Origin of the sequence: Alloalcanivorax sp. C16-2 (genome assembly GCF_046507615.1) — a bacterium.
GTDB lineage: Bacteria > Pseudomonadota > Gammaproteobacteria > Pseudomonadales > Alcanivoracaceae > Alloalcanivorax > Alloalcanivorax marinus_A.
Window position 1 is genome coordinate 169316 of the sequence record NZ_JBKFTL010000001.1, and the last position, 113574, is coordinate 282889.

Annotated in this window: 102 protein-coding genes (1 of these 102 running past the window's edge); 49 read left to right on the forward strand and 53 right to left on the reverse strand. The window is 65.1% G+C overall.

The genetic code is table 11. The annotated features are described in order from the left end of the window. Positions 1-3: 3 nt before the first annotated feature. On the forward strand, positions 4-927 hold the full coding sequence (locus ACLD02_RS00830) for a hydroxymethylglutaryl-CoA lyase (RefSeq protein WP_203105390.1): 924 nt from the start codon (positions 4-6) through the stop codon (positions 925-927). Positions 928-1029: 102 nt separating this feature from the next. Here the strand turns inward: ACLD02_RS00830 and ACLD02_RS00835 are convergent, their stop codons facing one another. The 3 genes from ACLD02_RS00835 to ACLD02_RS00845 form a co-directional block, all read right to left on the reverse strand. Further along, a complete protein-coding gene (locus ACLD02_RS00835) occupies positions 1030-3516 on the reverse strand; it encodes a hypothetical protein (protein WP_410297708.1) in 2487 nt (828 codons plus the stop codon). A 53-nt stretch (positions 3517-3569) separates the two neighbouring features. Beyond that, a complete protein-coding gene (locus ACLD02_RS00840; protein ID WP_410297709.1) occupies positions 3570-4709 on the reverse strand; it encodes a hypothetical protein in 1140 nt (379 codons plus the stop codon). A gap of 81 nt (positions 4710-4790) precedes the next feature. Beyond that, on the reverse strand, positions 4791-5660 hold the full coding sequence (locus ACLD02_RS00845; protein ID WP_203104465.1) for a hypothetical protein: 870 nt from the start codon (positions 5658-5660) through the stop codon (positions 4791-4793). A gap of 167 nt (positions 5661-5827) precedes the next feature. On the opposite strand from ACLD02_RS00845, the gene ACLD02_RS00850 reads away from it, so the two are divergent. Further along, positions 5828-6706: a crotonase/enoyl-CoA hydratase family protein gene (locus ACLD02_RS00850; protein ID WP_203104464.1), complete on the forward strand. Its 879-nt coding sequence runs from the start codon at positions 5828-5830 to the stop codon at positions 6704-6706. 90 nt (positions 6707-6796) lie between these two features. Here ACLD02_RS00850 and ACLD02_RS00855 read toward each other — a convergent pair whose 3' ends face one another. Then, a complete protein-coding gene (locus ACLD02_RS00855; RefSeq protein ID WP_203104462.1) occupies positions 6797-7345 on the reverse strand; it encodes a YggT family protein in 549 nt (182 codons plus the stop codon). 281 nt (positions 7346-7626) lie between these two features. Between ACLD02_RS00855 and ACLD02_RS00860 the strand changes: the two genes are divergently transcribed. Both ACLD02_RS00860 and ACLD02_RS00865 read left to right on the forward strand, forming a co-directional pair. After that, a complete protein-coding gene (locus ACLD02_RS00860) occupies positions 7627-8784 on the forward strand; it encodes an iron-containing alcohol dehydrogenase (RefSeq protein WP_410297710.1) in 1158 nt (385 codons plus the stop codon). A gap of 74 nt (positions 8785-8858) precedes the next feature. Then, positions 8859-10355: a CoA-acylating methylmalonate-semialdehyde dehydrogenase gene (locus tag ACLD02_RS00865; RefSeq protein WP_203104458.1), complete on the forward strand. Its 1497-nt coding sequence runs from the start codon at positions 8859-8861 to the stop codon at positions 10353-10355. A 175-nt stretch (positions 10356-10530) separates the two neighbouring features. Here ACLD02_RS00865 and ACLD02_RS00870 read toward each other — a convergent pair whose 3' ends face one another. The 7 genes from ACLD02_RS00870 to ACLD02_RS00900 all read right to left on the reverse strand — a co-directional run bounded on the left by ACLD02_RS00870 (position 10531) and on the right by ACLD02_RS00900 (position 18298). Next, positions 10531-11289: an IclR family transcriptional regulator gene (locus tag ACLD02_RS00870; protein ID WP_203104456.1), complete on the reverse strand. Its 759-nt coding sequence runs from the start codon at positions 11287-11289 to the stop codon at positions 10531-10533. A gap of 73 nt (positions 11290-11362) precedes the next feature. Continuing rightward, positions 11363-11968, reverse strand: a complete 606-nt coding sequence (locus ACLD02_RS00875) for an ANTAR domain-containing response regulator (RefSeq protein ID WP_410297711.1) — start codon at positions 11966-11968, stop codon at positions 11363-11365. Between the two features lie 2 nt (positions 11969-11970). Next, positions 11971-13134, reverse strand: a complete 1164-nt coding sequence (locus tag ACLD02_RS00880; protein WP_203104452.1) for a transporter substrate-binding domain-containing protein — start codon at positions 13132-13134, stop codon at positions 11971-11973. Positions 13135-13229: 95 nt separating this feature from the next. Further along, a complete protein-coding gene (locus tag ACLD02_RS00885; protein WP_410297712.1) occupies positions 13230-14939 on the reverse strand; it encodes a nitrilase-related carbon-nitrogen hydrolase in 1710 nt (569 codons plus the stop codon). 13 nt (positions 14940-14952) lie between these two features. Beyond that, positions 14953-16446: a purine-cytosine permease family protein gene (locus tag ACLD02_RS00890; RefSeq protein ID WP_410297713.1), complete on the reverse strand. Its 1494-nt coding sequence runs from the start codon at positions 16444-16446 to the stop codon at positions 14953-14955. A gap of 328 nt (positions 16447-16774) precedes the next feature. Next, entirely contained in the window at positions 16775-17584 is an 810-nt protein-coding gene (gene proC, locus ACLD02_RS00895) for a pyrroline-5-carboxylate reductase (RefSeq protein WP_203104447.1), read from the reverse strand. A gap of 18 nt (positions 17585-17602) precedes the next feature. Beyond that, entirely contained in the window at positions 17603-18298 is a 696-nt protein-coding gene (locus tag ACLD02_RS00900) for a YggS family pyridoxal phosphate-dependent enzyme (RefSeq protein ID WP_410297714.1), read from the reverse strand. A 71-nt stretch (positions 18299-18369) separates the two neighbouring features. On the opposite strand from ACLD02_RS00900, the gene ACLD02_RS00905 reads away from it, so the two are divergent. Beyond that, positions 18370-19404: a type IV pilus twitching motility protein PilT gene (locus ACLD02_RS00905; RefSeq protein ID WP_203104443.1), complete on the forward strand. Its 1035-nt coding sequence runs from the start codon at positions 18370-18372 to the stop codon at positions 19402-19404. Between the two features lie 38 nt (positions 19405-19442). Next, complete coding sequence (locus tag ACLD02_RS00910) at positions 19443-20564, forward strand: PilT/PilU family type 4a pilus ATPase (RefSeq protein WP_203104441.1); 1122 nt, start codon at positions 19443-19445, stop codon at positions 20562-20564. A 164-nt stretch (positions 20565-20728) separates the two neighbouring features. Here the strand turns inward: ACLD02_RS00910 and ACLD02_RS00915 are convergent, their stop codons facing one another. From ACLD02_RS00915 to ACLD02_RS00935, 5 genes are all read right to left on the reverse strand, one after another. After that, on the reverse strand, positions 20729-21619 hold the full coding sequence (locus tag ACLD02_RS00915; RefSeq protein WP_410297715.1) for an NAD(P)/FAD-dependent oxidoreductase: 891 nt from the start codon (positions 21617-21619) through the stop codon (positions 20729-20731). Further along, positions 21609-22052, reverse strand: a complete 444-nt coding sequence (locus ACLD02_RS00920) for an Rrf2 family transcriptional regulator (protein ID WP_203104436.1) — start codon at positions 22050-22052, stop codon at positions 21609-21611. The genes ACLD02_RS00915 and ACLD02_RS00920 overlap by 11 nt, the downstream gene beginning before the upstream one ends. Before the next feature lie 96 nt (positions 22053-22148). Then, complete coding sequence (locus ACLD02_RS00925; RefSeq protein ID WP_203104432.1) at positions 22149-23006, reverse strand: pirin family protein; 858 nt, start codon at positions 23004-23006, stop codon at positions 22149-22151. Positions 23007-23050: 44 nt separating this feature from the next. Then, positions 23051-24055 carry a glutathione S-transferase family protein gene (locus tag ACLD02_RS00930; protein ID WP_203104428.1) on the reverse strand — a complete coding sequence of 335 codons (1005 nt, stop codon included), beginning with the start codon at positions 24053-24055 and terminating at the stop codon, positions 23051-23053. Positions 24056-24097: 42 nt separating this feature from the next. Next, on the reverse strand, positions 24098-24721 hold the full coding sequence (locus tag ACLD02_RS00935; RefSeq protein ID WP_203104425.1) for an FMN-dependent NADH-azoreductase: 624 nt from the start codon (positions 24719-24721) through the stop codon (positions 24098-24100). A gap of 99 nt (positions 24722-24820) precedes the next feature. Between ACLD02_RS00935 and ACLD02_RS00940 the strand changes: the two genes are divergently transcribed. After that, positions 24821-25720 (forward strand): LysR family transcriptional regulator, encoded by a 900-nt coding sequence (locus ACLD02_RS00940; RefSeq protein ID WP_410297716.1) that lies wholly within the window; start codon positions 24821-24823, stop codon positions 25718-25720. 72 nt (positions 25721-25792) lie between these two features. Continuing rightward, positions 25793-26317, forward strand: a complete 525-nt coding sequence (locus tag ACLD02_RS00945) for a DUF4136 domain-containing protein (protein ID WP_203104420.1) — start codon at positions 25793-25795, stop codon at positions 26315-26317. Here ACLD02_RS00945 and ACLD02_RS00950 read toward each other — a convergent pair. Both ACLD02_RS00950 and ACLD02_RS00955 read right to left on the reverse strand, forming a co-directional pair. Beyond that, positions 26289-27596: an ATP-binding protein gene (locus tag ACLD02_RS00950; protein WP_410297717.1), complete on the reverse strand. Its 1308-nt coding sequence runs from the start codon at positions 27594-27596 to the stop codon at positions 26289-26291. The genes ACLD02_RS00945 and ACLD02_RS00950 overlap by 29 nt on opposite strands. Then, entirely contained in the window at positions 27593-28255 is a 663-nt protein-coding gene (locus ACLD02_RS00955) for a response regulator transcription factor (RefSeq protein WP_203104414.1), read from the reverse strand. The genes ACLD02_RS00950 and ACLD02_RS00955 overlap by 4 nt, the downstream gene beginning before the upstream one ends. A gap of 113 nt (positions 28256-28368) precedes the next feature. Here ACLD02_RS00955 and ACLD02_RS00960 point away from each other — a divergent pair, with 113 nt between their 5' ends. Further along, entirely contained in the window at positions 28369-29196 is an 828-nt protein-coding gene (locus ACLD02_RS00960) for a TlpA family protein disulfide reductase (protein ID WP_203104411.1), read from the forward strand. 3 nt (positions 29197-29199) lie between these two features. Continuing rightward, positions 29200-29769, forward strand: coding sequence for a thiol:disulfide interchange protein DsbG (gene dsbG, locus ACLD02_RS00965; RefSeq protein WP_203104408.1), 570 nt, complete (start codon positions 29200-29202; stop codon positions 29767-29769). A gap of 271 nt (positions 29770-30040) precedes the next feature. On the opposite strand, the gene ACLD02_RS00970 is transcribed toward dsbG, so the two are convergent. Genes ACLD02_RS00970 through pyrR form a run of 3 tightly spaced genes read right to left on the reverse strand, consistent with a single transcriptional unit; the run spans position 30041 to position 32836 of the window. Continuing rightward, positions 30041-31321: a dihydroorotase gene (locus tag ACLD02_RS00970; RefSeq protein ID WP_203104405.1), complete on the reverse strand. Its 1281-nt coding sequence runs from the start codon at positions 31319-31321 to the stop codon at positions 30041-30043. Continuing rightward, positions 31311-32324: an aspartate carbamoyltransferase catalytic subunit gene (locus ACLD02_RS00975; protein WP_203104402.1), complete on the reverse strand. Its 1014-nt coding sequence runs from the start codon at positions 32322-32324 to the stop codon at positions 31311-31313. Before ACLD02_RS00975 ends, ACLD02_RS00970 begins: the two co-directional genes overlap by 11 nt. Next, entirely contained in the window at positions 32321-32836 is a 516-nt protein-coding gene (pyrR, locus tag ACLD02_RS00980; RefSeq protein ID WP_274380678.1) for a bifunctional pyr operon transcriptional regulator/uracil phosphoribosyltransferase PyrR, read from the reverse strand. The genes ACLD02_RS00975 and pyrR overlap by 4 nt, the downstream gene beginning before the upstream one ends. Before the next feature lie 195 nt (positions 32837-33031). Here pyrR and ACLD02_RS00985 point away from each other — a divergent pair, with 195 nt between their 5' ends. Beyond that, a complete protein-coding gene (locus ACLD02_RS00985) occupies positions 33032-33607 on the forward strand; it encodes a DUF2780 domain-containing protein (RefSeq protein WP_203104395.1) in 576 nt (191 codons plus the stop codon). A 20-nt stretch (positions 33608-33627) separates the two neighbouring features. Here ACLD02_RS00985 and ACLD02_RS00990 read toward each other — a convergent pair whose 3' ends face one another. From ACLD02_RS00990 to gshB, 5 genes are all read right to left on the reverse strand, one after another. Next, positions 33628-34920, reverse strand: coding sequence for a Fic family protein (locus ACLD02_RS00990; protein ID WP_203104393.1), 1293 nt, complete (start codon positions 34918-34920; stop codon positions 33628-33630). Positions 34921-35069: 149 nt separating this feature from the next. Next, complete coding sequence (gene ruvX / locus ACLD02_RS00995; protein ID WP_410298620.1) at positions 35070-35474, reverse strand: Holliday junction resolvase RuvX; 405 nt, start codon at positions 35472-35474, stop codon at positions 35070-35072. Further along, on the reverse strand, positions 35474-36037 hold the full coding sequence (locus ACLD02_RS01000) for a YqgE/AlgH family protein (RefSeq protein WP_203104391.1): 564 nt from the start codon (positions 36035-36037) through the stop codon (positions 35474-35476). Before ACLD02_RS01000 ends, ruvX begins: the two co-directional genes overlap by 1 nt. A 59-nt stretch (positions 36038-36096) precedes the next feature. After that, positions 36097-36966, reverse strand: coding sequence for an energy transducer TonB (locus tag ACLD02_RS01005; RefSeq protein ID WP_410297718.1), 870 nt, complete (start codon positions 36964-36966; stop codon positions 36097-36099). Between the two features lie 80 nt (positions 36967-37046). Further along, positions 37047-37997, reverse strand: coding sequence for a glutathione synthase (gshB, locus tag ACLD02_RS01010; protein ID WP_203104387.1), 951 nt, complete (start codon positions 37995-37997; stop codon positions 37047-37049). Positions 37998-38280: 283 nt separating this feature from the next. Between gshB and pilG the strand changes: the two genes are divergently transcribed. The 11 genes from pilG (at position 38281) to ACLD02_RS01065 (ending at position 53238) form a co-directional block, all read left to right on the forward strand. After that, a complete protein-coding gene (pilG, locus tag ACLD02_RS01015) occupies positions 38281-38658 on the forward strand; it encodes a twitching motility response regulator PilG (RefSeq protein ID WP_161382680.1) in 378 nt (125 codons plus the stop codon). Positions 38659-38692: 34 nt separating this feature from the next. Further along, the gene (gene pilH / locus ACLD02_RS01020; protein ID WP_161382681.1) at positions 38693-39061 is read left to right on the forward strand and encodes a twitching motility response regulator PilH; all 369 of its coding nucleotides are present in this window, start codon (positions 38693-38695) and stop codon (positions 39059-39061) included. Positions 39062-39074: 13 nt separating this feature from the next. Beyond that, positions 39075-39623, forward strand: coding sequence for a chemotaxis protein CheW (locus ACLD02_RS01025; RefSeq protein ID WP_203104385.1), 549 nt, complete (start codon positions 39075-39077; stop codon positions 39621-39623). A gap of 51 nt (positions 39624-39674) precedes the next feature. Further along, positions 39675-41699 carry a methyl-accepting chemotaxis protein gene (locus ACLD02_RS01030; RefSeq protein ID WP_203104383.1) on the forward strand — a complete coding sequence of 675 codons (2025 nt, stop codon included), beginning with the start codon at positions 39675-39677 and terminating at the stop codon, positions 41697-41699. 31 nt (positions 41700-41730) lie between these two features. After that, a complete protein-coding gene (locus tag ACLD02_RS01035; protein WP_203104380.1) occupies positions 41731-42606 on the forward strand; it encodes a CheR family methyltransferase in 876 nt (291 codons plus the stop codon). A 16-nt stretch (positions 42607-42622) separates the two neighbouring features. Next, positions 42623-49114, forward strand: a complete 6492-nt coding sequence (locus ACLD02_RS01040) for an Hpt domain-containing protein (protein ID WP_410297719.1) — start codon at positions 42623-42625, stop codon at positions 49112-49114. Beyond that, positions 49114-50139, forward strand: coding sequence for a chemotaxis protein CheB (locus ACLD02_RS01045; RefSeq protein ID WP_410297720.1), 1026 nt, complete (start codon positions 49114-49116; stop codon positions 50137-50139). Before ACLD02_RS01040 ends, ACLD02_RS01045 begins: the two co-directional genes overlap by 1 nt. A 33-nt stretch (positions 50140-50172) precedes the next feature. Then, positions 50173-50628 (forward strand): chemotaxis protein CheW, encoded by a 456-nt coding sequence (locus tag ACLD02_RS01050; protein ID WP_203104368.1) that lies wholly within the window; start codon positions 50173-50175, stop codon positions 50626-50628. Beyond that, on the forward strand, positions 50625-51638 hold the full coding sequence (locus ACLD02_RS01055) for an MBL fold metallo-hydrolase (protein WP_410297721.1): 1014 nt from the start codon (positions 50625-50627) through the stop codon (positions 51636-51638). Before ACLD02_RS01050 ends, ACLD02_RS01055 begins: the two co-directional genes overlap by 4 nt. Beyond that, positions 51635-52624 carry a lysophospholipid acyltransferase family protein gene (locus ACLD02_RS01060; RefSeq protein ID WP_203104362.1) on the forward strand — a complete coding sequence of 330 codons (990 nt, stop codon included), beginning with the start codon at positions 51635-51637 and terminating at the stop codon, positions 52622-52624. The genes ACLD02_RS01055 and ACLD02_RS01060 overlap by 4 nt, the downstream gene beginning before the upstream one ends. 68 nt (positions 52625-52692) lie before the next feature. Beyond that, positions 52693-53238, forward strand: coding sequence for a cytochrome b (locus tag ACLD02_RS01065; protein ID WP_203104359.1), 546 nt, complete (start codon positions 52693-52695; stop codon positions 53236-53238). A 9-nt stretch (positions 53239-53247) separates the two neighbouring features. Here the strand turns inward: ACLD02_RS01065 and ACLD02_RS01070 are convergent, their stop codons facing one another. Then, positions 53248-54153: a cation diffusion facilitator family transporter gene (locus ACLD02_RS01070; protein WP_203104356.1), complete on the reverse strand. Its 906-nt coding sequence runs from the start codon at positions 54151-54153 to the stop codon at positions 53248-53250. A 108-nt stretch (positions 54154-54261) separates the two neighbouring features. On the opposite strand from ACLD02_RS01070, the gene ACLD02_RS01075 reads away from it, so the two are divergent. The 4 genes from ACLD02_RS01075 (at position 54262) to gloA (ending at position 56872) form a co-directional block, all read left to right on the forward strand. Beyond that, positions 54262-54747, forward strand: coding sequence for a peptidylprolyl isomerase (locus ACLD02_RS01075; RefSeq protein ID WP_203104353.1), 486 nt, complete (start codon positions 54262-54264; stop codon positions 54745-54747). Between the two features lie 77 nt (positions 54748-54824). After that, the gene (locus ACLD02_RS01080) at positions 54825-55271 is read left to right on the forward strand and encodes an NfeD family protein (protein ID WP_203104350.1); all 447 of its coding nucleotides are present in this window, start codon (positions 54825-54827) and stop codon (positions 55269-55271) included. Between the two features lie 20 nt (positions 55272-55291). Next, positions 55292-56251 carry an SPFH domain-containing protein gene (locus ACLD02_RS01085; protein WP_410297722.1) on the forward strand — a complete coding sequence of 320 codons (960 nt, stop codon included), beginning with the start codon at positions 55292-55294 and terminating at the stop codon, positions 56249-56251. Positions 56252-56323: 72 nt separating this feature from the next. Then, positions 56324-56872 carry a lactoylglutathione lyase gene (gene gloA, locus ACLD02_RS01090; protein WP_194298109.1) on the forward strand — a complete coding sequence of 183 codons (549 nt, stop codon included), beginning with the start codon at positions 56324-56326 and terminating at the stop codon, positions 56870-56872. Between the two features lie 36 nt (positions 56873-56908). On the opposite strand, the gene ACLD02_RS01095 is transcribed toward gloA, so the two are convergent. Together ACLD02_RS01095 and ACLD02_RS01100 are read right to left on the reverse strand one after the other, a co-directional pair. After that, positions 56909-58618, reverse strand: coding sequence for an amidase family protein (locus ACLD02_RS01095; protein WP_256244381.1), 1710 nt, complete (start codon positions 58616-58618; stop codon positions 56909-56911). A 189-nt stretch (positions 58619-58807) separates the two neighbouring features. Next, entirely contained in the window at positions 58808-59530 is a 723-nt protein-coding gene (locus tag ACLD02_RS01100) for a 16S rRNA (uracil(1498)-N(3))-methyltransferase (protein WP_203104337.1), read from the reverse strand. 87 nt (positions 59531-59617) lie between these two features. Here ACLD02_RS01100 and ACLD02_RS01105 point away from each other — a divergent pair, with 87 nt between their 5' ends. Continuing rightward, complete coding sequence (locus ACLD02_RS01105; RefSeq protein ID WP_203104334.1) at positions 59618-60631, forward strand: YheT family hydrolase; 1014 nt, start codon at positions 59618-59620, stop codon at positions 60629-60631. Here ACLD02_RS01105 and ACLD02_RS01110 read toward each other — a convergent pair. Both ACLD02_RS01110 and ACLD02_RS01115 read right to left on the reverse strand, forming a co-directional pair. Then, on the reverse strand, positions 60612-61940 hold the full coding sequence (locus ACLD02_RS01110) for a hypothetical protein (protein WP_410297723.1): 1329 nt from the start codon (positions 61938-61940) through the stop codon (positions 60612-60614). The two genes, ACLD02_RS01105 and ACLD02_RS01110, sit on opposite strands and share 20 nt — an antisense overlap. Then, a complete protein-coding gene (locus tag ACLD02_RS01115; protein ID WP_203104328.1) occupies positions 61937-62629 on the reverse strand; it encodes a TetR/AcrR family transcriptional regulator in 693 nt (230 codons plus the stop codon). The genes ACLD02_RS01110 and ACLD02_RS01115 overlap by 4 nt, the downstream gene beginning before the upstream one ends. A gap of 120 nt (positions 62630-62749) precedes the next feature. On the opposite strand from ACLD02_RS01115, the gene ACLD02_RS01120 reads away from it, so the two are divergent. From ACLD02_RS01120 to ACLD02_RS01150, 7 genes are all read left to right on the forward strand, one after another. Further along, positions 62750-64192: a coniferyl aldehyde dehydrogenase gene (locus ACLD02_RS01120; protein WP_203104326.1), complete on the forward strand. Its 1443-nt coding sequence runs from the start codon at positions 62750-62752 to the stop codon at positions 64190-64192. Between the two features lie 11 nt (positions 64193-64203). Continuing rightward, the gene (locus tag ACLD02_RS01125; protein WP_203104323.1) at positions 64204-64773 is read left to right on the forward strand and encodes a Tat pathway signal protein; all 570 of its coding nucleotides are present in this window, start codon (positions 64204-64206) and stop codon (positions 64771-64773) included. Between the two features lie 71 nt (positions 64774-64844). Further along, positions 64845-66455 (forward strand): GMC family oxidoreductase N-terminal domain-containing protein, encoded by a 1611-nt coding sequence (locus ACLD02_RS01130; protein WP_410297724.1) that lies wholly within the window; start codon positions 64845-64847, stop codon positions 66453-66455. A gap of 86 nt (positions 66456-66541) precedes the next feature. Further along, positions 66542-67753: a hypothetical protein gene (locus ACLD02_RS01135; protein WP_410297725.1), complete on the forward strand. Its 1212-nt coding sequence runs from the start codon at positions 66542-66544 to the stop codon at positions 67751-67753. A gap of 88 nt (positions 67754-67841) precedes the next feature. Beyond that, entirely contained in the window at positions 67842-68333 is a 492-nt protein-coding gene (gene coaD, locus ACLD02_RS01140) for a pantetheine-phosphate adenylyltransferase (RefSeq protein WP_203104317.1), read from the forward strand. A gap of 39 nt (positions 68334-68372) precedes the next feature. Beyond that, complete coding sequence (ggt, locus tag ACLD02_RS01145; RefSeq protein ID WP_410297726.1) at positions 68373-70052, forward strand: gamma-glutamyltransferase; 1680 nt, start codon at positions 68373-68375, stop codon at positions 70050-70052. 91 nt (positions 70053-70143) lie between these two features. Continuing rightward, a complete protein-coding gene (locus ACLD02_RS01150; protein ID WP_410297727.1) occupies positions 70144-70569 on the forward strand; it encodes an SRPBCC family protein in 426 nt (141 codons plus the stop codon). On the opposite strand, the gene ACLD02_RS01155 is transcribed toward ACLD02_RS01150, so the two are convergent. The 6 genes from ACLD02_RS01155 to serA all read right to left on the reverse strand — a co-directional run bounded on the left by ACLD02_RS01155 (position 70566) and on the right by serA (position 77391). After that, positions 70566-72356, reverse strand: coding sequence for a monovalent cation:proton antiporter-2 (CPA2) family protein (locus ACLD02_RS01155; protein WP_410297728.1), 1791 nt, complete (start codon positions 72354-72356; stop codon positions 70566-70568). The two genes, ACLD02_RS01150 and ACLD02_RS01155, sit on opposite strands and share 4 nt — an antisense overlap. Then, positions 72356-73648 carry a CsgG/HfaB family protein gene (locus tag ACLD02_RS01160; protein ID WP_203104309.1) on the reverse strand — a complete coding sequence of 431 codons (1293 nt, stop codon included), beginning with the start codon at positions 73646-73648 and terminating at the stop codon, positions 72356-72358. Before ACLD02_RS01160 ends, ACLD02_RS01155 begins: the two co-directional genes overlap by 1 nt. 30 nt (positions 73649-73678) lie before the next feature. After that, on the reverse strand, positions 73679-74272 hold the full coding sequence (gene lpoB / locus ACLD02_RS01165) for a penicillin-binding protein activator LpoB (RefSeq protein ID WP_203104306.1): 594 nt from the start codon (positions 74270-74272) through the stop codon (positions 73679-73681). Positions 74273-74304: 32 nt separating this feature from the next. Then, on the reverse strand, positions 74305-74694 hold the full coding sequence (locus ACLD02_RS01170) for a YcfL family protein (protein WP_203104302.1): 390 nt from the start codon (positions 74692-74694) through the stop codon (positions 74305-74307). Continuing rightward, entirely contained in the window at positions 74691-76055 is a 1365-nt protein-coding gene (locus ACLD02_RS01175) for a COG3014 family protein (protein WP_410297729.1), read from the reverse strand. The genes ACLD02_RS01170 and ACLD02_RS01175 overlap by 4 nt, the downstream gene beginning before the upstream one ends. A gap of 106 nt (positions 76056-76161) precedes the next feature. Next, positions 76162-77391, reverse strand: coding sequence for a phosphoglycerate dehydrogenase (gene serA / locus ACLD02_RS01180; protein WP_203104300.1), 1230 nt, complete (start codon positions 77389-77391; stop codon positions 76162-76164). Positions 77392-77506: 115 nt separating this feature from the next. Here serA and ACLD02_RS01185 point away from each other — a divergent pair, with 115 nt between their 5' ends. Further along, complete coding sequence (locus ACLD02_RS01185) at positions 77507-78901, forward strand: FAD-binding oxidoreductase (protein ID WP_203104297.1); 1395 nt, start codon at positions 77507-77509, stop codon at positions 78899-78901. Beyond that, the gene (locus ACLD02_RS01190; protein WP_410297730.1) at positions 78894-79574 is read left to right on the forward strand and encodes a fumarylacetoacetate hydrolase family protein; all 681 of its coding nucleotides are present in this window, start codon (positions 78894-78896) and stop codon (positions 79572-79574) included. The genes ACLD02_RS01185 and ACLD02_RS01190 overlap by 8 nt, the downstream gene beginning before the upstream one ends. 8 nt (positions 79575-79582) lie before the next feature. On the opposite strand, the gene ACLD02_RS01195 is transcribed toward ACLD02_RS01190, so the two are convergent. The 6 genes from ACLD02_RS01195 to ACLD02_RS01220 all read right to left on the reverse strand — a co-directional run bounded on the left by ACLD02_RS01195 (position 79583) and on the right by ACLD02_RS01220 (position 84880). Continuing rightward, on the reverse strand, positions 79583-80137 hold the full coding sequence (locus ACLD02_RS01195; protein ID WP_410297731.1) for an ATP-dependent zinc protease: 555 nt from the start codon (positions 80135-80137) through the stop codon (positions 79583-79585). Between the two features lie 45 nt (positions 80138-80182). Further along, positions 80183-82054, reverse strand: coding sequence for an MFS transporter (locus ACLD02_RS01200; protein ID WP_410297732.1), 1872 nt, complete (start codon positions 82052-82054; stop codon positions 80183-80185). Then, on the reverse strand, positions 82051-82695 hold the full coding sequence (locus tag ACLD02_RS01205) for a TetR/AcrR family transcriptional regulator (RefSeq protein ID WP_203104286.1): 645 nt from the start codon (positions 82693-82695) through the stop codon (positions 82051-82053). Before ACLD02_RS01205 ends, ACLD02_RS01200 begins: the two co-directional genes overlap by 4 nt. Positions 82696-82780: 85 nt before the next feature. Next, positions 82781-83398, reverse strand: coding sequence for an acyltransferase (locus ACLD02_RS01210; protein WP_410297733.1), 618 nt, complete (start codon positions 83396-83398; stop codon positions 82781-82783). Between the two features lie 115 nt (positions 83399-83513). Continuing rightward, positions 83514-84236 carry a glutamine amidotransferase gene (locus ACLD02_RS01215; protein WP_203104279.1) on the reverse strand — a complete coding sequence of 241 codons (723 nt, stop codon included), beginning with the start codon at positions 84234-84236 and terminating at the stop codon, positions 83514-83516. 83 nt (positions 84237-84319) lie between these two features. Continuing rightward, on the reverse strand, positions 84320-84880 hold the full coding sequence (locus tag ACLD02_RS01220; RefSeq protein ID WP_410298621.1) for a DNA-3-methyladenine glycosylase I: 561 nt from the start codon (positions 84878-84880) through the stop codon (positions 84320-84322). A 93-nt stretch (positions 84881-84973) separates the two neighbouring features. On the opposite strand from ACLD02_RS01220, the gene glyQ reads away from it, so the two are divergent. Beyond that, positions 84974-85957 (forward strand): glycine--tRNA ligase subunit alpha, encoded by a 984-nt coding sequence (glyQ, locus tag ACLD02_RS01225; protein ID WP_203104277.1) that lies wholly within the window; start codon positions 84974-84976, stop codon positions 85955-85957. Continuing rightward, positions 85954-88032, forward strand: coding sequence for a glycine--tRNA ligase subunit beta (gene glyS / locus ACLD02_RS01230; RefSeq protein ID WP_410297734.1), 2079 nt, complete (start codon positions 85954-85956; stop codon positions 88030-88032). Before glyQ ends, glyS begins: the two co-directional genes overlap by 4 nt. A 136-nt stretch (positions 88033-88168) precedes the next feature. Here glyS and ACLD02_RS01235 read toward each other — a convergent pair whose 3' ends face one another. From ACLD02_RS01235 to ACLD02_RS01245, 3 genes are read right to left on the reverse strand one after another with little or no spacing between them, the layout of a single operon-like run. Beyond that, a complete protein-coding gene (locus tag ACLD02_RS01235; RefSeq protein WP_410297735.1) occupies positions 88169-90637 on the reverse strand; it encodes an ATP-binding cassette domain-containing protein in 2469 nt (822 codons plus the stop codon). Further along, complete coding sequence (locus ACLD02_RS01240; RefSeq protein ID WP_410297736.1) at positions 90634-91518, reverse strand: branched-chain amino acid ABC transporter permease; 885 nt, start codon at positions 91516-91518, stop codon at positions 90634-90636. The genes ACLD02_RS01235 and ACLD02_RS01240 overlap by 4 nt, the downstream gene beginning before the upstream one ends. A 15-nt stretch (positions 91519-91533) precedes the next feature. Next, positions 91534-92733: an ABC transporter substrate-binding protein gene (locus ACLD02_RS01245; RefSeq protein WP_410297737.1), complete on the reverse strand. Its 1200-nt coding sequence runs from the start codon at positions 92731-92733 to the stop codon at positions 91534-91536. Positions 92734-92995: 262 nt separating this feature from the next. Here ACLD02_RS01245 and ACLD02_RS01250 point away from each other — a divergent pair, with 262 nt between their 5' ends. From ACLD02_RS01250 to ACLD02_RS01280, 7 genes are all read left to right on the forward strand, one after another. Next, positions 92996-93430, forward strand: a complete 435-nt coding sequence (locus ACLD02_RS01250) for a nuclear transport factor 2 family protein (RefSeq protein WP_410297738.1) — start codon at positions 92996-92998, stop codon at positions 93428-93430. Then, positions 93427-94320 (forward strand): polysaccharide deacetylase family protein, encoded by an 894-nt coding sequence (locus ACLD02_RS01255; protein ID WP_203104260.1) that lies wholly within the window; start codon positions 93427-93429, stop codon positions 94318-94320. The genes ACLD02_RS01250 and ACLD02_RS01255 overlap by 4 nt, the downstream gene beginning before the upstream one ends. Further along, positions 94317-95087 (forward strand): GntR family transcriptional regulator, encoded by a 771-nt coding sequence (locus ACLD02_RS01260; RefSeq protein WP_410297739.1) that lies wholly within the window; start codon positions 94317-94319, stop codon positions 95085-95087. Before ACLD02_RS01255 ends, ACLD02_RS01260 begins: the two co-directional genes overlap by 4 nt. Before the next feature lie 61 nt (positions 95088-95148). Continuing rightward, entirely contained in the window at positions 95149-95943 is a 795-nt protein-coding gene (locus ACLD02_RS01265; RefSeq protein WP_410297740.1) for an SDR family NAD(P)-dependent oxidoreductase, read from the forward strand. Positions 95944-95956: 13 nt separating this feature from the next. After that, positions 95957-96511 carry a D-glycero-beta-D-manno-heptose 1,7-bisphosphate 7-phosphatase gene (gene gmhB / locus ACLD02_RS01270; RefSeq protein ID WP_203104253.1) on the forward strand — a complete coding sequence of 185 codons (555 nt, stop codon included), beginning with the start codon at positions 95957-95959 and terminating at the stop codon, positions 96509-96511. Further along, on the forward strand, positions 96508-97269 hold the full coding sequence (locus ACLD02_RS01275) for a lysophospholipid acyltransferase family protein (RefSeq protein ID WP_203104251.1): 762 nt from the start codon (positions 96508-96510) through the stop codon (positions 97267-97269). The genes gmhB and ACLD02_RS01275 overlap by 4 nt, the downstream gene beginning before the upstream one ends. A gap of 73 nt (positions 97270-97342) precedes the next feature. Next, positions 97343-97705, forward strand: coding sequence for an H-NS family nucleoid-associated regulatory protein (locus tag ACLD02_RS01280; protein WP_203104249.1), 363 nt, complete (start codon positions 97343-97345; stop codon positions 97703-97705). Positions 97706-97770: 65 nt separating this feature from the next. Here ACLD02_RS01280 and gyrB read toward each other — a convergent pair whose 3' ends face one another. The 4 genes from gyrB to dnaA are packed head-to-tail and all read right to left on the reverse strand — an operon-like array spanning position 97771 to position 103871. Beyond that, positions 97771-100185, reverse strand: coding sequence for a DNA topoisomerase (ATP-hydrolyzing) subunit B (gyrB, locus tag ACLD02_RS01285; RefSeq protein WP_203104247.1), 2415 nt, complete (start codon positions 100183-100185; stop codon positions 97771-97773). A gap of 9 nt (positions 100186-100194) precedes the next feature. Next, positions 100195-101295 carry a DNA replication/repair protein RecF gene (recF, locus tag ACLD02_RS01290; protein ID WP_203104245.1) on the reverse strand — a complete coding sequence of 367 codons (1101 nt, stop codon included), beginning with the start codon at positions 101293-101295 and terminating at the stop codon, positions 100195-100197. Positions 101296-101352: 57 nt separating this feature from the next. After that, on the reverse strand, positions 101353-102453 hold the full coding sequence (gene dnaN, locus ACLD02_RS01295; RefSeq protein ID WP_203104243.1) for a DNA polymerase III subunit beta: 1101 nt from the start codon (positions 102451-102453) through the stop codon (positions 101353-101355). Positions 102454-102482: 29 nt separating this feature from the next. Then, positions 102483-103871, reverse strand: a complete 1389-nt coding sequence (gene dnaA, locus ACLD02_RS01300; protein WP_410297741.1) for a chromosomal replication initiator protein DnaA — start codon at positions 103869-103871, stop codon at positions 102483-102485. 458 nt (positions 103872-104329) lie between these two features. Between dnaA and rpmH the strand changes: the two genes are divergently transcribed. The 4 genes from rpmH to mnmE are packed head-to-tail and all read left to right on the forward strand — an operon-like array spanning position 104330 to position 108110. Further along, the gene (rpmH, locus tag ACLD02_RS01305) at positions 104330-104464 is read left to right on the forward strand and encodes a 50S ribosomal protein L34 (RefSeq protein ID WP_161382733.1); all 135 of its coding nucleotides are present in this window, start codon (positions 104330-104332) and stop codon (positions 104462-104464) included. 42 nt (positions 104465-104506) lie between these two features. Next, positions 104507-104893, forward strand: a complete 387-nt coding sequence (gene rnpA, locus ACLD02_RS01310) for a ribonuclease P protein component (protein ID WP_410297742.1) — start codon at positions 104507-104509, stop codon at positions 104891-104893. Between the two features lie 42 nt (positions 104894-104935). Beyond that, the gene (gene yidC, locus ACLD02_RS01315) at positions 104936-106675 is read left to right on the forward strand and encodes a membrane protein insertase YidC (RefSeq protein WP_203104236.1); all 1740 of its coding nucleotides are present in this window, start codon (positions 104936-104938) and stop codon (positions 106673-106675) included. 58 nt (positions 106676-106733) lie between these two features. After that, a complete protein-coding gene (gene mnmE, locus ACLD02_RS01320) occupies positions 106734-108110 on the forward strand; it encodes a tRNA uridine-5-carboxymethylaminomethyl(34) synthesis GTPase MnmE (protein ID WP_203104234.1) in 1377 nt (458 codons plus the stop codon). A gap of 25 nt (positions 108111-108135) precedes the next feature. Here mnmE and ACLD02_RS01325 read toward each other — a convergent pair whose 3' ends face one another. The 3 genes in view from ACLD02_RS01325 to ACLD02_RS01335 are tightly spaced (at most 14 nt apart) and all read right to left on the reverse strand, a layout consistent with a single transcriptional unit that may run on beyond the window. Then, complete coding sequence (locus ACLD02_RS01325) at positions 108136-109551, reverse strand: sigma-54-dependent transcriptional regulator (RefSeq protein ID WP_203104211.1); 1416 nt, start codon at positions 109549-109551, stop codon at positions 108136-108138. A gap of 14 nt (positions 109552-109565) precedes the next feature. After that, positions 109566-112931, reverse strand: a complete 3366-nt coding sequence (locus tag ACLD02_RS01330) for a PAS domain S-box protein (RefSeq protein ID WP_410297743.1) — start codon at positions 112929-112931, stop codon at positions 109566-109568. A 12-nt stretch (positions 112932-112943) separates the two neighbouring features. After that, a protein-coding gene (locus ACLD02_RS01335) for a phosphate/phosphite/phosphonate ABC transporter substrate-binding protein (protein ID WP_203104207.1) crosses the window boundary here: on the reverse strand, positions 112944-113574 show its 3' portion. Its footprint extends 203 nt past the window's final position; the window shows 631 of its 834 coding nt (coding positions 204-834); the start codon falls outside the window, past its right edge; it ends in the stop codon at positions 112944-112946.

The following is a 113574-nucleotide window of genomic DNA, read 5'->3' on the forward strand; positions in this document are numbered from 1 at the left end:
ACCATGACCGACACCGCGATCATCAACGAGGTGGGCCTGCGTGATGGCCTGCAGAACCAGCCCGCCCCCGTGGACACCGATACCAAGGCGCGCATCGCCGAGGCCCTGGTGGCCGCCGGCGTTCGCTATCTGGAGCCGGTGAGCTTCGTCAGCCCCAAGGCGGTGCCGCAAATGGCGGACGCCGCCGCCCTCACCGAACGGCTGCCGCGCGGCGAGGAGCTGCGTTACACCGCCCTGGTGCCCAACCTGAAGGGCTACCAGCTGGCCCGCGACGCCGGCTACCCCACGGTGGCGCTGGTGCTGTCCACCACCGACACCTTCAACCAGCGCAACCTGAACATGAGCCTGGAACAGGCGGCGGCCAGCTGCGAGGCGATCCTGGCGGCGGCCCGGGAGGACGGCGTCGCCACCCGCACCTACATTTCCGGCGCGTTCGCCTGCCCCTACGACGGCCCGGTACCGGTGAGCCTGAGCCAGTCCCTGGCGGAGCGCATGTTCGCCGCCGGCAGTGACGAGGTGGCCATCGCCGACACCATCGGCGGCGGCAATCCGCGCCAGATGAAGGACATCATGGGGCCGCTGATCCGCGACTTCGGCGCCGAGCGGTTCTACGTGCACCTGCACGACACCCGCGGCCTGGCGGCGGCCATGGCCTGGGAAGCGGCGGACCTGGGCGTGCGCCGCTTCGACGCCTCCCTGGGCGGCCTGGGCGGCTGCCCGTTCGCTCCCGGCGCCACCGGCAACATGGCCACCGAGGATCTGGTCTATCTGCTGGAAAGCGTCGGCCTGAAGACCGGCATTGATATAAAGGGCCTGCGCGAGGCCATCGCCCTGGCCGCCGACGCCACCGGGCGCCCGCTGGGCGGGCGCATTCTTTCGTGGATGGATTCCCAGGAGAAACAGGGTAAGACCGTTTGCCTGTGGTAGCGCCGCCCCCATCCCCGTACGAGCGGCTTCAGCCGCGATCAAGGAGGATACCGCCTCCCTATCGCGACTGAAGTCGCGCCTACCGCAACCCCGGTGGAGGACTCAGGGCCCGGTGTTCGGGTAACGGAACTCCCCGGAAACGGAAATGCTGGCATCCTCGCCGGGCAGCACCGGGGCGATATTGCGCGCCACCAGGGTGGCGCTGTAGGTACCCGCCACCTCGCCGTTATCCACGCTGGTCACGTTGATCGTGCAAGACGCTCCTTCCGTGAGGTTCTGAACACCGGACTGGGTGTAGGTCGCCCCATAAGGAATGTTCGCCGGGGTCGCCAGGGTCATGGTGGGCCGCAGGCCATCGACCTCGTCATTGCAGGCGTAATTGCCTACCGCCAGCGGGATCTCCGACCACACCATACGCATCTGGTTGTCCGGCGCATCCAGGTCGTCGAACAGCCGATGGAAGTACCCATTGTGGCCGTTGGACGACACCTCCGAGGCCAGCAAAAAGGTCTCCCCGGCCTGGAAATGGGTATTGCCGTCGTCGATGGTCAGGGTGATGCCGTGGGCGTCACCGCCCAGCGGCCCTTCGTTGACCTGATTGCCGGCATGGAAGGTCTGGGTGGTGAAATTGCGGAAGCTGCCGTGCACCACCAGAGTCCGTTCGGCTTCCGGCAACTCCGTGTCGCCCGGCGCCAACCCAGAGCCGAAGGCGCTGAAACTCGGGCCGATCAGGGTGGCGCTGTAGGTGCCCCGGTATTTGCGGCCCGCGCTTTGTTCAACGGTCACGGTACAGTCACCGCCGTTCGAGGTCCGGAACTTGAACAGGGGGTCGCCAGTGGTCACCCAACCCATCGCCAGGTTCACCGAGGCGGAGGACGCATCACAGTGGTAGGTGCCGACCGCCGGATTGGAGCTGCCCGCCGAGGCGCCGAAATCAATGTAATGGTCCGGGTGGGAACCGTCCTCCAGGGGCTTACCCAGAAGGAAATAGCCGGAACGTATTTCCCGGGTACCGCTGTCGACCATCAGGACCTGGCGAATATCGTCCGACAGCTCGGGCATCGGGCCTTCCTTGCCGGTGTGAATGAAGATCCGGAACTGGCCGTCGCTCAGGGTGACCTGGTCCGCGTCCTTGTCATTGGTCAGGGTGGCGCTGATGATGCGCCCTTCCGTGGCGCCATTGCTGAAGTGATAGTCCACCTGCAATTCGCATTCGGTGGCGGTCCAGGTCTTCTGCACCACCGGCGTTGCCTCCATGTCCACCGTCATCAGCGAAACGCCGGTGTTCTGTCCGCACAGCTGCGTGCCCAGGCTGGCGTGGGCCACGTTGACCTGTGCCCAGGCCAGGTCCTCACCGGCGAACGGCGTGCTGTCCTGGATGGTGTTGCCGTCATCGAAGTTGTTGGCGCGAATCTGGCGCTTACCGGTGGTCGCCATGAACGTTTCGATGAACGGCTGTTCCATGGCCCAGACATGGCCGCCGTGCGCCACCGCCACGCCATTGTGGCCACCGAGCAATTCCGCGCCCGGCTCCGGATTGCCCGTGTCTTCCTGAATCAGCGCCCGGGTGGTGACGCCCTGACCATCGTCATGAACGATCTCCATCACTTCCAGGTCGCCGTTGAAGTACAGACGCACCCGTTCGTCGCCATCGGATTCACCCAAGTTCACCGCGACGTGGCGATCCGCCGCCAGCGTGGTGCGGTCGGAGATGGTGACGATGTCCGAGACCAGGAAGGCGATGCCGGTATCGAAGTCGATGTCGCCCTGGGCGGAAATGCTCACGGTGCCACGGGCATGGTCGCGGTTGGCGACGCCACAGCCGCCACAGTAACCCGGGTCGCCCTCACCCTTACCGATCACCGTATAGGTACCGGCATGAGCAGTCAGCACCGCCAGATTGGCGGGCAACTCGGGGTCGCCCGGGTCGTCCTCCGGGGCCGCCGGAAATTGCTCCAGATTGCCGTCCTTCACCAACGCCAGCAGGGCGTCGTAATCGGCGATGGCCGGATCGTCGTCGATGGCGGCCTGAATGTCGTCCAGCACCTGATCCCAGGCATCGCCGATCGTAAGAGCGAGGGTGAAAGGGTCCCCCGGCGGCAGACTGAAGCCGGCATCGGTCATCGCCGCCAGCAGCTCGGCCTTTCTCGCCGAGAGGGTACTCGCATCCGGCCAGTTGGCCGGCGTGGCGATCCAGGCACCGTCCGCCGCCCCGGTGGCGAGGGCCAGCACCATGTCGGTCAGCGGCGTGATATTGACGGTGCCGGCCTGGCCCGCGTAGCCGCGCAGAGTGACCGCCGGGGTGCCGCCGGTTACCGTCAGCGCGCAGGGCAAGGCGGAGCCGTCAACTTCACCGCTCCAGGAGCCATCGGCCTGGGTGGTCACCGGGCTGGTGAAGCCGCTGCCGTCCGAGCACTCGGCGGTGACGGTGCCAGCCTGAATCGCCGCGCCGACGGCGGCGGTACCGGCCAGGCTCGAGGCGGAGGGACCGGAAGGCACCTCCCCACCGGCGGCGCCACCGTGATGACCTCCATCGCCACCGCAGCCCGCCACCGTCAGCACGGCCCCCAGGAGACCCAACCTGATCATCAAGATCCATTTCGTTGAACGCATACCCAACCCCTTCTTTCGTTCGTTCGGACTCATCGGGAAGCGGCGGCCCGGGTGGCCGCCATGCCGGCCAGGCCGTCCGAGAGCGTCACTGCCTCGGTGGCATAGACCTCGGGCATCACGTTGACCTGGTAGCGGGTGATATCGCGGGCCACCTTGCTCGACGTGCCGCTCAAGGCGCTGAGCATACCGATGGCCTTGGTCACGCCGGACGTCAGTTTGTCGCCGCTGGTGGTGACGTTGTCGATGCTGCTGTAAAAGCGTTTCGGGCTGGCCACGGCCTGCCGGGTGGCGAACACCGGCTGGTGATTCAGGCGGGTCATGCACTTTTCCTTTCCGTATTCCCGCCAGCACTTCTGTTCGCCAAGGGGCTGGAAGCGCAGATCGCCGCTGACGGCCAGTTGGATGTCTGCTTTTACCTTGGCCGAGTTCTTGTTGGCCAGGCCGGCGAAGGTCTTGTGCCCATCGGATTCCAGGGACGCGAAATCCACCAGCAGATTGATGTTCACCCCGGTCATGCCCAGGTCCTTCATGAGCAGGCCCGCCCGTTGCTCGGCGGCGTCACCGGACACCGCCTTGAAGGATTGCGCCAGGCCACCGGCGGCACCGATATAGCGCGAGTCGGTGACACTTTCGCCGCTACGGGCCAGCACCAGGTAGCGGGTGCCGCTTCTTTTTTCCTTGTGCTCGAACGGGCTGGGACGGCCGCCGGCCTGAATCGCCTGATAGTGCGGGCTGGCCGTGATGGTGGCGTGGGGCACCAGTTGGAAACCGGCGTCGGCCAACCGTGCTTCGGCATCGGCGCAGGCCTGGTCGGCGATGCGCCGCAGCTCGCCCTGGTCCAGACCATTGGCGGTATAGGTCACGGTGACCTTTACATCCGAGCGGCTGATGGTGCCGGTGGCGCGGGTGGCCCCGGCCCGGAAACCACCGCTGGTGGACGCCGAGGCCGCCGTGGTCATGCCGAACATCACATTGCACGACAGCACGCCCACCTTGCTCACGCCCTTCATGTATTTTTCGTTGTTGGCGTCGATAAAGCGCCCCGCCTGATCGGCGGCGGCGCCTTCCGCGTTATAGCCCGGCGCCGGCGCGCCGGTGCTGACGCAGCCCGCCAGTGACAGCAGCACGACGGCCAGGGGCGCGAGCCGAAGGTAGGAAGGAACGGACATGACGATTCTCCATGCACTGGATTCTGTTTCGTCACATCCTAGGGCAGCGCCGGCGCGCGGAATCCCCCGCGAATAGGGGGGTCAGTCGATACTCAATGCGGCCATGGCATCCGCGTAGGGGGCCACCGGCGTGGGCCGGTGGGTGTGCCGGTCCAGTAACACCATGACGCTCTCCGCCGCCGCCACGGCCTCACCGTCCACGGTGATACCGCCGCTGAGCACGAAGGAGGTATTACCCACCCGCCCCAGGCCGGAGGCCAGGCGTACCTCGCCCATGCCTCGATCCCAGCGACCGAAGTTCAGGTCGATGCGCGCCACCAGCAGGCCCAGTTCCGGCTGACGCAGTTCACTGAGTGAGCCGGCGCGGGCCTGCTCGGTGTAACGCGCCAGCGCCAGTTCCGACAGGCGCCGGTCCGGGTCCAGGTCCGCGTAGCGGGCGGTCAGCGGCACCCGCAGCGGATAGCCGGCGAAGGCGTTCGCGTCCAGGGGCCGCGCCGCCGGCCAGACCGCCTCCATGGGCCGCTCGCCGAGAGCCCGGGCCACATCGTCCGGCAGCGGCACCCAGCGGTCCCCTTGCCAGGCGCCCAGCAGACAGTCCTGCACGCCCACGCATTCGTCGTTCTGAAACAGGGCGGTGCGCAGGTGCGCCTGCCCGGCGTCCGCCCCCAGCACCGTGGCGGTGGCGGTGAGCGGGTGCGGGTAATGGGTTTCTCCCAGAAACTGGGTAAGGGTACGGCGCGGTCGCAGCAGAACATCATCGGCGTACCACACCGGTCGCGTCAGGGTATCCATGAGCAGGCGGGTGCGTGCCTCCAGGTGAAAGCTCTGCACCGCCACGTTGTTGACGTGACGCTCGGTGTCCAGGTGGCTGTAGTGGGGCATCAGGGACAGGTGGAAAGGATAGGTGTCCGGTGACCGCCAGATGCCGTCCGGTTTGCTGCCAGGGTTCAAAGCGCGCTCTCCCAAAACGATTTCAAGCCCGCAAGCCTACCGTCGCGGGCGCCCGGCGCCCAGAGCCGGCGATGACCAAAACCGCCGGACCGGTGTCGTAACTGGCGGTTGCGGGGGTCCGGGGCCTGGCCAATGATGGTGGATCACGCTTGCTTCGAGGAACCGCCATGCAACTGCCCGTTTTCAATACCCTGGAACTGACCGTCGACGACGACGGCATCGCCACCCTCTTTCTGAGCCGCCCGGAGAAGATGAACGCCTTCAACCGGGAAATGAAGGACGAGCTGCTGGCCGCCTTCGATTTCACCGACCGGCATGACGAGGTGCGCGCGGTGATCGTCACCGGCAAGGGCCGCGCCTTCTGCGCCGGCGCTGACCTGTCCTCCGGCGGCGACACCTTCGACTACAAGAAGCGCGGCGGCGAAGGCGCCAACCCGGACGACGCCCACCGCGACGGTGGCGGCCAGGTGGCGATGCGCATCTACCGCAGCCTCAAGCCGGTGATCGGCGCGGTGAACGGCGCCGCCGTGGGCGTGGGCATCACCATGCAATTGCCGATGGACGTGCGCATGGCCTCCGAGGACGCCAAGTTCGGTTTCGTATTCTCGCGCCGGGGCATCGTCAACGAGGCGGCCTCGTCCTGGTTCCTGAGCCGCGTGGTGGGTATTTCCTCGGCGCTGGAGTGGTGCTTCACCGGCCGGGTGTTCAGCGCCGCGGAAGCCAAGGAACGCGGGCTGGTGCGCTCACTGCACAAACCCGACGAGCTGTACCCGGCGGCGGTGGCCCTGGCCAAGGAGATGGTGGAGCAGAGCGCGCCGGTATCGGTGGCGATGATTCGCCAGATGATCTGGCGCATGGCCGGCGCCGACCACCCCATGGAGGCACACAAGCTGGACAGCAAGGCGATGAAATCCCGGGGTGGCTCCGAGGACGTCAAGGAAGGGGTGATGTCGTTCCTGGAGAAACGCCCGGCGGTGTTCCCGGATAAGGTGTCCCGGGACCTGCCGGACTTCTTCGACTGGCAGGGCGAACCGCCGTTCGAATAGGGCGGCGAGCATCGCGGCTAAAGCGGAACGCCGCCCAGCCGCTCCTACGGTGCGTTCTTTGTAGGAGCGGCTTTAGCCGCGATGCAGCGATCAGTGAAGCTGGAACAGAATCTTCACGAACTGCACGCCCAGCAGCACGATCAGCGGGCTCAGATCGAGCCCGCCCATGTCCGGCAGCAACCGCCGGCAGGGCGCCATGATCGGCTCGGTGATCTGAATCACCACCCTCACGATCGGGTTGGAAGGGTCCGGCGCCACCCAGCTCAGAATCACCCGGATCAATACCGCCCAGAAGATGTAGTTGAGCAGCAGGGTGGCCAGCTCCCGCAACGTATACACCAGCAACTGCGGACCAATACCGGCGGGCAAACCGCCGGTCTGGATCGACAGCAACATCAGCGCCTTGACCACGATCAGCAGCACCACCAGCACCAGGGACGCGATGTCCAGGCCCCGATAGCCGGGAATGACGCGCCGCAGCGGTGCCAGCAACGGGTTGGTGGCACGCAGCACGAACTGGGATATCGGATTGTAGAAATCCGCCCGCGCCACCTGCAGCACGAAGCGGGTCAAGACAATGAAAATATAGACGCTGAAGGCGAAATCGATCAGGAAAACCGCGGCACCCTGAGGGTTCATGGTGACTCCAGACTATGCGTTTGGCGTCAGAGTATTGGGGTAAAACGCGGCGAATTCAAACGATCCCGCCGCCGCCCGCCCGACCATTCCCGCCAACCAGGCCCGCCATCCCGTGAGCAGGAGCGCACGGTGCGCCATCACGCCGGTTGACATCGCTTCTCTTACAAATAATGATACATATCGTATCGTTATACATGATCAAAAAATAAACCTGATGGCCCAATAGCCGCTTCGGTACCTTCTTTCCCCAGGGTCCGGCGGCGATATAAGGAGAATTCGCCATGGCCTCAATCCTTCTTCCCCGGATCATGGAAATCGGCGCCGGCGCCCTGAGCCGGCTGCCCGATGTGCTCACCACCCTGCAAAGCCGGCGCCCGCTGATCGTCACCGACCGGATGATGGTGGAACTGGGTTACGTGGATCGTGTGCGTGACGTGCTCGCGCCCCTGAACATCCCGGTGGAGGTATTCGCCGACACCGTGCCCGAACCCACCGCCTCGTCGATCACCGCCGGCGTGGAGCGGGTGCGTCAGGGCGACTACGACGCCATCGTCGCCCTGGGCGGCGGCAGCCCCATCGACAGCGCCAAGGCCATCGCCGTGATGGGCCGCCATGGCGGCAACATCCGCGACTACGCCTTCCCCCGGCAGGTCAACGAACCGGCCCTGCCGATCATCGCGGTACCGACCACCGCCGGCACCGGCTCCGAGGCCACCCGTTTCACCATCATCGCCGACGACGACAGCGACGAAAAACTGCTGTGCGTGGGCGCCAGCTTCATGCCGGTGGCCGCCCTGGTGGACTTCGAGCTGACCCTGTCGCTGCCGGCGCGGACCACCGCCGACACCGGCATCGACGCCATGACCCACGCCATGGAGGCCTACGTCAGCCGCAAGGCCAACCCCTACAGCGACCAGCAAGCGCTGGCCGCCATGCGGCTGATCGGCCCCAACCTGCGGCGCGCCTACCACGATGGCCAGGACCGCGAGGCCCGCGAAGGCATGATGCTTGGCGCCACCCTGGCCGGCGTCGCCTTCTGCAATTCGTCGGTGGCCCTGGTGCACGGCATGAGCCGGCCCATCGGTGCTTTCTTCCACGTGCCCCACGGCCTCTCCAACGCCATGCTGCTGCCGGCGGTGACCGAGTACTCGATCCCCAGCGCCGGCGCCCGCTACGCGGACTGTGCCCGGGCGCTGGGCTTCGCCGGCGCCGGCGACGACGACGGTAACGCCAACCGCAAGCTGCTGGACGCCCTGGTTTCGATCAACCAGGAACTGCGGGTGCCGACGCCGGCGGATTTCGGCATCGACCGCCAGCACTTCTTCGAGGTGCGCCACACCATGGCCGAGCAGGCCCTGGCTTCCGGGTCGCCGGGCAACAACCCGCGCGTTCCCGACGCCGCTGAGATCGTCACCCTTTACGAGAGCCTGTGGGACTGAGCCCGCGACACTCCAATTCAACACACCGTGATTCAACACACGCTGATTCAATACACCCGATTCGAGGTATCTCCATGAACGTGATAGGCCATTTCATCAACGGCGCCGAGCGCGAGGACAACACCCGCACGCAGGACGTCTTCAACCCGGCCACCGGCGAGGCCAGCGGCCGGGTGGCGCTGGCTTCCAAGGGCACCGTGGAAGAAGCGGTCACCGCCGCCGAGCAGGCTTTCCCCGCCTGGCGGGCCACCCCGCCCATGAAGCGCGCGCGCATCATGTTCCGCTTCAAGGAACTGCTGGAGCAGAACGCCGACGCGGTGTGTCGGGCCATCGGCGCCGAGCACGGCAAGATCCTGCACGACGCCGCCGGTGAACTGCAGCGCGGCATCGAGAACGTGGAGTACGCCTGCGGCGCGCCGGAACTGCTGAAAGGGGAATACTCCAAGGACGTGGGCCCGGGCATCGATTCCTGGAGCGAATTCCAGCCCCTGGGCGTGGTGGCCGGCATCACGCCGTTCAACTTCCCGGCCATGGTGCCGCTGTGGATGTTCCCGATGGCGCTGGTGTGCGGCAACACCTTCGTGCTCAAGCCCTCGGAGCGCGATCCCAGCGCCTCCATGCTGATGGCCGCCCTGCTCAAGGAAGCCGGCCTGCCGGACGGCGTTTTCAATGTGGTCAATGGCGACAAGGAAGCCGTGGACACCCTGCTCACCGATCCCCGCGTGATGGCGGTGAGCTTCGTCGGCTCCACGCCCATCGCCGAGTACATCTATGCCACCGCCAGCGCCAACGGCAAACGCTGCCAGGCCCTGGGCGGCGCCAAGAACCACGCCATCGTGATGCCGGACGCGGACATGGACAACGTGGTCAACTCCCTGCTGGGCGCCGCCTTCGGCTCCTGCGGCGAACGCTGCATGGCGCTGTCGGTGGCGGTGGCGGTGGGCGACGAGGTCGCGGATCGCCTGGTGGACAAACTCAAGGACGCCATGGCCAGCCTGAAAGTGGGTGTCTACGAGGAGCAAAGCAACGACTTCGGGCCGACCATCACCCGGGAACACCAGGCCCGGGTGATCGGCCACATCGACAGCGCCGAGGACCAGGGTGCCCGGGTGGTGGTGGATGGCCGCCACCTGACCGTACCGGGCTACGAGCAGGGCTTCTTCGTGGGCGCCACTCTGATCGACGGCGTTACCGCCGAAATGGACAGCTACAAGGCGGAAATTTTCGGCCCGGTTCTGCAGGTGATGCGCGCCGGTTCCATGGAAGAAGCGATGACGCTGATCAACGACCACGAGTACGGCAACGGCACCTGTATCTACACTCGCGACGGTGAAGCGGCCCGCTATTTCAGTGACCACATCCAGGTGGGCATGGTGGGTATCAACATCCCGCTGCCGGTGCCGGTGGCCTACCACAGCTTCGGTGGCTGGAAACGCTCCCTGTTTGGCGACCTGCATGCCTACGGCCCGGACGGCGTGCGCTTCTACACCAAGCGCAAGACCATCACCCAGCGCTGGCCCTCCTCGGCGGTGCGCGAGAACGCCGAGTTTTCCATGCCAACCATGAAATAAAGCGCCCGTTGAATCTGCCTTGCCTCTGGCGGCCCCGGTGAACACCGCGGCCGCTTTTTTTTCGCCGGACAGCCTCCCCCGTAGGAGCGGCTTCAGCCGCGATCTCGGTGCTGCAGCCACGATCTCGGTGTGTGCTATCGCGACTGAAGTCGCTCCTACAAGTCGGTCCTACACGTTACTGGATGGCGCCGAGGGCGGCGGCGGCTTCGCGCATCATCGGCAGGAAGCCGCGCAGGGTGGCGAGGTCGGTGCGGATTACCGGCGCGTGCACATTGAGAAAGGCAAACGGCTGGCCATCCGGATCGCGGATCGGCACCGCCACCGCCACCATGCCGTCAATGAACTCCTCGTTGTCCTCGCTTTCCTCGCGCTCGGCGATGGCCGCCAGTTCATCGAGAAATTGCCGCTCGTCGGTGAAGGTGTTCCGCGCCATGCGCGTCAGCGGCAAGCTGGCGACCACCGCGCGGCGACGCTCCTCGGGCAGCAACGCCAGATACAGCTTGCCGCTGGCGGTGCACCATACCGGCGTGCGCGTGCCCACCGGCAAATGAATGTGCAGCGGCCAGTTGGCCTGGGCGCGATCGGAATACATCATTTCCAACTGCATGGGGATGGCGATGGAGCAGGTCTCGCCGATGCGCGCCGCCAGCGTGTTGAGAATCGCCTCGCGCTCCAGGCGATAGCTGTCGCTTTGGAATACGTCCAGGGAAATCCGATACAGACGCGGGCCGGGAATCCACAGCCCACGGCTGTCCATGCGCAGAAAATCTTCTTTTTCCAGTTGCTGCAGCAACCGGTGCACGCTGGGTTTGGGGATATCCAGAAGGTGGGAAAGATCCGCCGGCGAGATCGGGCGCTGCTCCCGGGAGACCCGCTCGATCAGGCCCAGCACCCGGGTAATCGAGGAGCCTTTCTCTCGTCTGTTCACCGCCATGGATTGTTCCTTGCGCGCGCCGGAAAGCAAAGCCGAAGGATACCGAAACGGTCGCCCGATGGCACGCCAGGCGCTAGCCGATAAGATCCTTGGCGAGGCGCAGATAACCTTCCGGGCGGGCCAGCAGATCGAGGCTGAAATGTTCCACGGTCTTTTGCTGGTTCATGGCCAGCGACCGCAACAACGCATAGGCGTCGTCCTCGCCGAGATCGAACGTCTTCATCAGCAACAACTGCGCCGAGAACAGAAACCGGCGTATCCGCAACCGCTCCTCAAGACGCTCGATGCGTACTTCCAGGCCTTGGCGCTGATCGGCGGCGGCCCGCGCCAGGGTCAGAGCGGTCATCACCCCGTCGAAGCGCACCGGCTTGCGCAGGTAGGCCGAGGGCGCCTGGCGGATGATCCACTGCAACCGCGACGGTGCTTCCACGCCGGTCAGCACTATGAGCGGCAACGCCGGCCAGGTCAGCTCACGATCCGGATGGCTGAGCACCGGGCTGTCACCGTCGAACAGCACCATGTCGGCGTCCTCGCACGACTGCTCGTCAGGCAGGTCATCGTAAAAGCGGCCTTCCACCCCAAGGCGGCGGAACTGTTGCTCCAGGTGCCGGGCGTCGCGGCCATCACAGGCGATCACCAGCAGCCGCAGCCCCCTTACGCGTATCCGTGGCCGGGACATGGCTAGCTGGCTCCCGGGCCGAGCGCGTCCAGATCCACCCATGTCAGCCAGGGGTCCGGCTTGATCGGTTCATCGCCCTCCCAAAACACTTCCAGGCGACCGTCATGGCAGCGGGCCAGGCGCGGGGTTAGCCAGGCATGGTTGTTGTCCGGGTCGATGCGTACCCGGCCCGCCGGGCTTTCCAGTTCATCCCGCCAGGCGGCCGCGCGCACCGCTTCCACCTGCTGGCCGCCGCACCGGTGAATGGCGCGCGCCAGGAACTGGCCGGCGGTCCAGGCCGCCACCGAATCCACCGACGGTGAACTGTGATCGCCGAAGCGCGCGCGGTACTGATCCAGAAAGCGCGTGTTGGCTTCGTTGCGCACCGACTGAAACCAGGCGGAGGACACCAGGTAACCCTCCAGGGCTTCCTTGCCCACCAGGCTCACCTCCGCTTCGCACAGCGTCAGGCTGAGCTTGATGACGGTGTCCGACGCCAGATAGGGGTCGCGCTCGGCGGCCTCTCGCCAGGCATGGTAGAAGCGATAGGCGGATTGCCCAACCAGGGTCACGAGCACCACCTTGGGCCGGCGTTCGGCGATGTCCTGGATGATCGCGTCCACATCGGTATCACCCAGGTTCACCAGCCGGCTGGCTTCGAGCCGGTGGCCGGTGGCGGCCAACGCCTCCGCGGTGATGCGGTCGATCTCCCAGGACCAGACGTAGTTGGACCCGACGTGATAGATATCGCCGGGATGCTCGCGCAGCAACCAGGCCAGCATCGGCAACACATGCTGATTGGGCGCGGCGCCCAGGTAGATGACGTTGTTGCTGCTCTCGAAGCCTTCGTAGCGGGCGGAATGCCACAACAGGGCGTTGGCGCCTTCGATCAGCGGCAGAATCACCTTGCGTGACGCCGAGGTGTAGCAGCCGACGATGTGCTTGACGCCGTGGCGGTACAACAACTCGTGGCAGTGTTCATGGTAATGATCCAATACACCGCCCGGGTCACGCACGATCGGCGCCAGGGTGAAATCGAATTCGTTGTTGGCGTTGATCTGCTCGATGGACATCATGATGCCGTTGAGCATCTCCCGACCGATCACGCCATACTCGCCGGAGACGGAATACAGAATGCCCACCGGGATCACTGGCTTGCCGCTCTCGGTATCGTGTCGCGAAGCCATTGCTGCTCCTGAAAAGTTGCTGCTCCTGAAAAGTTGCTGCTCCTGGAAAATTGCTGCTCCTGAAAAGGGGGCGGCGGAGCCGCCCCGATACGGTTTCAACCGGTCGTTTCGCGCTCCACCAGGGGTTGATAATGATGCGGCTGGCGCATCAGCACCAGATCCTTGCGGCGCACCACATGGGTGGGGTACGGGGCCTGATCGTCGCCGGTGTCGATGGTCATCATCACCACGCCACCGTGGCGAATCTGTTTCACCTCGCTGCGCGGGAACGCGAAGGTGTCCGGCCCGTACACCCCGCTGAGCCCGAAGGCGCCGCCGCCGGCGTCGTTGGCGAACACCAGCCACAGGTTGTTCTCACCGGCGCGCACGCGCGGCAGCAGCCAATGGTGCGGGTCCTCGCCGGTGGGAATCGGGTAGTTCTGGGCAATACGCGAACCAGCGTGAGCCATCGGCACCGGGCCGTGCAACGATGCCGGCGCGGCGATGATGTCACAGCCCTCCAGGCTCAACACGCGACCGGCCTCGGGCACGGTCAGATCCTCACCGAGCAGCAGGCCGACTCGGCCACAGGGCAGATCGTGGAACACCCAGCGGTCACCGGCGCTGAGCCAGTGACGGTCCCGCTCGGCCACGTGAATCTGCCGATAGTCCGCCAGTACGCCGGCGGGGCCCACCAGGCGGGCGCTGTTGTAATAGCGGTCTCCGTCCCGCTCCAGCCAGCCCACCACCAGATTGAGGTTGGTTTCCAAAGCGATGTCGAGCACTTCCTGCAACGCCGGGTCACCGGCCTCGATGGCACTGTCCGCGCCACCGGGGCCGGTCAGGGCCCGCTCCGGGAACACCAGCAGTTCGGCGCCGCCGTCCCTGGCCTGGCGGGCCAGGTCGCGCAGGGTCCGCAGGTTGCCGTTAACGTGCTCGGCGGGCGCGAACTGGGCGGCGGCCACCACCGACCGCTTGCCCGGGGGCAGCGGCCGGAAACCGTACAGGCCAAAGAAATCCTTCGGGTTCCAACTGAAGGTGTTGGTCAGCAGCCGGTGGTACAACTCCGGTCGCCGCTTACCCAGGCTGCGGTTGCGTTCGGGCAGCTCAATGTCGGCGCGCACCACGCCGTCGCCGCTATCGCGGTAGCCGAGCAGGGCGCCATCGGCGCCCACCACGCAACTGCCGCCGCTGAACTGCACGCCCCGCTCCCATCCCCAGCGGTTGCCTTCGATCAGTGCGCAATCGTTTTCCCAGGCCCGGGTCAGCCAGTAGGGCGCCGGCGTGCGCTCATCCAGCCAGTTGCTGAGATGGCAGATCACCTGGGCACCGTTCAGCGCCATCAGCCGCGCGGTTTCCACGAAATGGATGTCCATGCAGACCAGCAGACCGATGCGGCCAATGGGGGTATCGAACACCGCGTGCTGGTCGCCATTGGCGGCCCATTTCGGCTCGGCGATGTAGGGGTGCGTCTTGCGGTGCACGCCCACCACCCCCGCCGGCCCCACCAGCACGGCGCTGTTGTAGTAAAGATCGGTGGCCGGGTCCCGCTCCGGCATTCCCACCACGATGTAGCAATCATGACGGGCGGCCAGCGCGGTGAACGCCTCCGTGGTGGGGCCGGGCACCGGCTCCACATGGGGGGCCACTTCCTCGCGGTGATACCAGCAATAACCGGTGGTGGCCATCTCTGGCAGCACGATCAGGCGGGCGCCGTCCCGGGCCGCCTCCTCGGTCAACGCCAGCAAACGGTCGATGTTGTCGCTTTTCTTGCCCAGCGTCGGTTCGAACTGAACCGCCGCCACCGGCAGTTTTTGCGCGGTCATGGAAACGCTCCTGTTATTGTGCGGATGAATAGGACATGGCCGCGGCGTCCGGGCGCGGTCCCTGGTAGCGCTGGGAAGGCCGCCAGCGGGTCGGCATGTCCTCGGGGAAAGTGCTGAAGTAAAAACGACCACGGGTGGCGGCGCTGATGATCACATGGATCACCGGACCCACCAGCATGGCGATGAAGGAAGCGAACACCATCGGATAGGCGCCGAGAATGCCGGCGGCGCCAATCGCCACGGCCACCGCCAACGCGATCGAGCCGGACGGGTTCCAGCGGCGCAGGTACTCCTTGCGGTATTCCACGAAGTCGGTGGGCGCCAGGCCCAACAGCTTCCGGCACACGAAGTAATCGGTGAGGATGATGAACACCCAGGTGTTGGTGAGAATGCCGGTGATGGCCAGGAAAGTGCCGGTGTACTGAAGGATGTTGCACACATAGAACAGCACCCCGAACGCCCATACCAGCACCATCCACCACTGCCGGCCGGGCCGGTAGTTAAAGGCCATGTCCATGGTGTTGGAGAGCGCGATGGAGCCGGAATACAGGTTCATCACGTTGATGCGGATCTGCGTGATGATGGTGAAGATCACACCCACCACGCCGATCACCATGGGGAATACGAAACCCGGATCAAGCGCATGGCTCCAGACGTCGCCGCTTTTGATGTGCGGCATCAGGGTGTAGGCCAGGTAGGCGCCGAACAACATCACGGCGACGATCGGGATCAGCATGCCGAGCATGATGGTGGCGGTGCCCTTGTGAGTGATGCCGGGTTTGGCGAAGCGCCCGTAATCGGTGGCGAGCAGGCCCTGGAACACGATCTGCCCGTTGGCCATGTTCAACACCATCCACATGGCGTTGCTGTCCGCGTCACCCTTGGGTTGCCAACCGGCGAAGCCCACCGGCGTGTAGTCATGGGCCAGTTGCCACATGCAGAACGCGAACAACACCACGAAGATCGGCACGCCCCAGGTCTGCAGAAACTGCATCGAGGACATTCCCTTCCAGACGAACCAGATGGCGGCCAGGCCCATGGTGGCGAAGATCGCGATGCCCATGGGCGAATCCACGGCGATGCCCAGTTGATTGGCGATGGCGTGGGAAACGATGGTGCCTTCGAACAGAAAATAGAAAATAAAGTTGATCGCGTAGATCAGCGAGGTGACCGCCGAGCCCATATAGCCGAAGCCCAGACCCCGGGTCATCAGGTTCAGCGACAGGCCTTCCTTGCTGGCCAGTTTCATGATCACGGCGCCGATCAGGGTGGCGAGCACCGCCATGTAGAGGATCGGTATCCACACCTTTGGCCAACCCACCTGATAGGTCATGTCGGCGCCCAGGCTGAACCAGAACATGGCGGTGGAGTTACCGAGCAGCACCAGAATGATGGCCGGAATCGGCCAGCGATAGTGATGGGGAACGCGGCCGACGGCGTAATCTTCCACCGCTTCCGCTTCAGTGATGTCCTGTGGACCTTGAAACCACTCTTTCAGCTTTCCCATATTTTTTTCTCCAAAAAAAAAGCCCCGTCGACTCCAAGAGTCGACGGGGCTTCTTCGCCTTCGATTGTCTTTATCAACGGCGCCGTTATCAGCGCCTTCTGTTGAGTACCGCGACAGACTTCGTTGCCTGTGCCGGCGCGGAGGCCAGCGAAGCGGTACCAGGCTCAAGCAATTTTCGCACCACCTCGGGTGCCGGTGACGCGCCCGCGCGGAACGCGGCGTTCACCGCGAAAGATACTAGCACCACCAAATCGGAAAGGTACACCCCCTGACGGCGTGGGCGCACCAGCCTGTATCACCCCGCACCCGAATCGGGCACGGGCCGGGACTACTCCGCCAGTTGTTCGGAGCGCTCGCGGGCGGCGGCCACGGCGGCCTGTACCTGCTCGCGGAAACCGGCCTCCTCGAACACGCCCAGCGCGGCGGCGGTGGTGCCGCCGGGGCTGGTCACCCGCTGACGCAGAATTTCCGGGCCCGCTTCACTGGTGATCGCCAGCTGAGCGGCGCCCCAGGCGGTTTGCAGCACCATCTGGCGGGCGGTGGCGGCATCCAGCCCCTGGGCCACGGCGGCGTCGATCAGGGATTCCATGAGCAGGAAAAAGTAGGCCGGACCGGAACCGGACACCGCGGTCACCGCGTCCAGCTCCTTCTCCTGATCGAACCAGAAGGTCAACCCGACGGCACCGAGAATCTGCCCGGCCATGGCCTTTTGCTCCTCGCTCACACCGTCGGCGGCGAACAGGCCGGTGGCGCCGGCCTGCACCAGGGCCGGGGTATTGGGCATGCAACGCACGATGGGCGCGTCGCCCAGCCATTCACGCAGATTGGCCACGGTGACGCCGGCGGCGATGGAGATCACCATGGGCTGGCGTTCGACGATGATCTCGCGCAGGGCAGCGCAGGCATCGCCCATCACCTGGGGCTTCACCGCCAGCACCAGCACGTCCACGCGGCGCGCCACGTCCAGGTTGTCGTGGGTCACGTGCACCCGGTGCAGTTGCGACACTTCATCCAGACGGTCCTTGGACGGATCGCTCATCCAGATGCGCGCCGGACGAATGCCCTTGGCGATCATGCCGCCGGCCAGGCTGTTGGCCATGTTGCCGGCCCCGATGAATCCAATCAGTTGCTGTGCCATAACTGCGCCATTCCTTTATTAGCCGTCCTGCTTGGGCGGACGCGGGCCGAACAGGGCGGTGCCCAGCCGGATCAGGGTGGCGCCTTCTTCGATGGCCACCGGATAGTCCGCGCTCATGCCCATGGACAGGGTGTCGAGGGCCGGCATTGTATTGCGCAATTGTGACAGTGTCATGGCGAGCTGGCGGAACGCGGCCCGGTTGTGGTCCTGGGCGTCGGCACGGGGAATCGCCATCAGGCCACGCAGCCGCAGCCTGGGCCATTCCCCGAACCGGGCCGCCAGCACCGGTACCTCAGCCAGGGGCAGGCCGCTCTTGCTGTCCTCGTTGTCCAGATTGACCTGCAGACAGACCTCCAGTGGCGGCAAATCCGCCGGGCGCTGGTCATTCAGCCGACGGGCGATCTTGGCGCGGTCCACCGAATGCACCCAGTGGAAGTGCTCGGCCACCTCCCGGGTCTTGTTGGACTGCAGCGGACCGATGAAATGCCAGATCAGGCCGCGACCGGCCAGGGCCGGCATCTTGTCCAGAGCCTCCTGCAGGTAATTTTCGCCGAAATGGCGCTGGCCCTGGTCCGCCAGGGCGGCGATTTCATCGGCGCCACGGGTCTTGCTCACCGCCACCAGGGTGACCGTGTCCGGGTCCCGGCCGGCGGCCGTGCAGGCGGCGTGAATCCGTGCGCGAATCGAGGTTAGCGGCGTATCAGCGTCGGGCATGATTGAATGGCTCCCGGGGAGCGGTTAGTTTAAGACTCTGCGAATTTCTACTGAGAAGAATACCGAAACCCATGGACATCACCGAACTGCTTGCCTTCAGCGCCAAGAACGGCGCCTCGGATTTACACCTTTCCGCCGGGCTGCCGCCGATGATCCGCGTCGACGGGGACGTGCGCCGGATCAACCTGCCGCCCATGGAGCACAAGGAAGTCCACGCGCTGGTCTACGACATAATGAACGACAAGCAGCGCAAGGACTACGAGGAGTTCCTGGAGACCGACTTCTCCTTCGAGGTGCCCGGGGTGGCCCGCTTCCGGGTCAACGCCTTCAACCAGAACCGCGGCGCCGGCGCCGTGTTCCGGACCATTCCCTCCAAGGTGCTGACCATGGAGGATCTGGGCATGGGCAAGGTGTTCCAGAACATCTCCGACTTCCCGCGCGGCATCGTGCTGGTGACCGGCCCCACCGGCTCCGGTAAGTCCACCACGCTGGCGGCGATGATGAACTACATCAACGAGACCCGCTACGAGCACATCCTCACCATCGAGGACCCGATCGAATTCGTGCACGAATCCAAGAAGTGCCTGGTCAACCAGCGGGAAGTGCACCGCGATACCCTGGGCTTCGCCGAGGCGCTGCGCTCGGCCCTGCGGGAAGACCCGGACATCATTCTGGTGGGCGAATTGCGGGACCTGGAAACCATCCGTCTGGCGCTGACCGCCGCCGAAACCGGGCACCTGGTGTTCGGCACCCTGCACACCACCAGCGCCGCCAAGACCATCGACCGGGTGGTGGACGTGTTCCCCGCCGAGGAAAAGTCCATGGTGCGCTCGATGCTCTCCGAATCCCTGCAGGCGGTAATCTCGCAGACGTTGATGAAGAAAAACGGCGGTGGCCGGATCGCGGCCCACGAGATCATGATCGGCACCGCCGCGATCCGTAACCTGATCCGCGAGGACAAGGTGGCGCAAATGTATTCCGCGATCCAGACCGGCGGCGCCCTGGGCATGCAGACCCTGGATCAGTGCCTGCAAGGGCTGGTGCAGAAGGGCCTGGTATCCCGCGAAGCGGCCCGGGAAAAAGCCAAGACCCCGGACGCCTTTTAAGACGGCCTTCTTGCCATAGAGCCATAGACGGAGCCCCCATGGAATTCGAGGATCTTCTCAAGCTGATGGTGCAGAAAGGCGGTTCGGACCTGTTCATTACCGCCGGCGTGCCGCCCAGCATGAAAGTCAACGGCAAGGTATTGCCGGTGACCCGCAACGCCCTGACCCCGGACATGACCCGGGACCTGGTGCTCAACGTAATGAACGACAAGCAGCGCAAGGAGTTCACCGAGCACCACGAATGCAACTTCGCGATCTCCGCCCGGGGCATCGGTCGCTTCCGGGTGAGCGCTTTCTATCAGCGCAACCTGGTGGGCATGGTACTGCGCCGTATCGAGACCAAGATCCCCAACGTGGACGACCTGCGCCTGCCACCGGTGATCAAGGACCTGGCCATGACCAAACGGGGCCTGGTGCTGTTCGTGGGCGCCACCGGCACCGGTAAATCCACCTCCCTGGCGTCGATGATCGGCCACCGCAACAAGAACTCGAAGGGGCACATCATCTCCATCGAGGACCCGATCGAATTCGTCCATCAGCACCAGGGCTGCATCGTTACGCAGCGCGAGGTGGGCATCGATACCGACTCCTTCGAAATCGCCCTGAAGAACACCCTGCGCCAGGCCCCGGATGTCATCCTGATCGGCGAGGTGCGCAGCCGCGAGGTCATGGATTACGCCATCGCCTTCGCCGAAACCGGCCACCTGTGCCTGGCCACCCTGCACGCCAACAACGCCAACCAGGCCCTGGACCGCATCATCCACTTCTTCCCCGCCGACCGGCACGGCCAGCTGTACATGGATCTGTCGCTGAACCTGCGCGGCATCGTCGCCCAGCAGTTGATCCCGACCCCGGACGGCAAGGGCCGGCGCGCCGCCATCGAGGTGTTGCTCAACACGCCGCTGGTGTCCGACCATATCCGCAAGGGCGAGATTCACCTGCTCAAGGCGTTGATGGGCAAATCCCGGGAGCAGGGCATGCAGACCTTCGACCAGGCGCTCTACGACCTCTACGACGCCGGCGAGATCACCTACGAGGACGCCATCGCCCACGCCGACTCGCCCAACGACCTGCGCCTGATGATCAAACTCGGCAACGAAACCGATGCCTCCAGCCTGGATCACGCCACCCGTGGCCTGACCATCGAGAACCCGGACTGAGCCCGGAAATGGCTCTGCGCCTGGCGCGGCTGTTCGGTAATACGCCGGATTTCTGGCTCAACGCCCAGCGGGCCGTGGACCTCTAGGACGCCGAGCAGGCGATCCGCGACCAGCTAGAGCGCATCAAACCGCTAACCGCGGTTTGACAGTCGCTCCGACCTGGCTCACGGGGTGGGCAGCGCCAGTGACTGGTGCGTGGCGGTACCCGCCATGGCACCATCACCGATTGCCAGCGACACACTCCCGGCACCCCGCGCCAGGTCACCGCAGGCGAACACGCCCGGCACCGTTGTAGCCTGGCGAGCGTCTGTTTTGACCACGGCCCCCATTGGTGTATCACTGGTTTCGCAGCCCAATTGTGCCGCCAGGTCACTGGCCGGCCGAATGCTGGAAGCGACGAACAGACCGGCCAGCGAAAATGACCGGCCGTCAACCAGGCACACTTCCGCTTCGCCCTTCACCGCCGACACCGGCACTTCTTCCAGCCGGACACCACGCTCCCGCAGTTGCGCGCGCTGGTCCGCATCAGGCATCAATGCACCATTGGTGAAAAAGGTGGTCGGGCCCCATTCGGGGATCAGCAATGCCTGGTGCATCGACATGGGGCCAGTGGCCAGCACACCCAGCTCGCCCCGGTTCAACTCGTAGCCATGGCAATAAGGGCAGTGCAGCACGGTGCGCCCCCAGCGTTCCCACAGTCCGGAAACCGGCGGCAGTTGATCGACCACGCCGTAAGCGAGAATCAGGCGCGCACCCTGAAACCGGTCGCCGCCCTCCGTGATCACCTCGAAGCACTCCTCGGTCCGCGCCACCCGGGCGGCGCGATCATCGCGCCAGGTCGCATCCGGGTAAACCAGCAACTGGGCACGACCGTCGGCGGCAATGGCCGCCGGGTCGCGTCCGTCCTGGGTCAGCACACCCTGAGAGTGGCTCGCGAAACGGTTGCGACGCTGCCCGCCATCCAACACCAGCACCCGGCGCCGGGCACGCACCAATTGCAACGCCGCGGCCATACCCGCGTAACTGCCACCTACCACGATCGCATCAAACCGCATCGTCGCTCCGCCTGTGTAAACGTTCATGGAAATCGGCGCTGAGCGCCGCCAGGGTAATTTCACCGAAACGGTCCAGCAGCACGGTCTCCGCCTCCTGGAAAGCCTGCTCCATGGCGGCATTGACGGCTTGTTCCACCAGGCAATCCGGCGACTCGGTACGGTGCCCCAGGGCCAACAAACCGGGTTCACCCAGGGCCACGTAAATGTCACGCAAAGTCACATCACTCAGGTCCCGGGCCAGACGCCACCCGCCGCCGTGGCCTTTTTCGGAGTGCACCATGCCATCACGGCGCAACCCCGCCAGGACGCGACGGATCACCACCGGATTAGTGCTCATCATCGAAGCCAGCGCTTCGGAGGTCAGGGGGCGGTCGGCTTCGGCCATGTGCAGCAGCACGTGGAGCACGCCGGATAATCGACTGTTTCGTTTCATGTAACTTATGTTATTACATGAAATAAATAAAAACAAACCCCCGGTTCATGGAACGAACCGGGGGTTTGTTTTGGGGACGGAAACGAAAGGGCGCGTTCAGGCCGCCGGTTCGGTGAGGGTACCGGCGCGGTAGTCGCGCAGGGCCTGCTCGATCTCTTCCTGGGTGTTCATCACGAAGGGACCGTACTGGGCGATGGGCTCACCCAGGGGCTTGCCCGCCAGCAACAGCAGCCGCGCGCCCCGGGCGCCGGCTTCCAGGGTCACCTGGTCGCCGTCATCAAGCACCGCGGTGTGTTCCGCCGGCACCGCCTCACCGGCCACGCTCACGTCGCCCTCGAACAGATACAGAAAGGCGTTGTAACCGGCGCTGACGGGCACCGTGAGCCGCTCATCCGGCCGCAGGATCACATCCAGGTAGAGCGGATCGGTGGTGCCGCCACTGACCGGCGCGGTGAGCGTTTCACCGTCCAGCGTCACCTCACCGGCGATCGCCTTCACCTGGCCGCCGCCGGGCAGATCCAGGCGCGGCATCTCGGTGTCGGCCACGTCCCGGTAGCCGGCGGGCTTCATCTTCTCGGCGGCGGGCAGGTTGATCCACAGCTGGAAACCACGCAGCAGGCCGTCCTGCTGCTGGGGCATTTCCTCGTGGATGATGCCGCGCCCGGCGGTCATCCATTGCACCCCGCCCTGCTTGAGGTCGCCCTCGTTACCCAGATGATCACGGTGCTTCATGTGCCCTTCGATCAGATAGGTCACGGTTTCGAAGCCACGGTGCGGGTGCGCCGGGAAACCGGCGATGTAGTCGTCCGGGTTGTCCGAGGAGAAGGCGTCCAGCATCAGGAACGGGTCCAGCCGCACCGCCGGGTTGTGGCCCAGAGCGCGCTTCAGACGGACACCGGCGCCATCGGACGTTTCCAGCGCGCGGATGGTATGCAGTACGCGACGTTCTTTCATGGTTGCCTCCTCGCCCTGTCGGGCTTCTGTCCCGCGACGCCCGGTCAGGCGACGCGTATCTCCCGCTCGCCCAGACGTTCCCGGTCATGGGGCGCGGACAGATTCAGTTCCGGGCCAATGGGGATGATCCCGTGCGGGTTCACCGTGGGATGGCTGCGGAAATAGTGATGACGGATGTGATCCATCCACACGGTCTCCGCCACCCCGGGCAATTGATACAGCTCGTGCAAAAAGCCGTTCAGATTCGGGTAATCGACGATGCGCTTGCGGTCGCACTTGAAGTGCGTGACGTACACGGCATCGAAGCGCACCAGGGTGGTCCACAGCCGCAGATCCGCCTCGGTGAGCGTGTTGCCCACCAGGTAGCGGCTTTCGCCGAGCCGGCGCTCCAGGTCCTCCAGGGTCTCGAACAGGGCGGTCACCGCCTCGTCGTAGGCGTCCTGACCGGTGGCGAAGCCGGCCTTGTAGACACCGTTGTTGACCCGGTGGTAGATCGGCTCGTTGATCGTCTCGATGGCCTCGCGGAGGTCCTCGGGATAGTAGTCCCCGGGCCGCGCGCCCAGATCATCGAAGGCACCGTTGAGCATGCGGATGATTTCCGCCGACTCATTGCTGACGATGGTCTCGCGCTCCTTGTCCCACAGCACCGGCACCGTCACCCGGCCGGTGTAATGGGCGTCCGCCTTCAGGTAGAGCTGGTAGAGTTTGTCCAGGCCATACAGCGGATCGCCGGTGGCGCCGTTGAAGTCATCGCGCAGCTCCCAGCCATTCTCCAACATCAATGGATGCACCACGGACACGCCGATGTGCGCCTCCAGCCCTTTCCAGGCGCGCATCACCAGGGCCCGGTGGGCCCAGGGGCAGGCGTAGGACACGTACAGATGGTAGCGACCCTTCTCCGCCTTGAAGCCACCCTCGCCGGAGGGGCCGGCGGCGCCATCGGCGGTTACCCAGTCGCGGAACTGGCTTTCCGAACGCTGGAAACGCCCGCCGGTGCTCTTGGTGTCGTACCACTTGTCCTGCCACTGTCCATCGACCAGCAATCCCATGGTTCCTCCTGCTTTGTTCCTTGCGCGTATTCGCGGCCGCCCTCAGGCGGCCGCCGTGTCCAGGGCCGCCAGCTCGGCGGCGATGTCCGCCTCGGCCCGGGCCAGCGCCTGCTGCTTGACCTCATCGCTGATGTTGAGGCCCTCGGCGTAAACGAAGCGCACGTCCCGGATGCCCATGAACGAGAAGATCTGTTTCACGAACACCGTGGTGGTCTCGTAGGGCTGGCCGACGTGAAAGCCGCCGTGGGCGGCGAACACCCGTACCGGCTTATCATCGATGAGGCCCACCGGGCCGGTCTCGGTGTACTTGAAGGTCACGCCGGCGCGGGCGATGTGGTCAATCCAGGCCTTGAACTGAGTGGGCGCGCCGAAGTTGTACATGGGCATGCCGATGACCACCAGATCCGCGTCGCGCAGCTCCTGGACCAGGGTGTCGGAAAGCGCCAGGACCGCCTTCTGATCCTCATTCAGACTCTCGCTGAAGCCGCGCAGGGCACCGGCCCGCTCCAGATCCAGGTGCGGCACGCCATCGGCGACCAGATCCCGGACCACCACGTCGGTGTCCGGATGGCGTTCGCGGTACCCGTCGATAAACACCCGGGCCATCCGGCTGGACTGGCCTTCGTCACCAAACAGGCTGTTTTGCAGATACAGAATACGGGTCATGGCCCTGTCTCCATCGAATTTCGGAATGACACCATTGTGATTTCTGATGATCCGATATAAAACAGGGCAATTCTGCTCAATATGGCCTAATCATTCGATATGTCGACCAAAATCACCCTGGACCAATGGCAGGCACTGATCGCCGTGGTGGACGAGGGCGGTTATGCCGCCGCCGCGGAAGCGCTGAACAAGAGCCAGTCGGCGATCAGCTACGCGATTCAGAAGATCGAGACCGAGCTGGGCGTGCGCGCGTTCACCCTGGAGGGACGGCGCGCCAAGCTTACCGAGACCGGCAATCTGCTGTACCGGCAGGCCAAGGTGCTGCTGGAGGAAGCCGGTCGCATCGAGAGCAGCGCGATCCAGTTCGGCCACGGGTGGGAGCCGCTGGTGCGGGTGGCGGCGGATGGCCTGTTTCCCCAGGAGCGAGTGCTGTGTGCCCTGGTGAATCTGGCGGAGGAAAGCCCGCTGACCCGGGTGGAGTTCCAGGAAACCATCCTTTCCGGGGCCGAGGAGGCGTTGCTGCGCCACGAGGCGGACCTGGTGATCACCGGCCGGGTGCCGCCGGGCTTCATGGGCGACCACCTGACCCGCATCCGCTTCGTGGCGGTGGCGGCGCCGGACCATCCGCTGCATCACCAGGGCTCCCTGGGACTGGACGATCTGCGGCCGCACCGGCAGCTGGTGCTGCGCGACTCCGGCCGGCGGCGGCTGGATTCCGGCTGGCTGGGGGCGGAGAAGCGCTGGACCTTCTCGCACAGCCATACCCGCCGCCAGGCGCTGTTGCGGGGCCTCGGGTTCGCCTGGGTGCCGGAGACCGACATCGCGGCGGATCTGGCCGCCGGCTCCCTCCTGGCGCTGCCCCTGCGCGAGGGCGTGCACCGCTATCAGGAGTTGTATATGGTCTATGCGGACGGCCAGTACGCGGGCCGCGCGGCCCGTTTCCTGGGCGAGGGCATCAAGGCCGGGTTGGCATCCGGCGGGCATCCCCCGCCGTCTTGACGCCAGCATGCCGGTGCCGCTTTATACTGCTTAAGGTTTCAGCAAACACGGTTTCATCCAAGGAGAAACACCATGCGCTGGTTTGCCCTCTTCCTCGCTCTGACGCTGGCCGGCTGTGTGTCGCCGGTGGTGGTGGACCATCGCGCCGGCACCGATTTCAGCGCTTACCGCACCTATGCCATCGATCCGCCGGAACAGGATGAAGGCGCCTTGAGCCTGGACGGCCAGCGGACCCAGGAGGCCCTGCGCCGGGAACTGGCGGCACGGCCACTGGAGAGCGCCGGCAAGGACGGCGCCGACCTGCTGGTGCGCTACCGCTTCGTGCCGGTGGAAAAATTCCAGGGCAGTACCCTGCAATTCGGTTTCGGCTGGTTCGGCAACGGCTATGGCCTGTCCACCAGCACCCCGGTGGAAGGCGAAACCTACAAGGAATACAAACTGCAGGTGGCGTTCGTGGACCGCGCCACCAAGAAAGTAGTGTGGGAAGCCACCAGCCGCGACACCCTGTACGAGAATCTGAGCAGCGAACGCCGCGCCAAGCGCATCGACGCCATGGTGGTGGAAATGCTCAAGCGCTATCCGCCGGCGGCCAGCTGACCCTGACCCGAAGGCCGCCGCCGGGCGCGGCGGCCAGGGCCACCCGGCCCCCGGTGCGCCGCATGATGGTGGTGACGATGGCCAGTCCCAGCCCACGACCGCCGCCATGGCCCCGCCAACCGCGCTCCAGGGCCCGGCGGCGCTGTTCCGGGGCCAGACCCGGCCCCTGATCATCGATGCACAATCCAACCCGGCCTTCGCCCACCGCCGTCAGCACGATGTCGCCGCCTTCCGGGCTGTGCCGCACGGCGTTTTCCAGCACATTGCGCAGCACGATGCGCACCAGCCCGGCGGGCGCCGCCGGGGTACCGACGCTGACCGCGCGCCGCACGCTCAGGCCCTGTTCGCGAATCGGCGCCGCCAGTTCCTCCAGCACCTCGTCCAGCACCGTGCCCAGGGCCGCCCGATCCGCCGGCGCACTGCGTTCCCGGGCCAGGGCCAGTAGCTGATCAAGACTGTGGCCGAGCCGCTCCGCCGCTTGCTGGGCGGCATCCCGGGCGTGTTCGGCGCGCGCGCCGTCGGTGCGCTGGGCCACCTGCAACTGGGTGCGAATCGCCGCCAGCGGGGTGCGCAATTCGTGGGCCAGATCGTCGGTAAGACGCCGCTCCCGGTCCAGGGCATCGCGCTCCCGACCCAATACCTGATTGAGCGTGGCGACCATGGGTTCCAGCTCCACCGCGCCGGGTGGCGTGGCCACCGCGCGACCCTCGCCGGCGCCCCGTTCGGCAAGCTGATCGCGCAGCGACGACAGCGGCCCCAGCGCCCGGCCGACCGCCCACCACACCAGCGCCAGGCTGGCCAGCAGCCCCAGGCACAGCGCCACCAGCAACACCAGGGCCACCTGCCGCATGAAACCGGTGCGGCCAGCCATGCGCTCCGCGGACGCCACCCGCAGCTCGCCCTGGGTGACGGTGTAAACGCGCCATACCTCTCCGTCCAGGCGGCGCTGGCCAAAGCCGTCCCGAGCCAGTGCCAGGCCGCCTTCCGGCGCGCCGCCGGAGCGCGCCAGCAGTTCGCCGCGCAAACCACTTACCTCGCAGGCGATACCGCGCAGCGGCAGCCTCCCGCCTTGCGTCAGGGCCGCGGGCGCCGCCGCGCCGGCGTCCACCAGCGACGCCACCATCCGCGCCGAGGCGGCCAGGCGCTCGTCCAGCACCGCCGCTACCCGGTCGCGCACCTCATGGTGCAGCCACACCGCCAGCACCATCCACAGCACCGACAGGCCCAAACCCAGCCCCAGCAGCAGGCGGCCACGCAGGCTCGAAGGCGCCAGCCTCATGGCGGCGCCCCCAGGCGGTAACCCTCACCGCGCACGGTTTCGATCAGCCCTTCACCGAACTTGCGGCGCAGGCTGTGGATGTGCACCGCCAGGGCGTTGCTCTCCACGCTCTCGGTCCAGCCGTAAACCCGGTCGGCCAGTTCATCACCGGTAAGCACCCGGCCCCGGGCACCGAGCAGTGCCTGCAGCAAAGCCCGCTCGCGACGCGGCAGCGCGATTTCCCGGTCCGCCAGCCAGACCCGCTGCCGGGCCGGGTCGAAGCGCAACCGACCGTATTCCACCAGGGGCGCGGCGCGCCCCTCCGCGCGCCGCAACAGGGCGTGCGCCCGCGCCACCAGCTCATCCAGGTCGAAGGGCTTTTCCAGGTAATCGTCGGCACCGGCGTTGAGGCCGGCCACCCGGTGGGCGACGCCATCCCGGGCGGTGAGCACCAGTACCGGCTCATCCCGGCCCTGGCGGCGCCAGTGGCGCAGCAAGCCCAGGCCGTCCCGGTCAGGCAGTCCCAGATCCAGAATCACCAGATCAAAGGCGGGGCCCGCCAGGGCCGCCTCGGCGGCGGCGCCGTCGGGCACCCAGGCCACGGAGAAACCGTGCACCTCCAGGCCAGCCTGCACGCCATCGCCGAGCAGGGCATCGTCTTCCACCAGCAGAATGTGCATGATTGCTCCCGCCGTTCACCGTGCCGGCCACCATGGAACGCCGTTATTAACCCGGCGTTAATCATCGGCGGCCAGCCTTTGCCCGACAACCGCCCCGGAGAGAAACCACCGTCATGACCGCCTTCAACCTGGGACCGCTGGCCCTGCCCCTGGCACTGCTGCCCTGGCTGGCCGGTGCGCTGGTGGCCTGGGCCCTGGCCGCCTGGCGGCGCCGCCGGGAGCGGCCGGACGCCGAACCGGTACTGAGCTGGATGCTGTTCAGCGCCCTGCTCGGCGCGCGGCTGGCGTTCGTGATCCGCTATGCCGACCAGTACGCCGGCCCGGTGGCCATGCTGGACCCGCGCGACGGCGGCTTCTGGTGGCCCGGGGCCCTGGCCGGCGCCCTGCTGGGGCTGGCGCTGGCGCGCTGGCGCGGCCATGGCAAGGCGTTTCCCGAGACTGGAAGGGCGCTGCTGGCCGGAGCCCTGGCGGCGTTTTTCACCACATTGGTGCTGGCCCCCCTGCGACCGGGTGCGACGCCGGTGCCGGACGTCACCCTCCATGCTTTGAGCGGTGAGCCGGTCTCCCTACGCCAGGCCGCCGCCGGACGGGTCACGCTGATCAATCTATGGGCCAGCTGGTGCCCACCCTGCCGCCGGGAGATGCCCGTGCTGGAGCAGGCTCAAAGGGTCTATCCGGCGGTGCGCTTCCTGTACGCCAACCAGGGCGAGGGCGCGGACACCGTGCGTCGCTACCTGAGCACCGAGGGCCTGCGCCTGGAACGGGTTTTGCTGGACCCTCACCGGGACCTGGGCCGCGCCCTGGGCGGCGGCCTGCCCACCACCTTGCTGCTGGACGCCGACGGGCGCCTGGTGAACAGCCACCTGGGGCCGCTGTCGGCGGCCAGCCTGCGGCATTTTCTGCGCCCCCATTTGCCACCCGAGCCATCCGAGAAGGAGTGAACCGTGCCGTTATTCCGCCGTTGTTATCCCCTGGCCTTGCTGGTGCTCGCCCTGCTGGGCGGCACCGCCGCCCGCGCCCAGGACGCCACCGAGGACCGGGCCGCCCTGGAAAAACAAATCTTCGAGGTGTTGTCACGCAGCCATTGGGTGGCGGAGGGCGCCACCGACCCGGACCGGGTGGTCTATACCTTCACCGACATGAAGTGCCCCTACTGCACCCGCCAGTGGCGAGAGATGCAGCCGCTGCTGAATGACCCGGATAACCGCACCCAGGTGCGCCATGTGATCGTCGCCGTGTTGCGCCCGGGCAGTTACCCGACGGGCGCGGCGGTGCTGGCGGCGGACGATCCGGCGACGGCCCTGGCCCGGGGTCAGGAGGGTGAGCTGGCGCCGCTGGACCCGGTGCCCGAGGAGACGGGCCGGCAGTTGCGGGAAAACAATGCCCTGATGCGGGAATTCGGTATCCGTGGCACTCCGGCCACCATCTTCCGGGACCCCGACGGCAAGCTGCAGTTCGCCCCCGGCGTATTGCAGCCGGAGACCCTGCGCAAGCTGGTGTTCCAGATCGATTAGGGCCTGTTCACACTACTTGCATCGCGCCTGCCGGGTGTCATTTTGGACCTCCAGCCAGGCGGAGGGAGCGCCGTTTGGTCAGTCCAAATAAGCGACCGACAACGACGCTGGAGGTCCAAAAGGGCGCCAGCCCTTCGGGTTGCGGCTATAAATCCACCCCTCCGCGTTACTCGTCGTTCATTTGGAGCCACCAAACTTCTCTCCTCGTGCCTTGATGGGTGGATTTATAGCCGCAACAGGCGCGAGGCAAGTAGTGTGAACAGGCCCTGTGTCAGTCGCTCAGCCAGCTGACCCGGCCCTGACAGACGGTGAGCCTCACCACGCCGGGCAGGCGGCTGTGCAACCAGGGCGAGTTACGCCCCGCCGACAGCCAGTGGCTGCCCGGGGTGCGGCTCTCTTCCGCCGCCAGCACGCACAGGCTGGCTGGCCGGCCGGGCTCCAGATGCCCGGCCTGGATACCGAGGCAACGAGCCGGCGCGGCGGTGACCGCGTCCAGGGCCCGGGCCAGGGGCAGGGCGCCATCCTCGACCAGCTTAAGCATCAGCGGCAGCAGGGTGTCGAGCCCGGAAATCCCCGGCTTGGTGGAAGGGAAGGGCGCCGCCTTGCTGGAGGAACCCACCGGCTGGTGCTGCGAGCAGACCGCGTCGATGGTGCCGTCGGCCACCGCCGCCAGCAGCGCTTGCCGGTCGGCGGCGCCGCGCAGGGGCGGAATCACGTGGCACTGGCTGTTGAAGCCTTCCACCGCGGATTCGTCCAACAAAAGATGGTGAACGCTCACATCGGCGGTAACCGGCAACCCCCGCGCTTTGGCGGCACGCAGCAGGGGCAGGGAGTCACGACTGGAGATCTGCTGGAAATGGGCGCGCACGCCGGTGGCTTCCACCAGCAGCAGGTCCCGGGCCAGCTCCACCGACTCCGCCACCGACGGAATGCCCGGCAGACCCAGCCGCGAGGCCACCGGGCCGTCGTGGGCGCAACCGCCGGCGGACAGGGCCGCCTCCTGGGGCCGGAACATTACCGGCAGGTCGAAGGTGGCGGCGTATTCCAGACCCCGCTTGAGCACCAGGGCATCGGCCAACGGCGCGCCGGCCTGGCCGGCGGCGATGCAGCCGGCCCGGGCCAGGGTGGCCATTTCCGCCAGCTGCACGCCTTCCAGCCGCTGGGTCAGCGCCGCCACCGGCAGGACCCGGGCAAACCCGGCCTGGCCGGCCTGCTCCCGGATCAGCCGTACCATGGCGGTGGAGTCCACCGGCCCGCAGTCCGGCTGGGCGGCCAGGTGGGTGATGCCGCCGGCGGCGGCGGCGCGGGTTTCCGAGGCGATGTCGCCGGCCCGGCCGCTGCCCGGCACGGACAGGTGCACACAGCTATCCACCAGGCCGGGCAGTACCCACAGGCCCTCGGCCTCGATGATCTCGGCGCCGGGGGCGTCCAGGCTGGCGCCAATGCGCGCCAGGCGGCCGTCTTCCACCAGCAGGTCGGCGACCTCGTCGCGGCCGGAAGCCGGATCGATCACGCGGCCCTTGCGGATCAGCAGATGCGCCTTAACGGCCATGCTCGCCCCCTTGCTCCGGATTCTGGCTGCTTTCCTGGCCGCTGATGGCCATGGACATCACCGCCATGCGCACGGCGATGCCGAAGGTCACCTGGTTGAGGATCACCGAGCGCGGCCCGTCGGCCACCTCGGAGGCGATTTCCACGCCCCGGTTGATCGGGCCGGGATGCATGACGATGGCGTCCGGCTTGGCGTGGCGCAGCTTCTCGTTGGTCAGGCCATAAAGGCGGAAGAATTCCCCCTCGCTGGGCAGCAGGGCGGAATCCATGCGCTCCTTCTGCAGGCGCAGCATGATCACCACATCCACGTCCTTGAGACCCTGGGCCATGTCCGTGAACACGGTGACGCCGAGGCCCTCGGCGTCCACCGGCAGCAGGGTGCGCGGGCCGATCAGCCGCACTTCCTCGGCGCCCAGGGTGTTGAGGGCATGGGCCTGGGAGCGCGCCACCCGGGAGTGCAAAACGTCACCGACGATGGCCACCCGCAGGCCGGCAAAACCGCCCTTGTAGTGGCGAATGGTGTACATATCCAGCATCGCTTGGGTGGGGTGGGCGTGACGACCGTCGCCGGCGTTGATCACCGACACCTGAGGCGTCACTTCGTTGGCGATGAAGAAGGGCGCGCCGGAGTCCTGGTGACGCACCACGAACATGTCGGCGGCCATGGCTTCCAGGTTGCGCAGGGTATCCAGCAGGGTCTCGCCCTTGCTGGTGGCGGACTTGGAAATATCCAGGTTGAGCACGTCGGCGCTGAGGCGCTTGGCGGCCAGCTCGAAGGTGCTGCGCGTGCGCGTGCTGGACTCGAAGAACAGGTTCACCACCGTCTTGCCGCGCAGCAGGGGCACCTTCTTGATGGCGCGCCCGCCCACGTCGACGAAACTGGCGGCGGTGTCCAGGATGTCTTCCAGCAGGGAACGGGACAGGTGTTCAACGGAAAGGAAGTGGCGCAGCTTTCCGTCTTCGGTGAGCTGCACGCGGGAGGAGGGCGGCGGCGCAAGCGTCATTCGTCAGCCTTTACGGGGATCTCTATCACCTCCGCGACCAGAGGCGCGGGCCCGCGTAATTCTACCCGCTGATGGGGCGGCAATGCCAAAGTTTCCCCACAAATATCGGGACGGATCGGCAATTGGCGGTGGCCGATGTCAAACAGCACCGCCAGCCGGATCGACGCCGGCCGGCCATAGTCGAACAGTTCGTTCATGGCGGCGCGGATGGTGCGCCCGGTCATCAGCACATCGTCCACCAGCAGGATGTGGGCACCATCCACGTCAAACGGCAGGTCCGAGGGCTGCACCGCGCGCTTGAGGCCGCGGGTGTCGAAATCGTCACGGTAGAAACTGGCGTTCAGCGAGCCCAGTGGCGCCGGCCGGGTCAGCCTGTCATTGAGCGCCCGCGCCACCCAGGCACCGCCGGACTGAATGCCCACCAGCGCCGGCGCGCCGTCACCGTATTCGGACGCCACCTGCTCCGCCATGGCGGCGAGCCGTGCGTCGATGTCCGCTTCGTTCCAGCGCAAGGAAGTCTCCTGAATGATGGATGGCATGGGAACCGGCGTAGATTAGCAGATGGACGCCGCTTTGCGAGCCGCTTCCGTGCCATCGGGCCAGCGGGCGGTTACACTCGCGCGGCTGTCATGCCCGGTCACCGGGCGTTACCGTCGCGCCCACATGGGCCGCCTCTTTCATGGACCCAGTATTTTAAGGACGTATCAATGAAGACCCTTGGAAAAACCCTCTCCGCCGCCGCCCTGCTGGCCGTGTTCGCCCATCCCGCCCAGGCCTTCGACCTCAAGGGCGCCATGGACTCCGCCAACAAGGCGGTGGACCAGGCCCAGCAGAAAGCCAATGACGCCACCAGCCAGTCCCAGGCGGCGGTGAACAAGGCATCCGGCGACTGGCAGGTGGCCGGTGACACCGCCACGCTGGTCAACGACCTGTCCAGCGAGCTGGGCATTTCCAAGCAGCAGGCCGCTGGCGGCAGCGCGGCGCTGTTTTCCATGGCCCAGTCCCAGCTTTCCGGCGAACAATTCAGCGGCGTGACCAGCCAGGTGTCCGGCCTGAGCGCCCTGCTCGGCGGCGGCGACAGCGACGACAAAGGCGGCCTGATGAAAGCCGCCCTCGGCAACGTGAACACCCTGGCCGGCGTACAGAGCGCCTTCAGCGCCCTGGGCCTGAACCCGGAAATGATCAGCCAGTTCACCCCGATCATCACCCAGTTCCTGGGCAATCAGGGCGTCGCCGGCTCCGTGATCGGCACCCTGCAAAACCTCTGGACCCCGGCTCAGTAACGCGCCGGTCGCCGGGGCGCCTACCCGCCCCGGCGACGTGTCTTCAGACGCCGTTTCAGGCGCTCCGAAGCGTCCGCCCGGGCCAGGAACTCCACCGTCTTCCCGGCTTTGAGAGGCACCAGAACCTCCAGCTCCTCAAGGGTGCGCAAATCGGCGCGGGCGGTATTCTCCGACACGTCGAACAGGTTCTTCACTTCCTTGGCGGTAAACCCCACCCCCGGGTTCTTCAAGGCCTGACGCAACAGCATGCCCTGCCGGTGATTCAAGCGCCGACCGATGCCCATGTTCGCCAGCCAGTCCATCAGTTCCAGGTATTCCCGCCGCTTGGCCGCCACGTATTCCAGGAAGGCATCGATGGCCCGTTGAATGATACGCAGTTGATAGACCACGAAGTAGGTCAGGTCATTGTCGTCGCTTTCGGTGAACAGATAGGCCTCGCCGTACTGGATGGGCGCGTCTTTCAATAACGCGCTGATGGAGATGTACTCGAACGGCCAGTAGCCCGCTTTCAACATATACCAGTAGAACACCGCCCGGGCGGTGCGGCCGTTGCCGTCCACGAACGGGTGCTCGTAACCGATCATGAAGTGCAGAATGATCGCCTTCACCGCCGGATGGATAAACATCCGCCCGTCGCGACCGTCGTGATTTTCGTTGGCGAAGCGGCACAGTGCCTCAAGCCGCTCCGGCAGTCGCCGCGCCGCCGGCGGACGGTGCGCCACGTCGCCATCCCGATCCACCACCACGTCATCGCCTTGCCGGGGTTCACCGGGCATCACCCCGGGCTGGGTGGTGTCATGGGTGGCCAGCTCATGGAAGCGGAAGATCAACGATGGATCCAGGTGTTCTTCCCGGGCCCGCTTGGCTTCCTTCATGAGCAGGTAGTTGTTGAATACCATGCGCTCATCCTCGGTGCACGGTCGGCGCTCCCGGATCAGCATGTCCCGGGCCACCTCCCGGGTGGTGGCCGCGCCCTCCAGTTGGGCGCTGGAGATCGCCTCCTCCATCATCAGGGTTTCCACCAGATATTGTTCGCGCTGGCCGTGACTGGACAGGTCGAAACCACCCTCCCGCAGGGACGGCGCGCAGAGCCGGTCGATGGCGTGGAGGGTGCTTTCCACGGTATCCGGTGTGCAGAAACGAAAGGGACGACCGCCCGCCGCGTTCAAGGGGATGGGCTTAAGGAGGCTTTGCCGGGCCAGCTTGACCGCCACCCAGACCGCCTCCTTGTCGACCCCGGCGGGCAAACGGCGACGCAGATCATGCCAATGCAGGTAGCGACCTTTTGCGTCGACGGTGCCATATCGAGCCATGGCATCCACAACAGCGCTCGCCCTGGAAGAAAAAACGTCATCTATATCAGGAGGTTGGCTTATTCTTGCCATTTTCAGCTCAATTATTTGAAAATTGAGTTGAATATCGCTCGCCAGGCCCCGGCGGTCAAGCCGGCGAAGGCGCCGGCTCAGGGGGCGATCGGCTCGGCGCCGTTGAGGTAGCCCTCGGCGATGACCACCGCGGCCATGGAATCCACTTTCGGGTCCGGGCCGCGCTGGCCGGTGCGCTCGCGGGCCTCGCGGGTGGAAAGCCGCTCATCGACCATCGCCACCGGCAGGCCGAAGCGGCCGTGCAGGCGGCGGGCGAATTTGCGGGCGCGGGCACTGGAGGGGCTTTCACTGCCGTCCATGTTGAGGGGCAACCCCACCACCAGGGCATCCGGTCGCCATTCGTCGAGCAGGGCGGCGATCCGCCGCCAATCCGGCTGGCCGTCCCGGCAGGGCAACGGCGCCAGCGGCGAGGCGGTGCCGATCACGCCGTTGCCGCTGGCGACGCCGATCTTGCGGGTACCGTGATCGAAGGCGAGCAGGATCAACCGTGTCCCACCTGCGTGGCGATCAGGCTGATGTCCACGCCCAGGTGAGCGGCGGCGGCCTGCCAGCGTTGATCAAAGGGAATGTCGAGCACCAGTTCGGGGGTGCTGGCCACGCTCAGCCAGACGTTGTCCGCCAGTTCCCGTTCCAACTGGCCCTGATCCCAACCGGCATAGCCAAGGCACACCAGCGTGGCTTCCGGGCCTTCGCCCAGGGCGATGGCTTCCATGATGTCACGGGAGGTGGTCAGGCACAGGCCATCGGCCAGTTGAATGCTGGAGTCCCAGAGCCGGGCGGTGCTGCGATGCAGCACGAAACCGGAATCCTGCTGGATCGGCCCGCCGGCCACCACCTGGTGGTGATCCGAGGGCGGCACTTCCACTTCGATGTCCATGTCCGCGAGGATATCGTTGAGGCTCAGCGATACCGGGCGGTTCAGCGTCAACCCCATGGCGCCTTCCGTGCCGTGTTCCACCACATAGGTGACGGCATGCTCGAAGTTGGGATCGTCCATCTGCGGCATGGCGATCAGAAGCTGGTGTTTCAGACTCGCACTCTCCATGGCCACAGTATCCGGTGCCGATCCGGCCAGGGCAAGACGACGGGCCAGGGTTTTCGGCTCTATTGGGAGGACACCCGGCGGCCGGCGTCGAAACGCCAGGTCCGGATGATTTCCAGCACGTCCATGCGCTCGCGCATTTCCGTGGTGAAGGGGTCGAACGGCGCCGCCAGCCGCACGCTCTGTATCGCCGCCTGATCCAGGAAGCGGTGGCCGGAGGATTCCAGCACCTTGAGCTCCTCGATGCTGCCGTCCCGGCGCAACGCCACCATCAGCCGGACCCCGCCGAAGGTGTTGTTCTCAAGAGCCTGGCGCGGGAAATGGCGGGTACCGGTGACCTCCACCTTGCGTCGGAAGGCATCAATGTAGGCGGCTTCATAGTGCGCCTTGGTGGACACCGAGGTGAGCCGGCGAATGCGCGGGCGCTTGGCGTAGGCCTGCTTCTGCTGGTCCAGGCGCGCCTGCAGGCTGGCGATCTCGCGGCTCAGTTCATCCATCTGATCACGCTCGGCCTCCGGCTCGGGGCGCTCTTCCTGGCGGTCGCGCTGTTCGCTGGTGGTATCGCGCTCGCTGGCGGCCCGGGTAACGATGATCTTCTGGCGGGTCACCGGGCGCGGCTGCCGGGCGGTGGGCGGCTGCAACTGGACGTCACGGGTGTCCGGATCACTGAACGGCGCCGCCTCGGTGGTGGTCAGTTCGCGCTTGCCCTGCTCGGTGCCGGCGCCGGCCTGGTTGGCCTGGGCGATGAAGTCCGCCTCCTCCGGCGCGTCGTCGGCGCGGTGCATGGCCAGCGTCACTTCCAGGCTGTTGGGCGCGGCACGGGGTTGCTCCGGCGCGAAACTCACGCCGAACAACACCAGGCCGTGCACGGCCAGTGCCAGAAACAATGTGAAGCCGAGCCGGTCGGCGGCGGTAACCTGAGGAGCAGCCATGAAGGATCTTGCGTCTTTATTATTGGCCCGATTGTCCCCCGAAAGCGCCACGCCGCCCAGGACGTAGCGCGCATTTCGTCCTATCGGCCGCGCAGTTCGAGCAGGGCGTCGAACAACTGGCCGGCGATATTGATGCCGTAGATCTGGTCCAGCTCACGCACGCAGGTGGGGCTGGTCACGTTGATTTCGGTGAGGTAATCGCCGATCACGTCCAGGCCCACGAAGTAGAGCCCCTTCTCCTTGAGCACCGGCCCCACCTGCTGGCAGATCCAGCGGTCGCGGTCGGTGAGCTCGCGGCCCTGGCCGGTTCCCCCGGCGGCCAGGTTGCCCCGGAACTCTCCTTCCTTGGGAATGCGCGCCAGGGCATAGGGCACCGGCTCGCCGTTGATCATCAGGATGCGTTTGTCGCCATCGGTGATCTCGGGGATGAAACGCTGGGCCATCACCGGCGTTTTGCCGTTTTCGGTGAGCACATCGATGATCACGCTCAGGTTGGCGCTGCCCGGCTCGATGCGGAACACATTGGTGCCGCCCATGGCATCCAGCGGCTTCATCACGGTGTCACCCTGCTCCTTTACAAACTCGCGCAGGAGGTTGGCGCGGCCGGACACCAGGGTGGGCACGCAGCATTGCGGGAAATCGGTGGCGAACAGTTTTTCATTGCTGTCACGGACACTGGCTGGTCTGTTGACCACCGTCACGCCCTGCCGCTCCACTTTCTCTAGCATGTAGGTGGCGTACAGGTAGGCGGCGTTGAAGGGCGGGTCCTGGCGCATCAGGATCATATCCATGCCCACCAGGGCGCGGGCGGATGGCTCGCCCAGGGTGAACCAGTCCTGATTATCGTCGCGCACGGTCAGGTCGCGGGTCAGCGCCCGCACCTCGCCGTCACGCACGTACAGATCGGCCGGCTCCATGTAATGGAGGGTCCAGCCGCGGCGCTGGGCTTCCAGCAGCATGGCCAGGGTGGTGTCTTTCCAGGGTTTGATGTGGTCGATGGGGTCCATCACCACGCCGATATTCAGGCTCATGGGGGCTCCAGAACGGATCGCGACAGGGGTGCCGGGCAATGGTATCAGCGCCTTGGCCGGGCCGCTACGGGACGCTTTTCTCAGGTCTCACAGGGTCTTATAGATTGAATGTAGAATCTGTGTTAAAACCTCGGCTTGGGCTGTTTCACCCAGTAGAGCCTCGGAAAAACGCCCTAGGGGATCGGCGGGGGCTCCCGGGCGCTGCCTGGCACACGCATATAAAAAAGGCCTCCGATTACAGGACGTTGCGGCCCGTAACGGTTCACGGTAAAGGCAGTTCTCCATGACTGACAATTTCCAAGACCTCAAGGTAATGGTAATCGACGACTCCAAAACCATCCGTCGTACCGCCGAGACCTTGTTGAAGAAAGCGGGTTGCGAGGTGATCACCGCCACCGACGGCTTCGATGCCCTGGCCAAGATCGCCGACAGCAAACCCAGTATCATTTTCGTGGACATCATGATGCCGCGACTGGATGGATATCAGACCTGCGCGCTGATCAAGAACAACAGCGCCTTCAAGGCGACCCCCGTGATCATGCTCTCCTCCAAGGATGGCCTGTTCGACAAGGCCAAGGGGCGGATCGTCGGTTCCGATGAGTACCTGACCAAGCCGTTCTCCAAGGACGAGCTACTGGGGGCCATTCGTCAGCACATTTAAACGCCGCCGCGGTGCTCAACCCGAAGAGGAAAAGATGGCACGCATTCTTATCGTCGACGACTCTCCCACCGAGTGCTACAAACTGCGGGAGATTCTGGAAAAACACGGCCACCACGTGCTGGAAGCCGCCAACGGCGCCGACGGCGTGGCTCTGGCCCGCTCGGAGCTGCCCGACCTGGTGCTGATGGACGTGGTGATGCCCGGCCTGAACGGTTTCCAGGCCACCCGCCAACTCACCAAGGGCGCCGACACCGCCCATATCCCGATCATCATCGTTACCACCAAGGACCAGGAAACCGATCGCGTCTGGGGCAAGCGCCAGGGCGCCAAGGACTACCTGACCAAGCCGGTGGACGAGGACGTGCTGTTGCAGACCGTGGATCGGCAACTGGCCGGCGCATGACGGCGGAGGCCCGATGAGCACCGCCGCTTCCGCCGCCTTCATCAAGCTGGCGGACTATTTTGTCCGTTGCCGCCAGCAGGCCGCCGACCTCCCCATGCAGGAGGACGCGGTCGATTATTGGAGCGGTGTCGGCTTCACCCTCGATCAGCGCCGGTTCGTGGCGCCCATGGACGAGGTGTCGGAAATCCTCTCGGTGCCCGCCTACACCCGGGTGCCGGGGGTGATGCAGTGGATGAAAGGGGTGGCCAATGTCCGTGGCCGCCTGATGACGGTCATGGATTTAAGTCGTTTTCTCGGTCAGCCCTCGGAGTTGCAGGAGAAACGGCGCAGACTGTTGGTGCTCGATCAGGATGATCTGTATACCGGCGTGATCGTGGATGAGGTGCTTGGCATGCAGCACTTCCCCCTCGACGCGTACCGGCCGGTGCCACCGGAGCGGGAAGAGCACGTGGGGCCTTACCTGCGCGGCGGCTATCAGAGGGACGGGGAACTCTGGTCCGTGTTCAGCCTCAGGCGGCTGGCACAGGATCCGCGCTTCATGCAGGCGGCCCGCACGGGCTGACGGCATGGCCGCGCTGGGGAGATAAGAACAGAGCCAGGCCAGGAGCCAGTTATGAAGTTCAAACCGGGAAACTTGTTCAGCAAGGCGCGGGGGGGCGCGGGCGGTAATCCGCTGAATATCGCCCTGTATGTCGGGCTTGCCATTTTCATCGCCCTCGCGCTGGCCAACTTCCTGCTGTCCGCCACCCGGGCCAACCAGGCACAGGAGAACATCTCCACCGCCTCGGAGCTGCGCGTGGTGTCCCAGCAGATCGCCAAGAACGCCCTGGAGGCGTCCTCGGGCAACGCGGACGCCTTCGCGCTGCTGCAGGATTCCCGGGGTGATTTCCAGGCCGCCTGGAACCAGCTGAAACAGGAGCCCATGGCCGACGAACAGGTCAAGCAGCGCCTGCAGTCGCTGTGGGACCAGGCCAGCGACAACACCGCCACCATCATCAACGGCCGCAACGCGGTCCTTGATCTGCACGAAGTGGCCGACACCCTGGCCCAGGCCATTCCGCAATTGCAGTCCGAGTACGAGGCGGTGGTCGACATCCTGGTGGAAAACAACGCCGCCCCCGACCAGGTGGCCTTCGCCCAGCGCCAGATCTGGCTCACCGAGCGTATTCTGCGCTCCATCTCCCGGGTGCTGGAAGGCGACGACAACGCGGTGATCGCGGCGGACAACTTCGGCCGCGACGCCACCGAGTTCGGGCGCGTGCTCAACGGCATGCTGGAAGGCGACCCGGCCATGGGCATCGAGCGCATCACCAACCCCGAGGCGCTCAACTATCTGGGCCGCATCTCGCGGCTGTTCGACGAATTCGTGACCCAGTCCGTGGATGCCATCCTCTACACCGCGCCGGAGCTGTTCCAGGTGGCCAGCGCCGCGGACAGCATCTTCCGCACATCCCAGGATCTGCTGCAGGAATCCACCAACCTGAACGAGCAGTTCGAGCGCAGCACCGCCGGCCTGTTCCCGTCACTGTGGCTGGGCGCGGTGTGCGCCGGTATCGCGGTGCTGATGTTCTTCCTGATCATGCTGCAGCGTAACCGCGAGGCGGCCCGCCGCCGTAACGAACTGGAGAGCGAGAACCAGCGTAACCAGGCGGCGATTCTGCGTCTGCTGGACGAACTGGGCGACCTGGCGGACGGTGACCTGACCGTGGAAGCGACGGTGACCGAGGACTTCACCGGCGCCATCGCCGACTCCATCAACTACTCCATCGACCAGCTGCGCAGCCTGGTGCAGACGATCAACAACTCCGCCGTGCAGGTGGCCTCCGCCGCCCAGGAAACCCAGTCCACCGCCATGCATCTGGCGGAAGCCTCCGAACACCAGGCCCAGGAAATCGCCGGCGCCTCGGCGGCGGTGAACGAAATGGCGGTGTCCATTGACCAGGTATCCGCCAACGCCGCCGAGTCCGCCGCGGTGGCGGAAAAAGCGGTGGCGATCGCCAACAAGGGCGCGGAGGTGGTGCAGGCCACCATCCACGGCATGGACACCATCCGCGAGCAGATCCAGGAAACCTCCAAACGGATCAAGCGGCTGGGTGAATCCTCCCAGGAGATCGGTGACATCGTATCGCTGATCAACGACATCGCCGACCAGACCAATATTCTGGCATTGAACGCCGCGATTCAGGCCTCCATGGCCGGTGAAGCGGGTCGCGGCTTCGCGGTGGTGGCGGATGAGGTGCAGCGCCTGGCGGAACGTTCCGCCGCCGCCACCAAGCAGATTGAAACCCTGGTGAAAACCATTCAGACCGACACCAACGAAGCGGTTATCTCCATGGAAGCCACCACCGCCGAGGTGGTGAAAGGCGCCCGGCTGGCCCAGGACGCCGGTGTGGCGCTGGAGGAAATTGAAAACGTATCCAAGAACCTGGCTGACCTGATCCAGAACATTTCCAACGCGGCGCGCCAGCAGGCCGCCTCCGCGGGTCACATCTCCAACACCATGAACGTGATCCAGGAAATTACCTCGCAGACTTCCGCCGGTACCACCGCCACCGCCCGCTCCATTGGCGACCTGGCGGAAATGGCCCAGGAGATGCGCAATTCAGTGGCCGGCTTCCGCCTGCCGGAACATTCCTGAACCGGCCTGAGCCGGTTCCGGAGACGGAACCATGGGTTACGCAGTGACAGATCGCTGGTCGATCAAGAACGCCCCCGCCATGGACGCCGAACAGTTCCAGCTGTGGCAGGCGTTACTGGAGGAGCGTACCGGCATGACCCTGGCGCCGGAGCGCAAGCCGTTCCTGGAGACCAGCCTCAACATTCGCATGCGCGAGCTGGGCATCGACGGTTACGACACCTATTACGAGCAGTTGGTGACCGGCGCCACCGAGGCCCGGGCCATGGAATGGTCGGTGCTGGTGGACCGGCTCACGGTCCAGGAAACCAGCTTTTTCCGCCATCCGGGCTCCTTCGCTCTGGTGGAGGATTTCGTCAACCGCTTCGCCGACGAGCGGCAAGCCGGCGCCACCCTCAATGCCTGGAGCGTGGGGTGCTCCACCGGCGAGGAGGCCTATTCCCTGGCGATGCTGATCCAGGAACGCTTCAACGACAGCGATAAGGAACTGTTCTACGGCATCACCGGCACCGACATCAGCCTGCCCACCCTGGCCAAGGCCCGGCGCGGCGTGTTCGGCCGGCGGCGTGTGGAACAGATCGATCCGCGCCTGCGCGAGACCTATTTCACCGAGGTGGACGCGAACAACATGCAGGCCGGCACCACCTTGCGCGAGCGGGTCTGCTTCGCTTACCTGAACGTGTTGAATCTGGATCAGGCTCCGATGGACAACATGGACCTGATCTTTTGCCAGAACATGCTGATCTACTTTCGCCGCTGGCGGAAACGTCAGATCGTGACCCGGCTCGCCGGCCGGCTGGCACCTGGGGGATTGCTGGTGCTCGGACCCGGCGAAATCACCGATTGGCAGGACCCGCGCCTGGAACGTGTGCGGTTCGCGGATACCCTGGCCTTTCGGCGCCGGCAATAATAACGCGGGAGACGTCATGAGCGACCGTCACGACTATCTGGCACTGGACTGGGTTCGCGGGGAGATCCAGGAAACCCTGAACCAGGCCCAGCAGGCCCTGGAAGCCTTCGTGGAGAATCCCAATGACTCCACGCGCATGCGCTTTTGCCAAACCCATCTGCACCAGGTGTACGGCACCCTGCAGATGGTGGAATTTTATGGCGCCGCTCTGCTCGCCGAGGAAATGGAAAAACTGGCCCGCGCCCTGGTGGACCGTCGCGTGGGCAATGTGAGCGACGGTCAGGAAACCCTGATGCGCGCCATCCTGCAGCTGCCGCCCTACCTGGACCGGGTGGCCAGCAATCGTCGCGACCTGCCGGTGGTGCTGCTGCCGCTGCTCAATGATCTGCGCGCCGCCCGCGGCGAAGCACTGCTGTCCGAGACCGCCCTGTTCAAGCCGGACATGCGCGAGGCCGAAAGCCAGGGCCGGGTGCCCGAGGCGGTGCGCGCCGATCCGCGCTTCGCGCAACTGACGCGCAAGATACGCCAGATGTTCCAGCTCTCCCTGGTGGGCCTGATGCGCAACGACGACACCGCACGCAACCTGGGCTATATGCGCAAGGTGTTCGCCAAGCTCGAGCAGGTCACGGGCGACGCCGCCCGGGCGCCGCTGTGGCGCATCGCCGACGCTCTCGCCGAGGGCCTGCAGGAACAGGTGATCAGCCTTGGCTCCTCGGTGAAGCAGATTCTCGGCCAGGTCGACCGCACCCTGCGTGAACTGGCCGCCGACGGTGCCGACAGCCTGGAACAGCCGGCGCCGCCGGAGCTGCTCAAGAACCTGCTCTACTACATCGCCAAGGCGGAACACGACAGCCCACGCATCCGCGAAGTGCGCGCCGGCTTCCGCCTCGACGAGGCACTGCCCTCCGACGATCTGGTCAACGCCGAACGGGAACGCATGAGCGGCCCGGACGCGGTGGCCATGAGCTCGGTGGTAAGCGCCCTCTCCGAGGAAATCACCGAGGTGAAGGACGCCCTGGAGCGCTTCGTCCACGAAGGTGACTCCGACCCCACCAGCCTGGAGCCGCAAACCATCCGCCTCAAGCAGGTCTCCGACACCGTGGCGATGCTCGGCCTGGGCCAGCCCCGCGCCCTGGTGGAAGAGCAGCTCAAGGTCATGGAGAAGATCGTCACCGGGCGCCGGCCCCCGGAGCGCGATACCCTGATGGACGTGGCCGGAGCCCTGCTTTACGTGGAAGCGACCCTGGCCGGCATCGGCGGTGATTCCCGGCGCCCGGCGCCGCTCGGCGGCGATGCCCTGCCCAGCCACGTGGGCCAGGCCATGGACGCGGTGCTGCGCGAATGCCGCGCCGGCCTGGAAGAGGCGAAGGACGGCATCGTCGAGTTCATCGCCTCGCAATGGGACCGGACCCACCTGCGGCCGGTACCGGAGCGGCTCAACGCCGTGCGCGGGGGGCTGGAAGTGGTGCAGTTGAACCGACCGGCGGACATCCTGCGCCAGTGCGTGCGCTTCGTGGAGGAGCGCCTGATGTCCGGCGAGGCAACCCCGGACTGGCGCAGCATGGATACCCTGGCCGACGCCATCACCTCCGTGGAGTACTACCTGGAGCGTCTCAGCGACGACCCGGAAACCCGCGACGACATTCTCGATCTGGCCCGGGCCAGCGTCGGCGATCTGGGCTACCCGTTGCCGGAAACGGCGCGGACCGAAGAGCCGCTCGACGACACCGGGGACACCCTCGACGACGCCGCGGATGAAGCCGCCGGGGCGCCGGTCCCGGAACCGGAACCGGAACCGGAACCGGACAACGAAACCCCGGCCCTGGCCGAGCCCACCCCGGAACCGGAAGACGACGACGATCTGATCGACGATGAAATCATCGAAATCTTCGTCGAGGAAGCCGGCGAGGTGCTTGAGGATCTGGACCAGTACTTCCCGCGCTGGGCCGCCAACACCGGCGACGAAACCGCGCTGGTGGAGTTCCGCCGCGCCTTCCACACCCTCAAGGGCTCCGGTCGCATGGTCGGCGCCACCACGGTGGGAGAACTGGCCTGGTCCATCGAGAATATGATGAACCGGGTGATTGACCGCAGCATCCAGCCGGATGCCACTCTGATCGAACTGGTGCGCACCGTGCACGGCCTGATCCCGGCCCTGGTCGAGGCGTTCGCGAAACACCAACCGCCCCCCTTCGATGTGGCCCCCCTGGAGAAAGCCGCCTTCACCCTGGCCGAAGGCGGCAAGCTGGACGCGGTGCCCCAAGTGGACGCCGACCCCGCCGCGCCAACGGTCGAACCGGCGGTGAACGCCGCGCCCGCGTATGACGACGGCGACCAGGACGCCGAGGAAATCACCCTGAGCGCCTACGAGCCGGCCACCCCGGAGGCGAAGGAACACGACCCGCTTTCCGATCTGGACGGCCTGGAGTTCGAACTGCCGCCGGCGCCGGCCAGCGACGACGGCGCGCCGGACAACAGCGTCGACCCGGTGCTGCTGGATATTTTCCGCAGCGAGGCGGAACGCAACCTGGCGCTGGTGCGCCAATGGCTGGATTCCCTGGACCCGCACTTGTCCGAGCACGCGGTGGACGACCAGGTGCATCGCGCCCTGCACACCCTGAAGGGCAGCGCCCGCATGGCCGAGATCAACGCCGTGGCGGAACTGGCGGAACCGGCGGAAAAACTGGTCAAGGAGCTGATCAATGGAGGCCGGCGCGCTGACGATGAACTGGTCACCCTGATCCGCGAGACCCACGAGCTGCTGCAGCGGGGCCTCGCCAACCTGAGCGGGGGGCCGGTGACCCTGCCCGAAGCGGCGCCGCTCATTACCCGGCTGGTGAACGCCCGCGAAGCGCTCAACGAAGACAGCGAAGGCACCGATCCGCATATCCTGTCCGTGTTCCTGTCCGAAGGCATGGACCTGATCATCGATACCGACAAGCTGCTCGAACAATGGGTACTGGACCCGGGCCACACCGACGAGCTGGCCCGCCTGCGCGATGAACTGGAGTTGCTCGCCAACAGCGCCGACACCGCCGGCCTGGATGAAATCCACGGTCTGGCCCGGGCGCTGGCCAATGTCTACTCCGAGGTCAACCAGGGCCGCCTCGGTTTCAGCGATCGGCTGCTGGAACTGGCCCGGGAAGGCCACGAAGCGCTGATGAACATGATGGACTGCCTGGCCGCCGGGCAGACCGTGCGCGCCGAGCTGGGCCTGGTGGACGCTCTCCGTGACCTGGCGGAAACCCCTGGACCAGGAGGCCCCGGCGACGGCCCGCGCGCCGACCTGGACCCGGAACTCACCGCCCTGTTTCTGGAAGAAGCGGAAGATCTGCTGCTGTCCGCCAGCGAACACCTGGCCACCTGGGAGCAAGGTGAAGCGGAAAGCCGGCTGGCCCTGCAGCGTGATCTGCACACCCTCAAGGGTGGCGCCCGCATGGCCGCCGTGACCGCCGTGGCCGACCTGGCCCATGAGCTGGAAAACCTCTACGAAGTCGCCGGCGCGCCGGACCGGGGCACGCCGCCCCCCTCCCTGTTCGATGTGCTGCACCGTGCCCATGACCGGCTCGCCGACATGATCGAGGCGCTGCGTCAGGGTCGCGCCCCGGCCCCCGCCCCCGACGTGGAGGCGGCTCTGGCCCGGGCCGCTACCGCGCCGGCGGTCGAGACGACTCCGCCGGAACCAGCACCGGCGCCGCAAGAGCCGGCGTCCACCGTCACGGAGCGAGACCCGGAACTGGTGGCCATCTTCCTGGAAGAAGCCAACGACATCCTGGAATCCGCCGGCCACAGCCTGGACACCTGGATCGCCGAGCCGGACAACGCCCTGGAGCTGCAAGCCCTGCAGCGCGACCTGCACACTCTCAAGGGTGGCGCGCGGATGGCGGAAATCCCCGAGCTCGGGGACCTGGGCCACGAACTGGAAACGCTCTACGAGGCCCTCGGCCTGGAGCGAGTGGCGGCGCGGGCGCCGCTGTTCGATCTGTTGCACCGCTGCCATGACCGGTTGGCGGAAATGGTGGAGGCGGTGACCGCCGGGCGACCACTGAGCCCGGCGGAAACACTGATTCAGGCGCTGTACGACTATCTGCGCGACCCGGACACCTTCGAGCTGCCTCCGGCGCCGGCGGCCACCGCCGAAACCGCCGATACCAGCGTCCCCGCCGAGCCGGCACCCACGCCCACGGACATGCTGCCGGAGGAAGTGGACGGCGAGATCCTGGATGTCTTCCTGGAGGAATCCGAGGAACTGGCGGAGATCATCGACGGCTGCCTCACCGCCTGGCGCGATCACCCCGAGAGCCGCGATTTCAGCGATGATCTCAAGCGCGCCCTGCATACCCTCAAGGGCGGTGCACGCCTGGCCGGCCTCAATGACCTGGGTGAGGAAAGTCATCGCCTGGAAAGCCTGATCACGCGCCTGGAAAGCCAGCGCCGCGACCCGGAAGAAAATGATTTCGAGGCGATGCTGGCGCACTTCGATGCCATCACCCAGCGCCTCGCCGGCCTGCGCGAAGCGCTGGCCCGGCGCCCGGCGCCAGCCGGCCCGCCGGCCACGGTGGAAAGCGGAGACCCGGCCGACACCCAGCCACGCCGGGAAGAGCGTCGGCCCCAGGCCCAACCCCAGGAAATGGTACGGGTGGGCGCCGACGTGCTCGAGGCGCTGGTGAATCTGGCCGGGGAGACCTCCATCAACCGCAGCCGGGTGGAACAAAGCATCAGCGAATTCGGCTTCAACGTGGCGGAGATGAGCGCCACCGTGACCCGGCTTTACGAACAGCTGCGCCGTCTGGACGTGGAAACCGAGGCGCAGATTCTCTCCAACTACCAAAAAGGCGTGGACCGGGGCGAATTCGACGACAAGTTCGATCCCCTGGAAATGGACCAGTATTCCGAGCTGCACCAGATCACCAAGCAGCTGTCTGAATCCGCCTCGGACCTGCTGGACTTGAAGAACACCCTGCTCGACCGCACCCGCGACACGGAAACCCTGCTGTTGCAGCAGCAAAGGGTCAACACCGACCTGCAGGAAAAACTGATGCGCACCCGCATGGTGCCGTTTTCCCGGCTGGTGCCGCGCCTGCGACGCATCGTGCGGCAGATTTCCGGCGAGCTGGGCAAACGGGTCACTTTCGATGTGCTCAACCCGGAAGGGGAGCTGGACCGCACCCTGATGGAACGGGTGGTCGCGCCCCTCGAACACATGCTGCGCAACGCCGTGGACCATGGCATCGAGCTGCCGGAGCGGCGCCGCGAAGCCGGCAAGGAAGAGGGCGGCCACATCAGCCTGGAGCTGGCCCGGGAAGGCGGCGAGGTGGTACTCACCCTGGCCGACGACGGCCGTGGCATCGACACCGAGGCGGTGCGCCGCAAAGCCATCGAACGGGGGCTGATGAACGAGGACGCCCAGCTCCCGGACCACGAGATCCAGCAGTTCATCTTCCACGCCGGTTTTTCCACCGCCAGCCAGGTAACCCAGGTGTCCGGTCGTGGCGTGGGCATGGACGTGGTGGCCAGCGAAATCAAACAACTGGGCGGCTCGGTGCTGATCGACTCCAGGCCCGGCAAGGGCACCCGCTTCCTGGTACGACTGCCTTTCACCCTGGCCATGAACCGGGCGCTGATGGTGCGCGTCGGCGAGGACGCCTATGCCATCCCGCTCAGCCAGATCGAAGGCATCGTGCGCGTCAGCCCCTATGAACTCAGCGACTACCTGGAACACTCCGACGACGGCGAGGCACCGGCCTATCACTACGCCGGCCAGGCCTACGACCTGAATTACCTGGGTCGTTTCGTTCACGACACCCGCGCCCCCAACCTGGAAAACCAGACCCAGCCGCTGCCGGTGCTGCTGATCCGCAGCGCCGATCACAGCGTCGCCCTGGTGGTGGACACCCTGATCGGCTCCCGGGAAGTGGTGGTGAAATCGGTGGGCCCGCAACTGGCCAGCGTGGCCGGCATCAGCGGCGCCACCATTCTCGGCGACGGGGCCGTGGTGATCATTCTCGACATCCACTCACTGATCCGCGCCGCCCAGGCACAACAGAAAGCTCTGCCGGAACGGGCTCCGGAGACGGCGGACCACGAGCCGGTCGCGGAGGAGGCCGGCGACGAAACCCGCGCCGCGCCACTGGTGATGGTGGTGGACGACTCGGTGACCGTGCGCAAGGTCACCAGCCGCCTGCTGGAGCGCAGTGGTTTCGAGGTGGTGACGGCGAAGGACGGCATCGACGCCATCGCCGCCCTGGAAGAGAAAACCCCGGACGCGCTGCTGCTGGATATCGAGATGCCGCGCATGGACGGCTTCGAGGTGGCGACCCATATGCGCCACGACGACCGCCTCAGGACGGTGCCGATCATCATGATCACCTCGCGCACCGGCGACAAACACCGTGAGCGAGCCTTCGACATCGGCGTGAACGCCTACATGGGCAAGCCGTTCCAGGAAAACGAACTGCTCGCCACCCTGCGTGAACTGCTCGGCGAAACCGGGGAGATCGACGCCTGATGGCCGCCGCGGCGGGCCGGGTCGGCGTGATCGCCGACGACACCCTGCAGGGTCACCTGCTGGCCGGCGCCATCAAGGGCCAGGGTTACCGGGTGGTGGTCAACACCGACCCCGAGCACCTGGAAGCCCGCTGGCTGATGGAAGACGCCCTGGACCTCTGGGTGGTGGACCTGTCCCGGGAGGATCGCTGGCAGCCCTTCCTGGATCATCTGCTGGAGCGGGCCGCCGCGCCTCTGCTGTTCTGTGACGGCCAGGCGCCGGCGCGCACCGCCGAGCACTATCCGCGCTGGGAGCGGCGCCTGGTCACCAAGCTGGTGGATTACATCGGCGCTCCGGCCGTGGAGGAACGGCTGGAAACCCTGCCACGGATGCCGTCCCCGACGCCGATTCCGGAGCCCCGGGAATTCCAGGCGCTGCCCGACGGGGAACGCAACGGCGCCGAGCGGGTCTGGGTATTGGGGGCCAGCCTGGGCGGCCCGGCGGCGGTAAAGCAGTTTCTCGACTGCCTGCCGCCACACCTTCCGGTGGCGTTCATACTCGCGCAACATATCGATGGCGGTTTTCTCGATACACTCTGTCAGGTGCTGTGCCGTGACAGCCAGGTGAGCTGTCGGGTGGCCGGCGACGGCAGCCGGCTGGCCCATGGCCACCTGCTGGTGGCGCCGGTGGACCAGAGCATCGAATTCGACGCCAACGGCACCGTGCGCCGCAGCGGCCAGGGCTGGGAAGGCCCCTATGCCCCTTGTATCGACCAGGTGTTGCATAATGTGGCCCACGGCTTCGGCCACTGTGACGGCGCCATCCTGTTCTCCGGAATGGGCAACGATGGCGCCATCGCCGCGCCCCGACTGGCCGCCGGCGGCACCCGGGTGTGGGCACAAACCGCGGAAAGCTGCGCGGTGAGCAGCCAACCGGACGCGGTGCGTGAAACCGGCTGCGTCGCCTATAACGGCACGCCGGAGCAACTGGCCCGGCAACTGGTGGACCAGGTGCGCCGGCAGGTGGCGACCGGCCCCGCCGCCTGACCGGCCCGACAAAAACCGAGGATAAGAGTCGCCATGTCCGACGCGCAGATTCCCGACGACATTCCGAGCTTGCTGATCCCCATGAAGGGTCGCCCCTGGCTGATTCCCAACATCGTGGTGGCGGAGGTCATTCCCCTGCGCCAGCCCGACCGGCCCGGCCACGGCCCGGAATGGCTGCTCGGCTGGCTCAACTGGCGCGAGCAGGAAGTGCCGCTGGTGTCCTTCGAAAAGCTCAACGAGTCCGGCCAGGTAACCATCGGCACCGAGGCACGCATCGCGGTGATCAACACGGTGGCCGGCCAGGCGCGTTTCTACGCCGTGGTGGTACAGGGCATTCCCCGCCTGCTGCGGGTGGACAAGGGCGACCCGGTGGAAGAGCCCGGCGACACCGGCCCGGCGGAATCCATGTACGTCCAGGTCGGCGGCGATCTGGCGGTGATTCCGGACCTGGACGCGGTGGAACGGGCGGTGGCCGGCCTGCATTCATGATCGACTGGGCTCGCCTGGAACACCTGGCGGCGCAGCGCCTTCACGACGGGCGCCGTTACCTCAACCGCCACCCCACACCGCACCATGGCCTGCGTGAATTCCTGCGCTGGCAGCGAGAAACCCGGGGACGCTTTCCGGCCCGGCTCGACTTCCCCGTGCGCCGCCCGGACCCGGTGCTGCTCAACAGCCCGGCGGCGGAGCCCCGCTTCACCTGGATCGGCCATGCCACCTATCTGGTGCAATACCAGGGCTGGAACCTGCTCACCGACCCGGTGTTCTCGGAACGCTGCTCACCATTGTCCTTCGCCGGCCCGAAACGCACCGTGCCACCGGCCCTGGGCATCGACGAACTGCCCGACATCCATGCCGTGCTGGTATCGCACAACCATTACGACCATCTGGATCGGGAATCGGTACGAGCCCTGAATCGGCGTTTTGGCGATCGCCTGCGCTGGTTCGCGCCCAGCGGCGTGGGCGCCTGGCTACGCCGGCGTGGCATCCACCAGGTGGTGGAGCTGGGCTGGTGGCAGCACCACCGCGATCCGGAATTCGATGCGTTCTGCGTACCCGCTCAGCATTTCAGCGGCCGCGCCGCCGGCGACCGCAACCGCACCCTGTGGTGCGGCTGGCGTCTGGACTGGCCCGGTTTCCGCCTGTTCTTCGCCGGCGACACCGGTTACGCACCGGTGTTCGAGGAGATCCGTCAGGTGCTCGGCCCGGTGGACGTGGCCCTGCTGCCGATCGGCGCCTACCAGCCACGCTGGTTCATGTCTCCGGTGCACATCAACCCGGACGAAGCGGTGCGCATCCACCGGGACCTTCAGGCGCACCGCTCCCTGGCCATGCACTGGGGCACCTTCGTGCTCACCGACGAGCCGCTGGACGAACCACCCCGGGCCCTGGCGGAGGCCCGGCGGCGCCAGGGCGTGGCGGACAAGGCTTTTCGCGTACCCGGCCACGGCGATACCCTGGCGCTCCGAAACGGGGAACTGGAGGATGCCACCGAATGAGCGCCCATACGCGCGGACAACGGCTTCGCTGGCTGATGCGCTTCGTCGCCTGGCTGCCGCTGCCGATCGCGGCCGGGCTGGGCGCACTGCTGGGCGATCTGATCACGCGGATACCGCTGCGCTACGCCAGCGCCTACCGCACCGTGCTGATCAATCTGCTCGCCACCCAGCCGACGCTGAGCCTGCCGGAGGCGCGCCGCATCGGTCGCCAGAGCCTGCGGGAACTGGGCCGCTCGTTTTGCGAGTTCGCCCATGTCTGGCAACGCCCGGTGGAGCAGACCCTGGCGCGGATCACCGAAATTCATGGCGAACGGGCCTATCTGGATGCCTGCGCCGAGGAACGGCCGGTGCTGCTGCTGTCCCTGCACCAGGGCAGCTGGGAAACCATCAACCTGTATCTGGGCCGCCAGGGCAACACCACGGTGATGTACCAGCCGCACCCGGCCACCCTGGTGGACGCCCTGGTCAAGAAAGCCCGCGAGCGCACCGGCTGCCGGCTGGTGCCCACCAATAGCCAGGGCGTCAAGGAAGGCCTGGCCACCCTGCGCGGCAACGGCACCCTGGCGCTGCTGGCGGACCACAACCCGGGCAACCGCAGCAATCCCTTCATTCCCTTCTTCGGCCACCCGGTGCCCACCCCGGCCCTGGTGGACAAGCTGGTGCGCCGCTACCGACCGCGCATCTTCATCGTCTCCTGCTACCGGGGAGAAGGCGGCGTGCGCGACGTGCGCGTGCACTTCGAACCGGCCACGGAACTGGAGAACGCCGAGGGCGAGACCTGCGTGCTCACCACCCTCAACCGCTCCCTGGAAACCTGCATCCGCCGCAACCTGCCGCAGTACCAGTGGACCTACAAACGGTTCAAATGGGAACCCGGCGGCCGCCGTACCTGGTACCGCCACTCCCTGTCCCTGCTGCGCCGGGCGGCGCGCGGCGAAAGCCGCGAGGCCCTGGGCCTGGCGCCGAAAAATCCCCCGCGCCCCTGATCCCGCTCAGCTTCCGTTAAGCCTGGCCGGCGATACTGGCCGGGAACCAACAACGGGATCGGGGAACCATGGACACAACCAACACCTGGACCAACACGGCCAAGACGCTGCACTGGCTGATCGCCTTTCTATTGCTGGCGGTCTGGGCCAGCGTGGAGCTGCACGAGCTGGTGCCCCGGGGCAACCCCTGGCGGGATTACTGGATCATCGCCCACTTCACCCTGGGCGCCTCGGCCCTGGCGGTGATGATCATCCGCCTGGTGTGGCGGGCCGGCCACCGCCCGCCGGCGCCCCTGGGCGACCGCCTGCAACAACGGCTGGCCACGGCGGTGCACGGCCTGCTGTATCTGGCGGTGCTGGCGATGCCGGTCACCGGCCTGCTGATGCGCCAGCTGGACGGCAAGAGCACGCCGCTGCCCGCCGGCCTGGCGATCCCGGCCTGGCTGCCCGCCAACACGGCCCTGGCCGAGCGCCTGGAAGACCTGCACAAGGAATGGCTCTGGAACGCCCTTCTGGCGCTGATCGTGCTGCACGTGGCCGGCGCCCTCTGGCATCACTGGGTGGACCGGGACGCCACCCTCAAGCGCATGCTGCCGGGCCGTCGCTCACGGTGACCCGGCGGCTCAGGACGCCGGCGATTCCGCCTCCACGAACACCCGCTTGATGCGCGGGTCCTGGGCTTTCAGGGTGCGGTCCAGTTCGGCGATGACGGTTTCCAGGCGGCGCGTGCCCAGGGACGGCGAGAAGGTGACGCTGATGTTCACCAGAATGAAATCCGGGCCCATGTGCATGGTCAGCACTTCGTTGACCGCGTCCACGCTGGGCATGGACAGCGCCGCCCGGCGGATGCCGGCCACCACCCGGGGGTTGGCCGCCTCGCCGATCAGCAGGCCTTTGGTTTCATAGGCCAGCCAGCAGGCCGTGCCGGCGAGAATCAGGCCAATCAGGATGGAAGCCAGGCCGTCGAACCAGAACGCGCCGGTGAGCTGGCTGAGCAACACGCCCAACAGCGCCACCACCAGACCCAGCATGGCGGCGGAGTCCTCGAACAACACCACGAAGGTGGTCGGGTCCTTGCCATGGCTGATCGCCTCCACGTAGCCCCGGTCGCCCTTGGTGCGGCGAAACTCCTTCAGGGCGATGCTCCAGGCGGTGCCTTCGAACACCATGGCCAGCCCCAATACCACGTAGTTGATGATCGGATTGCTGATCGGCTCCGGGTGCATCAGGTGCACCACGCCTTCGTAGAGGGAAATGCCGGCGCCCAGGGCGAAGATCAGGATCGCCACCGCGAACGCCCAGAAATACACCTCCTTGCCGTGGCCGAAGGGGAACCGCTCGTTGGCCGGCGTCTTCGCCCGCTTCATGCCATGCAACAACAAAACACCATTGCCGGTGTCCACCAGCGAGTGGATACCCTCGGAGAGCATGGCGGAACTGCCGGTGATCACCGCCGCGACGAACTTGGTGACGGCGATCAGCATGTTGCCGGCCATCGCCGCGATCACCACCTTTCTGGACCCGGACATGGGCGCCTCCCGATATTCATGACATGGCGCAGCATGCCCGCCCCGACGCCACCTTGCCAGCCCCGCCCGGGCGCCGCAGAATCACCGCTTCGTCTGGAGAACCTGAATATGCCGATCGAGAAAGACAAGGTGGTCAGCCTGCACTACACCCTGTTCGACGCCGACCACGACCTGGAACTGGAACACAGCCCGGCGGATCAGCCGCTGTCCTACCTGCACGGCCACGGCAACATCCTGCGCGGCCTGGAAGAGGCTCTGGCCGGCAAGGACGAGGGCGACGCGGTAAGCGTGACGCTGACGCCCGAGCAAGCCTACGGGCGCCGCGATGAATCGCTGCGCCAGCGACTCTCCGCCAAATACCTCAAACACGCCGGCAAACTGCGCCCCGGCAAGGTAGTGGAAGTGCGTACCGAGCAGGGCCCGCGCCGGGTCACCGTGATCAAGGTGGGCCTCAAAACCGTGGATGTGGACGCCAACCATCCGCTCGCCGGCCTGCCGCTGCGCTTCGAGATGCGCGTCATCGACGTACGCGACGCCAGCGACGAGGAAAAAGCCCATGGCCATGCCCACGGGCCCGGTGGCCACCAGCACTGAAGCCACCGATCATGAACCGTGGCACGGACCGGCGCCGGCCACCGTGCTAACGTATCGCCACCAGGAGGGAGGGGCGCATGCCGGAATACAGTTATTGGATCATTCTGGGGTTGGTGTTGGTGATCGCGGAGTTCGCCGTCTCCGGCCTCGTGACCATCTTTCTCGGCCTGGCCGCGCTCCTGGTGGGAGCGCTGGCCTGGCTGGGCTTGATCGACAGCCTGGTCTGGGAGATCACCCTGTTCGCGGTGTTCAGCCTGGTGCTGCTGGTGGTGGCGCGCCGCTACCTGCGCGAGCGGCTGTTCGGCCGCGAGACCCACGGCGCCAGCAGCGACGACAGTGCCGGGCTGGTGGGTGCCCGGGCCACCGTGGAGGGCGCCTTCGAGGATGGCATCGGCACGGTGCGCTATCGCGGCGCCCTGTGGCAGGCACAATCCACCCACCCCCTGAGCGACGGCCAGATGGTTCGCATTCTTCGCCATGAAGGCCTGTGGCTGACCGTGGCCCCCTGGGCCTCCAAGGACTGACTTTCTAAGGAACCGATATCATGATGGGACTCATCATTCCCGCTTTGCTCGCCCTCGGCGTGATCATTCTGCTGTTCATGACCGTGCGCATCGTGCCGCAGCGGCAGATCTTCGTGGTCGAGCGGCTGGGCAAGTACCGCACTTCCCTGGAAGCCGGCATGCACGTGCTGATGCCGTTCATCGACCGGGTCGCCTACCGGCACTCGCTCAAGGAAATCGTCCGTGACGTGCCGCGCCAGAGCTGTATCACCAAGGACAACATCGAGGTGTCCATCGACGGCGTGATGTACCTGCAGGTGATCGACGCCAAGGCCGCCAGCTACGGCGTGGACGACTATGTGCTGGCCGCCCAGCAACTGGCCCAGACCACCCTGCGCTCGGTGATCGGTAAGATCGATCTGGACAAGACCTTCGAGGAACGCGCCGAGATCAATATGGAAGTGGTGCGCGCCGTGGACGAGGCGGCCCAGCCCTGGGGCGTCAAGGTGCTGCGTTATGAGGTGGCGGACATCAACCTGCCGGCCTCGATCAAGGACGCCATGGAGAAGCAGGTGCGCGCCGAGCGGGAACGCCGCGCCGTGGTGGCGGAATCCGAGGGCGACCGCCAGGCCGCCATCAACCGCTCCGAGGGTGACCGTCAGGCGGCGATCAACCGTTCCGAGGGTGAGAAGCAGGAGATGATCAATATCTCCGAAGGTGAGAAGCTCAAGCAGATCAACGAGGCCCAGGGCCGCGCCGAGCAGATCCAGTTGATCGCCAACGCCACCGCCGAGGGCCTGCGCCACGTGGCCGGCGCGGTGAAGGCGGAAGGCGGCGAGGAAGCGGTGAGCCTGCGCATCGCCGAACAGTATGTTTCGGCCTTCGAGAAACTGGCCAAGGAATCCACCACCCTGCTGCTGCCGTCCAACCTCAGCGACGTGGGCGGCACCGTGGCCGGCCTGCAGAAAGTGCTCAAGAAGATCGACGCCACCCAGCCCTGAGTGGGCGGACCTTGAAATCAGCGCCCGGGGTGCCATTCTTTCGGTTCCCCTAGCGCTGACAGGACCCCGATCATGCCCCGCCATTTCGAAACCGCGCCCGGCCTGTGCGACAAGCCGGACCGCGAGACCCAGTCCTACCTGTTCAACCAGACCATGTTGCGCATCAAGGATCCGGCGGCCAGCCTGGATTTCTACACCCGGGTGCTGGGCATGCGGCTGATCCGCAAGCTGGATTTTCCGGAAGCGGAATTCACGCTCTACTTCCTCACTTATCTCAACGACACCGAAGCCACCGAGGTGCCCGGTGACGACGCCAAGCGTCTTACCTATACCTTCAGCCGCGAGGCGATGCTGGAGCTGACCCACAACTGGGGCACCGAGAACGACCCGGCTTTCCGTTATCACAACGGCAATGACGAACCCCAGGGCTTCGGCCACATCGGCATCACCGTGCCGGACGTCTACGCCGCCGCCGAGCGGTTCGAAAAACTGGACGTGGAATTCGTGAAAAAACCGGACGATGGCCGCATGAAGGGCCTGGCCTTCATCAAGGACCCGGACGGCTACTGGATCGAGATCCTCCAGGCCGACATGCTGGAAAAACAGGGCGGCGCCGGCTGAACGCCGACACCGCCCGGAAACGATCCACCGACGGGATCAGTCGATCAGCGCCACCGGCGCCGGTTGTTCCTCGAGTTCCGGCGTGAAGGTGGGCGCCTGGCGGGGTTCCGCCAGCTCCTGATAGGCGTAGGCCAGCTTGATCAGGGTGCCCTCGTCGAATTCCCGGGCGAGCATTTCCATGCCCACCGGCAGCGCCGGGTCGGTGTCCGCCATGCCCGCCGGCATGGTCAGCGCCGGGAAGCCGGAGAAAGGGCTGAGCCGGTTGTTGCTGCCGGCGCTCGGCGAACCGCCCACATCCGGGGCCAGACTCAGCACCGACGGGTACAGCAGCACGTCAAAGGGTTCACCGGCGGGGCGGCCACTGGCGTCGATGTTCTCCAGGGCGGCCAGGAAACGCTGGCGCACATAGTCGGGACGCTCGTTGATGTTCTTCAGATAGTCCGCGTTGTTTTCCAGGTCCGTGCCGGCGCTGTCGTAGAAGGCGAAGGTGCCGGCGTTGCGGCTCTCGTAGCCACCGCTCTGATAGACCTCCTCGAAGGAGCGCGGGTGACCGTCGGTGGTGGACGGCCAGGACGCCAGGTACTCGGTGAGGTTGGTCTTGAACTCATAGCGGGACACGCTGCGATAGTCACTGAGAATGGTGGACAGATCGGGGATGGTCACGTCCTCCACGGTGGCGCCGGCGGCGCGCATGCGCTCCAGGGCCGCCTCGATGACCCGCTGCACCTCCGCGTTCTCGCCCTGGCCGTCACCGAACAGATCCCGCACCACGCCAATGCGCGCGCCGCTCAGGGCATCGCCGTCCAGGTACTTGGTGTAGCTGGACGGCGCCAGGGTGGCGAGCTGGTACTCGAACGGGCTGGTCATCAGATCCGCGTCGTGATCGAAGCGGAAGCGCTGGCCGGAAAACGCCCCCGGGTCGTAGCCGACCATGGCGCTCAGGGTCAGGGCGCAGTCCTCCACGGTACGGCACATGGGGCCGCCGGTATCCTGCCAGTGCGCCAGCGGCACGATGCCGTCCTGGCTGATCAGCCGCAGACTCGGGCGGATACCCACCAGGCCGTGCAGGCTGGACGGCACGCGGATCGAGCCGCCGGTGTCGGAGCCGGTGCCGACCATGGCGAAACTGGCGGCGATGGAAGAACCGGTGCCGGACGAGGAACCGCCCGGGCCCTTGGTGGGATCATAGGCGTTGCGCACCTGGCCGCCCACGGAGCTGCTGCCGCGGAACCCGAACGCGTACTCGTCCAGGTTGGCCTTGCCGATGATGATGGCGCCGGCGTCGCGCAGTCGGGCAACACTGAAGGCATCATCCGGCGGCTGGCTGGTTTCCAGCGCCAGGCCACCGGCGGTGGTGGGCATGTCGACGGTATCGAAGTTGTCCTTGAGCAGCACCGTGACGCAATGCAGCGGCCCCTGGAAACCCTCCGCCGCGTAGCGGCTGTCCAGATCCCGCGCCTCGTCCAGGGCGCTGGGGTTCACCGCGATCACGCTCTGCAGGCTCGGGCCCTGGCGGTCGTACGCCTCGATCCGGTCCAGGTAGCCCTGGACCATGTCCTCGCAGGTCAGGTCACCGGCCTGCAGGGCCGCGCGGGCCTGGGCGATGGTGCCTTCCACATAGTTAAAGGATTCGGCCTCGCCGACCGGGTCTCCGGTGCTGTCGTCGTCGTCACTGTCGGAGCCCCCACAGCCCGCCAACATCACCCCCAGCAGTGCCGGGGCAAGCCAAACTTTCGCATTCAACATTGGAATTTCTCCAGCATCAGGAAAACGCGACCAAATGCGCGCGCCGGAAAAAGGGATCAAGAAACATGCCACCGGAGAAAAAATCAGGCAGGGCAGGGAGTTATACAAAAAAGATAAGATTATTTACTGACCACGAGACAGCCGGGCACGACGCCAAATAGCGCGCGGCACGCACCAGCAGCAGGCATTTCAGATCAGGGATCGTCCCGCCCACAGAGACGCCAACAACGCCACCGGCGCGGTTTCCGCCCGTAGTACCCGCTCGCCCAGTGCAAATGGCAGGAATCCGGCGGCCCGGGCGGCTTCCAGTTCCGGATCGGAAAAGCCGCCTTCCGGACCGGTCAGCAGGGTCACCGCCTCGGCCTCGCGCAACGCGCTCGCGGCCAGCGGCGCCTCCCCGGGATGCGCGATCAGCGCCAGCCCCCGGGCTCCGGCCAGAAAATCCTTGAACGGCAACGGGCCGTCCACCAGCGGCGGCCGGTTGAGACCGCATTGTTCGCAGGCGCTGATCACCACCTGTCGCCAGTGGTCCGTCTTCTTCGCGGCGCGCTCCCCCTTGAGCCGCACCTCGGTGCGCTCGGTATCCAGCACCCGGATCGCCGCCACCCCCAGTTCGGTGGCTTTCTGCAGGGCATAGTCCATGCGGTCACCCTTGATCAGCGGCAGCCCCAGGGTCACCGGCAGCGGCGCACTCCGGTCCAGCTCATGGAATGCCAGCGGCCTTGCGATCACGCTCTTCTTGCCAACGCTTTCCAGCACCGCCGACCATTCGCCACCCTCGCCGTTGAACAGTGTCAGTTCATCACCCGGATTCATACGCAGCACCTTGCCGATGTGATGGCTGGGGCCGGCGCCCAGCGCCACGGGCTGATCCTGGGTGAACGGTTGGTCGTCGAAGAAACGGCGGCTCATGGAATTCCTCTGATACGGAGCGGACGATATCGGCGCTAAAGGCTACCATAGCCGGCCTGGATTCCATGCTCCGGGGGAGAGCCGTCGATGGCTGAAATCGTGGAGGCGCCGTTCCGCGCGCCGTGGTGGTTGCGTTCACCACACCTGCAAACGCTTTGGGGGCCGCTGTGCCGGCGCGCCGATGGCCTGGAGCGACGGCGCGAAACGCTGCCCCTGGCCGACGGCGACCATCTGTTGCTGGACTGGGCCGGGCCCGATCCGCGCCCCGGGGCACCGCGGGTAGCGCTGCTGCACGGGCTGTCCGGCAACAGCGATTCCCACTATGTGCGCGGCACCCAGGCACGGCTGGCGGCGGCGGGCATCGCCTCGGTGGCGATCAACTCCCGGGGCGCCGCCGCGCCCAACGACACCGCCTTGTCTTACCATGCCGGTGAAATCGACGATCTGGACGCGGTGTTTCGCCATCTGCGCGCCGCCGACGATCGCGGCCCGCTGGTGGCGGTGGGCGTCTCCCTGGGCGGCAGTCGCCTGCTTAACTGGCTGGCGCGGGCGGACAACGGCGCCCTCAGCGCCGCCGTGGCGGTGTGCTCGCCGCTTGGCCTGGCCACCTGCGCGGACCGCATGGATCGGGGCCTGTCGCGGATGTACCGGCGCCACCTGATCAGCCAACTGCTCACCACCCTGCGCCGCCAGCATCGTCACCTGGAGACCGTGGCGCCGGACCAGGCACGCCGGCTCGCGGCTCTGGACCTCGATGGCATTCGCTCATTCTGGCAATTCGACGGCCAGGTGATCGCACCGCTGTACGGCTTCCGCGACGCCGCGCACTATTACGCGGAATGCTCCGCCGGCCCGCGCCTGCCGGCGATCCGCACGCCCACCCTGATGATCCAGGCCGAGGACGACCCCTTCATGACCCGGGCGGTATTGCCCGGCCAGGGCGACCTGGGCCCCGGCGTGACCCTGGAGCTGAGCCGCCAGGGCGGTCATGTGGGCTTCGTGGCGGGCACGCCGACGGCGCCTGAATACTGGCTGGAGAAACGGCTGGTGGCGTTCGCCGCCGGCTTCGCCGACGCACCGCTCACATCAGCAACAGGGTAAGCAACGCCGCCAGCAGTCCTCCGGCCAGCATCACCATGATCGCCAGGGCCCGGTTCCAGATCACCGCGGTGCGCCAGGCCGGGTAACCGGTGAAGCGCTCCAGCAGCAACACGTTGGCGGCGTAGGGCGTGCTCACCCCGGTCATCGCCCAACCGCACACCATGGACAACCCCAACGCCTGGATCGCCTGGGGCGGCCAGATCGGGCCGAGCAGGGCGCCCACCAGGGTGCCGGTAAGAATCGGATTGAAGCCCATCATGCCGACGGCGTAGAACACCCAGGGCACCAGCAGCGCCGCCAGCGGGTAGCCCCAACCGGGCAATGTCAGACCGCTGCCGAGATGATGCTCCGCCAGGGCGCTGACCAGGGCACCAAGAAAGGCGGAAGCGCCGACGATCACCAGCTCGTTGGAGGCCGGCGCCAGCGACGGCGGGGCGGGCCGTTCGCCGCGCCAGGCGCCCCAGGCCAGCCCCAGCACCACCACCGACAGACAGCTCAGCGTCACCGCCCGCGGATAGCTCAACCCGGCACCGGCGCTGAGCGCCAGTGTGCCGGCGCAGATCACCGCGATCAGCCCGGTGAAGCGCAGCCAGGGCCCGGCCCCGGCGGTACCTTCCTCCGGCGCCGATTCACCGCTTTCCGGTTCCCGGAAGAAGGCCCCGGCGAGCAGGAACAGCACCGCCACCGGCAGCCCCATGCCGATCAGTTGCCAACCCTTCAGGCCGGGCAGGAAAGTCAGCACCACCGCCACCGAGATCGACAGTGGCGAACACAGCGGGGCGGCGGCGAAGCCGCGCAGCGTGGCACGGGCGGCGTTGCGGGTGCGCGCCGAATGACCTCGGCTGTTGATACGGTCGGCGACCAGGGCGGCGACCACGCCCACGGCGCCGAAGTTGAGCGGAATCGACAGAAAGGCGGTGCCAAAGGTCAGGCTGTAATAGCGGGTCAGCGAGCGGCCACCGAACAGGCTGGAGGACAACCGCGCCAGATCCCGGGAGCGGCTCAACACCGCCGACAAAAGAATCACCGAAATAATCAGCCCGATCAGGATCGCCATGTTGCGCACGCCCTTGCCCAGGGCCTGGGGCTCCAGCACCGCCGCGACCAGCGCCGCCAGCATCATCAGTACCAGCAGCATGCGCGCCACCGGGCGCAGGTCCCGCCAGCCCAGCAGCATGGCGATGGTGACCGCCAAGGCCGCCACCGCGTCGGCGCCGGGCAGTGGCAGCAGCACACCGGCCACCAGCGCCAGCCAGGCGAACAGCGAACGCAGTACCCAGACCAGGCTTCTATCGTCCGCGCTGCTCACTCCGAGCGCACCTGGCCGACGGCGCCAAACAGCCGGTCCAGGGCGGTTTCATCCAGGCGGTACTCGCGCTTCATGGCGTCCAGGTGATCCAGAGCCTCCCCTCGCAGGTAGGGCGCCTCCAGGCAAATAATCTGGTAGATGCCCTGGCGCAACAGGCCCCGGTCCAGGGTCTCGTCGCCGGATATTTCCGGGTTCAGGCCATGGGTAAAACCCGGCCAGGAGGCCGCCAGCACCCAGGTGTTGACCAGCAGCGCCCGCAATTCCTCGTCGCTGGCCTCGATCAGGCCGCTGTCGCGCAGCCGCTGATAGATGCCAAGCCCGCGCGCCAGGCTGTCCTCCACGAACACCTTGTAGCGATCACGCAGCACCGGGTCCTGATGAAGGAAATGCGCCAGGTCCCGATGCAGGAAACGACCCTCCCACATGGACGCCAGGATGCCCTCGAAATAGCCCATCTTGTCTTCCCAGGTGAGCGGGCCCTCGGGCACCGTCAACAGGGTGAGCAGGTGCTCCCGATAACGGTCGAACAAGGCCGAGACGATGGCCGCCTTGTTGCGGTAATGATAGTAGAGATTGCCCGGGCTGATGCCCAGCTCGCCGGCGATGTGGTTGGTGGTGACGTTGCGCTCACCGAACCGGTTGAACAGGGCCAGGGCGGCATCCAGGATGCGGGTTTTCGTGTCGGTCATAACGGGCCAATCAGGGCATGGAGCAGGGCGGCGAACCGGATTTCGGACACACCGTGTTGACCTCTAGAGTAATTACTCTAAAAATCAGGTCAGGTCCATCACCGTCCAGGGAGACGCATTATGGTCGCCGAAATCAAAGAATTCCAAACCGGCCAGGCACAAATCGACCGCATGAAGCGGATTTTCGAGGCACAGAAAACCGCTTTCCGCCATCACCCCTACCCCGGCGCCGAACAGCGCGTGGAGCACATCCAACGGCTCAAGCCCATGTTGCTGGACAACATGGACGCCTGGATCGAGGCGCTCAACGCCGATTTCGGCAACCGTTCCGCCGATGAAACCAAACTGGCGGAACTGCTCACCAGTGTCGAGGGCATCAAGTACCACGCCAAGCACCTGCGCAAATGGATGAAACCCTCCAAACGCAAGGTGGGCGCCGCCCAGTGGCCCGGCAAGGTGTGGGTGGAGTACCAGCCGCTCGGCGTGGTGGGCATCATCGTGCCCTGGAACTACCCGCTGTATCTGGCCATCGGCCCGCTGCTGGCGGCTCTCGCCGCCGGCAACCGGGTGATGATCAAGATGAGCGAGTCGACGCCGCGCACCGGCGCGCTGCTGGAAGAACTGATCGGCAAGACCTTCGACGAGGAGCACGTGGCGGTGATCAACGGCGAGGTGGAGGTGGGCGCCGCCTTCTCGGCGCTGCCGTTCGACCACCTGCTGTTCACCGGCTCCACCTCGGTGGGCAAGCACATCATGCGCGCCGCCGCCGAGAACCTGACCCCGGTGACCCTGGAGCTGGGCGGGAAGAGCCCGTGCATCATCGGCCAGGACTTCCCGATGAAGGACGCGGTGGAACGCATCGCCTTCGGCAAGTGCCTGAACAGCGGCCAGACCTGCGTGGCGCCGGACTATATCCTGTGCCCGGAGAACCGGGTGGACGAGTTCGTGGACGCCTGGAAGGCCCAGGTCACCCAGCTCTACCCGAGCCTGCGCGACAACCCGGACTTCACCAGCATCATCAATGAGCGCCAGTACCAGCGGCTCACCGGCTATCTGGACGACGCCCGGGAGAAGGGCGCCCGGGTCATCGAGATCAACCCGGACAACGAGGACCTGGCCGGCAGCCGCAAGATTCCCCACACCCTGGTGCTCGACGTCAACGACGACATGAAGATCGTCCACGATGAGATCTTTGGCCCGCTGATGCTGGTGGTGCCCTACCAGACCCTGGACGACGCCATCGATTACGTGAACGAGCGGCCCCGCCCGCTGGCCCTGTATTACTTCGACTGGAACAGCGAAAACGGCGAGCACGTGCTGCACCACACCCACTCCGGCGGTGTCTGCCTGAACGACACCATCACCCAGGTGGGCGTGGACGACATGCCGTTTGGCGGCGTCGGTCCCTCCGGCATGGGTCACTACCACGGCCCGGAAGGCTTCCTGACCTTCTCCAAGGCCAAGGGCGTCTACAAAAAGGGCAAGATGAACGCCACCAAGCACATCCTGCCGCCCTATGGCCGGGGCATGCACAAGCTGATCTACAAGTTCATGCTCAAATAGGAGGGCGCGCCATGAACCGGGATTCGTCCTCCCCCCGCGGCGGCGTCAGCCGTCGCGGCTTCCTCAAGCTCGGGTTCTGGGGCGCCACCGCCCTGACCCTGGGCGCCGGCGGCGCCACCCTGCTCACCGGCTGCAGCGGCGATCCGGGCCCGGCATCGGGTTACCGGTATCTGCGTCAACGGGATCTGGAATTGCTGCGCCCGCTGATGGCGCCGCTGCTGGCCGGCGGCCTGGACGCCGTGGCCGGCGCCGGCCCGGACGATGCCCTGGCGGCCTTCGACCGGCTGCTGGCCGGCGGCTCCGAGGGCGCCCGCGGGCAGTTGTTCCAACTCCTGGACCTGCTGCAACTGGGGGCCGCCCGCTGGTGGGTCACCGGCACCTGGGCGCACTTCGCCGACCAGGACGAGGCTCAACTCCAGCGCACTCTGGCGGAGTGGTCCGGCAGCGACAACGGCTTCGCCCAGCTCGCCTTCAAGGGCCTCACCCAACCACTGATGATGGCCTGGTACGTGACCCCGGACGCGGCCCTCGGCACCGGCTACCCGGGTCCGCCGCTGAATCTGGCCGCCCACCCGGAATGATCGCCACCGGCGCCAAGGCGCCGGTGGTCTTGCCATAACGCCTTGCCATAACAACAACAGGAAATCCGGTCATGCAGGACCTTTCCACTCTCAAAATCCAGAACATCAACGATCCCTGGGCGGATGCCGGGGACAAATGGCACCTCATCGACGGCGCCGAGCAGACCGACGATCTCACCCTGGAAGCGGACGTGGCGATCATCGGCACCGGCGCCGGCGGCGCGGTCAGCGCCGAGATTCTCAGCCAGCGCGGCCTCAAGGTGATCCTTATCGAGGCCGGCCGGTTGCGCAGCTCCCGGGACTTCAACCTGAACGAAGGCGACGCCTACCGGAACCTCTACCAGGAGGGCACCCTGCGCGCCACCAAGGACGGCGCCATCACCATCCTGCAAGGGCGCACCGTGGGCGGTACCACCGTGGTCAACTGGACCTCCAGTTTCCGCACCCCGGAGGAAACCCTGGACCACTGGCGGCGACGCTTCGGCGTGGCCGGCACCGGACGCGCCGACCTGGACCCCTTCTTCCAGCGCATGGAGCAGCGCCTGGGAGTGGAGCCCTGGGCCATGCCGCCCAACGCCAATAACGATGTGATCAAGCGCGGCTGCGAAAAACTGGGCTGGGGCTGGTCGGTGATTCCACGCAACGTGCGCGGCTGCTGGAACCTCGGTTACTGCGGCATGGGCTGCCCCACCAACGCCAAGCAATCCATGCTCGTCACTACCCTGCCGACGGCCATGGACGCCGGCGCCACCCTGATCCACGGCGCCCGCGCTCAACGCCTGATCCACGACGGCACCCGGGTAAGCGCCGTGGAAGTACGCCCGCTGGACCACGACAAACGCCCCACCGGCGCCGTGATCACCGTCAAGGCACCCACCGTGATCGCCGCCGGCGGCGGCATCCAGACGCCGGCCCTGCTGCAGCGCTCGGAGGTGCCGGACCCGGACGAAAGAGTGGGCAAGCGCACCTTCCTGCACGTCACCAGCTTCGCCTTCGGCCGCTATGACGAGGAGGTGGCGCCCTACTACGGCGCCCCCCAGTCCCTGCACTCCGATCAGTTCACCTTCGCCGGCGGCGTGGACGGCCCGATCGGTTACAAGCTGGAAATGATGCCCCTGCACCCCGGCCTCGCCAGCGCCCTGATGGGTGGCTTCGGCGAGGAGGCTCGCCGCCACATCACCGAGTTGCCCAACCTGGCCGCCTCCATCGCCCTGCTGCGCGACGGTTTCCACGAAAACAGCCCCGGCGGCACCGTGAGCCTGCGCGACAACGGCGAGCCCCAGCTGGACTATCCGCTCAACGACTACCTGCTGGACGGCGCCCGCCGCAGCCTGCTCACCCAGGTGGAGATGCAGTTCGCCGCCGACGCCCGGGCGGTGCGGCCAGGGCATATTCGCGCGCCGTTCTACCGGTCCTGGGCGGAAGCCCGGGAAGGCATGAAAACGCTGCCGTTCGCGCCGCTGGAAGTGGCCCTGGGCAGCGCCCACGTGATGGGCGGCTGCCCGCTGGGCGACGAGAAGCGCGGGCTGGTGAACAACCAGGGCCGCTACCATCACCTGGACAACCTCTATGTGTTCGACGGCTCGGTGTTCCCCACCAGCCTGGGGGTCAATCCACAGCTCACCATCTATGGCCTCAGCGCCCGCAACGCCACCGCCCTGGCGGACAAACTGCAAGGTTAGCGCCCAGCGGAAAGATACAGTGGCTTGATTAAAATCCAGCTCCAGGAGTGCTTCCATTCGGAACAGGGGAAAAAGAGGGGAAAACAATGACGTCATGGAAGCATTCCGCCAGGGCATTGGCATGGGTCGCCGTCCTGGCCTGCGGTTTTATCCAACCCCGGTACGCGGGCGCGATCGATTTGAATCTGGGCCTGTCCTACGGGTTCGACGCCAGGGTGGAAGCCGGCCTGGACGCGCCGACCCGACGCTTGATCGAAAGGCTGCCCGAGAAAGTCCGAATCGAGACGCTCAAACTGCTCCGCGAAGCCCTTCCCCTGGTGGATCAAAGTGTCTATTCCTATCTGGATCGGACGGAACGCATCATCGACACCAGCCTGGTATCCGCCGGATGCACCGCGCAGGGGGCCATGAAAGCCCTGGTCGACGACATCGATGGCCGGCTGCCTTTTTCCAAGAATATCTATCCGGTCGAGGACATCGTTGAGCGAGTCGAGCGCATGCCTGAATCGCTGAATCCTCTGATGGGCCCTCGGGAACTGCGTATAAAATGGGCGGATCTGGCTTACAGCGTTGGCGTGACCCACTGTCAGGTCCGGTCCTCACCCACCTCGGCGGCGATCGTGGAGGAAAAACTGACCAGCGTGGAACGGACGGCCCGGCTCTGGGCCCGCGCCCAGGACAGCGATTGTGATACCGCCAGGGAATGCCTGCTCACCACCAAGCGACAGGTCGAGACGCTGGTCGCGAACTCCGAAGGCCGCGACGTGAAAGCGGCGGGGGCGGAGGCGAAACTGAAGCAAATCCGTATTCCGCCGGAACCGGACAAGCGCTGGCTTCGATCGGATCTGCACATGGATTACCCGCCCTACGAACACGCTCTGGCCGGCCTGTTCAGAATCAGTGACGCCATCGCGGTGGTTCGCGAAACGCGGGAAGCCGAGGCCAACGCCCTTCTTCTTGAAGCCAAACGGGAACTGACAACGCAGCGTACCCGGATTGCCCAACTGAAAAGCACCTTCGATGAAAACAAGTCGCGCACCTATCGCTGGGAGGTCCTGGAAGACGTGGCCAACGAGTTCGGCCAGGTCGCCGGACGACTAGCCGCCATCAAGGACACCCTCGGCCACGTTGCGGATATCAGTCTCAAGCATGCGGAGGCCCTCGGGGACCTGGAGGCGGAACGTCGGGATCTGCATGCCAGAGCGCAACGGGAAGGGGAAGCGGCCCGCCGGACAGCGGCTAACAACCGGACCGCGGAGATAAGGGCCCGGATTCCCGGTCCGCCTCCCGTCCTTTAGCTCAAACTCCGGGGAGCCTGGCATGCCTGAATCGTAAACTCAGTTGCGTTATGCTTGGCCCCCGATCCCTGGACACAGTGAGCCGAGCATGACCAACCGTGTGATCTACCCGGGCACCTTCGATCCCATCACCAATGGCCACAAGGACCTGATCGAACGGGCCTCGTCCATGTTCGACGAGGTGGTGGTGGCGATCGCCGCCAGCGAGAAGAAGGGCCCCCTGTTTTCACTGAACGAGCGGGTCAAGCTGGTGGAAGACAGCATCAGCCATCTGGACAATGTGGAAGTGGTGGGTTTCTCCCAGCTTCTGGCGCATTTCTGCCGCGAACAGGACGCCAACATCCTGCTGCGCGGTCTGCGCGCGGTGAGTGACTTCGAGTACGAGTTCCAGCTCGCCAACATGAACCGGCAACTGGCCCCGGAGCTGGAAACCGTGTTCCTGACGCCAGCGGAGCATCTGTCCTTCATCTCCAGCTCCCTGGTACGCGAGATCGCCCTGCTCAACGGCGACGTGCGCAATTTCGTGCCCCCCCATGTGGTGGAGGCCCTGGAGCTGAAAAAGCAGCAGCGGGGCGGTTAAATCCCGCCGCCCGATAACAGCCGGACACGGAGAAAGACCATGATGCGCGGGTTGCTTCTTGCCCTGACGTTGTTCTGCGCGGTCGCCCAGGCCGCGTCGCCGGGCAAGGCGGCCATCGCCAGCGCCCACCCGCTGGCCACCGAGGCCGGCTTCGAGATTCTCGACCAGGGTGGCAATGCCTTCGACGCGGCGGTGGCGGTGGCCGCGGCCCTGGCGGTGGTGGAACCCTATTCGGCGGGCATGGGCGGGGGTGGCTTCTGGCTGCTGCACCGCCAGCGCGACGGCCTGCAGACCATGGTGGATGCCCGGGAAACCGCCCCGGCGGCGGCCACCGAGGACATGTACCAGGACGATAACGGCAAGGTGGTGCGCGACCGCGCCATCAACGGCCCCCTGGCCGCCGGCATTCCCGGCCAGGCCGCCGCCTTCGACTACCTGGCCGGGCGCTACGGCAAGCTGCCGCTGAAGAAAACCCTGGCGCCGGCAATCCGCCTGGCCCGGCAAGGCTTCGAGGTGGAGGCGCATTACCGGGCCCTGGCCGGCTATCGTCGCGAGGTACTTAATCGCTATCCCCACGCCGCCGCGGTGTTCCTGGACGGCGGTCGCCTGCCGGCGGTGGGCACCGTGATCCGGCAACCGGATCTGGCCCGGGTGTTGGAGGCCATCGCCGAGCACGGCCGCGACGGTTTCTACCGGGGCCCGGTGGCGGACAAGCTGGTGAAAGGCGTGCGCGAGGCCGGCGGCATATGGACCAAAAAGGATCTGGAAAACTATCGGGTCAAGGAACGCGAACCCATCGTCGGCCACTTCCGGGGCGGCCGGGTGATCAGCGCGCCGCCGCCCTCCGCCGGCGGCATCGTCATGATGGAGGCGCTCAATATCCTCAGCCAATTCAATGGTGGCGAGATTAGTGAGGACTTACTTCCCCATCTCACCGTGGAGGCCTGGCGGCGCGCTTACCAGGACCGTGGCCGTTATCTGGGCGATCCGGACTTCGTCTCGATACCTGTGGATAACCTGTTGAGTAATTCCTACGCCGAGGCGCGGGCGGCCTCCATCGAACTGGACCGCGCCACCCCCAGCAGTGAGCTGGGCGAACCGGTGGCCACCGAGGAAGGTTTCCATACCACCCACCTGTCGGTGCTCGACGCGGACGGCAACCGGGTGGCCGCCACCCTGAGTATCAACCTGCCGTTCGGCTCCGGCTTCATGCCCAAGGACACCGGCGTGATCCTCAATAACGAGATGGACGATTTTTCCTCCAAGCCGGGCAGCCCCAACGCTTACGGGCTGGTCGGTTCAAAGGCCAACGCCATCGCCCCGGGCAAGCGACCCTTGTCGTCCATGACGCCCACCTTCGTGGAGTTCGACGACCGGGTGGCGATCCTCGGCACACCGGGGGGCAGCCGCATCATCACCATGGTGATGCTGGGCGTGATGGAAGCCGCCGCCGGCAAGCCGGTGGAGGACTGGGTCACGCGCCAGCGTTTCCACCATCAGTTCCTGCCCGACCGGGTGCAGGCGGAGCCTGCCTTCCTGGACACTCCGGAAGCCAAGAGCCTGCGCCTGCGCGGCCATGACGTGGTGTCCGTGGAGCGCGCCTACGGCAACATGCAGGCGATCCTGTGGGACCGGAAGGCGGGCCGGGTCAGCGCCGCCTCCGACCCGCGCGCCATCGGCGCCGCCGAGGTGCGCGCGCCGGCCCCCGCCGCCGATTGACCGGCCGGCACCGGCGTCTGGCCCGTTGGAACCTGGGCAGGACGCCGGCGGCCGGTCAGACTCCGGGTTTCGCCTGTCAGCGGGAGAGCCCATGGGCCTGCAACGCATCGAGATCGACAAGACCTTTCCGTTTCCGGTGGACGCTCTGTTCCGCCATCTCAGTGATCATGAAAACCTGTCCTCCCTGTTCGCCCCCGCCAAGGTGCGCCGGGTCAAGGCCGGCGAAGGGGAGCCCAATGGCGTCGGCTCGGTACGGCGGCTGTCCCTGCCGCTGACGCCGCCGTTCGAGGAAACCGTCACCGAATTCGAGCCGCACCAGCGCATCGCCTACCGCATCACCAAGGGCAGCCCGCTACGTGATCATTTCGGGGAGATGGTGTTTTCCGAGCACGGGGACGGCGGCTCCCGGCTTCAATACACCATCGTCTTTCGCGGCAAGGTACCGCTGCTCGGGGCACTGGTGAAGCCGGCCCTGGAGAATTCGATCCGTCGGGGTCTGAACAATCTCCGGCTTTAAATCTCGTCCTTGGCCTTGCCCTGACCGTCGGCGCTGGCGGCGAGCAGGGATTCCAGCTCCTCGCGCCCGCGGGCGGAAATCTCGATCAGCTTGTCGAGCTGATCACGGTGCTGGAACTGCTCGCGCAGCAGCCGCTCGTCCACGTCCCGGAAGGTGCGCACCACGTCGATGGCGGTACTTTCCGGCACGCCCAGCTGCACCAGGGCGGTCTGGGCGGTGCGCAGGCTGGAATCCAGGGTCTCGCGAATCACGTGCTCGACCCCTTCCGCCATTAGCGAGTAGGCGTGGTAGCGATCCCGGGCCCGGGCGATCAGGGTGATGCCGGGGAAGTGTTCGCGGATCAGCCGCGCCGCCCGCAGTGAGGCCTGCACATCGTCGATGGCGAGCACCATCACCCGGGCGTGGTCCAGGCCGGCGGAGTGCAACAGATCCAGCCGCGTCACATCGCCGAAGTAGACCTGATTGCCGAAGCGCCGCACCGTATCGATGTGCTCCGGATTGGAATCCAGCGCGGTAAAGGGAATCCGCCGGCTCACCAGAATCCGGCCAATAATCTGCCCGAAACGGCCAAACCCGGCGACGATCACCGGCGGCTGGCCGTTGGGCGCCGGTTCATCCGCGACACTGCGCGAGGCACGCCCCGGCGCCGGCCACCAGCGCGCCACCAGCTTCAACAGCAGCGGGGTGGCCGCCATGGACAGCGCCACCACCAGGTTGAGGCGGGCGATCATGTCCATGGTGAGCAGGTTCAGGGCTCCGGCCTGGGTGAACAGCACGAAGGCGAACTCACCGCCCTGGCTGAGCAGCAACCCGAACCGCAGAGCATCCCGCCAGGCCACCTTCATGGCCCGCGCGATCACCACCAACACCAGGGTCTTGATCATCAGCAACGCCACGCCCATGGCCAGGATGCGCAGCGGCGCGCTGACCAGCAGTTTCAGGTCCATGGTCATGCCAATGGCGATGAAGAACAGGCCCAGCAACAGGCCCTTGAAGGGCTGGATATCGGCGTCCAGCTGCTCGCGGAACGGCGAATTGGCCAGCAGCATGCCGGCAACGAAAGCACCCAGGCCCATGGACAGGTGCAGGGTGTCCATCAATTCGGCGGCGCCCAGCACCAGCAGCAGGGCGGTGGCGGTCATCAATTCCCGGTTATGAAGCCGCGCCAGCCAGGCCAGCCAGGGGTTGAGCACGTAACGGCCGGCCAGCCACATCAGAATCAACGCCCCCAGACCGATCAGCAGTTGCGGTTGCTCTCCATCACCGCCGCCCCCGCCGCCGGCCAGCACCGGCAGCAACAGCAGCAGCGGGATCACCGCCAGATCCTGGAACAGCAGAATGGAGAAGGCATTGCGGCCCTGGGGCGTACCCAGCTGGTTGGTTTCCACCAGCATCTGCACCGCGAAGGCGGTGGACGACAACGCCAGGGTGGCGCCGATGGCCACCGCCGCCGGGGTGCTCTGGCCCCAGGCCAGGAAGAAACCGCACAGCAAGGCGCCGCTGAACAGCATCTGGCTGACACCCAGGCCCAGCAGCCGCTTGCGCTGGGCCCACAGCTGGTCCGGCGCCAGCTCCAGGCCCACCAGGAACAGCATCAGCACCACGCCCAGTTCGGCGAAGTGCAGCACCGCCTCCGCGTCGGGAATCAGAGCAAAGCCCAGCGGCCCGATCAGGATGCCCGCCGCCAGATAGCCGAGGATGCTGCCCAGACCCAGGCGCTGGAACAGCGGCAACAGCAGAACCGCCGCCGCCAGCAATACCAGTGCCTGGTTGAAGTAACCGCTCACTAATCCCAGCTCAGGGGCAACTCGGAAGACCCGGGGCTGTCCGGTTGGCCGGCGGGCGCCTCGGCGGGCGTGGCGGAGGGGGCCGGCGGACGCACCCGGTCACCGGGCTGCGGCGCCTCACGGCGCTGGGTGATCCGGGCAACCGCGTAATCCGGCCGCACCTCGGTAACCCTCAGGCTCGCCAAAGCGTCGCTTTCCATGCGGATCGGCAGGCCGGTCTGTGGGTCCTTCAGGGTTTCCACCGGCCGGTGGACATTGAGCACCGTGTCCGCCTCAAGACGCCCCTGGCCCTGGCTCAGGTAGACCCGGTCACCGTCCGCCTTGAGCACGATCACCGGGTAGAGGGTATCGGTGGCGGCGCCGGCCAGATCGCGGGCGATGCGCGGGTAGACCAGGTCCGCCAACCGTTCCGGATGGCGCCAGTCATCCAGGTTCTGCCGCCGCGCCAGTTGCCGCACGCTGCCCTCGGACTGTTGCCAGTCGAACAGGCCGGCGGCCAGGATCTCGCCGCCAGCGGCATCGATCAGCCGATAGCGGACCCGCACATAGGGCTCGTAGCCCTGGAAACTCGCGCCGTAGAAGGTACGCGCCTGATCGCCGATGTCGAACGCCTCGATGTGACCCACCAGCAGCAGATCGGCGCCCTTGGCCTTGCCCAAACGCAGCAGTTCGGCGGGCTCGGCGCTACCGTTGCGCAGGATCGCCCGTTCCGCGTCACGCTCGGCCAGATGGGCGCGGTCCAGGACCCGGAACCGGCCGGACTGGGTGAAGGCGTCCACCAGATTGGCCTGCAGCCGGGCGCCCACCTCGGCCGCCGGCAGACTGGTCTCTCCCAGGGTGTACCGGTCGGCGTCGCTGGTGAAAGGCGCCACCACGATGGCCGGCAGATGGGAACGGTCGGGACCCGGGGCGCGGTGACGCAGAATCACCGCCTCCACGTCGGCCCGCCACAACGCGTTGTCCTCCTGGGCCACACCGGTGACCCGGTAGCTTTCCAGGCTGCCCAGGGTGGGCAGTTGCGGTTCCGCCACCGAGGTGCGGGTACCGGTCCAGGTGGTCACGTCACCCTGGCGTTGGATCACCCACTGGCTCACCTGACGCCGGAACGACGGGTCCACCGCCAGAGTCACGCCGCCGGCCTGGCGCACCGCCGCCACCAGGGCGTTGGTGACCGCCTGCTCCGGGTCCTCGCCATAGCCCCGGGCGGTCACCGTCTCGGTGTCCGCGGCCCGGACCAGGCCGGTGGCCACCAGCGCCAGCAACACGAACAGAGTGGAAAGCCGTTTCAACATGAGTACCTCCCTGGCGCCGGCCGGCCTGGATTACAGGCCGAACAGACTGCGTTTGCGGGTCTTGCGGATTTCCTTCTCGCCGGACCACTCGATGATGCCGCTCTGGATGTTGAGCAGCTTCAAGGTGAACTTGTAGTACACGTCCTTGGTGCTGTCGTCGCGCTTCACGATGGACGACAGATTGCCGTAAAGCATGAACTCGGCGCCGATCTGGCGGCCCATCTGGGCGGCGGTGGCCTGGTCGACCATGCCGGAATCCTGCTGGTATTCCAGTTGTTCGCGCACCCGGTTCACCACCGACATGTCCACGAACCGGAACTTGCCGGAATTGATCAGCTTGGTCTGGATGGTGTCGGTGATCGATTCGGTGTCGATGTGCTCGCTGGTCTTGTTCTTGACCCGGTCCACGAACAGCACCGGGCGCCGGTCCCGGGTCATGTCCACGATCGGAGGGAACACCATCATGTCGTCCACCATCTTGGCGGCGATCATCTGCAGGTCGGTGGAGCCGAAATCCGTGGTCACGGTTTCCCGCGCCTGGGCATCGCCGTAATCCACCTTGGAGGCGCAGCCGGTGAGCAGCAGCGCCATCGCCAACGCCGCCAGGGACAGTACGCGAACCATTACCTTCTCCTTATTCAATGGGGCCGGGGCGCTTATTCACGCACCCAGATTTCGTAGCGCACGGCGCTGGGATTGGGGGCCACCGCCTGAACATTGCTCTGGCTGCGGCCGGCCATCACCAGTTGCCGCCAGGGCTGGGATTCCGGCGCCACCTCGAAGCCGTCCTTATCGAACCATTTGATCTTGTACTGGAAGTCCAGTTCAAACTTCCAGCCGTTTTCCAGGGTGGCCTGGACGAACAGCAGATCACCCACCTTTTTTTCCTGCAGGGCTTCCACCGCCAGACGGTTGGCGAGCAGGGAATTGTTGGAGTGCAGCGCCACCTCGCCGTCCGCGCCGGGGCCGGCCTGGTTGGATGCCGAGCAACCGCTCAGGAAGACCGCCAGCAACAGGGCGCACAGCGGGTAAAGAATGACTTTCATAGAGATCCCTCCTGAACGGGTAATACACGGGTGAGAAGACCATCGGGCAGCGCCACCACATGGATCACGGTGAGCCCGCGTTCCACCACGGGCACCGTCAAACTAGCACCGCCCCCGGGCGTGCTCAACTGGAGGCGGTGCTCACCGGGCGGCAACATCAGACGAGCGGCCTGACCATAGGCGGGCAGGCTCAGCCAGGTGCGCAGATCGGCCCGTTCACTGACCAGATTGAACAACTGGGTCAGGAAGGCGCCCACCGGACCGAAGTCATCGTTGGCTTTCTTTTGCAGATTATACTTGCCCGTGGCGCGCAGCGCCTGGCGCACCAGCATGGCGGGTACCTGTTCGCGCAGGTGCCGGGCGGCCAGCCCGCCGACGTCGGTGAGTACCCCGGTGGAGGCTTGTTCGCCGCCTTCGGCGCGTACCGTCAACGACCGGGGTGCTGGTTTGTCGGCGGCATCATAGGTGGGAAAGGCCACCGCGAAGATACCGTGGGGCGTGGGGATCGGCAGGCTGATTTCCCGGCGCGGCGGCACATAACCCTGCTCGTAAAGCACCGCCACCATGCCCTGGCCACGGGGATAACGGCCATCCAGGGCCCGGGAAACCCGCGTCACATCCTCCTTGATCCAGTCCGCGCCGGGGTGGATCTCCAAGGCCTTCTTGTAATCCACCAGGGCATCGTTGTATTCGCCATGGGCCTCCCAGAACAGGGCGGAGAGATAGAAGGTCCAGGCGTTCTGGAAGCTGGCCTTGACCGTGCCGGCGGCAACGTCGAGCCCGGCGAAGTAGCCGTCCAGCCGGTCCGGATCGATGCCCTGCCGGTCGGCTTCCTGTTCCGCCCTGGCGATTTCCCGCTCATGACGGGCGGCCGCCACCCTCTGCTCCTCGGCGGCGGCGCGCAGCTCCACGGCGGTGCCGGTGACATCATCACTCTGCCAATAGTTGAGGGCCTGGTAGGCGTGGGCGTAGATCCGTTCGTAGTCCGGCGCCACGTAGGGCAGGGCGTTGTCGTTGACCATCAGCGCGCCGGCGCCGGTGACCAGGCCGGTGGCGCGCAGCCGCGCCGCTTCGTCGGTTTCCCGGTAGTGCTCGAAGACCCGGTCGAAGGCGGCCCGGCTGCCGTCGATATCACCGTCCAGTTGCGTGACCCGACCCAGTTCCTGGAGGTAGAGCACGCCGTCGGCGCTGTCGGCGCCCTTATCCAGCAACGACGTCGGCGCGGCGCCGGCGCCCAGTCCGCTCTTCCAGCCACGGGCCTGATCCGGGTAGGGCTGGAACAGCGAGCGCGTGGCGCAGCCGGACAGCAGCGCCGCGCCGAGCAGGCACAGCAAGGTGTTGCGGGCGAACGACCAGATCAAGGGCGAAACATCCTTATCCCCCGGGCGACATGCGGACATAAAAAAACCGGAGTGGGCAAGTTAGCCCGGCTCCGGTTTCTTGTCGAGGCAAAGGCGCCTCACACCGTTAGAACAGCACCCGGGTGCGGATGGTGCCATCGATGGTGCGCAGCTTGTTCAGGGCGAGTTGGCTGTATTCCTTGTTGACGTCGATCACCACGTAGCCAATGTCCTCGTTGGTCTGCAGGTACTGGCCACAGATGTTGATGCCGTTCTCGGAGAAGATACTGTTGATCTGGGTGAGAATGCCCGGGATGTTGCGGTGGATATGCAGCAGGCGGTGCATGTCCGGGTGGGCCGGCAGGGCCACTTCCGGGAAATTCACCGCGCCCAGGGTGGCGCCGTTGTCGGAGTAACGGACCAGCTTGTCGGACACCTCGGTGCCAATGTTCTGCTGCGCCTCGTGGGTGGACCCGCCAATGTGCGGCGTGAGAATCACATTGTCGAATTCGCGCAGCGGGCTGACGAATTCGTCGTCGTTGCCCTTGGGCTCCTCGGGGAACACGTCGATGGCGGCGCCCAGCAGGTGGCCATCGCCGATCGCCGCCGCCAGGGCATCGATGTCCACCACCTTGCCACGGGCATAGTTGATCAGGTAGCTCTTGGGCTTCATGGCCCGGATCTGTTCTTCCTTGATCATCCAGCGGGTGGCCGCGGTGTCCGGCACGTGCAGGCTGACCACGTCGGCCAGGCCCAGCAAATCGTTAAGGCTGCCCACCTGTTCGGCGTTGCCCATCGGCAGCTTGGGCACCACATCGTAGAAATACACCTTCATGCCCATCGCTTCGGCGAGCACCGATACCTGGGCACCGATGTTGCCGTAGCCGACGATGCCCAGCTTCTTGCCACGGATCTCGTAGCTGTCCTTGGCGGACTTGAGCCAGCCGCCCCGGTGAGCCACGGCGTTCTTCTCGGGAATGCCGCGCATCAGGTTCACGGTGTGGGCGATCACCAGCTCCGCCACCGAGCGGGTATTGGAGTAGGGCGCGTTGAACACCGGTATGCCACGCTTGAGGGCGGCCTTCAGGTCCACCTGGTTGGTCCCGATACAGAAGCACCCCACGCCGATCAGCTTCTCGGCGGCGGCGAACACCTCCTCGGTGAGCTGGGTGCGCGAGCGAATACCGATGAAGTGGGCGTCCTTCACGGCTTTCTTGAGGTCATCGCCGGTCAGCGCGGTCGGCAGCAACTCCACGTTGTCGTAGCCGTGCGCATGCAGATTATCCACCGCGTTCTGGTGGATGCCCTCGAGCAGGAGGATGCGGATCTTGTCCTTCTCAAGAGAAGTATTGGCCATGGGTGCTCTCGGTAGCGGGTTAAATGGGCGCGTATGGTACCATAGCGCGCCCCGGATGAGACCCATCCCGACCGTCGTTGTGCTCAAGTTAACTTGAACAAGCCTGGAGTTGCCTATGACCGCCCTGGCCCATGCCGCCCTGGACCAATTGAGCGAACTGCTCGGAGCCCGCTGTCTTACCGATGCCGACAGCGCCGAGCGCTACGGGGTCGACTGGACCAAGGTCTGGGCGCCGGCGCCCAGCGCCGTGGTGCTGCCGGAGACCGCCGAGGAGGTTCAGCAGATCGTCGAGATCGCCAACGAGCACGGCCTCCATCTGGTACCCTCCGGCGGTCGCACCGGCCTGTCGGCGGCGGCGGTGGCGGCCAACGGCGAGGTGGTGGTGGCGTTCGATCGCATGAACCGGGTACTGGACTTCAACGAGTACGACCGGGCCGTCACGGTGCAACCCGGCGTTGTCACCCAGCAACTCCAGGAATTCGCCGAGCAGCAGGGTCTGTTCTACCCGGTGGACTTCGCCTCCGCCGGCTCCAGCCAGATCGGCGGCAACATCAACACCAACGCCGGCGGTATCAAGGTGATCCGCTACGGCATGACCCGCGACTGGATCACCGGCCTGAAGGTGGTCACCGGCCGGGGCGAGCTGCTGGACCTGAACAAGGGGCTGATCAAGAACGCCACCGGCTACGACCTGCGGCATCTGTTCATCGGCTCCGAGGGCACCCTGGGCTTCGTGGTGGAAGCCACCGTGAAACTGGCCCGCCAGCCCCGGGATCTTACCGCCCTGGTGCTGGGCGCGCCGGGCTTCCGCGAGGTGATGAAGGTGCTGCACGCCTTCCAGAAGGACATCGACCTGACCGCCTTCGAGTTCTTTTCCGACAAGGCCATGGCCCATGTGCTCGAGCACGGCGTGGCGCGACCCTTCGACACCGATTGCCCGTTTTACTGCCTGCTGGAATTCGAGCAGCTTTCCGAACAGGTGGGCGAGCGCGCCATGGAGATCTTCGAGCACTGCGTGGAGCAGGGCTGGGTGCTGGACGGCGTGATGAGCCAGTCCCTGGGTCAATTGGAACAACTGTGGCAACTGCGTGAGCGGATCTCCGAATCAATCGCGCCACACACGCCCTACAAGAACGATATTTCGGTGACCATTTCCAAGGTACCGGATTTCGTCGAGGCCGTGGACAAGGTGGTGCAGGACGCCTACCCGGATTTCGAGATCGTCTGGTTCGGCCACATCGGCGACGGCAACATGCACCTGAACATTCTCAAACCAGCCGACCTGCCCAAGGAAGAATTCTTCCAGCGCTGCGGCGAAGTGTCCCGCTGGGTGTTCGATATCGTCGCCAGGTACAATGGTTCGATCTCCGCGGAGCACGGCGTGGGCATGACCAAGAAGCCTTATCTGGGCTATTCCCGTAGCGAGGAGGAGATCGCCTGCATGAAGGCCATCAAGGCGGTGTTCGACCCCAACAACATCATGAATCCCGGGAAGCTGTTCGATGTCTGAGGAATACGTTCACCGCTGGATCGACGGCTCGGCGATGGACCGGCCGGTGGGCAAGATCGTGTGCGTGGGCCGCAACTACGCCGATCATGCCCGGGAACTGGGCAACGAGGTCCCGGACCAGCCGCTGCTGTTCATGAAGGGCGCCAACGCCCTGTGCAGCCTGCACGAGCCCCTGGTGCTGCCCGAAGGGCAGGGCGAGGTGCACCACGAAGTGGAAATGGTGGTGATGATCGGCAAGCGCCTGCGCGGCGAAACCGATCTGGAAACGATCCGCTATTCCATCGCCGCCTATGGCATCGGCCTGGACCTGACCCTGCGCGACGTGCAGTCACGGCTCAAGGAAAAAGGCCAGCCCTGGGAACGGGCCAAGGCGTTCGACGGCGCCGCGCCGGTATCCGGTTTCGTGGATGCCCGCGGCGTTTCCGTACGTCAGAACCTGGAGGTATCACTGGAAATCAACGGTGAACTCCGCCAGCACGGCCATACCGGCCAGATGCTGTTTCCCACCTTTGAACTGCTCGCCGACATCAACCGGGTATTCACCCTGGAGCCCGGCGACCTGGTGTTCACCGGCACGCCGGCCGGGGTGGGGCCGCTCGGAGGCGGCGACACCTTTACCGCGCGGCTCGGCAATATCCTGCAGGTGTTCGGCGCCGTCCAGAGCTCACCGTAGGAGCGGCTTCAGGCGCCGATGTCCTCGTCGGTGTTGTCCTTGTCGAATTTCCGCACCGGGCTGTTCTCGTCGCAGTCCGGCTCATGGAGGAAGGTGCTGGTCACATCCACCACACCCAGATGCTGAATGGTGCGACGACCGATCAGCACCGGATAGATCATGTCACTGCGGTTGTTCAGGCCGAACTGCTCTTCGTAAACGGTGTCACCGAAGCAGATTTTCATCAGCACCACGGGGCGGTCGTCGCGGCCACCGGCGCCGCGCACGGTGAGGTCGCGATAAACCGGCCGCTCGAAGGTCTCACTGACCACTTCCTTGTCCTTCTGGTCTTCCACCTTCACCTTGAAGCGCACCCATTCCTCGCCGTCTTTCTCGAAACGTTCCACGTTCACCGCATGCAAGGACGACGTCAGTGCGCCGGTATCCAGCTTGGCTTTCACCCGGGCGCCCATGGGCTCCAGGGTGGCGTTCTCGACCCAGCCGAATACGTGCTGAATTTCGGTGGTGGCCGCGGTGGCGGTCACACTGAACAGCAGGCTCATCACAATCAGAATCCGTCGCATGATTTCCTCTTTTGTTTCCCGTGGTTAATTAGGGACCGGCACGACTCAGGGACGTTCCCGGAGTGCCCGCACCCGTTGGCGCAAATCATTGGCATTCACCGCTTGCGGCGCCACCGTCTCCCCGGCGTTCAGGGTGATCCGCGACCAGAAACGCCGCGGCAGACGGGTCAGGGCCGGTCCGCCCTTATGGCTGAAGAAACTACCCCATAGACCGGAAAGTGCCATAGGAATTACCGGTACCGGCGTTTCCTTTACAATTTTTTCCACGCCGCTTTTGAATTCACCCAACTCACCGTCCGGCGTCAGGCGGCCTTCCGGGAAGATGCACACCACCTGACCGTCCTCCAGTTCCTCGCGGATACGGCGGAAAGCACGCTCATAGACCTCCGGATTACGCTCCTTGCCATCGATGGGAATGGTCTTGCCGGTGCGGAAGATGTAGTTCAGCAACGGCATGTCGTAGATCGGCTTGAACATGACGAAGCGCACCGGCCGCCGCACCGCGCCGCCGAGCAACAGGGCATCGACGTAACTGACGTGGTTGCACACCAGCAGGCAGGGCCCTTCGTCCGGTATGTGCTCCAACCCCCGGGTCTTGATCCGATAAAGCACGTTGGTAAGCATCCACACCAGCAGTCGGATCAGGAACTCCGGCACCACCGAGTAAATGTAGGCCGCCACCAGAACGTTCAACAGCGCCAGCACCAGAAAGAACTGCGGCACGGTAAGCTCCAACATCCCCACCAGCACGATACCGGTGGCGGCGGAGGCGACCATCAGCAGGGCATTGAGAATGTTGTTGGCGGCGATGATGCGCGCCAGGTGGCGGGGGTCCGACCGCTGCTGGATGAAAGCGAACAGCGGCACGATGTAGAAGCCACCGAACACACCGATGCCGGCCAGATCCGTCAGCACCCGCCAGCCGGATGGTTCGGCGAGGAAGGCACCGATGCTCATCTCCACGCCCTTGGGCAGCCCCGCGTAGGAGAAGAACAGATCAATGCCGAACAAGCTCAGACCAATGGAACCCAGCGGTACCAACCCCAACTCCACGCGGTGACCGGACAGCTTTTCGCACAACCAGGAGCCAAGGCCGATGCCCACCGAGAAGGTCCCCAGCAACAGGGCATAGAGGCCGTCGGTACCGAGCAGGTAGTCATCCACGTATACTTTGAGTTGGGTGGTGTAAGCGGCGCCCAGGAACCAGAACCAGGAAATACCCAGCACGCTCATCCACACCGATTTCACCTCCCGGGCATAGCCGACGATGCGCCAGGTTTCCTTCCACAGATTCCATTCCAGGCGGGTGCCCGGGTCCGCCGCCGGTGCCGCCGGAATACCCCGGGACGCCAGATAGCCCAGCGCCGCCAGGCCCACCACGGACACCGACACGATCAACGGATCGGCGGCGTCCATCTTCAGCAGCACCCCGGAAATCGAGCCCAGCAGAATGGCCAGGAAGGTGCCCATCTCCACCAGGGCGTTACCGGAAACCAGCTCCCGGGGGCCCAGGTGCTGGGGAATGATGGAGTATTTGATGGGCCCGAAGAAGGTGGACTGCAGCCCCATCAGAAACAACACCGCCAGCAGGAAATAAACGCTGCTGAAGAAAAAGCCGGCGGCGGCGCAGGCCATGATGATTACCTCGGCGAGCTTGATCCGCCGTACCAGCATGGCCCGGTCGTATTTGTCCGCCACCTGGCCGGCCAGTGCCGAAAACAGAAAGAAGGGCAGGATGAACAGGGCCAGGGCCACGTTGTTGAGCGTGTTGACCCCGGCCCCGGCCACCACCCCGGTGGCGATCAGCAGAATCAGCGCCTGCCGGAACACATTGTCATTGAACGCGCCCAGGAACTGGGTAAAGAAAAACGGCCCGAAACGCCGTTTGGTAAGCAGCGAGAAAACCCCTTCCTTCATGCCCCGTCTCCATGCCGTGAAGCGTCGCCGGGGGACCGGTTGGTGGTCGCCGACCAGTCCGCCAGATAATGACGCAGCAAGGAATCCACCATGGCGCGCGGGTCCGCGTCGCCGGCCACGTCCAGTTTGTTATTGGCCTGCAGCACACAGATGCCGTGCAGGCCTCCCCACAGGGTGCGCGCGCCCAGTCTCCGCTCCTCTTCCGTGGCCCAGGGCGCCAGCCGCTGGAGCTGGCGTTCCACGATCAGAAACAGGGACCGGGTGCGGCGTGCGTACCAGGCCGGCACCTCGGCGCCATTGGCCATGCGATGCTCGAACACCAGCTGCCACAGTGGCGTCTGGGCCCGGGAAAGATCGAGATAATAATGGGCCATGGCGGTCAATGCCGCCTCCGGGTTCTCCATTCCGGAGGCGGCATCCATGCGATCGAGCAGACTATCCAGGGTGTCCGCGTTCACATGCAGAATCAGGTCGTCCAGGTTATCGAACAGGTGGTAGAGCATGGCCGGCGCGTAGCCCAAACGACGCGCTACCTCACGCACGCTCAGTTTTTCCAGGCCCTGCTCGGCCACCAGGGTACGAACCGTGCCGATGGCCAGAGCCCGAAGTTCCGGTTTGCTGTGTTCGTTGCGGCGCGCCATCGATACTCCTCGTCCAGCGGTGGAAAACGCGCTCATTATAGCCACGCCTTCTGAACAGTGTTCAAAAGGGCTGTTTCCGAATGTGTCAGGGCGGTGGCGCGCCGGGCCGGCGGCCAATGGGACGCGCCGGATTGCCGGCCACGATGGTCCAGGGCGGCACGTCCCGGGTCACCACCGTGCCCATGCCGACCACCGCATGGTCGCCGATGGTGACGCCGTCGACCACGCCGGCCCGCGCCCCCAGCCAGACATCGCGGCCAATGCGGATGCCCCGCGAGCGCACCGGTTGCTCGCGCACCAGAGCACCGGCATCAAGACCGTGATCGAAGGCATACAGGGTCGCGTAGGCGGCGATGCGGGTATGGTCGCCGATCTCAATGCCGGCGGCGCCACCTTCCAGGGTGGCATGGTGGTTGATGCTGACGTGCTCGCCGAGAGTCAGAGGCCCGTGCAGAACACAGTCCGCCGCCAGGTGGGTGTGATCGCCGATACGGATATCACGCCCGGGTTCGGCGAACAGGCGTGCCTGGGGTGCGACAAAACAGTGCACCCCAAAGTGCACCGTTTCCAACCTGGACCACTCCGCCTGCAGCGCCGCCTGCCACGGTTCGGCCCAGGCCCGATGACGGGGCTTGAGACGCGGGTACAGCCAGGGCATATAAGCCAGGCGCTGCTTGTGCTGTTCGCGGTAGGGGTCGGTCATGGGCATCCGGGGTCGTCTTTGCCCCGCATGCTACACCAATCAATGGCGTTGGATGATCGCGACTGAAGTCGCTCCTTGTGTCTCTCCGCAGGAGCGACTTCAGTCGCGATCAGGCTCAGGCCGCCGCCGGCACCGCCCGTTCCGCGAAATGCATCAGAATCGATGAGGCCTGATGACACTCACGCACCTTGGGCAGGGCGTCGTCCACCTGCTGGTCGCTGAGCGCGCGACCGCGCTGGGCCTGCAGGTAGGCGCGGGTGACATCGGCGCTGAATTCCGGATGGAACTGACAACCCCAGACACGGCTGCCGTAGCGAAATGCCTGGCAGCTGTCGTGGCCGTTGCTGGCCAGCACCTCGACGCCGGGCGGCGCCACCAGCACCGACTGGCGGTGCATCATCTGGGCCCAGGGCTGGTCCCACAGACCACCGAGCAAGGCATCGCCCCGCGCCCGCGTTGAAAGCCGCAGTGCCACGGTGCCCACCTCCATGCCCAGGGGATGGTCGTCCACCTCGCCGCCCAGGGTACGGGCCAGCAGTTGGTGGCCGAAGCAGATGCCGAGCATGGGCGGAGCCTCGGCCTGACCCAGCGCGTCCTCGAGCCAGCGCATCAACCGCCGCATCCAGGGTGCTTCGTCGGTCACCATGGCATGGGAGCCGCTGATCACCACGCCGGCGGCCTCGGCGGGATGCGGCAGGGTATCGCCGTCCAGGGCATTCACCACGCGCACCGGGGTGCGCTCGCCCAGCCCGCGACCGATCCAATCCTCGAAGTCGCCGTAATGCTGGCGCAGAATCGGATAGGTGGAGCCGGTTTTCAAAATCAATACAGGTTTCATGGGTGCCTCCATTCAACCGGGTCCCCAGCAAGGGCCGTACCAGCTTCGGTGAAAGGCACGTAAAAGCTGCCACGCAATGTGACTCAGGCCAGATCCCGGTGGCGCGGACAGCTCACCAAATGATCATTGACCAGGCCGGCGGCCTGCATGAAGGCATACATGATGGTGGGACCGACGAAACGGAAACCCCGTTTCTTCAAGTCCTTGCTCATGGCCTCGGCGGCGGGGGTAGTGGCGGGTACCTCGGAGAGCGCCCGGAAGCGGTTGACCCGGGGTTGGCCATCGACGAAGCCCCAGATCAGGGCAACCGGATCGATGCCGGCGTCGCGCAAATCCAGCCAGGCGCGGGCATTACCCACCGCGGCACGCATCTTCAGACGGTTGCGGATCAGGCCGCTGTCCTGGAGCAAGGCGGCCACGCGGGCATCGTCATAGCGGGCGATGCGCTCCGGATCGAAACCGTCCAGGGCACGGCGGTAATTCTCACGCTTGCGCAGGACGGTGATCCAGCTCAGGCCCGCCTGGGCGCCTTCCAGCAGCAGGAATTCGAACAGGCGGCGTTCATCGTATTCGGGCACACCCCACTCCTGGTCGTGGTAGGCCACGTAGAGCGGGTCGGTGCCACACCAGGGGCAGCGTTCCATGGGCAGCACGGTATCACCGGCCCCTGGGGGACGCTATACTTGCCCCCCTCAAATTCAACGACTCGGCGATCGGAACGAACAACGGGATCAACCATGGCGGACCAACCGCAAGCGGACGTAAGCACTTTCCAGGGCCTGATTCTGGCCCTGCAGCAATATTGGGCGGAGCAGGGCTGCGTGGTGGTGCAGCCCCTGGACATGGAAGTGGGCGCGGGGACCTTCCACCCCAGCACCTTCCTGCGCGCCATCGGCCCGGAGAACTGGAACAGCGCCTATGTGCAGCCCTCCCGGCGGCCCACCGACGGCCGCTACGGCGAGAACCCCAACCGGCTGCAGCATTATTACCAGTTCCAGGTGGTGCTCAAACCTTCCCCGGACAATATCCAGGAATTGTACCTGGGTTCGCTACGCCTGCTCGGTTTCGATCCGTTGGTGCATGACATCCGTTTCGTCGAGGACAACTGGGAATCACCGACCCTGGGCGCCTGGGGCCTGGGCTGGGAAGTCTGGCTCAACGGCATGGAAGTGACCCAGTTCACCTACTTCCAGCAGGTCGGCGGCATCGACTGCTACCCGGTGACCGGCGAAATCACCTACGGCCTGGAACGGCTGGCCATGTACATTCAGGGCGTCGACTCGGTGTACGACCTGGTGTGGTCCAAAGGACCCTCGGGGACCGTGACCTACGGCGATGTGTTCCTGCAGAACGAGGTGGAAATGTCCACCTTCAACTTCGAATACGCCAACGTGGAAGCGCTGTTCCAGCAGTTCGATCTGTTCGAAAGCGAATCCACCAAGCTGATCGAGGCGGGGCTGCCCCTGCCGGCCTACGAGTACGTGCTCAAGGCCTCCCACACCTTCAACCTGCTGGACGCGCGCAAGGCGATTTCGGTCACCGAGCGTCAGCGTTTCATTCTGCGCGTGCGCACCCTGGCCCGGGCCGTGGCCCAGGCCTATTTTGACGCGCGCCGCAAACTGGGCTTCCCGATGGCCGACGACGACATCCGCGAGGAGGTGGAAACCCAGCTCCGGCAACAAGAGCAGAAGGCGGCCAAGAAGAAGGGGAGCAAGGCATGAGCGAACAACGGGATCTGCTGATCGAACTGGGCACCGAGGAACTGCCGCCCAAGGCACTGCCCACCCTGAGCGCCGCCCTCACCGAGGAGCTGGTGCGCCAGCTCGACGAGGCCGGCCTCGGCCACGGCGCCGTGGAGAGCTTCGCCGCGCCGCGCCGCCTGGCGGTACTGGTGCGCGACCTGGACGCCAAACAGCCGGACCGCCAGGTGGAACGCCTGGGCCCGGCGGTGCAGGCCGCCTTCGACGGCGACGGCAATCCCACCAAGGCCGCCCAGGGTTTCGCCGCCTCGGTGGGCCTGTCCGTGGACCAGCTCGACCGCCAGCAAACCGACAAGGGCGAGCGCCTGTTCGCGCGCCTGGAGGAGACCGGCCGCGCCACCGCGGAACTGGTGCCGGAGTTCGTCGCCCAGGCGGTAAGCAAGCTGCCGATTCCCAAGCGCATGCGCTGGGGGCGTCGCAAGGTGCAGTTCGTGCGCCCGGCGCACTGGCTGGTGGCGCTGTTCGGCAAGGAAGTCATCGACTTCGAACTGCTGGACCAGCAGTCCGGTCGCGCCACCCATGGCCACCGTTTCCACGCCCCCCAGGCCATCGAGCTGGCCGAGGCCGGCGACTACGCCACTCGCCTGGAGCAGGATGGCAAGGTGATCGCCGATTTCGGTCGCCGCCGGGAAATGATCCGCCAGCAGGCGGAACAGGCCGGGCGCGATGCCGGCGGTCGGGCGCGCATCGACGACGACCTGCTCGACGAGGTCACCGCCCTGGTGGAATGGCCGGTGGCCCTGGCCGGGCGCTTCGACGACGATTTCCTGCGCGTGCCCCAGGAAGCGCTGATCAGTGCCATGGAGGAGCACCAGAAATACTTCTCCGTGCTCGACGCCGACGGCAAGCTGATGCCCCACTTCATTACCATCAGCAACATCGAGTCCCGGGACCCGGCCCAGGTGTCCGCCGGTAACGAGAAGGTGATTCGCCCGCGTCTGGCGGACGCCGCCTTCTTCTACGACAACGACTGCAAGAAACCGCTGGAGCAACATGCCCAGGGCCTGGCCCAGGTGGTATTCCAGCAGCAGCTCGGCACCCTGGCGGACAAGTGCGAACGCATTGCTGCCCTGGCCGGCGTGATCGCCAACCGGATCGGCGGCGACGAACAACTGGCGCGCCGCGCCGGTGCCCTCAGCAAGGCCGACCTCAACAGCGAGATGGTCTACGAGTTCGACACCATGCAGGGCATCATGGGCTATTACCTGGCGCGCAACGAAGGATTGCCGGAGGAACTGGCGGAAGCCCTGCACGAGCAGTATCTGCCGCGCTTCGCCGGCGACGCCCTGCCGGAAACCAAAACCGGCCAGGCGGTCTCCCTGGCGGACAAGATCGACACCCTGGTGGGCATCTTCGGCATCGGTCAGACCCCCACCGGCACCAAGGACCCCTATGCGCTGCGCCGGGCCACCCTGGGCATTTTGCGCATCATCATCGAGAACGGGCTGGCCCTGGATCTGCGCGAGCTGCTGGAACAGGCCGCCGGCCAGTTGGAAGGGCGCATCGACGCCGCCCGGGTGGACGAGGCCTTCGATTTCGTCAAGGGTCGTTACCGGGCCATGTACCAGGAGCAGGGCATCGCGACCCCGGTGATCCAGTCGGTGCTGGCCATCGACGACGCCTGCCGCAGGCCGCTTGACTTCGACCGCCGCGTGAAAGCGGTGGCCGCTTTCCAGCAGCGCGAGGAAGCCGCCGCCCTGGCCGCCGCCAACAAGCGGGTCTCCAACATTCTCGCCAAGCTGGAGGAAGCACCGCCGGAGGAAATCGACGGCGCTCTGCTGGAGGATGAAGCGGAACAGACCCTCACCGACCTGGTGGTGAACGCCTACGAGCGCAGCGAGCCGCTGCTGGAAGAAGGCAACTACGAAGCGGTGCTGGCCCTGCTGGCCAAGCTGCGCGAACCGGTGGACGCCTTCTTCGAGGACGTCATGGTGATGGCCGAGGACCCGGCGGTGCGCGGTAACCGGCTGGCTCTGCTCAGCTTCCTGCGCGATCTGTTCCTGAACGTGGCGGACATCAGCCTTTTGCAGGAGTGACGCCGGACGCCGGACGCCGGAAGCTGGACGCTAAACCCCGGAATCGGATCGGTCCGGTGTGTTTCCTGCAGGCTCGCAGAGAACACACCCGGGCTTTCAGGCCCGGGTTAAAGCGTCCGGCGTCCGGCGTCCGGCGTTACCCCGCCCCCAAGTAAGCGTCCGCCAATTCCGGGCTGGCGGCAATTTCCTTGGCGGTGCCCTCCGCCATTACCCGGCCTCCTTCGATCACATAGGCGCGATCCGCCAGGGACAACGCCAGGGCCGCCATCTGATCCACCAGCACGATGGTCATGTCCTCCCGGCGCAACCGATCCAACGCCGTGAACAACTCATCGATGATCTTCGGCGCCAGCCCCAGGGAGGGCTCATCCAGCAGCAGCACCCGGGGCCGGCTCATCAGACCGCGAGCCACCGCCAGCATCTGCTGCTCGCCACCGGACAGCAAACCGGCACGTTGATGACGCCGCTCGCGCAGACGCGGGAAGCGCTCGAACATTTCTTCCAGACGCACCTCCCGATCCTGGGGACACAGAAACGCCCCCAAGCGGATGTTGTCCTGCACCGACAATTCAGGGAACACCTGACGACCCTCCGGCACCAGTACCAACCCCTGGTTGACGATGGCCTCGGCGGGCATTCTTTCCAGGGCACGGCCATCCAGGTGCACACCGCCGGCCTGCACCGGATGAAGACCGGCCAGCGCGCGCATCAACGTGGACTTACCCGCGCCATTGGCCCCCAGCAAGGCCACCATTTCCCCTTCACGTACCTTGAGGCTCACCTCGTGGAGTACGGGCTCGGCGCCGTACCCGGCCACCAGCCGGTTGACGCCCAGCCATTCCGGCCCACCACGCGCCGGCCGATCCGCCACCGGCCGGGCCTGATCCAGATCCTCGCCGAGATAGGCCCGGCGCACCGCCGGGTCGGCGCGCACCGTTTCCGGCTCACCGGCGGCCAGTAGCCGACCGGTGTCCAGCACCACCACCTGATCGGATACCTTCATCACCAGCTCCATGTCGTGCTCCACCACCATCACCGCCACGCCCGCGTCGGCGATAGCATGCAGCAGGTCGGCAAGGCGGTCGGTGTCTTCCCGGGACAGACCCGCCGCCGGCTCGTCCAACAGCAGGGCATCCGGGTCCATGGCCAGAGCCCGGGCGATTTCCACCAGCCGCCGGTCCACATGGGGCAGCTGGCTGGCGGGGATATCCAGTGCTCCCCGGTAGCCGCAGAACGCCAACAGCGACGCCGCCCGGTCCCGTGCCTCCGGGGCAAGGAAACGACGCGCGCCAAGCAACCCTCCGAGCTTGCCCCGGCAGGCGGCCAGGGCCACGTTGTCCGCCACGGTCAGGGTGTCGAACAGCTGCGAGGTCTGGTAGGTGCGCGCCACCCCGTGACGGGCGATACGGAAAGCGCGACCCGCCGCCAAGGGCTGTTCCCCCAGGGCGAAGCGGCCCTCGGTGGGCGGGTAGAAACCGCTCACCATGTTCAGCACCGTGGTCTTGCCGGCACCGTTGGGGCCGATCAGGCTGGTGACCGCCCCCGGCGGCACGGTCATGGACAGATCATCCACCGCCCGCACGCCGCCGAAACGCATGGTCAGCCCCTTCAGAGCAAGCCCATGGCGCGCCCGGACCGCCACCGCCGTGGCGGCGTCGGCGGGCACCGCGCCGGCCCTTGGTCGATGCCGGCGCAGACCGCTCACCAGCCCCATCAAGCCGTTGGGGGCCACCAGCAGCACCACCAGCAGCAACCCGCCGAAGAACAACAACCGGTAGGCCTCCAGAGTAGCCAGCAGCTCCGGCAGCAGGCCCAGGATCACCGCGCCCAGCACCGGCCCGATCACCGAGCCGGCACCGCCCACGACCACCACCAGCACGAACAGAATCGATTGCATGAAACTGAACGTGTCCGGTGTGACGAACCCGGACAGGGGCGCGAACAGGCCACCGGCCAGACCGGCCAGACCGGCCGACACCATGAAGGCCACGGTCTTGATCACCAGCGGCCCCAGCCCCACGGACTCGGCGGCGGTTTCACTGTCCTTCACCGCCCGCATGGCGGCGCCCCAGGTTCCCCGGGCGAGCAGCGCGTAGGCCGCCAGGGTCGTCGCCAGCGTCAGCAGAGCGATCACCGCCACGGTCTGCTCAATGCTCCAGTCCGCCGCCAGCGCGGGCGCGGCAATGCCCATGATGCCGTTCTGCCCGCCGGTGAGTGCTTCCATCTCGATTACCGCATGCTGAACAATAAAGCTGAAGGCGATGGTGATCATCGCCAGATAGGGCCCCTTTACCCGCAGGGCCGGCAACGCCAACAGCAGCCCCGCCAGAGTGGACACCAGGGCACCGGCCAGCCACGCCGGCCAGAACGACCAGCCCGCCTGGCTGGTAAGAATGGCCACGGTGTAGGCGCCGATGGCATAGAAACCCACATGGCCGAACGAGATCTGACCGGTAAGACCGATGAGCACGTTCAGACCCACGCCGACGATAGCGATCAGTGCCACGTTGGCGAGCACATAGACGTAATAACTATTGAGAGAGAAGACCATCACCAGGGCGGCCACCAACACCACCAGGCCGGCCGGAATCCACAGGCGCCTCATACTTTCTTCACCTCCGCGCGGCCGAACAGGCCATTGGGCCGCAACGCCAGGGCGACGATGACCAGGGCGAAGGTAATGATGTGGGTGTAGCCCGAACCCAGCGCCACGGTGATGCCGCTCTCCGCCAGGCCGAACAGCAGGCCGGCGATCATCACGCCCCAGGCGCTGGTGATGCCGCCCAGAATGGCCACCGAGAAGGCTTTCAAACCGAACAGGGTGCCCATATCCGCGTTCACGTTGGCGAGCGGCGCGATCAGCATGCCGGCAACGCCGGCCAGCACCGTGGACAGGGCGAAAGCGCCAGCCACCGCGCGGCCGATGGGAATGCCCATGAGACGCGCGGCGTCCCGGTTCTGGCTGGTGGCGAGCAGCGCGGTGCCCCAGCGGGTACGCCGCGCCACCAGATGCAGGGCGGCGGCCAGCGCCAACCCCACCAGCGGAATGATCAGTTGCAAGGGGTACACACCCAGGCCCTGGCCACCCACTTCCACCGGCGACACCGCCAGGGAAGAAGGCAGGCTGCGTGGTTCCTTGCCAAAGGTGTGCATCACCAGGTTATCCAGGACGATCCCCAGCGCCACCGTGGACATCAGCCAGGCGTCGGAGCCACGGCGCACGAAGGGCCGCACCGCCAGCCGTTCCACCAGCAGGCCATACAGCGCGCACAGCGCCAGCGCCGCCGGTACCGCCAGCCACAGTGACCAGCCCAGGGTCTGGGCGAAGGTGAAGCAAAGCACCGCGCCCAGCATCATGGAGCTGCCCTGGGCGAAGTTCACCGTGCCCGACACCGCGAAAGTGATGTAGAAGCCCAGCGCCATCAGGCCGTACATGCTGCCCATGCCGAGACCACTGATCAGTGCCGAAATCAGCTGAGTGTCCATGGATAACCCGTTCCGTCAGTCGTTCCGTTCAACCGGCACGATTCGGTTGTCGATGAATTGCGCCCACACGTAATCGTCCGGCCCCAGGGCATCGTGCTGTTCCGGAGAGAACGGCGTCCGGTAGGTCTTGATCAGGCCGGGGTAGCTGTCGATGCCGAAGAAGCCTTCACGGATCGCCGGACCCTCGGTGGAACCGGCGTTCTCGATCGCCAGAGCGGTGAGGTGCATGGCGTCATAGGCGTTGGCCACGCCCACCGCCGGGGTAATGTCCTCGGGGCCGTCCACATCGTCGTATTTGGCCTTGAGCGCGGCGATCAGCTTTTCGCCCACCGGCGACTGCTCGCCGAAGAAGCTGTAGGTCTGCACGAAGTGGACTTTTTCCGCGCCGGGACCGGCCAGTTCGGTGAAGCGACCGCCGGCGGGGCCCCAGTGGGACACGATGGGCACGTCCCAGCCCATGCGGCGCAGGGATTTCACCACCTGGGCGGAGGGGCCCACGTTGCCGACCATGGCGATGGTGTCGGCGCCGGCGTCACGCAGCCGGGTGAGCTGGGGCACCACGTCGATGGCGTCGCCGTCGAATTTCTCGCTGGCCACCGGCGCCATGCCTTTCTCGTCCAGGGCCGCCACCAGACCTTTCTGGTTCGATTCGCCCCAGGGGTTGTTGATCATCATCAGGCCGAATTTCTCGGAGCCGAAGTTCTCCTGGGCGTAGGCCACCATGGCCTTGTCCACCAGCTCATCCATGGCGGAAACACGGAACACGAAGTTGGGATCGGCGCCGTTCTTGGTGATCGGCGTGCCCGCCGCCCAGGGCCCAACGAAGGGCACCCTGGCCTGGTTAGCCAGCGGCACGATGGCCAGGGACACCGGTGTGTCCAGACCACCGAACAGCACCGCCACCTTCTCCTTGTGAATCAGTTCGCGCGCGGCCACCACGCCCTTGGCCGGGTTGGCCTCATCGTCGCGGCGCACCAGCACCAGTTCACGGCCATCAAGCAGACCGCCATTGGCGTTGATCTCGTCAATGGCGGTTTGCAGGCCGCGGGTGATGGCTTCGCCGGCCAGGGCGGATTGCCCGGACAAGGCGGTGATCAGGCCGATCTTGATCGGCTCCGCCGCCATGGCGCGCCACGGCAGCATGGCCAGCAGCACGGTAAACACGGCGGCCAACAAACCTTTGTTAAGACGTGACCCTTTGTCGGTACACAACATGGGATTCCCCCTTTCGGATATGGGATGGATCGGGCGTTCGCCCCGTCTCCCACAACGCAAGGCGCGTGCCATCTTGCGACGATCACGGGCCGGGCACGTAAATTGCTTTAATTTCTGACGTCACATAAACCATTAATTGTCGACAAAAAATGCGGAGTTCGCGGGCACTCGGAGGCCCGGTTCGCCGACGGGCGGCACGGCTTTTCCCGACATTCCGGGCGAGTCGCAACGCACGAACAAGGGGCAGAATGGAGACCCGATCATGACCAACGCACCAGACTGGAACAGCGACCAGCCGATTCGCGACCCGGCCACGCTGGTGAATACCTACCTGGTTATTCTGATGAAGCCGGACCCGGAAACCGCCCGCCAGTACGTGGCCGACACGCTCCAGATCCGCTTCACCGGCAACCGCGAAATGGCCGCCCCGGCGGACTGCACGGCGTTCAACCGGCAGCGCTACGCCTGGGTCAAGAAACGCTTCCAGGCCACCGAGGTGGTGGAGGGCGGCACCCTGGAAAGTGCCGTGGTTTACAACATCGGCACCCTGTATGGCGAATGGCCGGACGGCACGCCTTTTGAAGGCAACCGCTACGTGGACCGATACGTGGTCCGCGACGGTTTGATCACGGAGATGGATGTGTGGAACGACAGCGCCGAATGGCTGCTGGTCCGGGCCGGGCTGGCAAAGCAATGAGCGACCGATTCGGGCCACTGGCGGCCCCGGGCCGCTTCGACTATTCAGCGATACACCAACGGCCTGACTACCACTGGCCCGGTGGCAAGCGGTTGGCCGTGTACCTGGGCTTCAACCTTGAGCATTTCGCGTTCGGCGAGGGAATGGGCGCCAAGCTGGGCGCCGCCTTCGCGGAGCCCGACGTACTCAACTACGCCTGGCGGGAATACGGCAACCGGGTCGGAGCCTGGCGCTGTCTGGAACTGTTCGATGCTCTGGGCCTGCCCACCGGCACCATCGCCAACACCGCCCTCTACGATCACTGCCCGGAACTGCTGGAGGCCTGCCTGGCCCGGGGTGATGAGCTGATTGGACACGGTCACAGCAACGCCGACTACCCCGGCACCCTGGAGGAAGCGGACGAACAGGCCCTGCTGGTTTACTGCCGCCAGCGCCTGGCGGATCACGCCGGCTCGCCGCCGGCCGGCTGGCTATCGCCGTGGATCGGTGAATCGCGGATCACGCCGGACCTGCTCGCCGAGACCGGCTACCGCTATACACTGAACTGGAGCCACGATGACCAGCCGGTGCGCATGGCCACCCGGGACGGTCGGGGTCTGTGGGCGATTCCCTATCCCCAGGAGATCAATGACATCCCCATGATCATCGCCCGCAAGCTGGACGCCCGGGCGTTCGCCGATATGATCATGGATCAGTTCGATGAAATGCTGGAACAATCCGAGCGGCAACCGCTGGTGATGGGCATCGCCCTGCATCCGTATCTGGTGGGTCAACCCTACCGGCTGCGTCATCTGCGTCGCGCCCTGAAACACATCATCGCCCACCGCGAGGCGCTCTGGCTGACCACGCCGGGGGCGATCTGCGACCACATGGACAGTCTGTTTTCATGAACAAGACCAGACCCGGAACCCGCAATCGGGGCCGACCCAAGGTGCGCCCCCAGGCGCTCGCCGGCCAGGCGCCGGCGGCCCGGGAAACACCGGCGGAGAAGGAAAACCGCATCCACGGCGCCATCGTCGACGGGGTCATGGAGCAACGGCTCAAGCCCGGCACCAAACTCCCCGAAGCGGCCCTGTGCGAACTGTTCGGGGTAGGTCGCTCCCTGGTGCAAAAGGTACTGCAACGGCTCGCCCACGATCACATCGTGGAACTGAGACCCAACCGTAGCGCCATTGTCGCCATGCCCAGCCGGGAGGAAGTGGGCAAGCTGTTCGAGGCGCGTCGCGCCCTGGAAGAGGCAGTGTTGCCACTGGTGGTGGAGCACGCCACGCGGGCGGATTACGCCTCGCTGCGCCGCCAGCTGCGCAAGGAGCACGCCGCCATGCACCGTTACGCCCAGACCGAATGGGCGGGGCTGGCCAGTGCCTTCCATCTCCGGCTCGGCGAGCTGTCCCGCAATCCGATGTTGCAGCGCTATCTGTCGGAACTGATTTCCCGTTGTTCCCTGGTGGTGGCGTTGTTTCAACCGCCGGGCAACGCCACCTGCGAGCACGACGAGCATGAGCGGGTGGTGGATTGCCTGGAGAAAGGGGACGTGCGCGGCGCCCGCCGGGAGATGGACCGGCATCTGCGTGACCTGGAGGCACACATCCAACTGGTGGAGGAAGACACCGACCTGAGCCTGGCCGACATGCTGGGCCTGGCCGCCGGCCCTTGAGATCGAAGCACCCCATCGCCACCTCCCCGGTATCCCCTTTTATTATCGTTGGAGTGGCATCATGCGTATTGATCTATCCGGCAAGAAGGCGGTGGTTTCCGGTTCCACCGCCGGCATCGGCTTCGGCATCGCGCAGGGATTGGCGCAAGCCGGCGCCGATGTGGTGATCACCGGTCGTACCGAACAGCGCGTCAATGACGCCATCGCCCGGCTGCGGCAGGCCGTACCCGAGGCGTCCGTGGCCGGCGTGGCCGCCGACCTGGGCACCGCGGAGGGCTGCCAGACATTGATCGATGCCCATCCGGACGCGCATATCCTGGTTAATAATGTGGGTATTTTTCAGCCCAAGCCTTTTTTCGAGATTCCCGATGAAGACTGGGAGACCTTTTTCCAAGTGAATGTAATGAGCGCCGTGCGCCTGTCCCGCCATTACGCCCGTGGCATGAAGGAGAGAAACTGGGGGCGGATATTATTCCTGTCCAGCGAATCGGCGCTGAATATCCCCACCGAGATGGTTCACTACGGCATGACCAAAAGCGCGGTGCAGTCCATCTCCCGGGGCCTGGCCAAGGTACTCGCCGGCACCCGGGTCACGGTGAACGCCATCCTGCCCGGGCCGACCCGTTCCGAGGGGGTTGGCAAGATGCTCAAACAGATGGCCGAGGAGCAGGGTGTGTCCGAGCAGGAGATGGAGGAGCGTTTCGTGCGCGAGAACCGGCCCAGCTCCATCATCCAGAGGGTGGCCGACGTGGAAGAGGTGGCCAATATGGCCGTTTACCTGGCGTCACCCCAGGCCTCCGCCACCACCGGCGCCGCTTTGCGCGTGGAAGGAGGCATCGTCGATACCATGGCCTGATATACTCGCCGCCATGAGTATCAACAGACTGGTCATTCTCGACCGAGACGGGGTCATCAATGAAGACTCCGACGCCTATATCAAAAGCCCGGCGGAATGGCGGCCGCTGCCCGGCAGCGCCGAGGCCATTGCCCGCCTCAATCAAGCCGGTTACCGGGTGGTGGTGGCCACCAATCAATCCGGGTTGGCGCGGGGTTACTTCGACGCCACCACCCTGGCCGCCATCCACCAACGCATGGGCGATCATCTAGCGGAAGCCGGCGCCCACCTGGACGGCATCTATGTATGTCCGCACGGGCCCGACGACGGCTGCGATTGCCGCAAACCGAAGCCGGGCCTGCTGGACCAAATTGTTGCCGATTATGGCGAGGTAACCGGTGTGCCCCTGGTTGGTGATAGTCTGAGGGACCTGCAGGCTGGCCAAGCGCGCGGTTGCGAGCCGGTGTTGGTGCGTACCGGAAAGGGCCGTCGCACCCTGGAAAAGGGCTTGCCCGAGGATCTCGGGCCAGTGGCGGTGTACGATTCGCTGGCCCATTTCGTCGATGTATTTCTCAAGGACCATTCATGAACCCTCCCGCCGACCGCCAGCCGGTAACCCCCGGTATTGTCGTTCGCAGTGCTCTTTTTTTCGTGCTCTATAATCTGGCCGGTATCATCCACAGTATTTTCTGCGTGATCATCGGTCCTTTTTTACCGTTCGAGCGACGTTACCGTTTCGTGAACCTGTGGACGGTTTTCGCCATGGCGCTGTTGAAGCGTTTGAACGGGGTGACTATTCGCGTGGAAGGGCGTGAAAACCTGCCCCGGGGGGCGGCGGTGGTATTGGCGAATCACCAAAGCAGCTGGGAAACCTTCTTCCTGCAGCTCCTGATCTCGCCGCAGGCCACGGTGTTGAAACGAGAGCTGCTGTGGCTGCCGTTTTTCGGTTGGGGGGTGGCGCTGCTTAATCCAATCCGGATTGACCGTACCAAGGGCAGGGCGGCGCTGCGCGCGGTTCTGGAGCAGGGCGCCGATCGGCTTGGCCGTGGCATTCCGGTAGTGATCTATCCGGAAGGGTCCCGACAATCGCCAGGCACGCTCGGCCATTTTAATCACGGCGGCGCCTTGCTGGCGTGCCGTAATCAGGTTCCCGTGGTGGCGGTGGTTCACAATAGCGGTGATTGCTGGCCGGCCCGCTCCTGGTTGCGCTTTCCCGGCGAAATCGTGCTGCGCATCAGCCCGCCCATTAATACCACCGATAAAGACGCCAAAACGGTAACCCGGCTGACCCAGGAATGGATTACTTATCATTATCCGGGACATTTAAACAAAAATACAAAGCCCTAATTGCCTTTTCCCCGGATAAAAATTACAGTCAGCGGCGTTATGGTCCGTTATAACCCCTTAAGGAACACGTGAAATGACTATTAACCTGGACGATTATTCCGTCGCCGAACTGGAAAAACTGATCAAGCAGGCCGAGCGCAAGCTCGAGAAGAAACGCATGGAAGCCGTGAAGAGCGCGCAGGCGGAGATCAACAAGATCGCCAAGGACCTGGGCGTATCCGTCGATGACCTGCTGGAAGAGAAAAGCAAAAGCCGCAAGAAGACCACCGCGCGCAAGGCAACCCGCAAGAAAAAAGCCGCCGTGCGCAAACCGGCCAAGATCAAATACCGCAATCCGCGGGATGCATCCCAAACCTGGACCGGCCGTGGCAAGCGCCCGGTATGGCTGCGCGACGCCCTGGAAAGTGGTGCCAAGCTGGAAGAATTCGAAGTATAAGCAACAAAAACGGCCCGTCCGGCGGTCGCAACCGGTTACGGTTGCGCCGCCGCCGTTCTCCCGCCTTAAATATCCAGATTGGACACCTGAAGCGCGTTGGATTCGATGAACTGACGCCGGGGGTCCACGTCATCGCCCATCAGGGTAGTGAAGATCTGATCCGCCGCGATGGCATCCTCCACCGTCACCTGCAGCATGCGCCGGGATTCCGGGTCCATGGTGGTTTCCCACAACTGCTCCGCGTTCATTTCCCCCAGCCCTTTGTAGCGCTGCACGCTGGTGCCCCGACGGGCCTGCTGCATCAACCAGGACAGCGCCTCCGCGAAGTGACGGATGGGACGGCGGCTTTCGCCCCGCTCCACCGCCGCGTCATCGGCCAGCAGGCCCTCCAGCTTCTCGCCGAGACCCTTGATGCGCCCGTAATCCGGTGACTGGAGAAATTCCAGAGTCACCCGGTATTCACGGGGTATACCGTGAGCGAGCACTTGCACACGTGGTAGATACAGGCCGCGCTCCTGGTCCGCTTCAGCGGTCACCGTAAAGTGCTGGGTGCCATCGGTGAGCGAATCCACCCGGGCCCCCAAACGTTGACACCAATCGTCCATGGCCGCCTGGTCGGCCAGGCGTTTCTCGTCCAGGGAGCTCATATAGATCATCTGTTCAAGCACCACCGCCGGGAACACGCGGGACTGGCGGTCGACGATGCGCATCACCTGACGGTATTCGTCGATCAGCTTGGCCAACGGTTCGCCGCTGATCGGCGGCGCATCGTTACCGGGGTACAAGGCCGCCTTGTCCAGGGCCAGGGTAGTAAGGTAATCCTCCAGCGCCGGATCATCCTTGATATAGGTTTCCTGCTTGCCCTTTTTCACCTTGTAGAGGGGCGGCTGGGCAATATAAACATGGCCGCGCTCAATCATCTCCGGCATCTGCCGGAAGAAGAAGGTGAGCAGGAGGGTGCGAATATGGGAGCCATCCACATCGGCGTCGGTCATGATGATGATTCGGTGGTAGCGCAGTTTGTCGGCGTCATATTCATCCCGACCGATGCCACAACCCAGAGCGGTAATCAGGGTGGCGACTTCCTGGGAGGAGAGCATCTTATCAAAGCGCGCCTTCTCCACGTTCAGGATCTTACCCTTGAGCGGCAGGATAGCCTGATACTTGCGATCCCGGCCTTGTTTGGCGGAACCGCCCGCGGAATCACCCTCCACGATGTAGAGTTCCGAGAACGCCGGGTCCTTTTCCTGGCAGTCCGCCAGCTTGCCGGGCAGGCCGGCGATGTCCAGCGCCCCCTTGCGGCGGGTCATTTCCCTGGCCTTGCGCGCGGCGTCCCGTGCGCGGGCCGCGTCGATGATCTTCTGCACGATCACCTTGGCCTCGGTGGGATGCTCAAGGAGGTAATCCTGGAACAGCTCGGCCATGGTCTGCTCCACCGCGGTCTTCACTTCGGAGGAGACCAGCTTATCCTTGGTCTGACTGGAGAATTTGGGGTCCGGTACCTTCACCGAAATCACCGCCGTCAGGCCTTCGCGGGCGTCATCCCCGGTGGGGTTGGCCTTTTCCTTTTTCAGGTAGCCTTCCCGATCCATGTAGTTGTTCAGGCTGCGGGTCAGGGCGGCCCGAAAGCCCGCCAGATGGGTACCCCCATCTCGCTGGGGAATATTGTTGGTAAAGCAGAAGATGTTTTCCTGGTAGGAATCATTCCACTGCATGGCCACTTCCACGCCGATCCCGTCTTCGCGATCAATCTGGAAATGGAACACCTCGTTGAGGGCACTCTTGCTGCGGTTGAGGTAGGTCACGAAGGCACTCAGGCCGCCGTCGTACTGAAACACATCTTCGTCACCGCTGCGCTCATCACTGAGATGGATACGCACACCGGAATTCAGGAAGCTCAGTTCCCGTAGCCGCTTGGCCAGAATGTCGTAGTGAAACAGGATGTTAGTGAAGGTCTCGGGCGACGGGCGGAAGTGGATCGCCGTCCCGGTGCTGTCCGTGGTACCGACAACTTCCAGCTCCTTCTCCGGCACACCGTGGCGGTAGCTCTGCTCGTACACCTTGCCATGGCGGCGGATGGTCAGCTTCAACTGCTCGGACAGAGCATTGACCACGGACACCCCCACCCCGTGCAGGCCACCGGAGACTTTATAGGAGTTATCGTCGAACTTACCCCCGGCGTGAAGTACGGTCATGATCACCTGAGCAGCGCTGACCCCTTCTTCCGGATGCATATCCACGGGAATACCGCGACCGTTGTCCGATACCGAGACGGATTCATCCGCATGGATGGTTACCCGGATTTCAGAGCAATGGCCCGCCAGCGCCTCATCGATGGAGTTATCGACGATCTCGAACACCATGTGGTGCAAGCCGGTGCCATCGTCGGTGTCCCCGATGTACATGCCAGGACGTTTACGAACGGCATCCAGGCCTTTAAGCACCTTGATACTGGATGAATCGTAATCTTTCTCCGCCATCTCTTTATCCTATGGATCGTCCGATATCCGCTGAACACGGCCATGTTCCACGTGGAACATTCGGGCCGCTGCGCCCGTCTTTTCGTCCACGGCGGGGGCCAGTTGAACCCGGTCCACCGCGGTAATCAATGTCTGGTGAGTTCCCCCCGCCAAAAACCGAAGCAGGGTAGTTCTGTGCTCTTGATCCAACTCGGAGCCCAGATCATCCACCAGTAACGTGCAGACTTTCCCCGCCTCCTCAATCAGAGGAAGCTGAGCCAGCACCAGGCCGTAGGCCAGAATTTTGGCCTGGCCCCGGGATACACGATCCCGGGCCAGGGTGCCGCCGACGGTTATCTTCAATTCCGAGCGGTGAAACCCGGTATGAGTGAACCCCCGACGCAGATCTTCATCGCGAGTGCGGGCGAGTGCGTCCAGGTAGGACTCGCCGTCCCGCAGGCCGGTTTGCAGGAAAAGGTCGCTTTTCAACTCCGGCGCCAGCATGGCCAGAACCGTCCGCCAATGGGCTTTGAGACGCTTCAAATAGCCGCTGCGCAACTGTTCGATACTACCAGAACTGGCGGCTAATTTCTGGTCCCAGTAACGTAATTCCCGAGGCGTCACCCTCCCGGACCTCAACAGAGCATTACGCTGCTTGAGGGCCGCGTTGGCCTCCTTCCAGATAGGCAGAAAAGAATGTTCCACGTGGAACATTCCCCAGTCCAGAAAACGGCGGCGCAAAGCGGAAGGCCCGAATACCAGGTCCACCGACTGGGGATGCAATGCCAGAACCGGGAGCAGGGCGGCCACGTCACTGAGGGCACCCGGCGTAGCGCCATTAAGCTTCAGAGACTCGATGCCTCCGGGGGCTCGCCGGATACCCAGACGGTGCCGATGCTCCCCCTGTTCTACCCGAGCAAACAAGGTGGCGGCCGGCGCCCCATCCCGGACCAGACGGGAAAGGCGTCCGCCACGGAAGGAACGACCACCACTGCCGATAAAATAGATCGCCTCCAGCAAGCTGGTCTTGCCGCTGCCGTTATCCCCGAGAATGATATTCAGACCGGGGGCAGGCGCGATTTCGGCTTCCCGATAGTTGCGGAAATCCGTGAGTCTCAGATCGGCGAGCATGAGGAGGGCAGGAAGGGCAGGGGCCCGGCGAGACCGCCGGGCCGGAAAGAATGAGGATCAGAGGCGCATCGGCATGACCACATAAAGGGCCGCCTCATGCTCCGGATCGGTGATCAGCGCGCTGCTGTTACTGTCACCCAGTTCCAACCGTGCCTGGGTGCCATCCATGGTGTTAAGCACATCCAGCAGATAACTCACATTAAAGCCAATCTCCAGCGGGCCACCGTTGAAGTCCACGGAGACTTCTTCCTCCGCCTCTTCCTGCTCCGGGTTGTTGGCAATGATGCGCAGGCTGCCTTCCGACAGCTGAACGCGTACCCCACGGTATTTCTCGTTGGAAAGAATGGCCACCCGGGCCAATGCCTGGCGCAGGGTTTCCCGATCCGCCAGTACGATCCGGGAACCGTCCTTGGGAATCACCCGCTCGTATTCCGGGAACTTGCCGTCCACCAGCTTGGAGGTAAAGGTGATCGAACCCGCTATGATCCGCACATGGTTGCGGCCCAGGGTGAGGCGCGCCGATTCACCGGCATCGGCCAGAATCCGGGACAGCTCCATCACCCCCTTGCGCGGCAGGATCACCGAGGCCTCCTCGCTCTGGCCCTCCATGGCGGCATCGCAAAGCGCCAGCCGATGACCATCGGTGGAGACCGCCCTCAGCATGCCGGGGCGCAGCTCAAACAGCATGCCATTGAGGTAATAGCGCACATCCTGCTGGGCCATGGAAAACGCCGTGTGGTCAATCAGGCCACGCAGGGCGGACGGCGCGATGTCCAGCACGGATCCACTGCTGTCCTCTTCCTGGTTGGGAAACTCGGACGCCGGCAGGGTGGTCAGGGAGAAGCGGCTGCGACCGGAGCGCACCAGCATGCGCTCGCCGTCGAGCTCGAAGCGGATGTCCGCTTCCGCCGGCAGGCTCTTGGCGATATCCACCAGCTTACGCGCCGGCACCGTGGTCTCCCCGGGCTGATGTTCCCCCTCCAGCGGCAGCCGCGCCACCAACTCCAGCTCCAGGTCGGTGCCGGTCAGGGAAAGCTGGCCGTCGCCCACTTCCATCAGCACATTGGACAGAACCGGTAGCGTTTGGCGTTTTTCGACCACCGCGGCGACCTGCTGCAGCGGCTTGAGCAGTTGTTCACGGTTGATGGAGAATTTCATGACTCGCTTTCCCGTTATCAGTTGATCCGTCAGGACGTCAGCGTCCGCAGGAGGTTCTGGTAATCTTCTTCTATTTCCGGGTTCGATTCCCGCAATTCCGCCACCTTGCGACAGGCGTGCAGGACCGTGGTGTGATCCCGGCCGCCGAAGCTCTCCCCGATCTCCGGCAGGCTGTGGCTGGTCAGTTCCTTGGACAGGGCCATCGCCACCTGGCGGGGCCGGGCCACGGAACGGGTGCGCCGCGGTGAATGAAGATCCGGCACCTTGATCTTGTAGTATTCCGCCACGGTGCGCTGGATATTGTCGATACTGATCTGCCGGGCCTGCAGGGCAATCAGGTCCTTCAGCGCTTCCTTGATCAGGCCGATATCGATCTGGGCACCGGTGAAACGCACATGGGCAATCACCCGGCGTAGCGCCCCCTCCAGTTCACGTACGTTGGAACGGATACGCTGCGCAATAAAGAAGGCGGCATCATCGGGCAGTTCCACCCGGGCCTCTTCCGCTTTCTTCTTGAGAATCGCCACCCGGGTTTCCAGCTCCGGCGGTTCCAACGGCTGGGACAGCCCCCAGCCGAACCGACTCTTGAGGCGCTCCTCAAGACCGTCCACTTCCTTGGGAAATTTGTCGCAGGTCAGGATGATCTGCTGGCCGTTTTCCAGCAAAGCATTAAAGGTATGGAAGAACTCCTCCTGGGACTGCTCCTTTCCTGCAAAAAATTGAATATCATCAATCAACAAGGCGTCCACCGACCGGTAGAAGCGTTTGAACTCGTTGATGGTCTTGTTGCGCAACGCCGAGATCATGTCCGCCACGAACCGCTCGCTGTGCAGATACACCACCTTGGCGTTGGGATTGCGCCGCTGCAGTTCATTGCCCACCGCGTGCATAAGGTGGGTCTTGCCCAACCCCACGCCACCATACAACAGCAGCGGGTTGTACCCATGGCTGGCCGGATTCTCCGCCACCTGTTGGGCGGCGGCGCAGGCCATGCGGTTGGACTTACCTTCCACGAAGGTGACGAAGGTAAAGCTGGAATTGAGGTTACTGCGATGCTTCGCGGCGCCTCCCAGCTCCGGCGACACCGCCTTGGCACGGGGCTCGCTGACCGCTTGGGGAGCACGACGCTCCGCCGGTGCCGGGGCACGAATCGGGGCCGTCGGCGCTCGGGAGCTGCCCACCTCAAGGCGCAACTGGGGCAGGGGACCGCTTTGCAGCTCGCCCAGCACTTCACCGATACGCTCCAGGTATTTGTCGCGAACCCAGTCGACCACGAAGCGATTGGGCGCGAAAAGGGTGAGTTCTCCGCCATTCGCCGACGCCGTCACCTGCAGCGGCCGGATCCACATATTGAATTGCTGCGAGGGCAATTCATCCTCCAGCCGCGTCAAACAGCGATGCCAAAGCTCCTCGGACACGTCCCCGCCTTTGCCTGAATGCATGAAAAACAAGACGTTGCATTCTATACCCCCGCCCGGTCGATTATCCACAGCTTGGGCTCTGTTTTTCCGCCCCCACGCTCTGTGGATAACTACGGCCACAACCCTGTGCGCCACCGGGCTCATAACCCTGGGGACAACCCCATGAACAAATTCATTCCACAACTTTTGACAGACTATCCGCCTGTCGTCACCAGGGGTTACACACAGTTATACGTCAGTTACCAACATGACAAAATGTTGATTTTCAACGTTTTTTTAGACTTTTCCACAAAAAAGCCCTTCCCTTACTATTACCACTACTACTAAAAAATATTTAAATTCATAAATCTATTGGTAACAGACCCCCACCCCTCAAACGGGCATTGACAGCAACCCGCCCCAGGGCTATGATCCGCGCCCTCTTAGACCACCAAGCCACTTTTGGGGATGACGCCATGAAACGGACATTCCAGCCGAGCAACATCAAGCGTAAGCGCAACCACGGTTTCCGTGCCCGTATGGCCACCAAGAATGGCCGTAAAGTATTGGCCGCTCGTCGTGCCAAGGGCCGTAAACGGCTGACGGTATAAGTCAGCCTCTGGCGCTGACTGATTCCCGTCACTGTTCCCATAGTGCACCGGTCAGCGCCCGACGATTCACGCCCGCTTCTCTTCACCCGTGAACAGCGCCTTGTCGACGGCGCCCGGTTCCGGGCCGTGTTCGATGCCCCGGACTACCGGGTCTCCGACCGCCATTTCCTGATTCTTGCTCGCCGCAATGGTTTGCCCCATGCCCGCCTCGGGTTAGTCGTCGGTCGCCGCCGCGCCCGCCGCGCGGTGGATCGTGGCGCGCTCAAGCGCCGCGCTCGGGAGCAGTTCCGGCTACGCCAATATGAGCTGGCCGGCCTGGATCTGATCGTGCTGTTACGGGCTCCCAGTCCCGCCGATGGTGGCCGTGGCGCCACGCCGCTATTGGCCGGGCTGCTGGACAAGCTGCTTGCCAAGCGAGGGCAAGACTGAGAAACTGCCGTCCGCTTTTTCTCGCCAGAATTAAATCTGACTATGGATATCCCCCGAGCGTTAGTGATCACCGGCATCGCCGTTGTTTCCTACCTGCTGATCCAGGCCTGGCAACAGGACTACATGGCTCCGGACACCCCCGTGGTGCAGGAGCGGACCTCCGCCCCCGATAACGGCGCCGCCGCGGATCAGGACGAGGAGCATCTGCTCCCCGAGCCGGACAGCGCTCCGGAACCCGGCGCGGTGCCCGACGTCGTCGCCGCTGACGACGGTAATGCCGCCGGGTCCGATGAACAGGGGACCGACCGTATCCAGGTCAAGACCGACGTGCTGACACTGGAGATCAATCCAGTGGGTGGCGACGTGGTGCGAGTGGCGCTACCGGAATACCCCCGCCACGCCAACACACCGGATCAACCCTTCGTGCTGCTGGAAAATGACGCCACCCGGACCTATGTGGCGCAGAGCGGGCTGGTTGGCCCCAACGGCACCGATACCCGCGAGGGACGCCCTACCTGGTCCACCGCCCGTACCAGCTACAGCCTGGGCGACGGTGAAAAGGAACTGAACGTGGACCTGACCCTGGATCAGGGCGGTGGTGTACGGATCATCAAACGCTATACCTTCGAGCGTGGCAGTTACCTAGTCCGGGTCAGCCATATTGTTCGCAATAACGGCAATCAGCCCTGGCAGGGCGCCCTGTACGGCCAGATCAAGCGGGACGGCAGCGAGGACCCGGGCAAGAGCACCCAGGGCTTCATCCCCATGCCGACCTATCTGGGCGCCGCCTACTGGAGCGCCGAAAAGCCCTACAACAAGCTGCCGTTCGATGATATTCAGGAAGACCCGCTCAAGCTGACCCAGGAAGGCGGCTGGATCGCCATGCTCCAGCACTACTTTGTGTCCGCCTGGGTGCCGGATGCGCAGGGCCGCTACACCTATTCCACGGTGTACCGCCAGAACCGGGACGAGTACCTGCTGCGCTTCGTGGGCGGCAACCAGGAAGTGGCACCGGGCGAGGAGAAGGTGTTCTACGCCGAGTTTTACACCGGCCCCAAGGTTCAGGACCATCTGCAGGCGATCAGCCCCGGCCTGAACATGACCGTGGACTACGGCTGGCTGTGGTTCATCGCCCAGCCGATCTTCCACGTGCTGGTGTTCCTGCAAAGCGGCCAGCTGGACCTGTTTGGCCTGGACCTGGATCTCGGGTTTGGCGTCGGCAACTGGGGCGTCGCCATCATCCTGCTGACGTTCATCATCAAGATGCTGTTCTTCAAGCTCAGCGCCACCAGCTATCGCTCCATGGCGAAGATGCGCAAGGTGGCTCCGGAAATGCAGCGCATCAAGGAAGAATACAAGAGCGACCGTCAGAAGCAGCAGCAGGAAACCATGAAGCTGTTCCAGCGCGAAAAGATCAATCCGCTGGGCGGCTGTCTGCCGATGCTGGTGCAGATGCCGGTGTTCATCTCCCTGTACTATGTTCTGCTGGAATCCGTGGAGCTGCGCCAGGCCCCATTCTTCCTGTGGATCAATGACCTGTCGGTGATGGACCCGTACTTCGTGCTGCCGATCCTGATGGGCGCGTCCATGTTCCTGCAGACCCGCCTGAACCCGACTCCCGCGGACCCCACCCAGGCCCAGGTTATGAAGTGGATGCCGCTGATCTTCTCGGTGTTCATGCTGTGGTTCCCGGCCGGTCTGGTGCTGTACTGGCTGACCAACAACCTGTTGTCCATTGGTCAGCAATACGTAATCACCCGCAAGATCGAAAGCGGAAGCTGACCGATCCGCGCCACGCATGGGAGCGGCTTTAGCCGCTCCCACAGCGTATAATTCCCTCATGTCTGTTACCGCTCCGGATACCATCGTCGCTGTCGCCACCGCTCCTGGTCGGGGTGGAGTAGGCGTGGTGCGTTTGTCCGGACCGGACGCCAGGCGGATTGCCGGGGCTTTGATCGGTGATCGTGAACTGACGCCGCGCACCGCCCATTTCGCTCGCTTCAGTGATCCGGATGGCGAGACCATCGATGAGGGCCTGGTGCTATGGTTTCCGGCGCCGGGCTCCTTCACCGGCGAAGACGTGGTGGAGCTGCAGGGGCACGGTGGGCCGGTGATCCTGGACGCCCTGGTGGCCGCCTGCGTACACCACGGTGGTCGGCCGGCCCGGGCCGGGGAGTTCTCCCAGCGCGCCTTTCTCAACGACAAGATGGACCTGACTCAGGCGGAGGCCATCGCCGATCTGATCGACGCCGGCACCCGGGAATCCGCTCGCGCCGCGGTGCATTCCTTGCAAGGGGCGTTTTCCCGTGAGGTGAACGCCCTGGTCGAGCAACTGATTCAGTTGCGCATCTATGTGGAGGCCGCCATCGATTTTCCGGAGGAAGAGATCGATTTTCTTTCCGAAGGCGGTGTCGCCGACGATCTCGACCGGGTCATCGACCAGGCCGGCGCGGTGCTGGCCAGTGCCCGCCAGGGCCGGCTGGTACGCGAAGGCCTGACTTTGGTAATCGCCGGCAAGCCCAATGCCGGCAAATCCTCCCTGATGAACGCCCTGGCCGGCCACGAGGCCGCCATCGTCACCGAGGTGGCCGGCACCACCCGGGATGTCCTGCGTGAAGCGATCCAACTGGACGGGCTGCCCCTTAACCTGATCGATACCGCCGGTCTGAGGGAGAGTCCGGACCGGGTGGAACAGGAAGGTATCCGGCGTGCCTTCGCGGAAATCCGCAAAGCGGATCGCCTGTTGGTAGTGGTGGATTCCCAGGAGGCGGGGGTGAATCTGGATGACCTGGCCGGGTTGCTACCGAGCAGCCAGAAAGAGCTGGATGGCCTTGACCTGCCGGTGACCCGGGTGCTCAACAAAGCCGACCTGAGCGGTCTGGCGCCGGGTCCGCACCCGAACCTGCCGGATACCTTCGTGCTGTCCGCCGCCACCGGCCAGGGCCTGCTGGAACTGCGAGACCATCTCAAGACCGCCGCCGGTTACCAGGGTACCGGGCAAAGCCGTTTCTCCGCCCGGCGCCGCCACATCACCGCCCTGGAACAGGCCCTGGCGGCCCTGGCGAAGGGCCGTGACCAGTTGCACGCCCACGCCGCCGGTGAGTTGCTCGCCGAGGATCTCCGTGCCGCCCAGCACGCGCTGGAGGAAATCACGGGCGCCTTTACCGCCGATGATCTTCTCGGCCGGATTTTTTCTTCCTTCTGTATCGGTAAATAACCAGGGCGGCGATCTTATATCGCTGTTACCCGGTCTCACCCTCTTCCCAAGCCTGGCGCTTGCGGTAAATGGTGGAGGCGCTGATTCCCAGCAAGGCGGCGGCTTTGGGCACATTGCCGTCGCAGGCCACCACGGCCTTCTCGATGATGTCCTTCTCTTCCTGCCAAAGCGGGCGAATGCCGGGCTCCTCTCCGCTGGTCGGCGACATCGTGTCCGCCGGTGTCACCGGTGCCGTGGGGCGCGAAGGCGCGGCTGTGCGATCGGCGCGGGCGGACTGGGTAATCAGTTCCGGTAGCTGGGCGCGGGTGAGCACTTCGCCATTGTTGAGTACCACGATCTGGCGCACCACATTCTGCAGCTGCCGGACATTACCCGGCCAGGGGTAGGCCAGCAGGGCCTGGGCGCAGTCCTCGGACAGGCCGCGGAAGTTTTTCTCTTCTTCCTCGGCGTATTGCTTGAGCAGGGCCTGGGCGATCAGCACCACATCGCGACCTCGCTGTCGCAGGGGGGGCAGTTCCAGCGGGATGACGTGCAACCGGTAGAACAAATCCTCGCGGAAGCGGCCGGCCTGGACTTCCGCCCAGGGGTCACGGTTGGTGGCACTGATGAAACGGATGTCGGCTTTTTCCTCCCGGCTGCCGCCCACCGGCGTATAGACGCCGGTCTGAATGAAACGCAGCAGCTTGCTTTGCAGCTCCAGCTCCATCTCACAGATTTCATCGAGAAACAGGGTGCCACCGTCGGCCCGGGCGGCGGCACCCTGGCGGTTGGCGGTGGCGCCGGTGAAGGCGCCTTTGACGTGGCCGAAGATCTCGCTTTCCATCAGATCACGGGGAATCGACGCGCAATTCAGAGCCACGAACGGGCCACCGGCGCGCTTGCCTGCCTGGTGGATGGCGCCGGCGCAGACTTCCTTGCCGGTGCCGCTTTCACCAACGATAAAGATGGATGCCTTGCTGCTGGCCACGCTTTCAATGGTGCGGTAGACCGCCTGCATCGCCAGCGAATCGCCGATGAAACCGTGAAAATCGGGCTTGGGAAGACTGCGTTCGTAATTGTCCACCAATGCCTGCAGGCGTCGCTGTTTGATGGCGTTGCGAACGGTGACGCCGAGACGCTTGGCGTCGAAGGGTTTGACGATAAAATCGAAGGCGCCGTTGCGCATGGCCTCCACCGCCACGTCGATGGAGCCGTGGGCGGTAATCATGATCACCACGCTGGCCGGGTCCTGTTCCTGAATTTTGGCCAGTACTTCCAGGCCGGATACATCCGGCAGCTGAATATCCAGAATGAAAAGATCGAAGGAAGCATTTTGCAGCTCCTCGAGGGCGGCGTTGCCAGCCTGAACGTGTGTGACGTCACCCCCCTCGGCGCGCAGGTATTCGCTGTAAAGCGCGCTCAGGGAGGGGCTGTCCTCGACCAGCAATACACTGAATGGCATCGTCCCCTCTCCTTTCAGTTCGGTATCGAGAACCGTGCCGCCAGGGCCGCATCGGTTTCCGTTCCGCAGTGCGTGAGTTCCGTCATCAAACGGGTCAAAACCATTTCGTCCCGGGCCTTTGCATGCTGCTCGATTTCCGTGGCGTACGCAAACAGGCGACGAGCGGCGAACGAACCGGAACTGCTCTTCAGCGTATGGGCCTCTCCGGCAAGGCCCTCATAATCGGTCTCCTGAAATTGCCGTTGCATGGTCGCCAGGCGCGTTTCGGTTTCCTTGAGGAAGACCTCGATCATGCGACGAACGCTTTGTTCTCCCAGGGTGGCGAGCAGCTCCTCGAGCACCTTATCGTCCACCACCGGCTCGTCCGACGATGCGCTGACGGCTTCGCCGGGGTTCTCGGCCGGCGTTACCGGAGAGGCACCGGGCAACCAATGCATCAATGTCTGGAAAAGAGCTTCCTGGTTGATGGGCTTGGCGATCACATCCAGCATGCCGGCGTCGTAGCAGGCTTGCCGTTCTTCCTTGAACACATTGGCGGTCATGGCGAGGATGCGTGCTCCGGGTTTGCGCTCCAGAATCGCGCGAGTGGCTTGCAGACCGTCCATGATCGGCATGCGGATATCCATCAGAATCAGGTCGTAATCCTTGGCGCACGCCATCTCCAGCGCCTCCTGGCCATTGTTGGCCACATCAATGAAGGCGCCTTCCCGGCCGAGGAGCGCTTGAGCCACCAGTTGGTTGGCGGGGCTGTCCTCGGCAAGAAGAAGCTGTTTGTCACGCAGCCGGTTCTGGCCGGTTCCTTGCCAGGGTTCCAGATCACGGCTCTGCATCTGGTTGGCCACCAGGTTGAGCAGCATGGCGCGGCTCAATGGCTTATTGGCGAGCTGGCCGATCCCCAGGGTTTCAAGCTGGCTGGAGATATCGCCGCGGATGCCGGCCATCAAGGCAACGATACGTCCGCCGGGCAATAGATATTGCCGTCGCAGGTGCTCGATCCGTTCGGCGCTGATGGCGCGCAGAAAGGAGTCGTCGATGAGCATCACAAGGAAAGGTTCGCAGCCCGCGAGGGCGGCGTCCAACTGGTCGCTCCGATTCAACGTCAGGCATTCGATGCCGTACTGTTGATACTGCTTATCCACCAATCCGGTGAGCACCGGGTCCGGATGCAGCAGCATTACCCTGGGATGGTCGGGCAGATGCCAGAAATGGTTGTTTTCTTCCTCGGCGGTTTGCAGAGCGACGTGGAAAGTGAAGGCGGTACCGACATCAGGGGTGCTGCTCACGTTGAGCTCGCCGTCCATCATGGTCACCAGTTCGGAGCAAATCGCCAGCCCCAGGCCAGTGCCTTTGTATCGTGTCGTGGTGCTGTCATGTACCTGACTGAATTCCTGAAACAGGCTGCCCTGGGCTTTGGAATCGATACCAATGCCCTGATCCTCCACACGACAATGAAGGCGTACGCGCTCGCTCTGGTCCTGCTTGACCCACAGGGAAACCGATACGCAGCCTCGTTGGGAAAACTTGATGGCGTTGTCCACCAGGTTATGAATCACCTGGCGCAGACGCTGATCATCACCGACCAGAAACTGAGGGACGTTACGATCCACGAAACTGGCCAGATGCAGGCCCTGCTCCTGGGCTCGTGGGGCCAGGGTCTGCAGCACCTGGGCCACCAGTTTATCCGGCTCGAAGCTGCGTGCTTCAAGAACCATCTGCCCGGCTTCGATCTTGGAGAAATCGAGAATATCGTTGATGGTGGAGAGCAGGGCGGACCCGGCCTCCTGAGCGGTGGCGGCGTAAAGTTGCTGCTCTGGTGCCAGTTCCGAGGATTGCAGCAGTGTCACGCTGCCCAGCACAGCGTTCAGGGGCGAGCGGATCTCGTGGCTCATGGTGGCCAGGAAGCGGGATTTTGCCTTGCTGCCTTCCTCCGCCTGTTCCTTGGCCTGATGAAGCTCACTTTCCCGTTGGCGCCGTTCGGTGATGTCACGCAGGAAGGCGGCGAACAGAATCTCGTTTTCGAGCTTGATCGGGATCACCGTCAGCTCCACGGGCATCTCGGAGCCGTCCACCCGGGTCGCGTTCAACTCCACTTGCCGATTGAGTACCGGGCCTTCACCGGTTTCGAGATAGCGGGCCAGGCCTTCCCGGTGCGCCTTGCGAAATCGCTCCGGGATAATCAAATCCTCCAGCCGGGCGCCGATGGCCTGCTCGCGGGAGAACCCGAACATTCGGGTAGCGGAGTGATTGAACTCCTGAATGCGGCTGTCCGGGCCGATGGCCACGAAACCATCGGGGCTGGCGTTCAAGGTGGAAACCAGCAGCAGCTCGGACCGGCGGCGTTCCAGTTCCTTCTTGCGCGCTTCGGTAAGGTCTTCCACCAGGCCGAGGAACAGCCCCTTGTCCTCGCCCTGCATGGGTTGGAGATGCAATCGTACGGAGAAATTCTCGCCATTGGCCCGGCGCGCCGACAGGTCGAAATGGCGGCGCCGGGAGGGTCGGGGGCTGTCCGGATCGAACACCGCCATCAGTGCTTCGCCCTGATCGGCCTGCAAATCGATCAGCCGCGACAGTGGGTAACCGATCAGGTTCTCCCGGGCGTAACCATGCAGTTGGCAAAGCGCCGCGTTCACGTCGCGTACCACACCTTGTTCATCCACCAGCAAATAGCCGTCGGTGGCGGTTTCCAGAATCGCTTTAAGACGCTGGTTGGCTTTCTCCATCAGCCGGTTCCGAATCGCGATTCGCGACGCCATGGCGTTAAAGGCCTTGGCGGTTTGCGCGATTTCGTCGCTGCCGCGAACCGGGATTTCCACATCAAGATCGCCGGCCAGCATACGCGCGCTGGCGTCGCGAAGATGAAGAAGATTGCGGCTGAGAAAATGGCCGAGAAGAAAGGAAAACAACGCCACCAGAAGAATCTCCAGGGCGGCGATCAGCAGGATATTGGTGAAGGCTTCACGCACGAAGGCGGTCAGTGAGCGGGTGTCGATGCCCAGTTCCACCTTGCCGAACCGGTAGCCGTTCTGTTCGATCGGTGTTTCCACGGAAACCCACTGTTTGCGTGCCAGTGAAGCCGGGTCGTCGTGGGACTCCAACTCGCCACGGCCCACCAGAACGGTGTCGTTGCCGTAGATTTCCACGAACACCACGCCCGGTTGTTCCATGACGTGCTCGGTGATTTCTTCCAGCGCCGAGATATCGGTGCTGAGTACCGCGTCCTGGGCGGTGGCCGCCAGCAGTTCGGCGGCGGTAGTGGCGCGGTTGATGATCTGTTCTTCGTTGGAGGCGCGAAGATAATTGATGCTGGTGTACAGAAGTATCATCAGCAACAGCCCTTCAATCAGGGCGATACCCAGAATGGTCTTCAGGCGAAACGACATCCCTTTCCCCCGTTAGAGCCCGGTGTGTATCTCCGAGAGCGTTTCCAGTTTCAGAGCGCGGACATCGTCCCAGTCCGAATCATTCGCCGCGATCAGCGCGTGAAAGCCCAGGGTGTCGAGCAGGTCGTGGCCTTCCTTCTGGTCGTGCAGGTCCACCAGGGCTTTCAGCAGGGCCTGGCGGGACGCTTCCGGCACACGGGGGTGGTAGGCGAAGGCGTGGGGGGTGAATCCCGGTGTCTGCCAGAGTATTCGCAACTGTTCGCGGATTGCCGCGGGTTGGTTGTTCAAGGTCCGCTTGACGCCGCCTCCGGCATCGAACAGACCACGGCTTACCGCCAGATACACGGAATCATGGGAATTTACGTAATCCACCCTCGGATGGATGCCCTGCTGGGGTAGCAGGGCGCGGGGCAGCAGGCTGGCGGCGAAGGCGGCGGGAGCGGGCAATGCCAGGGAGGCGTCGTCCAGCTGCTGGAGGCGCTGAATGGGCGAGTCATGACGCACCACGATGATCCCGGAAAGTCTTTTATCCCGTTCCCGGGCCAGCGCCTGGTAGCCGGGTTTTTCATGGAAGTGCACGTAGTGATAGGGGTTCATATAGGCCACGTCGTAACGCCCCTGGGACAGGCGCCGCTCGAATTCC

Bases quoted from the DNA above. Each gene is read 5' to 3' on its own strand.
- ACLD02_RS00830 (WP_203105390.1), top strand. From the start codon at position 4: ATGACCGACACCGCGATCATCAACGAGGTGGGCCTGCGTGATGGCCTG.
- ACLD02_RS00835 (WP_410297708.1), bottom strand. From the start codon at position 3,516: ATGATCAGGTTGGGTCTCCTGGGGGCCGTGCTGACGGTGGCGGGCTGC.
- ACLD02_RS00840 (WP_410297709.1), bottom strand. From the start codon at position 4,709: ATGTCCGTTCCTTCCTACCTTCGGCTCGCGCCCCTGGCCGTCGTGCTG.
- ACLD02_RS00850 (WP_203104464.1), top strand. From the start codon at position 5,828: ATGCAACTGCCCGTTTTCAATACCCTGGAACTGACCGTCGACGACGAC.
- ACLD02_RS00855 (WP_203104462.1), bottom strand. From the start codon at position 7,345: ATGAACCCTCAGGGTGCCGCGGTTTTCCTGATCGATTTCGCCTTCAGC.
- ACLD02_RS00860 (WP_410297710.1), top strand. From the start codon at position 7,627: ATGGCCTCAATCCTTCTTCCCCGGATCATGGAAATCGGCGCCGGCGCC.
- ACLD02_RS00865 (WP_203104458.1), top strand. From the start codon at position 8,859: ATGAACGTGATAGGCCATTTCATCAACGGCGCCGAGCGCGAGGACAAC.
- ACLD02_RS00870 (WP_203104456.1), bottom strand. From the start codon at position 11,289: ATGGCGGTGAACAGACGAGAGAAAGGCTCCTCGATTACCCGGGTGCTG.
- ACLD02_RS00875 (WP_410297711.1), bottom strand. From the start codon at position 11,968: ATGTCCCGGCCACGGATACGCGTAAGGGGGCTGCGGCTGCTGGTGATC.
- ACLD02_RS00880 (WP_203104452.1), bottom strand. From the start codon at position 13,134: ATGGCTTCGCGACACGATACCGAGAGCGGCAAGCCAGTGATCCCGGTG.
- ACLD02_RS00885 (WP_410297712.1), bottom strand. From the start codon at position 14,939: ATGACCGCGCAAAAACTGCCGGTGGCGGCGGTTCAGTTCGAACCGACG.
- ACLD02_RS00890 (WP_410297713.1), bottom strand. From the start codon at position 16,446: ATGGGAAAGCTGAAAGAGTGGTTTCAAGGTCCACAGGACATCACTGAA.
- proC (WP_203104447.1), bottom strand. From the start codon at position 17,584: ATGGCACAGCAACTGATTGGATTCATCGGGGCCGGCAACATGGCCAAC.
- ACLD02_RS00900 (WP_410297714.1), bottom strand. From the start codon at position 18,298: ATGCCCGACGCTGATACGCCGCTAACCTCGATTCGCGCACGGATTCAC.
- ACLD02_RS00905 (WP_203104443.1), top strand. From the start codon at position 18,370: ATGGACATCACCGAACTGCTTGCCTTCAGCGCCAAGAACGGCGCCTCG.
- ACLD02_RS00910 (WP_203104441.1), top strand. From the start codon at position 19,443: ATGGAATTCGAGGATCTTCTCAAGCTGATGGTGCAGAAAGGCGGTTCG.
- ACLD02_RS00915 (WP_410297715.1), bottom strand. From the start codon at position 21,619: ATGCGGTTTGATGCGATCGTGGTAGGTGGCAGTTACGCGGGTATGGCC.
- ACLD02_RS00920 (WP_203104436.1), bottom strand. From the start codon at position 22,052: ATGAAACGAAACAGTCGATTATCCGGCGTGCTCCACGTGCTGCTGCAC.
- ACLD02_RS00925 (WP_203104432.1), bottom strand. From the start codon at position 23,006: ATGAAAGAACGTCGCGTACTGCATACCATCCGCGCGCTGGAAACGTCC.
- ACLD02_RS00930 (WP_203104428.1), bottom strand. From the start codon at position 24,055: ATGGGATTGCTGGTCGATGGACAGTGGCAGGACAAGTGGTACGACACC.
- ACLD02_RS00935 (WP_203104425.1), bottom strand. From the start codon at position 24,721: ATGACCCGTATTCTGTATCTGCAAAACAGCCTGTTTGGTGACGAAGGC.
- ACLD02_RS00940 (WP_410297716.1), top strand. From the start codon at position 24,821: ATGTCGACCAAAATCACCCTGGACCAATGGCAGGCACTGATCGCCGTG.
- ACLD02_RS00945 (WP_203104420.1), top strand. From the start codon at position 25,793: ATGCGCTGGTTTGCCCTCTTCCTCGCTCTGACGCTGGCCGGCTGTGTG.
- ACLD02_RS00950 (WP_410297717.1), bottom strand. From the start codon at position 27,596: ATGAGGCTGGCGCCTTCGAGCCTGCGTGGCCGCCTGCTGCTGGGGCTG.
- ACLD02_RS00955 (WP_203104414.1), bottom strand. From the start codon at position 28,255: ATGCACATTCTGCTGGTGGAAGACGATGCCCTGCTCGGCGATGGCGTG.
- ACLD02_RS00960 (WP_203104411.1), top strand. From the start codon at position 28,369: ATGACCGCCTTCAACCTGGGACCGCTGGCCCTGCCCCTGGCACTGCTG.
- ACLD02_RS00970 (WP_203104405.1), bottom strand. From the start codon at position 31,321: ATGGCCGTTAAGGCGCATCTGCTGATCCGCAAGGGCCGCGTGATCGAT.
- ACLD02_RS00975 (WP_203104402.1), bottom strand. From the start codon at position 32,324: ATGACGCTTGCGCCGCCGCCCTCCTCCCGCGTGCAGCTCACCGAAGAC.
- ACLD02_RS00985 (WP_203104395.1), top strand. From the start codon at position 33,032: ATGAAGACCCTTGGAAAAACCCTCTCCGCCGCCGCCCTGCTGGCCGTG.
- ACLD02_RS00990 (WP_203104393.1), bottom strand. From the start codon at position 34,920: ATGGCTCGATATGGCACCGTCGACGCAAAAGGTCGCTACCTGCATTGG.
- ACLD02_RS01000 (WP_203104391.1), bottom strand. From the start codon at position 36,037: ATGGAGAGTGCGAGTCTGAAACACCAGCTTCTGATCGCCATGCCGCAG.
- ACLD02_RS01005 (WP_410297718.1), bottom strand. From the start codon at position 36,966: ATGGCTGCTCCTCAGGTTACCGCCGCCGACCGGCTCGGCTTCACATTG.
- gshB (WP_203104387.1), bottom strand. From the start codon at position 37,997: ATGAGCCTGAATATCGGCGTGGTGATGGACCCCATCGACCACATCAAA.
- pilG (WP_161382680.1), top strand. From the start codon at position 38,281: ATGACTGACAATTTCCAAGACCTCAAGGTAATGGTAATCGACGACTCC.
- pilH (WP_161382681.1), top strand. From the start codon at position 38,693: ATGGCACGCATTCTTATCGTCGACGACTCTCCCACCGAGTGCTACAAA.
- ACLD02_RS01025 (WP_203104385.1), top strand. From the start codon at position 39,075: ATGAGCACCGCCGCTTCCGCCGCCTTCATCAAGCTGGCGGACTATTTT.
- ACLD02_RS01030 (WP_203104383.1), top strand. From the start codon at position 39,675: ATGAAGTTCAAACCGGGAAACTTGTTCAGCAAGGCGCGGGGGGGCGCG.
- ACLD02_RS01035 (WP_203104380.1), top strand. From the start codon at position 41,731: ATGGGTTACGCAGTGACAGATCGCTGGTCGATCAAGAACGCCCCCGCC.
- ACLD02_RS01040 (WP_410297719.1), top strand. From the start codon at position 42,623: ATGAGCGACCGTCACGACTATCTGGCACTGGACTGGGTTCGCGGGGAG.
- ACLD02_RS01045 (WP_410297720.1), top strand. From the start codon at position 49,114: ATGGCCGCCGCGGCGGGCCGGGTCGGCGTGATCGCCGACGACACCCTG.
- ACLD02_RS01050 (WP_203104368.1), top strand. From the start codon at position 50,173: ATGTCCGACGCGCAGATTCCCGACGACATTCCGAGCTTGCTGATCCCC.
- ACLD02_RS01055 (WP_410297721.1), top strand. From the start codon at position 50,625: ATGATCGACTGGGCTCGCCTGGAACACCTGGCGGCGCAGCGCCTTCAC.
- ACLD02_RS01060 (WP_203104362.1), top strand. From the start codon at position 51,635: ATGAGCGCCCATACGCGCGGACAACGGCTTCGCTGGCTGATGCGCTTC.
- ACLD02_RS01065 (WP_203104359.1), top strand. From the start codon at position 52,693: ATGGACACAACCAACACCTGGACCAACACGGCCAAGACGCTGCACTGG.
- ACLD02_RS01070 (WP_203104356.1), bottom strand. From the start codon at position 54,153: ATGTCCGGGTCCAGAAAGGTGGTGATCGCGGCGATGGCCGGCAACATG.
- ACLD02_RS01075 (WP_203104353.1), top strand. From the start codon at position 54,262: ATGCCGATCGAGAAAGACAAGGTGGTCAGCCTGCACTACACCCTGTTC.
- ACLD02_RS01080 (WP_203104350.1), top strand. From the start codon at position 54,825: ATGCCGGAATACAGTTATTGGATCATTCTGGGGTTGGTGTTGGTGATC.
- ACLD02_RS01085 (WP_410297722.1), top strand. From the start codon at position 55,292: ATGATGGGACTCATCATTCCCGCTTTGCTCGCCCTCGGCGTGATCATT.
- gloA (WP_194298109.1), top strand. From the start codon at position 56,324: ATGCCCCGCCATTTCGAAACCGCGCCCGGCCTGTGCGACAAGCCGGAC.
- ACLD02_RS01095 (WP_256244381.1), bottom strand. From the start codon at position 58,618: ATGTTGAATGCGAAAGTTTGGCTTGCCCCGGCACTGCTGGGGGTGATG.
- ACLD02_RS01100 (WP_203104337.1), bottom strand. From the start codon at position 59,530: ATGAGCCGCCGTTTCTTCGACGACCAACCGTTCACCCAGGATCAGCCC.
- ACLD02_RS01105 (WP_203104334.1), top strand. From the start codon at position 59,618: ATGGCTGAAATCGTGGAGGCGCCGTTCCGCGCGCCGTGGTGGTTGCGT.
- ACLD02_RS01115 (WP_203104328.1), bottom strand. From the start codon at position 62,629: ATGACCGACACGAAAACCCGCATCCTGGATGCCGCCCTGGCCCTGTTC.
- ACLD02_RS01120 (WP_203104326.1), top strand. From the start codon at position 62,750: ATGGTCGCCGAAATCAAAGAATTCCAAACCGGCCAGGCACAAATCGAC.
- ACLD02_RS01125 (WP_203104323.1), top strand. From the start codon at position 64,204: ATGAACCGGGATTCGTCCTCCCCCCGCGGCGGCGTCAGCCGTCGCGGC.
- ACLD02_RS01130 (WP_410297724.1), top strand. From the start codon at position 64,845: ATGCAGGACCTTTCCACTCTCAAAATCCAGAACATCAACGATCCCTGG.
- ACLD02_RS01135 (WP_410297725.1), top strand. From the start codon at position 66,542: ATGACGTCATGGAAGCATTCCGCCAGGGCATTGGCATGGGTCGCCGTC.
- coaD (WP_203104317.1), top strand. From the start codon at position 67,842: ATGACCAACCGTGTGATCTACCCGGGCACCTTCGATCCCATCACCAAT.
- ggt (WP_410297726.1), top strand. From the start codon at position 68,373: ATGATGCGCGGGTTGCTTCTTGCCCTGACGTTGTTCTGCGCGGTCGCC.
- ACLD02_RS01150 (WP_410297727.1), top strand. From the start codon at position 70,144: ATGGGCCTGCAACGCATCGAGATCGACAAGACCTTTCCGTTTCCGGTG.
- ACLD02_RS01160 (WP_203104309.1), bottom strand. From the start codon at position 73,648: ATGTTGAAACGGCTTTCCACTCTGTTCGTGTTGCTGGCGCTGGTGGCC.
- lpoB (WP_203104306.1), bottom strand. From the start codon at position 74,272: ATGGTTCGCGTACTGTCCCTGGCGGCGTTGGCGATGGCGCTGCTGCTC.
- ACLD02_RS01170 (WP_203104302.1), bottom strand. From the start codon at position 74,694: ATGAAAGTCATTCTTTACCCGCTGTGCGCCCTGTTGCTGGCGGTCTTC.
- serA (WP_203104300.1), bottom strand. From the start codon at position 77,391: ATGGCCAATACTTCTCTTGAGAAGGACAAGATCCGCATCCTCCTGCTC.
- ACLD02_RS01185 (WP_203104297.1), top strand. From the start codon at position 77,507: ATGACCGCCCTGGCCCATGCCGCCCTGGACCAATTGAGCGAACTGCTC.
- ACLD02_RS01190 (WP_410297730.1), top strand. From the start codon at position 78,894: ATGTCTGAGGAATACGTTCACCGCTGGATCGACGGCTCGGCGATGGAC.
- ACLD02_RS01195 (WP_410297731.1), bottom strand. From the start codon at position 80,137: ATGCGACGGATTCTGATTGTGATGAGCCTGCTGTTCAGTGTGACCGCC.
- ACLD02_RS01200 (WP_410297732.1), bottom strand. From the start codon at position 82,054: ATGAAGGAAGGGGTTTTCTCGCTGCTTACCAAACGGCGTTTCGGGCCG.
- ACLD02_RS01205 (WP_203104286.1), bottom strand. From the start codon at position 82,695: ATGGCGCGCCGCAACGAACACAGCAAACCGGAACTTCGGGCTCTGGCC.
- ACLD02_RS01210 (WP_410297733.1), bottom strand. From the start codon at position 83,398: ATGACCGACCCCTACCGCGAACAGCACAAGCAGCGCCTGGCTTATATG.
- ACLD02_RS01215 (WP_203104279.1), bottom strand. From the start codon at position 84,236: ATGAAACCTGTATTGATTTTGAAAACCGGCTCCACCTATCCGATTCTG.
- ACLD02_RS01220 (WP_410298621.1), bottom strand. From the start codon at position 84,880: ATGGAACGCTGCCCCTGGTGTGGCACCGACCCGCTCTACGTGGCCTAC.
- glyQ (WP_203104277.1), top strand. From the start codon at position 84,974: ATGGCGGACCAACCGCAAGCGGACGTAAGCACTTTCCAGGGCCTGATT.
- glyS (WP_410297734.1), top strand. From the start codon at position 85,954: ATGAGCGAACAACGGGATCTGCTGATCGAACTGGGCACCGAGGAACTG.
- ACLD02_RS01235 (WP_410297735.1), bottom strand. From the start codon at position 90,637: ATGAGGCGCCTGTGGATTCCGGCCGGCCTGGTGGTGTTGGTGGCCGCC.
- ACLD02_RS01240 (WP_410297736.1), bottom strand. From the start codon at position 91,518: ATGGACACTCAGCTGATTTCGGCACTGATCAGTGGTCTCGGCATGGGC.
- ACLD02_RS01245 (WP_410297737.1), bottom strand. From the start codon at position 92,733: ATGTTGTGTACCGACAAAGGGTCACGTCTTAACAAAGGTTTGTTGGCC.
- ACLD02_RS01250 (WP_410297738.1), top strand. From the start codon at position 92,996: ATGACCAACGCACCAGACTGGAACAGCGACCAGCCGATTCGCGACCCG.
- ACLD02_RS01255 (WP_203104260.1), top strand. From the start codon at position 93,427: ATGAGCGACCGATTCGGGCCACTGGCGGCCCCGGGCCGCTTCGACTAT.
- ACLD02_RS01260 (WP_410297739.1), top strand. From the start codon at position 94,317: ATGAACAAGACCAGACCCGGAACCCGCAATCGGGGCCGACCCAAGGTG.
- ACLD02_RS01265 (WP_410297740.1), top strand. From the start codon at position 95,149: ATGCGTATTGATCTATCCGGCAAGAAGGCGGTGGTTTCCGGTTCCACC.
- gmhB (WP_203104253.1), top strand. From the start codon at position 95,957: ATGAGTATCAACAGACTGGTCATTCTCGACCGAGACGGGGTCATCAAT.
- ACLD02_RS01275 (WP_203104251.1), top strand. From the start codon at position 96,508: ATGAACCCTCCCGCCGACCGCCAGCCGGTAACCCCCGGTATTGTCGTT.
- ACLD02_RS01280 (WP_203104249.1), top strand. From the start codon at position 97,343: ATGACTATTAACCTGGACGATTATTCCGTCGCCGAACTGGAAAAACTG.
- gyrB (WP_203104247.1), bottom strand. From the start codon at position 100,185: ATGGCGGAGAAAGATTACGATTCATCCAGTATCAAGGTGCTTAAAGGC.
- recF (WP_203104245.1), bottom strand. From the start codon at position 101,295: ATGCTCGCCGATCTGAGACTCACGGATTTCCGCAACTATCGGGAAGCC.
- dnaN (WP_203104243.1), bottom strand. From the start codon at position 102,453: ATGAAATTCTCCATCAACCGTGAACAACTGCTCAAGCCGCTGCAGCAG.
- rpmH (WP_161382733.1), top strand. From the start codon at position 104,330: ATGAAACGGACATTCCAGCCGAGCAACATCAAGCGTAAGCGCAACCAC.
- yidC (WP_203104236.1), top strand. From the start codon at position 104,936: ATGGATATCCCCCGAGCGTTAGTGATCACCGGCATCGCCGTTGTTTCC.
- mnmE (WP_203104234.1), top strand. From the start codon at position 106,734: ATGTCTGTTACCGCTCCGGATACCATCGTCGCTGTCGCCACCGCTCCT.
- ACLD02_RS01325 (WP_203104211.1), bottom strand. From the start codon at position 109,551: ATGCCATTCAGTGTATTGCTGGTCGAGGACAGCCCCTCCCTGAGCGCG.
- ACLD02_RS01330 (WP_410297743.1), bottom strand. From the start codon at position 112,931: ATGTCGTTTCGCCTGAAGACCATTCTGGGTATCGCCCTGATTGAAGGG.